At 46.1% G+C, this 115,343-nt stretch carries 97 protein-coding genes, 3 pseudogenes, 1 riboswitch and 1 other annotated feature; of the genes and pseudogenes, 84 read left to right on the top strand and 16 right to left on the bottom strand.

The window, feature by feature from the left end:
* Nucleotides 1–9: 9 nt before the first annotated feature.
* Entirely contained in the window at nucleotides 10–927 is a 918-nt protein-coding gene (locus ACTNDQ_RS03805) for a transglutaminase-like domain-containing protein (protein ID WP_441063772.1), read from the bottom strand.
* Nucleotides 928–1,056: 129 nt separating this feature from the next.
* A riboswitch (cyclic di-GMP riboswitch) is annotated at nucleotides 1,057–1,144 on the top strand.
* Between the two features lie 160 nt (nucleotides 1,145–1,304).
* Between ACTNDQ_RS03805 and ACTNDQ_RS03800 the strand changes: the two genes are divergently transcribed.
* From ACTNDQ_RS03800 to ACTNDQ_RS03735, 14 genes are all read left to right on the top strand, one after another.
* A complete protein-coding gene (locus ACTNDQ_RS03800) occupies nucleotides 1,305–2,300 on the top strand; it encodes an anthrax toxin lethal factor-related metalloendopeptidase (RefSeq protein WP_278797095.1) in 996 nt (331 codons plus the stop codon).
* A 251-nt stretch (nucleotides 2,301–2,551) separates the two neighbouring features.
* A complete protein-coding gene (gene rho / locus ACTNDQ_RS03795) occupies nucleotides 2,552–4,072 on the top strand; it encodes a transcription termination factor Rho (RefSeq protein WP_441063769.1) in 1,521 nt (506 codons plus the stop codon).
* Between the two features lie 105 nt (nucleotides 4,073–4,177).
* Complete coding sequence (rpmE, locus tag ACTNDQ_RS03790; protein ID WP_015526151.1) at nucleotides 4,178–4,381, top strand: 50S ribosomal protein L31; 204 nt, start codon at nucleotides 4,178–4,180, stop codon at nucleotides 4,379–4,381.
* A gap of 92 nt (nucleotides 4,382–4,473) precedes the next feature.
* On the top strand, nucleotides 4,474–5,472 hold the full coding sequence (locus ACTNDQ_RS03785; protein WP_278797098.1) for a DUF1385 domain-containing protein: 999 nt from the start codon (nucleotides 4,474–4,476) through the stop codon (nucleotides 5,470–5,472).
* Nucleotides 5,459–6,346: a peptide chain release factor N(5)-glutamine methyltransferase gene (prmC, locus tag ACTNDQ_RS03780; protein WP_022426857.1), complete on the top strand. Its 888-nt coding sequence runs from the start codon at nucleotides 5,459–5,461 to the stop codon at nucleotides 6,344–6,346. The genes ACTNDQ_RS03785 and prmC overlap by 14 nt, the downstream gene beginning before the upstream one ends.
* Nucleotides 6,339–7,415 carry a peptide chain release factor 1 gene (prfA, locus tag ACTNDQ_RS03775; protein WP_015526148.1) on the top strand — a complete coding sequence of 359 codons (1,077 nt, stop codon included), beginning with the start codon at nucleotides 6,339–6,341 and terminating at the stop codon, nucleotides 7,413–7,415. Before prmC ends, prfA begins: the two co-directional genes overlap by 8 nt.
* Before the next feature lie 56 nt (nucleotides 7,416–7,471).
* The gene (locus tag ACTNDQ_RS03770; RefSeq protein WP_441063766.1) at nucleotides 7,472–8,389 is read left to right on the top strand and encodes a nucleotidyltransferase family protein; all 918 of its coding nucleotides are present in this window, start codon (nucleotides 7,472–7,474) and stop codon (nucleotides 8,387–8,389) included.
* Nucleotides 8,390–8,403: 14 nt separating this feature from the next.
* Nucleotides 8,404–9,750, top strand: a complete 1,347-nt coding sequence (glmM, locus tag ACTNDQ_RS03765) for a phosphoglucosamine mutase (protein ID WP_015526146.1) — start codon at nucleotides 8,404–8,406, stop codon at nucleotides 9,748–9,750.
* Nucleotides 9,751–9,758: 8 nt separating this feature from the next.
* Complete coding sequence (locus tag ACTNDQ_RS03760; protein WP_173722492.1) at nucleotides 9,759–10,817, top strand: tetratricopeptide repeat protein; 1,059 nt, start codon at nucleotides 9,759–9,761, stop codon at nucleotides 10,815–10,817.
* 1 nt (nucleotide 10,818) lies between these two features.
* A complete protein-coding gene (gene hflX, locus ACTNDQ_RS03755) occupies nucleotides 10,819–12,054 on the top strand; it encodes a GTPase HflX (RefSeq protein ID WP_288786755.1) in 1,236 nt (411 codons plus the stop codon).
* 214 nt (nucleotides 12,055–12,268) lie between these two features.
* Nucleotides 12,269–14,641 carry a ribonucleoside triphosphate reductase gene (locus ACTNDQ_RS03750; RefSeq protein ID WP_110102951.1) on the top strand — a complete coding sequence of 791 codons (2,373 nt, stop codon included), beginning with the start codon at nucleotides 12,269–12,271 and terminating at the stop codon, nucleotides 14,639–14,641.
* Nucleotides 14,642–15,787: 1,146 nt separating this feature from the next.
* Entirely contained in the window at nucleotides 15,788–16,228 is a 441-nt protein-coding gene (locus ACTNDQ_RS03745) for a hypothetical protein (RefSeq protein WP_021651595.1), read from the top strand.
* Nucleotides 16,229–16,456: 228 nt separating this feature from the next.
* Nucleotides 16,457–17,176 (top strand): AzlC family ABC transporter permease, encoded by a 720-nt coding sequence (locus ACTNDQ_RS03740; RefSeq protein ID WP_441063762.1) that lies wholly within the window; start codon nucleotides 16,457–16,459, stop codon nucleotides 17,174–17,176.
* Complete coding sequence (locus tag ACTNDQ_RS03735) at nucleotides 17,166–17,480, top strand: AzlD domain-containing protein (RefSeq protein ID WP_015526135.1); 315 nt, start codon at nucleotides 17,166–17,168, stop codon at nucleotides 17,478–17,480. Before ACTNDQ_RS03740 ends, ACTNDQ_RS03735 begins: the two co-directional genes overlap by 11 nt.
* Before the next feature lie 63 nt (nucleotides 17,481–17,543).
* On the opposite strand, the gene dapF is transcribed toward ACTNDQ_RS03735, so the two are convergent.
* Nucleotides 17,544–18,398, bottom strand: coding sequence for a diaminopimelate epimerase (gene dapF / locus ACTNDQ_RS03730; RefSeq protein ID WP_441063759.1), 855 nt, complete (start codon nucleotides 18,396–18,398; stop codon nucleotides 17,544–17,546).
* 496 nt (nucleotides 18,399–18,894) lie between these two features.
* Here dapF and ACTNDQ_RS03725 point away from each other — a divergent pair, with 496 nt between their 5' ends.
* The 3 genes from ACTNDQ_RS03725 (at nucleotide 18,895) to ACTNDQ_RS03715 (ending at nucleotide 21,238) form a co-directional block, all read left to right on the top strand.
* Entirely contained in the window at nucleotides 18,895–19,671 is a 777-nt protein-coding gene (locus tag ACTNDQ_RS03725; protein WP_441063758.1) for a transporter substrate-binding domain-containing protein, read from the top strand.
* A gap of 147 nt (nucleotides 19,672–19,818) precedes the next feature.
* A complete protein-coding gene (locus ACTNDQ_RS03720; protein ID WP_243121647.1) occupies nucleotides 19,819–20,508 on the top strand; it encodes an amino acid ABC transporter permease in 690 nt (229 codons plus the stop codon).
* Nucleotides 20,495–21,238, top strand: coding sequence for an amino acid ABC transporter ATP-binding protein (locus ACTNDQ_RS03715; protein ID WP_441063756.1), 744 nt, complete (start codon nucleotides 20,495–20,497; stop codon nucleotides 21,236–21,238). The genes ACTNDQ_RS03720 and ACTNDQ_RS03715 overlap by 14 nt, the downstream gene beginning before the upstream one ends.
* 123 nt (nucleotides 21,239–21,361) lie before the next feature.
* On the opposite strand, the gene ACTNDQ_RS03710 is transcribed toward ACTNDQ_RS03715, so the two are convergent.
* Both ACTNDQ_RS03710 and asnA read right to left on the bottom strand, forming a co-directional pair.
* Nucleotides 21,362–21,796, bottom strand: a complete 435-nt coding sequence (locus ACTNDQ_RS03710; protein ID WP_021651604.1) for a CBS domain-containing protein — start codon at nucleotides 21,794–21,796, stop codon at nucleotides 21,362–21,364.
* A 48-nt stretch (nucleotides 21,797–21,844) separates the two neighbouring features.
* A complete protein-coding gene (asnA, locus tag ACTNDQ_RS03705; RefSeq protein ID WP_279199310.1) occupies nucleotides 21,845–22,855 on the bottom strand; it encodes an aspartate--ammonia ligase in 1,011 nt (336 codons plus the stop codon).
* Nucleotides 22,856–23,137: 282 nt separating this feature from the next.
* Here asnA and ACTNDQ_RS03700 point away from each other — a divergent pair, with 282 nt between their 5' ends.
* Both ACTNDQ_RS03700 and nrdD read left to right on the top strand, forming a co-directional pair.
* Nucleotides 23,138–23,605, top strand: coding sequence for a hypothetical protein (locus ACTNDQ_RS03700; protein ID WP_320810791.1), 468 nt, complete (start codon nucleotides 23,138–23,140; stop codon nucleotides 23,603–23,605).
* Nucleotides 23,606–23,805: 200 nt separating this feature from the next.
* Nucleotides 23,806–25,941 carry an anaerobic ribonucleoside-triphosphate reductase gene (gene nrdD, locus ACTNDQ_RS03695; RefSeq protein ID WP_015526126.1) on the top strand — a complete coding sequence of 712 codons (2,136 nt, stop codon included), beginning with the start codon at nucleotides 23,806–23,808 and terminating at the stop codon, nucleotides 25,939–25,941.
* A gap of 158 nt (nucleotides 25,942–26,099) precedes the next feature.
* Here nrdD and arcC read toward each other — a convergent pair whose 3' ends face one another.
* Nucleotides 26,100–27,032, bottom strand: a complete 933-nt coding sequence (gene arcC, locus ACTNDQ_RS03690; RefSeq protein ID WP_441063752.1) for a carbamate kinase — start codon at nucleotides 27,030–27,032, stop codon at nucleotides 26,100–26,102.
* 565 nt (nucleotides 27,033–27,597) lie between these two features.
* On the opposite strand from arcC, the gene ACTNDQ_RS03685 reads away from it, so the two are divergent.
* The 15 genes from ACTNDQ_RS03685 (at nucleotide 27,598) to lgt (ending at nucleotide 45,643) form a co-directional block, all read left to right on the top strand.
* A complete protein-coding gene (locus tag ACTNDQ_RS03685) occupies nucleotides 27,598–29,586 on the top strand; it encodes a hypothetical protein (protein ID WP_441063750.1) in 1,989 nt (662 codons plus the stop codon).
* Between the two features lie 187 nt (nucleotides 29,587–29,773).
* On the top strand, nucleotides 29,774–31,240 hold the full coding sequence (locus tag ACTNDQ_RS03680; RefSeq protein ID WP_044961562.1) for a UDP-N-acetylmuramoyl-L-alanyl-D-glutamate--2,6-diaminopimelate ligase: 1,467 nt from the start codon (nucleotides 29,774–29,776) through the stop codon (nucleotides 31,238–31,240).
* A gap of 4 nt (nucleotides 31,241–31,244) precedes the next feature.
* Complete coding sequence (gene priA / locus ACTNDQ_RS03675; RefSeq protein WP_114002105.1) at nucleotides 31,245–33,464, top strand: replication restart helicase PriA; 2,220 nt, start codon at nucleotides 31,245–31,247, stop codon at nucleotides 33,462–33,464.
* Between the two features lie 12 nt (nucleotides 33,465–33,476).
* Nucleotides 33,477–33,950 (top strand): peptide deformylase, encoded by a 474-nt coding sequence (gene def, locus ACTNDQ_RS03670; protein ID WP_022426881.1) that lies wholly within the window; start codon nucleotides 33,477–33,479, stop codon nucleotides 33,948–33,950.
* 12 nt (nucleotides 33,951–33,962) lie between these two features.
* Entirely contained in the window at nucleotides 33,963–34,907 is a 945-nt protein-coding gene (fmt, locus tag ACTNDQ_RS03665; RefSeq protein ID WP_288786774.1) for a methionyl-tRNA formyltransferase, read from the top strand.
* A 6-nt stretch (nucleotides 34,908–34,913) separates the two neighbouring features.
* Nucleotides 34,914–35,621, top strand: coding sequence for a zinc metallopeptidase (locus tag ACTNDQ_RS03660; RefSeq protein WP_015526118.1), 708 nt, complete (start codon nucleotides 34,914–34,916; stop codon nucleotides 35,619–35,621).
* Nucleotides 35,617–36,969 carry a 16S rRNA (cytosine(967)-C(5))-methyltransferase RsmB gene (rsmB, locus tag ACTNDQ_RS03655; RefSeq protein WP_044961572.1) on the top strand — a complete coding sequence of 451 codons (1,353 nt, stop codon included), beginning with the start codon at nucleotides 35,617–35,619 and terminating at the stop codon, nucleotides 36,967–36,969. The genes ACTNDQ_RS03660 and rsmB overlap by 5 nt, the downstream gene beginning before the upstream one ends.
* 6 nt (nucleotides 36,970–36,975) lie before the next feature.
* Nucleotides 36,976–38,016 carry a 23S rRNA (adenine(2503)-C(2))-methyltransferase RlmN gene (gene rlmN / locus ACTNDQ_RS03650; RefSeq protein ID WP_278797124.1) on the top strand — a complete coding sequence of 347 codons (1,041 nt, stop codon included), beginning with the start codon at nucleotides 36,976–36,978 and terminating at the stop codon, nucleotides 38,014–38,016.
* A 1-nt stretch (nucleotide 38,017) separates the two neighbouring features.
* The gene (locus tag ACTNDQ_RS03645) at nucleotides 38,018–38,764 is read left to right on the top strand and encodes a Stp1/IreP family PP2C-type Ser/Thr phosphatase (RefSeq protein WP_021651617.1); all 747 of its coding nucleotides are present in this window, start codon (nucleotides 38,018–38,020) and stop codon (nucleotides 38,762–38,764) included.
* Nucleotides 38,758–40,989: a Stk1 family PASTA domain-containing Ser/Thr kinase gene (gene pknB, locus ACTNDQ_RS03640; protein WP_441063746.1), complete on the top strand. Its 2,232-nt coding sequence runs from the start codon at nucleotides 38,758–38,760 to the stop codon at nucleotides 40,987–40,989. Before ACTNDQ_RS03645 ends, pknB begins: the two co-directional genes overlap by 7 nt.
* 2 nt (nucleotides 40,990–40,991) lie before the next feature.
* Entirely contained in the window at nucleotides 40,992–41,870 is an 879-nt protein-coding gene (gene rsgA / locus ACTNDQ_RS03635) for a ribosome small subunit-dependent GTPase A (RefSeq protein WP_021651619.1), read from the top strand.
* A gap of 3 nt (nucleotides 41,871–41,873) precedes the next feature.
* Nucleotides 41,874–42,548: a ribulose-phosphate 3-epimerase gene (gene rpe / locus ACTNDQ_RS03630; RefSeq protein ID WP_015526113.1), complete on the top strand. Its 675-nt coding sequence runs from the start codon at nucleotides 41,874–41,876 to the stop codon at nucleotides 42,546–42,548.
* A gap of 2 nt (nucleotides 42,549–42,550) precedes the next feature.
* Nucleotides 42,551–43,225, top strand: coding sequence for a thiamine diphosphokinase (locus ACTNDQ_RS03625; protein WP_021651620.1), 675 nt, complete (start codon nucleotides 42,551–42,553; stop codon nucleotides 43,223–43,225).
* 145 nt (nucleotides 43,226–43,370) lie between these two features.
* On the top strand, nucleotides 43,371–44,468 hold the full coding sequence (gene ychF / locus ACTNDQ_RS03620; RefSeq protein WP_022426886.1) for a redox-regulated ATPase YchF: 1,098 nt from the start codon (nucleotides 43,371–43,373) through the stop codon (nucleotides 44,466–44,468).
* Between the two features lie 56 nt (nucleotides 44,469–44,524).
* Nucleotides 44,525–45,643: a prolipoprotein diacylglyceryl transferase gene (gene lgt / locus ACTNDQ_RS03615; protein WP_288786780.1), complete on the top strand. Its 1,119-nt coding sequence runs from the start codon at nucleotides 44,525–44,527 to the stop codon at nucleotides 45,641–45,643.
* 194 nt (nucleotides 45,644–45,837) lie between these two features.
* On the opposite strand, the gene ACTNDQ_RS03610 is transcribed toward lgt, so the two are convergent.
* Complete coding sequence (locus tag ACTNDQ_RS03610) at nucleotides 45,838–46,644, bottom strand: AraC family transcriptional regulator (RefSeq protein WP_441063742.1); 807 nt, start codon at nucleotides 46,642–46,644, stop codon at nucleotides 45,838–45,840.
* A gap of 140 nt (nucleotides 46,645–46,784) precedes the next feature.
* On the opposite strand from ACTNDQ_RS03610, the gene ACTNDQ_RS03605 reads away from it, so the two are divergent.
* From ACTNDQ_RS03605 to ftsZ, 12 genes are all read left to right on the top strand, one after another.
* On the top strand, nucleotides 46,785–49,829 hold the full coding sequence (locus tag ACTNDQ_RS03605; RefSeq protein ID WP_441063740.1) for a glycoside hydrolase family 2 TIM barrel-domain containing protein: 3,045 nt from the start codon (nucleotides 46,785–46,787) through the stop codon (nucleotides 49,827–49,829).
* A gap of 303 nt (nucleotides 49,830–50,132) precedes the next feature.
* Nucleotides 50,133–50,564 carry a division/cell wall cluster transcriptional repressor MraZ gene (mraZ, locus tag ACTNDQ_RS03600; protein WP_021651636.1) on the top strand — a complete coding sequence of 144 codons (432 nt, stop codon included), beginning with the start codon at nucleotides 50,133–50,135 and terminating at the stop codon, nucleotides 50,562–50,564.
* Between the two features lie 35 nt (nucleotides 50,565–50,599).
* Nucleotides 50,600–51,535, top strand: coding sequence for a 16S rRNA (cytosine(1402)-N(4))-methyltransferase RsmH (rsmH, locus tag ACTNDQ_RS03595; protein WP_320810795.1), 936 nt, complete (start codon nucleotides 50,600–50,602; stop codon nucleotides 51,533–51,535).
* Between the two features lie 22 nt (nucleotides 51,536–51,557).
* A complete protein-coding gene (locus tag ACTNDQ_RS03590; RefSeq protein WP_015526105.1) occupies nucleotides 51,558–52,127 on the top strand; it encodes a hypothetical protein in 570 nt (189 codons plus the stop codon).
* Nucleotides 52,128–52,157: 30 nt separating this feature from the next.
* On the top strand, nucleotides 52,158–54,227 hold the full coding sequence (locus ACTNDQ_RS03585) for a peptidoglycan D,D-transpeptidase FtsI family protein (protein ID WP_227588587.1): 2,070 nt from the start codon (nucleotides 52,158–52,160) through the stop codon (nucleotides 54,225–54,227).
* 67 nt (nucleotides 54,228–54,294) lie between these two features.
* Nucleotides 54,295–56,061 (top strand): peptidoglycan D,D-transpeptidase FtsI family protein, encoded by a 1,767-nt coding sequence (locus ACTNDQ_RS03580; RefSeq protein WP_441063737.1) that lies wholly within the window; start codon nucleotides 54,295–54,297, stop codon nucleotides 56,059–56,061.
* Nucleotides 56,062–56,124: 63 nt separating this feature from the next.
* On the top strand, nucleotides 56,125–57,081 hold the full coding sequence (gene mraY / locus ACTNDQ_RS03575; RefSeq protein WP_015526100.1) for a phospho-N-acetylmuramoyl-pentapeptide-transferase: 957 nt from the start codon (nucleotides 56,125–56,127) through the stop codon (nucleotides 57,079–57,081).
* A gap of 14 nt (nucleotides 57,082–57,095) precedes the next feature.
* Entirely contained in the window at nucleotides 57,096–58,451 is a 1,356-nt protein-coding gene (murD, locus tag ACTNDQ_RS03570; RefSeq protein WP_441063734.1) for a UDP-N-acetylmuramoyl-L-alanine--D-glutamate ligase, read from the top strand.
* 54 nt (nucleotides 58,452–58,505) lie between these two features.
* Entirely contained in the window at nucleotides 58,506–59,606 is a 1,101-nt protein-coding gene (locus ACTNDQ_RS03565; RefSeq protein ID WP_015526098.1) for an FtsW/RodA/SpoVE family cell cycle protein, read from the top strand.
* A gap of 27 nt (nucleotides 59,607–59,633) precedes the next feature.
* A complete protein-coding gene (gene murA, locus ACTNDQ_RS03560) occupies nucleotides 59,634–60,914 on the top strand; it encodes a UDP-N-acetylglucosamine 1-carboxyvinyltransferase (protein WP_243113446.1) in 1,281 nt (426 codons plus the stop codon).
* On the top strand, nucleotides 60,911–62,194 hold the full coding sequence (locus tag ACTNDQ_RS03555) for a cell division protein FtsQ/DivIB (RefSeq protein ID WP_441063732.1): 1,284 nt from the start codon (nucleotides 60,911–60,913) through the stop codon (nucleotides 62,192–62,194). Before murA ends, ACTNDQ_RS03555 begins: the two co-directional genes overlap by 4 nt.
* A 251-nt stretch (nucleotides 62,195–62,445) precedes the next feature.
* Nucleotides 62,446–63,597, top strand: a complete 1,152-nt coding sequence (gene ftsZ / locus ACTNDQ_RS03550; RefSeq protein ID WP_015526094.1) for a cell division protein FtsZ — start codon at nucleotides 62,446–62,448, stop codon at nucleotides 63,595–63,597.
* A 123-nt stretch (nucleotides 63,598–63,720) separates the two neighbouring features.
* Here ftsZ and ACTNDQ_RS03545 read toward each other — a convergent pair whose 3' ends face one another.
* A complete protein-coding gene (locus tag ACTNDQ_RS03545) occupies nucleotides 63,721–64,044 on the bottom strand; it encodes a DUF1540 domain-containing protein (protein WP_288786797.1) in 324 nt (107 codons plus the stop codon).
* A 440-nt stretch (nucleotides 64,045–64,484) separates the two neighbouring features.
* Between ACTNDQ_RS03545 and infC the strand changes: the two genes are divergently transcribed.
* The 11 genes from infC to ACTNDQ_RS03490 all read left to right on the top strand — a co-directional run bounded on the left by infC (nucleotide 64,485) and on the right by ACTNDQ_RS03490 (nucleotide 73,604).
* Entirely contained in the window at nucleotides 64,485–64,979 is a 495-nt protein-coding gene (gene infC, locus ACTNDQ_RS03540; protein ID WP_015526092.1) for a translation initiation factor IF-3, read from the top strand.
* Nucleotides 64,980–65,062: 83 nt separating this feature from the next.
* Nucleotides 65,063–65,260 (top strand): 50S ribosomal protein L35, encoded by a 198-nt coding sequence (gene rpmI, locus ACTNDQ_RS03535; protein ID WP_021651646.1) that lies wholly within the window; start codon nucleotides 65,063–65,065, stop codon nucleotides 65,258–65,260.
* 33 nt (nucleotides 65,261–65,293) lie between these two features.
* Nucleotides 65,294–65,650 (top strand): 50S ribosomal protein L20, encoded by a 357-nt coding sequence (rplT, locus tag ACTNDQ_RS03530; protein WP_015526090.1) that lies wholly within the window; start codon nucleotides 65,294–65,296, stop codon nucleotides 65,648–65,650.
* Between the two features lie 238 nt (nucleotides 65,651–65,888).
* Nucleotides 65,889–67,049 carry an ABC transporter substrate-binding protein gene (locus tag ACTNDQ_RS03525; protein ID WP_278797147.1) on the top strand — a complete coding sequence of 387 codons (1,161 nt, stop codon included), beginning with the start codon at nucleotides 65,889–65,891 and terminating at the stop codon, nucleotides 67,047–67,049.
* 97 nt (nucleotides 67,050–67,146) lie between these two features.
* A complete protein-coding gene (locus ACTNDQ_RS03520; RefSeq protein ID WP_015526088.1) occupies nucleotides 67,147–68,031 on the top strand; it encodes a branched-chain amino acid ABC transporter permease in 885 nt (294 codons plus the stop codon).
* A 10-nt stretch (nucleotides 68,032–68,041) separates the two neighbouring features.
* A complete protein-coding gene (locus ACTNDQ_RS03515; protein WP_278797149.1) occupies nucleotides 68,042–69,115 on the top strand; it encodes a branched-chain amino acid ABC transporter permease in 1,074 nt (357 codons plus the stop codon).
* 2 nt (nucleotides 69,116–69,117) lie between these two features.
* The gene (locus ACTNDQ_RS03510) at nucleotides 69,118–69,876 is read left to right on the top strand and encodes an ABC transporter ATP-binding protein (RefSeq protein ID WP_021651650.1); all 759 of its coding nucleotides are present in this window, start codon (nucleotides 69,118–69,120) and stop codon (nucleotides 69,874–69,876) included.
* Between the two features lie 14 nt (nucleotides 69,877–69,890).
* Nucleotides 69,891–70,601: an ABC transporter ATP-binding protein gene (locus ACTNDQ_RS03505; RefSeq protein ID WP_092071187.1), complete on the top strand. Its 711-nt coding sequence runs from the start codon at nucleotides 69,891–69,893 to the stop codon at nucleotides 70,599–70,601.
* 10 nt (nucleotides 70,602–70,611) lie between these two features.
* Nucleotides 70,612–71,232 carry an AAA family ATPase gene (locus ACTNDQ_RS03500; RefSeq protein ID WP_059086748.1) on the top strand — a complete coding sequence of 207 codons (621 nt, stop codon included), beginning with the start codon at nucleotides 70,612–70,614 and terminating at the stop codon, nucleotides 71,230–71,232.
* Between the two features lie 102 nt (nucleotides 71,233–71,334).
* A complete protein-coding gene (locus ACTNDQ_RS03495) occupies nucleotides 71,335–72,099 on the top strand; it encodes a polysaccharide deacetylase family protein (protein WP_441063726.1) in 765 nt (254 codons plus the stop codon).
* 182 nt (nucleotides 72,100–72,281) lie between these two features.
* Complete coding sequence (locus ACTNDQ_RS03490) at nucleotides 72,282–73,604, top strand: replication-associated recombination protein A (RefSeq protein ID WP_059086749.1); 1,323 nt, start codon at nucleotides 72,282–72,284, stop codon at nucleotides 73,602–73,604.
* 35 nt (nucleotides 73,605–73,639) lie between these two features.
* Here the strand turns inward: ACTNDQ_RS03490 and ACTNDQ_RS03485 are convergent, their stop codons facing one another.
* Genes ACTNDQ_RS03485 through ACTNDQ_RS03475 form a run of 3 tightly spaced genes read right to left on the bottom strand, consistent with a single transcriptional unit; the run spans nucleotide 73,640 to nucleotide 75,797 of the window.
* Entirely contained in the window at nucleotides 73,640–74,152 is a 513-nt protein-coding gene (locus ACTNDQ_RS03485; RefSeq protein WP_059086750.1) for a DUF4364 family protein, read from the bottom strand.
* Between the two features lie 14 nt (nucleotides 74,153–74,166).
* Nucleotides 74,167–75,108, bottom strand: a complete 942-nt coding sequence (locus tag ACTNDQ_RS03480) for a TIGR01212 family radical SAM protein (protein ID WP_144093755.1) — start codon at nucleotides 75,106–75,108, stop codon at nucleotides 74,167–74,169.
* Complete coding sequence (locus tag ACTNDQ_RS03475; protein WP_279199036.1) at nucleotides 75,108–75,797, bottom strand: YesL family protein; 690 nt, start codon at nucleotides 75,795–75,797, stop codon at nucleotides 75,108–75,110. The genes ACTNDQ_RS03480 and ACTNDQ_RS03475 overlap by 1 nt, the downstream gene beginning before the upstream one ends.
* Nucleotides 75,798–76,036: 239 nt before the next feature.
* Between ACTNDQ_RS03475 and ACTNDQ_RS03470 the strand changes: the two genes are divergently transcribed.
* On the top strand, nucleotides 76,037–76,354 hold the full coding sequence (locus tag ACTNDQ_RS03470) for a YerC/YecD family TrpR-related protein (protein ID WP_015526079.1): 318 nt from the start codon (nucleotides 76,037–76,039) through the stop codon (nucleotides 76,352–76,354).
* Between the two features lie 130 nt (nucleotides 76,355–76,484).
* Here ACTNDQ_RS03470 and ACTNDQ_RS03465 read toward each other — a convergent pair whose 3' ends face one another.
* Nucleotides 76,485–77,105, bottom strand: coding sequence for a DUF1836 domain-containing protein (locus ACTNDQ_RS03465; protein WP_441063722.1), 621 nt, complete (start codon nucleotides 77,103–77,105; stop codon nucleotides 76,485–76,487).
* A gap of 144 nt (nucleotides 77,106–77,249) precedes the next feature.
* Here ACTNDQ_RS03465 and pcrA point away from each other — a divergent pair, with 144 nt between their 5' ends.
* The 8 genes from pcrA to ACTNDQ_RS03425 all read left to right on the top strand — a co-directional run bounded on the left by pcrA (nucleotide 77,250) and on the right by ACTNDQ_RS03425 (nucleotide 87,069).
* Nucleotides 77,250–79,493, top strand: a complete 2,244-nt coding sequence (gene pcrA, locus ACTNDQ_RS03460) for a DNA helicase PcrA (RefSeq protein WP_278797157.1) — start codon at nucleotides 77,250–77,252, stop codon at nucleotides 79,491–79,493.
* 233 nt (nucleotides 79,494–79,726) lie between these two features.
* Nucleotides 79,727–79,957 (top strand): hypothetical protein, encoded by a 231-nt coding sequence (locus tag ACTNDQ_RS03455; RefSeq protein ID WP_015526073.1) that lies wholly within the window; start codon nucleotides 79,727–79,729, stop codon nucleotides 79,955–79,957.
* Between the two features lie 210 nt (nucleotides 79,958–80,167).
* Nucleotides 80,168–81,661, top strand: a complete 1,494-nt coding sequence (rlmD, locus tag ACTNDQ_RS03450) for a 23S rRNA (uracil(1939)-C(5))-methyltransferase RlmD (protein WP_441063720.1) — start codon at nucleotides 80,168–80,170, stop codon at nucleotides 81,659–81,661.
* On the top strand, nucleotides 81,651–82,886 hold the full coding sequence (locus ACTNDQ_RS03445) for an ROK family protein (protein ID WP_330684142.1): 1,236 nt from the start codon (nucleotides 81,651–81,653) through the stop codon (nucleotides 82,884–82,886). The genes rlmD and ACTNDQ_RS03445 overlap by 11 nt, the downstream gene beginning before the upstream one ends.
* A 423-nt stretch (nucleotides 82,887–83,309) precedes the next feature.
* On the top strand, nucleotides 83,310–84,338 hold the full coding sequence (locus ACTNDQ_RS03440; RefSeq protein ID WP_441063718.1) for a zinc-dependent alcohol dehydrogenase: 1,029 nt from the start codon (nucleotides 83,310–83,312) through the stop codon (nucleotides 84,336–84,338).
* A 9-nt stretch (nucleotides 84,339–84,347) separates the two neighbouring features.
* Nucleotides 84,348–84,740 carry a VOC family protein gene (locus ACTNDQ_RS03435; RefSeq protein ID WP_008369413.1) on the top strand — a complete coding sequence of 131 codons (393 nt, stop codon included), beginning with the start codon at nucleotides 84,348–84,350 and terminating at the stop codon, nucleotides 84,738–84,740.
* Nucleotides 84,741–84,758: 18 nt separating this feature from the next.
* Nucleotides 84,759–86,123, top strand: coding sequence for an MFS transporter (locus ACTNDQ_RS03430; protein WP_441063715.1), 1,365 nt, complete (start codon nucleotides 84,759–84,761; stop codon nucleotides 86,121–86,123).
* Nucleotides 86,107–87,069 carry a carbohydrate kinase family protein gene (locus ACTNDQ_RS03425; RefSeq protein WP_441063713.1) on the top strand — a complete coding sequence of 321 codons (963 nt, stop codon included), beginning with the start codon at nucleotides 86,107–86,109 and terminating at the stop codon, nucleotides 87,067–87,069. The genes ACTNDQ_RS03430 and ACTNDQ_RS03425 overlap by 17 nt, the downstream gene beginning before the upstream one ends.
* 97 nt (nucleotides 87,070–87,166) lie before the next feature.
* On the opposite strand, the gene ilvN is transcribed toward ACTNDQ_RS03425, so the two are convergent.
* From ilvN to ACTNDQ_RS03410, 3 genes are all read right to left on the bottom strand, one after another.
* On the bottom strand, nucleotides 87,167–87,676 hold the full coding sequence (gene ilvN, locus ACTNDQ_RS03420; RefSeq protein ID WP_015526065.1) for an acetolactate synthase small subunit: 510 nt from the start codon (nucleotides 87,674–87,676) through the stop codon (nucleotides 87,167–87,169).
* A 12-nt stretch (nucleotides 87,677–87,688) separates the two neighbouring features.
* On the bottom strand, nucleotides 87,689–89,407 hold the full coding sequence (gene ilvB, locus ACTNDQ_RS03415; protein WP_441063711.1) for a biosynthetic-type acetolactate synthase large subunit: 1,719 nt from the start codon (nucleotides 89,405–89,407) through the stop codon (nucleotides 87,689–87,691).
* A 100-nt stretch (nucleotides 89,408–89,507) separates the two neighbouring features.
* Nucleotides 89,508–89,749: a binding site (T-box leader), on the bottom strand.
* Between the two features lie 183 nt (nucleotides 89,750–89,932).
* Nucleotides 89,933–91,219, bottom strand: a complete 1,287-nt coding sequence (locus ACTNDQ_RS03410) for an HlyC/CorC family transporter (RefSeq protein WP_278796738.1) — start codon at nucleotides 91,217–91,219, stop codon at nucleotides 89,933–89,935.
* 232 nt (nucleotides 91,220–91,451) lie between these two features.
* Here ACTNDQ_RS03410 and ACTNDQ_RS03405 point away from each other — a divergent pair.
* From ACTNDQ_RS03405 to ACTNDQ_RS03385, 5 genes and pseudogenes are all read left to right on the top strand, one after another.
* Nucleotides 91,452–91,938 (top strand): annotated as a pseudogene (locus ACTNDQ_RS03405) (ABC transporter ATP-binding protein).
* Nucleotides 91,939–91,947: 9 nt separating this feature from the next.
* Nucleotides 91,948–94,262, top strand: a pseudogene (locus ACTNDQ_RS03400) (FtsX-like permease family protein).
* Between the two features lie 265 nt (nucleotides 94,263–94,527).
* Complete coding sequence (locus ACTNDQ_RS03395; protein ID WP_278796680.1) at nucleotides 94,528–94,905, top strand: diacylglycerol kinase family protein; 378 nt, start codon at nucleotides 94,528–94,530, stop codon at nucleotides 94,903–94,905.
* Nucleotides 94,906–95,000: 95 nt separating this feature from the next.
* Entirely contained in the window at nucleotides 95,001–95,426 is a 426-nt protein-coding gene (locus tag ACTNDQ_RS03390) for a hypothetical protein (RefSeq protein ID WP_278796683.1), read from the top strand.
* Between the two features lie 69 nt (nucleotides 95,427–95,495).
* Nucleotides 95,496–97,097, top strand: a complete 1,602-nt coding sequence (locus ACTNDQ_RS03385; RefSeq protein ID WP_278796685.1) for an ABC1 kinase family protein — start codon at nucleotides 95,496–95,498, stop codon at nucleotides 97,095–97,097.
* Nucleotides 97,098–97,240: 143 nt separating this feature from the next.
* Here ACTNDQ_RS03385 and ACTNDQ_RS03380 read toward each other — a convergent pair whose 3' ends face one another.
* Together ACTNDQ_RS03380 and ACTNDQ_RS03375 are read right to left on the bottom strand one after the other, a co-directional pair.
* Complete coding sequence (locus tag ACTNDQ_RS03380; protein WP_110925841.1) at nucleotides 97,241–98,059, bottom strand: AraC family transcriptional regulator; 819 nt, start codon at nucleotides 98,057–98,059, stop codon at nucleotides 97,241–97,243.
* A 1,045-nt stretch (nucleotides 98,060–99,104) separates the two neighbouring features.
* Complete coding sequence (locus ACTNDQ_RS03375) at nucleotides 99,105–99,749, bottom strand: YesL family protein (protein WP_059086770.1); 645 nt, start codon at nucleotides 99,747–99,749, stop codon at nucleotides 99,105–99,107.
* A 593-nt stretch (nucleotides 99,750–100,342) separates the two neighbouring features.
* Here ACTNDQ_RS03375 and ACTNDQ_RS03370 point away from each other — a divergent pair.
* From ACTNDQ_RS03370 to ACTNDQ_RS03310, 13 genes and pseudogenes are all read left to right on the top strand, one after another.
* Nucleotides 100,343–101,596, top strand: a complete 1,254-nt coding sequence (locus ACTNDQ_RS03370; protein WP_278796691.1) for an ABC transporter substrate-binding protein — start codon at nucleotides 100,343–100,345, stop codon at nucleotides 101,594–101,596.
* Nucleotides 101,597–101,695: 99 nt separating this feature from the next.
* Nucleotides 101,696–102,598 carry a carbohydrate ABC transporter permease gene (locus ACTNDQ_RS03365; RefSeq protein WP_278796694.1) on the top strand — a complete coding sequence of 301 codons (903 nt, stop codon included), beginning with the start codon at nucleotides 101,696–101,698 and terminating at the stop codon, nucleotides 102,596–102,598.
* A gap of 15 nt (nucleotides 102,599–102,613) precedes the next feature.
* Nucleotides 102,614–103,453: a carbohydrate ABC transporter permease gene (locus tag ACTNDQ_RS03360; protein WP_278796697.1), complete on the top strand. Its 840-nt coding sequence runs from the start codon at nucleotides 102,614–102,616 to the stop codon at nucleotides 103,451–103,453.
* Nucleotides 103,454–103,633: 180 nt separating this feature from the next.
* A complete protein-coding gene (locus tag ACTNDQ_RS03355) occupies nucleotides 103,634–105,853 on the top strand; it encodes an alpha-galactosidase (protein WP_278796700.1) in 2,220 nt (739 codons plus the stop codon).
* A 149-nt stretch (nucleotides 105,854–106,002) separates the two neighbouring features.
* Nucleotides 106,003–106,923, top strand: coding sequence for an AraC family transcriptional regulator (locus tag ACTNDQ_RS03350; protein WP_441063705.1), 921 nt, complete (start codon nucleotides 106,003–106,005; stop codon nucleotides 106,921–106,923).
* A 422-nt stretch (nucleotides 106,924–107,345) separates the two neighbouring features.
* The gene (locus tag ACTNDQ_RS03345) at nucleotides 107,346–108,671 is read left to right on the top strand and encodes an alpha-glucosidase/alpha-galactosidase (protein ID WP_022426688.1); all 1,326 of its coding nucleotides are present in this window, start codon (nucleotides 107,346–107,348) and stop codon (nucleotides 108,669–108,671) included.
* 225 nt (nucleotides 108,672–108,896) lie between these two features.
* The gene (locus ACTNDQ_RS03340; RefSeq protein ID WP_441063703.1) at nucleotides 108,897–109,991 is read left to right on the top strand and encodes a GntR family transcriptional regulator; all 1,095 of its coding nucleotides are present in this window, start codon (nucleotides 108,897–108,899) and stop codon (nucleotides 109,989–109,991) included.
* Nucleotides 109,992–110,168: 177 nt separating this feature from the next.
* Nucleotides 110,169–111,668, top strand: coding sequence for an L-arabinose isomerase (araA, locus tag ACTNDQ_RS03335; RefSeq protein ID WP_441063701.1), 1,500 nt, complete (start codon nucleotides 110,169–110,171; stop codon nucleotides 111,666–111,668).
* Nucleotides 111,669–111,686: 18 nt separating this feature from the next.
* On the top strand, nucleotides 111,687–113,291 hold the full coding sequence (locus tag ACTNDQ_RS03330) for a xylulokinase (RefSeq protein ID WP_441063699.1): 1,605 nt from the start codon (nucleotides 111,687–111,689) through the stop codon (nucleotides 113,289–113,291).
* 91 nt (nucleotides 113,292–113,382) lie between these two features.
* A complete protein-coding gene (locus tag ACTNDQ_RS03325; RefSeq protein WP_270614140.1) occupies nucleotides 113,383–113,745 on the top strand; it encodes an inorganic diphosphatase in 363 nt (120 codons plus the stop codon).
* A gap of 178 nt (nucleotides 113,746–113,923) precedes the next feature.
* Nucleotides 113,924–114,280, top strand: a pseudogene (locus tag ACTNDQ_RS03320) (Uma2 family endonuclease); the annotation flags it as partial.
* Nucleotides 114,281–114,408: 128 nt separating this feature from the next.
* Complete coding sequence (gene tnpA / locus ACTNDQ_RS03315) at nucleotides 114,409–114,831, top strand: IS200/IS605 family transposase (RefSeq protein ID WP_441063697.1); 423 nt, start codon at nucleotides 114,409–114,411, stop codon at nucleotides 114,829–114,831.
* Nucleotides 114,831–115,343, top strand: a 513-nt coding sequence (locus ACTNDQ_RS03310; protein WP_441063695.1) for an RNA-guided endonuclease TnpB family protein, incomplete at its 3' end; no start/stop codon positions are given. The genes tnpA and ACTNDQ_RS03310, both read left to right, overlap by 1 nt.

Raw genomic sequence — 115,343 nt, 5'->3', positions numbered from 1 at the left:
TTTAGTGGGTCAGCGTGTGAACTGTACCGTATAATTGCTTTCATCACCGATATATTCCTGGATCGCTTCATCACCATCGCTGTTGGCGTCAAAGGTGGGATCCATCAGCTTCCAGGTGTCTCCGTCAAAAGATACTGCCTTTGTCACCCAGCCTCTGCCACGGATATAAACATCGATCCATGCATGCTTTACATCACCGGAATAGCCGATCTGAAGCTTGCAGGGAATGTCCTGGCTGCGGAGCATTGCAATAGTCAGTGCAGCGTAATCAAAACAGATCCCCGTGCCGGTGCTTAAAGTATCATCTACATCAGGAAGATAACCGGCTTCGACAGAATCAGCTTTGTCATAATCGTAGGAAATATGACTGGTAACATATGTATAGAAGGTTTTCAGGATGTCGATATCGGTCATGTCTTCTTTGACAAGAGAGGCTGCCAGTTTGCAGGCTTCACTTTTGGAAGAAAAGTCCACGTACTGGTTTGGATACAGAAACGGAAGAAATTCATTCTGAAGCTTTACTGTGAGCGTTTCCGTGTAAAGGGCGGCATACTGGTTTCCATCAACCTGCTGATAGCAGGTGATGAGATACTCACCGGAGCCTTCGGAAAAAGGAAGTACCGCCTGTTCATCAGGTTCCAGAAAATAGGAATAGACCACACCGGAGGGAGCAGTAAGCTGAATGTTCATGCGGGAATCATCGGAATCGGATTCTGCAGTCAGATATCCCTGATCCTGATTGGAAATATCCAGGATCAGAGGGAAACTGCCCAGTGTTTTTTTACCGGGGACCTCCGGGGTGAGGACTCTGGCCGGAGAATATACCGGAGGTTCTTCATCGGAGGAAGGAGAATTTCCGCAGCCTGCCAGCAGGATTCCGAAAAGCAGCCATACAAAAAAGAGACGGACTGGTAAAAATTTTGACATAGTTTCCGTTCTCCTGTTATATCATGCTTTCTTTTTGAATAGTATAGCAGATTCCGTGAAAAAAAGACAGGAGCAGGGCTCAAAATGCAGTGGAAAATGTTGACATTTCAGGGAAAAAAACATATACTACAAATATAAAGGCAAACCTGTTGAAAGACAGGGACGCAAAGCCATGGGTCTAAGGTCCGAAGGATGACTATGACAGCCGGTTGCCGCATTAAATTCCGATTTAATGACGTATTCAGATAACATCTATGAACAAGAATCTGTGTGTTAATGCGGCCGTTTATTTCGTTAGAATAAGCGGCTTTTTTGATGCCTAAAATCCGGTTCAGGGTGGAAACTGAAACGTCGGCTTTCAGAAAGGTGTGAATGATATGAAAAGAACAGATATCCGTAAAATTTTTACAGGCAGGAAAAAAGCTTTAGCAGGATGCCTTGCAGCTGTTATTGTACTGGCAGGTGGCTTTAATGTCTGGCAGTCGTCACAGGTTCCGGAATTTCCGGATTTTACAGATCCGGTAATGGAGACTACCATCACAGAGGACGACACTCCACTTGCTTCAAAACCGAAGGTGACTACCAAAACGACTTCAAATACCAAGACAACCAGAAAAAAAGTTAAGCTGAAAAAAGCGGCGACCAAGACTTATACCAAGAAGCTTCCGACTACCAATAAGAAGAGTACGACCACAAAGAAAACAAACAGAAATACAACCGTAAAAACATTAAAGACAGTTAAGACTGCAACAACACAGAAATACACAAAGAAATCAAAAACAGCCGTTCAGACACGGAAAGTAACTACAACCATTCAGACGACCACAACAGTCAGGGCAGCTTCAGGTACTGCCGGCAAAGCGAATGCAGCTTCCACAAAAGAAGTAGAAAGCATCAGCATGGACAGCAAATATTCAGTAAGCAATATTGCTTCCATTGCACCGAAGATGGACAGCAGGGTGCTCAAAGCCTACAAGAAGCTTGGATTTACTGTAACGATCGATCCGTCTGTTAACTACGGAGGCTGCTTTAACGCACATTCAAGAAGCATCATCCTTCGTTTTGAGGATGAGACAATCTACCATGAGCTGGGACATTTCCTTGCTTTTGTTGCGGGAAACGTAGACAGAACAAGTGATTTTGCAGCAGTTTATAACAGCGAAAAATCCAAATTTACAGGTATCAACAGAAGCTATGCAACGCAGAACAGTTCAGAATATTTTGCAGAATCAGTGCTTGAGTATGTAACAAGTCCGTCAACACTTAAGAGACAGAGACCAAAAACATATGCAGCGATCGTGGCGGCTCTGAATAAAATTACCGATGAACGTATCCAGAGGGTCATGGATATATACGGACCGTTCTGGAGATAAAAAAGAAGCATACAGGAACGTTGGATCTGTCCGGGAAGAGATCTCCCGGGCAGATTTTTTTCTTTTTTGTGAGAAAAGTATAAAAAAAATGTCGATAAATATTTCTTGCAATAGACTCTATAAGGTGTGTATAATGAAACATAAGCTGAAAACACGCTTTCATTCGAAAAAAGTGCAGCCATGTCAGGCTGTATCTGATTCCATAAACAACAAATATATAATTTATCAGATTTAAGAATAGAGGATTTAATATGAGAGAAAAGTATGAATCATTATCTCTGGCGGTGCTGAAGGATCTGGCAAAGGCGAGAGGGATGAAGGGAATTTCTACTCTGAGAAAACCGGCACTGATCGAGCGGATGCTGGAGGAGGACGTCAAAGAGTCCGACAGAGGAAATCCCGAAGAAGTACACAAAAATACACCGGCAGAAAATACTGTAAAAGAAAAAAGCTATGATTCGGAAAAAACAGAATATCGTACCCGTCCGGCAGGGGAAGGACTTCAGGAGCAGCGGAAGGAATATCGTAGTGATAAGAATGAGCAGGAACACAGAAGCACAAATATCCGCAGAGAGTACAACCGTGAATATAACCGGGAAGCTGCAAGGGAGAACGGGAATGTCCCGTCAGAATCCACCCAGCTGGACAGTGGTGAAAAGGCTAACGGGATCCTTGAGGTCCTTCCGGATGGATATGGCTTTATCCGATGTGAGAATTATATGCCGGGTGAGAACGACATTTATGTTTCTCCTTCCCAGATCCGCCGCTTTAATTTAAAGACAGGTGATATCATCCAGGGAAATATCCGCATCAAGACCCAGGGAGAGAAGTTCAGTGCCCTTCTCTACGTATCTTCCATTAACGGTTTTCATCCGAGTGAGGGACAGAGACGGTATAATTTTGAAGATATGACACCGATCTTTCCGAATGAGAGACTTGTCATGGAGCGTGCAGGCGGTACAACGGCTATGCGTATCGTGGATCTGATCAGTCCTATCGGAAAGGGCCAGCGAGGAATGATCGTATCTCCGCCAAAGGCAGGTAAGACAACCCTTCTGAAAGATGTTGCCAAGTCTATCCTCAGGAATAACAGAGATATGCATCTGATCATTCTTCTGATCGATGAGCGTCCTGAGGAGGTTACCGATATCAGAGAGGCGATCCAGGGACCGAATGTGGAAGTGATCTATTCTACATTTGATGAACTTCCGGAACATCATAAGAGAGTTTCCGAGATGGTTGTGGAGCGTGCGCGCCGTCTTGTAGAGCATAAACAGGATGTGATCATTCTTCTGGATTCGATCACACGACTTGCCAGAGCCTATAATCTGATTATCCCGCCAAGCGGAAGAACCTTATCCGGTGGTCTTGACCCGGCGGCTCTCCATATGCCCAAGAGATTTTTTGGCGCAGCCCGTAATATGCGCGAGGGCGGAAGCCTGACGATTCTGGCAACTGCACTTGTGGATACCGGAAGCAAGATGGACGATGTTATTTATGAGGAGTTCAAGGGAACCGGTAATATGGAACTTGTCCTGGATCGTAAATTACAGGAGAAACGGGTATTCCCGGCCATTGATATCCAGAAATCCGGAACCAGAAGAGAGGATCTGCTTCTCAGCAAGGATGAACAGGAAGCGGTTTATATTATGCGAAAAGCTCTCAACGGAATGAAAGCGGATGAGGCAGTAGAACAGATCCTGAATACCTTTGCCAGAACCAGGAACAATGCAGAACTGGTACAGACTGTAAAGAAACAGAAATTTTTATAAAGTCCTTGCATTTTAGGGAAAGCTATGTTATACTTAGCAAGCTGTTTAAAATGGAATTCGTCAATTGAATACGAATAATATTAAATATATAGAGAGGTGAAAATCATGAGAGAAGGAATCCATCCGAACTACTATCAGGCAACTGTAACCTGCAACTGCGGAAACACTTTCGTAACAGGTTCTACTAAAGAGGACATCCATGTTGAGATCTGTTCCAAATGCCATCCGTTCTACACAGGACAGCAGAAGGCTACACAGGCTCGTGGACGTATCGATAAGTTCAACAAGAAATACGGCCTGAATAAGTAATTATTGCGAATACAGGAAATGAGAAGGTTGAGGTTGGGAAATCTCAACCTTTCTTTAACTGAAAAATTTTTAATTTGCACAGGAGAGAATGAATGAGATCATCGAATATCGGCGGACAGGCGGTCATGGAAGGCATCATGATGCGCCACAAGGACAAATATTCTATCGCAGTGCGCCGCCCGGACCAGGAGATCGAGCTGAAGGTAGAGGATTATAAATGTATCTTCGGAAATCACGCATTTCTGAAGAAACCGATCATCCGTGGTGTGGTAAGCTTTGTGGATTCTCTTGTGGTAGGCACGAAATGCCTGATGTATTCTGCGGAGATCGCAGGAGACGAGGAAGATGAGGAAACAGCCAGGAAGAACGAGCAGCTTACAGAAGAAGAGCGTTCTGCAAAAAAAGCCAAAGAGGATAAGCAGTTCAAGTGGCTTCTTTACATTACGGTAGCTATCTCCATGGTGGTTTCTGTGGCTGCTTTTATGTTTCTTCCGTATGTACTGGCCAGTCTGATCCGAGGGGTAGGTGCTTCGGAATTTCTGGTCACCATAGTGGAAGCCTTTGTGAAGCTGGCACTGTTTATGGGATATATGTTCCTGATCTCCAGAATGAAGGATATCCAGAGGACATTTATGTATCACGGTGCGGAGCACAAATGTATCAACTGTGTGGAGCATGGTCTGCCTCTGACGGTAGAGAATGTGTTAAAGAGCTCCAGGCTTCATAAGCGCTGTGGAACAAGCTTTCTGTTTCTGGTCATGCTGGTAAGTATTGTGCTGCATTTTGTGTTTGTGGCGGTGCCGTTTTACTGGGTGAGACTGCTGGGAAGACTTCTCATGGTGCCGGTAGTTGCGGGGATTTCCTTTGAGATCATCCAGTGGGCAGGAAGAACAGACAGTAAATTTGCGGACATTATGAGTAAACCAGGTCTTGCCATGCAGAAATTCACCACAAAGGAGCCTGCTGCAGATATGGCAGAGGTAGCCATTAAAGCAGTTGAGGCTGTTTTTGATTGGAGAGCTTATCTGAAAGAGGAATTTGACCTGGACATCCCATATGAGACAGAGGAGACAGAAAATGCAGACTCTTGAGTCCCTTCTGAAAAAAGGTACAACAATACTGAAAGATAACGGATTGGAAGAAGCCGGGCTGGATGCCTGGCTCCTTCTGGAATTTAAGACCGGAAAGAATCGGGCATATTATTTTGCGCATGGAGATGAACCGGTGTCTGATGAGACCGCAGCAGAGTATCTTACGCTGATCGACAGGCGGGCAGGACATATTCCTGTACAGCAGCTGACTCATCAGGCTTTTTTTATGGGCTATGAGTTTTATGTAAACGAAAACGTGCTGATCCCGAGACAGGATACGGAGACTCTGGTGGAAGAGGCATTGAAACACCTTGGGGATGTGGAAAAACCGGAGATCCTGGATATGTGTACCGGCTCCGGCTGCATCCTGCTCAGCCTTCTTCTGGAACGGCAGGATGCCTGTGGGACCGGTGTGGATGTTTCACCGGAAGCACTGGAAGTGGCAAAAAAGAATGCAGGTATTCTAAAGGTGGAGAACCGGGCGGATTTTGTGGAAAGCGATCTGTTCTCGGCACCGTATTTTTGTGAAAAAGGTGGAAAAGATAGTGGGAAATATGATATCCTTATTTCAAACCCGCCTTATATCGCAACAGAAGAAATTGAAACACTGATGGAAGAAGTCCGCCTTCATGATCCGAGGAAGGCCCTTGACGGAATGGAAGACGGGCTTTATTTTTACAGAAAGATCACAGCAGAGGCCGGAAGGTACCTGAAACCAGGCGGATGGCTTCTGTATGAGATCGGCTGCACCCAGGGTGAGGCAGTCAGTACAATGATGAAAGCAGCCGGGTTTACCGGGGTTCAGATCGTAAAGGATCTGCCGGGCCTTGACCGTGTAGTGCTTGGACAGAAACAGGAGGAAATACATGTTTGATAAACTGGATGATCTGCTGGTACGTTTTGAAGAGCTTCTCAATGAGCTGGGAGAACCGGGAGTAACCGACGATCCGGCACATTTTCAGAAGCTGATGAAGGAGCAGAGCGACCTGCAGCCAATCGTTGACGCATATAAAGAATATAAGAAAAATAAGGAAACCATCGAGGACAGTCTTTCCATGCTGGAGAGCGAGAAGGACGAAGAGATGCGTGAAATGCTGAAGGAAGAGCTTTCCGATGCAAAAAAGAGAGTGGAGGAGCTGGAGCATGAGCTGAAGATCCTTCTTCTTCCGAAGGACCCTAACGACAGCAAGAACGTTATCGTTGAGATCCGTGGAGGTGCAGGCGGTGATGAGGCAGCACTTTTTGCAGCAGAGATTTATCGTATGTATGTGAAATACGCGGAGTCCCGCCGCTGGAAAACCGAGATGCTCAGCCTCAATGAGAACGGCATCGGCGGCTTTAAGGAGGTTACCTTCATGATCAAGGGTGAGGGTGCATATTCCAGACTGAAATACGAAAGCGGTGTTCACCGTGTACAGCGAGTACCGGAGACAGAGTCCGGCGGAAGGATCCATACCTCTACCTGTACGGTAGCGATCATGCCGGAGGCAGAAGAAATTGATTTCCATCTGGATCTCAATGAGTGTAAATTCGATGTGTTCCGTGCATCCGGAAACGGTGGTCAGTGTGTCAACACCACAGACTCCGCAGTACGTCTTACCCATATCCCTACAGGAATCGTGATTTCCTGCCAGGATGAGAAGTCTCAGCTTAAGAACAAGGATAAAGCACTCCGTGTGCTCCGTTCCCGTCTGTATGAGATGGAGCTTGCAAAACAGCATGACGCTGAGGCAGAGGCAAGGAGAAGCCAGATCGGTACAGGTGACCGCTCCGAGAAGATCCGTACCTATAACTTCCCTCAGGGACGTGTAACAGACCACAGGATCAAGCTTACCCTTCATCGTCTTGAGAATATCCTTAACGGAGATCTGGATGAGATCATTGACAGTCTGATCGCAGCAGACCAGGCAGTAAAGCTGACAAAGCTGAATGAACAGGAGTAAGCGCTGATTACAGCTACAGAGTTCAAAAAATTATAATAAATCAGGAGGAAACGAAAATGAAAAAGACAGCACTGGTGATCATGGCAGCCGGTATCGGCAGCCGTTTTGGAAAAGGAATCAAGCAGCTTGCACCGGTAGGCCCGAAGGGCGAGATCATTATGGACTATTCCATCCATGATGCACTGGAGGCAGGATTCAACAAGGTCGTATTTATCATCCGCAAAGACCTTGAAGATGAATTCAAAAAAGTGATCGGAGACCGTATCTCCAACATTACAGAAGTTGCTTATGCATTCCAGGAGATCGACGATCTTCCGGGCGATTTTACAAAACCGGCGGACCGTACCAAGCCATGGGGAACCGGACACGCTGTACTGGCAGCAAAGAAAGTCCTTTCCGAGCCATTCGCTGTGATCAATGCAGATGACTACTACGGAAAAGAAGCCTACGTAAAGGTGCATGACTACCTGGTACAGGATCATCCGCAGGATGGCCCGATGCACATCTGCATGGCAGGTTTCCGCCTTGGAAATACATTAAGTGACAACGGAAGCGTCACAAGAGGAGTGTGCCATATTGAGGATGGCAAGCTTGTGGGCGTTACAGAGACACATAACATCTTCAAGACAGCAGACGGCGCAGAGACAAGAAATGACGATGGTACAGCAGAAACACTGGATACAAAGAGCCTTGTTTCCATGAATATGTGGGGACTGACACTGGAATTTATGGAGATCCTTGAGAAAGGCTTCGTTGAGTTCCTTGGTGGGATCAAAGAGGGAGACATCAAAAAAGAGTATCTTCTTCCTGAGCTTATCGACCAGCTGATCCATTCCGGAAAAGCAGCGGTAGATGTTCTTGAGACAAAGGACGAGTGGTTCGGTGTTACCTATCAGGAGGATAAGGCATCTGTACAGGCTGCATTCAAAAAACTTACAGATGACGGCGTTTATCCGGAAGGACTGTATCAGTAATAAAGGAGAACATTATGGGTAAATATTTCGGAACAGATGGTTTTCGTGGTGAAGCAAATGTAAAGCTTACAGCAGATCATGCATTTCGCGTGGGACGTTATCTCGGCTGGTATTACGGCAGAGATCACAAGGCGAAGATCGTGATCGGCAAGGATACAAGAAGAAGCAGTTACATGTTTGAGTATGCCCTTGCGGCAGGACTTACCGCATCCGGAGCAGATGCCTATCTGCTTCATGTGACCACAACTCCAAGTGTATCCTATGTGGTACGTACAGAAGATTTTGACTGCGGTATCATGATTTCCGCAAGCCATAATCCGTTTAATGATAATGGAATCAAGGTCCTTAATGAGAACGGACAGAAGATTTCCGCAGATATTGAAGCACGTATCGAGGCATATCTGGACGGCGAGATCGAGGAGCTTCCGCTGGCAACCGGAGAAGATATCGGCTGTACTGTGGATTTTGCATCCGGAAGAAACCGTTATATCGGACATCTGATCTCTATCCCATGCCATGATTTCAAAAATATCAAGGTTGGGCTGGATTGCTCCAACGGAAGCTCATCCGCCATTGCCAAGAGTGTTTTTGACGCACTTCGTGCAAAAACCTATGTGATCAACAATGAGCCAAACGGAACCAACATCAACCGTGGCTGCGGTTCCACACACATTGAAGTTCTGAGACAGTTCGTGGTAGATAAAGGCCTGGATATCGGTTTTGCATATGATGGTGACGCAGACCGCTGTATCGCCGTAGACCACCGCGGAAACATCATTGACGGTGATAAGATCATGTATGTGTGCGGCAAATATTTAAGAGAGAAAGGCCAGCTCAACGGAAATACAGTTGTAACAACCGTTATGTCCAATCTTGGTCTTTACAAGTCTCTGGAGCGTGAAGGCATCGACTATGAGCAGACTGCAGTTGGTGACAAATACGTTGCCGAGAACATGATGGAAAACAATTACAGTATCGGTGGTGAACAGTCCGGACATATCATCTTTAGCCGCTATTCCGCTACCGGTGACGGGATCCTGACTTCTCTTATGATCATGGAGGCATGTGTGGATCAGAAGGCCACACTCTGCGACCTTGCAAAGGAGATGAAGGTTTATCCGCAGCTTCTCCGGAATGTGCGTGTTTCCGACAAGAAAACAGCACTGGAGAACGAAAAGGTAAAAGCAGCCATTGAGGCAGCCGCAGAGGCACTTGGCGATGACGGACGTATCCTGGTACGTGAGAGTGGTACAGAGCCGCTGATCCGTGTTATGGTAGAAGCGGGAACGGATGATCTCTGCCATAAATATGTAGATAGTGTTGTTGATGTGATGGAAGCCGAAGGGCTTGTTGTAGAATAAGGAATTCCATGAAAAAAACAAAGACCGTATTGATTCTTGCAGCCGTTACAGGAGCCTTGCTTCTGGGCGGCTGCGGCAGTGAAAAAACAAAAATATATGAACAGGCCGGAAAGGATCTTTCCCAGGGAAGCTACAAGTATGCCCTGGAGGAGTACCAGAGCTCGATCCAGAACGGAGTGAAGCTGGCACAGTCCTATCGCGGGGCAGGTATCGCAAGCCTGCGTCTTGGCAAATATGAGGATGCGGTGAATAGCTTCACGGAAGCTCTGAACTGCGATAAAGTAAGCAAAAGCCTTCGTAAGGATATCCTGTCCTACCGGGCTACTGCAGAGCTGAAGTCTGGAAAATACGAGGATGCCATGGCAGACTGCCAGACACTTGGAGAAGATTTTTCCATGGATGCAGGCAGTTATTTCCTCACCGGAAAGGTTGCCCTTGCCATGGATTCCTACGAAGAAGCCGCATCTAACTTCAAACAGGCCTATGGAGAAGATTCCACCTATGATATGGCAATCGAGATCTATGAGGCATATCTGGACAAGGATATGGAAGCGGACGGAACCAGATATCTGGAAGCTGCTCTTTCTTCTGAGGCCAAGGATGCCCAGGACCACTGTGACAGAGGCCGTGTCTACTATTATATGGAAGACTACAGCAACGCAAAAAAAGAGCTTCTGGAAGCAAACAAGAAGGATAATACGGAAGCATTGCTTCTTCTGGGAATGGTATATCTGGCCCAGGATGATGTGGAAAATGCTCAGGCAATGTACAAGCAGTATATTTCCGCAGTGGGTGATTCCGCCAAGGGCTATAATGGTCTGGCACTGTGCGATATCCGAAGCGGAGATTATGATTCCGCTCTTGATAACATCACAAAAGGCCTTCCGACAGCTACCACAGACGAGATGCAGAGTCTTCTGTTCAATGAGATCGTAGCCTATGAAAAAAAGCTGGATTTTGCTACTGCACTGACCAAGGTCCAGGAATATATTGAGATGTTCCCTGAAGATTCCGCTGCAAAAAAAGAGCGGGCTTTCCTGAAAACCAGAACGTCTTCGGAGGGCTGATATGGAATATTTTGAGGAAATACAGGACAGGGTTATCCTGATCGGTGTCCAGGCAGATCGGGGGGATGACATGGAGGAATCCCTGGATGAGCTTGGAGAACTTGCGGCTACGGCAGGTGCGGCGGTTGCAGGCAGGATCATTCAGAATCGTGAGGCCGTACATCCGGGCACCTATATCGGAAAAGGCAAGATCGAAGAGGTAAAAGGTCTTCTCTATGCCCTGGATGCCAATGGAGTGATCTGTGACGATGAGCTTTCTCCTGCCCAGATGAATAATCTGGAGCGGGAGCTGGAGTGCAAGGTTATGGATCGTACCCTGCTGATCCTTGACATTTTTGCGAAGCGTGCCGTCACAAGTGAAGGCAAGATCCAGGTAGAGCTTGCACAGCTTCGTTACCGGTCTGCACGTCTTGTGGGACTACGTTCTTCTCTTTCGCGACTTGGAGGAGGAATCGGAACCAGAGGCCCTGGTGAGAAAAAGCTGGAGACAGACCGTCGTCTGATCCGGAACAGGATATCCGCACTGAAGCAGGAGCTTTCCCAGGTAGAAAAGCACAGAGAGCTGATCCGTTCCAGAAGAGCTGTGGGAAATCTGAAGACAGCAGCCATTGTTGGCTATACCAATGCAGGAAAGTCAACGCTTCTGAATACACTGACAGGCGCTTCGGTGCTTTCGGAGGATAAGCTGTTTGCCACACTGGATCCGACTACCCGTCTTCTGACACTGGATGACGGACAGCAGCTTCTTCTTACGGATACCGTAGGCTTTATCCGCAAGCTTCCCCACAATCTGGTGGAAGCCTTCAAGAGTACTCTGGAGGAAGCCAAATATGCGGATTATATCATTCATGTGGTAGATGCATCCAATCCTCAGGCGGAGATACAGATGCATATCGTATATGAAACCCTGAAAGAGCTTGGTGCTCTGGGAAAAAAGACGATCACACTTTTTAACAAGCAGGACCGTGTTTCCGGGGAGAGCTTTCGGGATCTCCGAGCAGACCATACGCTGAAGATTTCCGCACGGACAGGAGAGGGGCTTGAGGAATTTAAGCAGCTTCTTTCTGAGATACTGGCAGAAGGACAGATTTATATGGAACGGCTTTTTCCTTATTCGGAGGCCGGTCAGATCCAGCTGATCCGTGAGTATGGACAGCTTCTTTCGGAAGAGTATACCGAAAGAGGGATTGCTGTAAAAGCAAGAGTTCCGCGGGAAATCTATCCGAAAGTCACATAATGTTAAAATATCTACTCAGTACCATATATAGTACCGTGAACAAAACGGGCACTATATATGGTGCTTTTTATGTTGACGCAAAGAGGCGTGTCTGATACAATAAGCCTACAGCGCTTTGAACACAGATCGTGAAACGAAGTGTGTTCGTAAGCAGGCAAGTGAGGCGGAATGGAATATCCGCTTATAAATAAATGCATGAGGGAGGCATTTTCTTATGTTTCAGGTAGTAAAAAGAGACGGTGAATTAGATGAATTTAAAATGGGGAAGATCACCGCGGCAATTGATAAGGCATTTGATGCCAAAGGTAAGAATTACAGTTCGGATATGATCGATCTTCTGGGACTTCGTGTTACAGCGGATTTTCAGAATAAGATCGAGAACAACCGGATTTCTGTTGAGGATATCCAGGACAGTGTGGAGAACGTACTGATCCAGGCCGGATATTCTGATGTTGCCAAGGCGTATATCCTTTATCGTAAGCAGCGTGAGAAGATTCGCAATATGAAATCCACCATCCTTGACTATAAAGAGATCGTAAACAGCTATGTAAAGGTTGAGGACTGGCGTGTAAAGGAGAACTCAACGGTTACTTATTCTGTAGGAGGTCTGATCTTAAGCAACTCCGGAGCAGTTACCGCAAACTACTGGCTGTCTGAGATCTACGACAACGAGATCGCAGATGCACACAGAAATGCAGATATCCATATCCATGATCTGTCCATGCTGACCGGTTACTGTGCAGGCTGGTCCCTGAAGCAGCTGATCCGAGAGGGACTTGGCGGTATTGAGGGTAAGATCACTTCTGCACCTGCAAAGCATTTAAGTGTACTCTGCAACCAGATGGTGAATTTCCTGGGTATCATGCAGAACGAGTGGGCGGGCGCACAGGCATTTTCATCCTTTGATACTTATCTGGCACCTTTTGTAAAGGCAGACAACCTTTCCTATCCGGAGGTTAAGAAATGCATTGAGTCCTTTGTATATGGCGTAAATACTCCAAGCCGCTGGGGCACTCAGGCACCATTTTCCAACATTACACTGGACTGGACCGTTCCGGACGACCTTGCAGAGCTTCCGGCTATCGTAGGCGGCAAGGACATGGATTTCAAATACAAAGACTGTAAGAAAGAAATGGATATGGTCAATAAGGCATTTATCGAGACCATGATCGAGGGAGATGCCAACGGACGTGGATTCCAGTATCCGATCCCGACCTACTCCATCACAAAGGAATTCGACTGGTCTGATACCGAGAACAACCGTCTTCTCTTTGAGATGACTTCCAAGTACGGTACTCCGTATTTTTCCAATTATATCAACAGTGATATGAAGCCAAGCGACATCCGCAGCATGTGCTGCCGCCTCCGTCTGGATCTCCGTGAGCTCCGCAAAAAGAGTGGTGGATTCTTTGGATCCGGTGAGAGCACAGGCTCTGTAGGCGTTGTTACCATCAATATGCCGCGTATCGCATACCTTTCCAGAACGCCGAAGGAATTTTATCAGCGCCTGGACCACATGATGGATATCTCCGCAAGATCTCTTCACATCAAGAGAGATGTGATCAGCAGGCTTCTGGAGGAGGGACTGTATCCGTACACGAAGAGATATCTTGGAAGCTTTGACAATCATTTTTCCACCATCGGTCTTGTGGGAATGAACGAAGCGGGCTTAAATGCCTGCTGGCTGAAAAAAGACATGACAGATCCGGAAACCCAGAAGTTTACAAAAGAGGTTCTGGAGCATATGAGAAGCCGTCTTTCAGACTATCAGGAGCAGTATCCGGGAGAGCTTTTCAACCTGGAGGCAACACCGGCAGAGTCCACTGCATACCGCCTTGCCAAACACGACAGAAGCCGTTATCCGGATATCAAAACAGCAGGAAAAGAGGGCGACACTCCGTATTACACAAACAGCTCTCATCTGCCGGTTGATTACACTGCGGATATTTTTGACGCACTGGATATTCAGGACGATCTGCAGACTCTGTATACTTCAGGAACCGTATTCCATGCATTCCTTGGGGAGAAGCTTCCGGACTGGAAGGCAGCGGCAGCGCTGGTACGTAAGATCGCAGAGAATTATCGCCTGCCCTATTACACCATCTCACCGACCTATTCTGTATGTCAGGAGCATGGCTACATCAGCGGCGAGCATTTCACCTGCCCGAAATGTGGAAAGAAGGCTGAGGTTTACAGCCGTATCACAGGATATTACCGTCCTGTACAGAACTGGAACGATGGTAAGACCCAGGAGTACAAGAACCGTACCCTCTATGATATTACCCATTCCCAGCTGAAAAAGGTCCACACCAGTGTGATGACCATGAAGGGTGACGAGGTGGAGATCCAGCCTGTGGAATCTCATAAATATCTTTTTACGACCAGCACTTGTCCGAACTGCCGTATGGCAAAGAAAATGCTGGAAGGCGAAGAACTGGAGATCATCGATGCTGAGCAGAATCCCGAGCTTGTCAAGCAGTATGGGATCCGTCAGGCGCCTACACTTGTGATCACTGACGGGGCACAGGTTAAGAAGTATGTGAATGCTTCTAACATTCAGAAGTATGTGGATGAAGAGCTGGATTGAGCTCTTTGGGGCAATTGTAAATTGTAATTAAAATGGCTGGACGTATGTCTGTTTGGATGTGCGTCTGGTCTTTTTTTATATATTTTTTTTTATCTTGTTATTTTTTGTCTTTTTGTTTTTATATTTTTGGGGGGATTTTCGTTTTTGGGGAAAGGTGGTTGACATTTCATGTCGGGATGGTATACTTATACATGGGTTTAATGATTGAAAGTGTTACACTTTAATGTATAAATATACGTATGCCGCTGTGATACAGCGTGGGGGATCCGGGAATTGTTTCCCGGCGGAAATTTGCGAGGGGGAAAGCACTCAAAGTTGCGAAGCCCGTTTTTCCCCCTCGCGCTCCCCCTTTCCGGGCACGCTTTTTGGAAGCGTACGTTGTGGTGTGTGATACGTTTTGTATAGGGTGATGGATTCGACTGTATCGGGAATTCAAGGCTGAGCCAATGGATGAGGGCGGACGAGAAAGCGGCCCGCATAGCGGGCCTGTTCCCTGATATGAGATTTATGTTCTGTGATATTTAACTGAATCAAGTAAGTCCCCTGCAGGGTTGCGAAAAGCAATAAGCAGTGGGTGAGGACTTGCTTGTATCAGGAGAAGTGCAGGCTCTTTCTGATAAACTGCGGAGCAGTTATTCAGTTATGAGCAAGTAGCGAAGCGGATTGCGAATATCCGCTTGACCTGAATCAAGAAAGCATATCAGTTACTTATATCGGCACAACCTGCAATATCCAATACCGTAGAATCCATCGCCCCGTCAGAAAAGTAACACATTCCACAACACAGAACAGCGGCGTGGCCGGGAGGGGAGGAGCGCGAGGAGGGGACGATGGCCTTCGCAACTATGAATGCTTCCCCTCCTCGCACCTGCCGCATGCGAAATGCTCCCCCTGGAAGGGAAAAACCGCATGCAAAATGCTCCCCCTGGAAAGGAAATCCACAGCCACATGCGAAATGCCCCTCCTGGAAAGGAAATCCACAGCCGCATGCGAAATGCCCCTCCTGGAAAGGAAATCCACAGCCGCATGCGAAATGCTCCCTCCCGGAAAGGGATTCACTTCCAATTGATTTCATGCTAGAATAAAAAAAGAATAATAAGAAAAACAATAACAAGAAAAATAATCAGGAAAAGAGGAAATTACATCATGGTAAAACAGAATATCGTCTTCGTAGAAAACACTCCGGGAAGTCTTCAGAAAGTCACAAAGATCCTTGCTGAGAATCAGATCGACATCTACGGCTTCGGCTGTTTCGATGCACCGGAGTTCGCAAACTTCCGTATGGTATGTGATGATCCGGAAAAAGCAGACCAGATCATGGCAGAAAACGGATATATGACCCGTATTACTCAGGCTATCTTGGTAGATCTTCAGGATGAGATCGGCGGCCTTGACAAGCTTCTCAGCGTCATGGGCGACAGCAACGTAAACCTTCATTACATTTACACCTTTTTCCACAGAGGTTTGAAAGTTCCGGTAGCGATCATGCACTGTGAGGATCTCCTTGTTGCAGAGAGTGTTCTCCGTAACAATGGCTTCAAGGTTCTGGATCGTCTGGTAGATCCGGATGGAGTTGAAGAAGCGTAAGGACATATTCCGGAAAATGACAAACAGGAATGACGTATTCACGTATTGAAGTTTTGACAGGGCAATGCTACAATAAAAGAGCGTGTCAGGAAACAGGAAAACGTTTCCGGGCACGCTCTTATTTACATGTACAACGAGCTGTGGCGAGATTCTGATGAGTGCTGTACAGATCGGAGAAGTAGGCACAGCTGCGTTTATAACGGAATGTACATACAATGGAGGAAATCGATGAAAAGAGAAAGTTTCAGAAAAGGTATGAAGGATGGAGTTCCCATCGCTCTTGGATATTTTGCGGTATCCTTTACCTTTGGCATGATGGCTGTTGCCGGCGGCTTGCGTATCTGGCAGGCAGTTCTGATCTCCCTGACCAACCTGACATCGGCCGGTCAGTTTGCGGGACTGGACATTATTTTTGCGGGAGGCTCCATGTGGGAGATGGCAATGACCCAGCTGATCATCAACCTGAGATACTGCCTGATGTCATTTTCCCTGTCCCAGAAATTCCGGCGTGAGGAGTCCGGCATCCTGAAATACATCGCTGCTTTTGGTATCACCGATGAAATTTTCGGGATCAGTGCGGCTCAGGAGGGAAAGGTCAGTATATTTTATAATTACGGAGCCATGTGCGTGGCAATTCCCGGATGGACTCTTGGAACTCTGGCAGGAGGAATCTCCGGAAGCCTTTTGCCGGATTTTATGCTTAGTGCGTTGAGCGTTGCCATTTACGGAATGTTCCTGGCCATCATCATCCCGCCGTCCAAAAAGAGCAGACCGGTTCTTGGGGTTGTTGCGGCATCCATGGCAGTCAGCACTGTTTTTGCGGTGACACCGGTGTTAAAACAGGTATCATCCGGATTTATGATCATTATTACAACACTTCTGATAGCAGGCCTGGCAGCTTATTTCTGCCCGCTGGAAGAGAAAGGGGAAGCCGTTCATGAGTCATAATGTATATCTTTATATCCTGGTGATGGCAATTGTCACCTATCTCATCCGTATGCTGCCCCTTGCTCTTGCAAAAAACGAGATCAGAAGCCCGTTTATCAAGTCCTTTCTGTATTATGTGCCATATGCCTGTCTGGCAGCCATGACCTTCCCGGCCATCCTGAAGGCCACAGACAGCATCATCTCCGGTGCAGCAGGTTTCCTGGTAGCACTTATTGCTGCATATAAGGAAAAAAGCCTGATCACAGTAGCCCTGCTGGCATGTGCGGCGGTGTTTATCGTGGAGAGGGTTCTGGTATTTATTTGAAGAGGGGATATGCGGAAATAAAATACGCAGGAGGGAGCTTCGAAAAGCTCCCTCCATTTTCATTTATTCACCTAAAAATCCAAGATCGATCTCTCCGTCAAACACCGTAGTTGCAGGTCCTGTCATATATACAAGGTTTTCATCTCTTTCCCAGGAGATGTTTAAGTCTCCGCCAAGAAGTTGTACAGTAACCGGCTTGCTGCCGTCAACCTTGTCATTGAGGATGGAAGCTACCGTAACTGCGCAGGCGCCTGTGCCGCAGGCAAGAGTTTCTCCGGAGCCACGCTCCCATACACGCATCTTTACGGTGTGGCGGTCGATCACCTGAACAAACTCAGTGTTGACTCTGTCCGGGAAGCATACGTGATTTTCAAAGGACGGGCCGATCTTTTCCAGGTCAAGGCTGTCCACATCGTCTACATAGATGATGGCATGAGGATTACCCATGGAAACTGCGGTCATGTGATATTCTTTTCCGTCGACGGTGATGGGAGCGTCGATCACATGCTCGGTTTCGGCAACCACCGGGATCTCTTTTGCAGTGAGGATCGGGGAGCCCATGTTGACTTTTACCATGGAGGCCTTGCCGTCGCGGATGGTAAGATCCACATATTTGATACCGCTTCTTGTGGCGATGCTTAAAGAAGTTTTGTCCACAATGCCGTGGTCATAGACATATTTGGCAACGCAGCGGATACCGTTTCCGCACATGGCACCCTGAGAGCCGTCCAGATTGTACATATCCATCTCGCAGTCTGCAATCTCAGACGGGCGGATCAGGATCAGACCATCGGAACCAATGCCAAAATGACGGTCGCTGACAAATTTTGCCACTGCGGCCGGATCCTTAACAGTTTCCTCAAAACAGTTTACATATACATAATCGTTTCCAATGCCGTGCATTTTCGTGAATTTCATAATAGTAACCTCCTCTTGTTTATGAATATTATACTTGTTTTTTCTGTTGGAGCACAAGCCCCCATGGAAAAAACACGCAGGTTTTTTCCATTTGTTGCCTTTAATAGTATAGTATATTGGACAATTGTTATCGAAAAGTGAATTTTCCCTGTGGAATTCCGGTAAATTAGAAGTGGATTTTTGTATTTATGGATTTTATGTGCTTGCATTTTGTCAGAAACATGGTATCATAAAACAAAGTAATATGCATGGAGATGTATAATTATGCTGTACATTACGGATTGTGCTGTTACTGTTCACTGGTAATATTCCGCGAGGTGTTTTTTGTGACCACAGGTCACAGAAAACCCGAGAATCTCGGCGCGAAATCATGCAAAAGCATGATTTCTGTGCATCGCGGAGCGTGTTGCTGGTCACGAAGTGAACAGTAACATTGGACTGACAGAAGCAGAGAGACAGTTAACGTAAAGTACATAGAATTCAGGAGGAAGAAAAAATGAAGAGAAAATTTATGGCACTTGCACTTGCAGCAGCTATGACAGTTTCTATGACATCCGCTGTTTTTGCAGCAGATGAGATCAAGAGCGCAGATGATCTGGAGGGTAAGAAGATCGGTGTTCAGCTTGGAACAACCGGTGATTCAGACGCTACAGAGGTTAAAGACGCAACAGTAGAGAGATACAACAAAGGTAACGATGCCGTTATGGCTCTGAAACAGGGCAAGATTGACTGTGTAGTGATCGACAGCGAGCCTGCTAAGAAATTTGTTGAGAAAAATGATGATCTTGAGATCGTTGAGGGCATTTTTGACAAAGAGGAGTATGCAATCTGTCTTTCCAAAGATAATGCAGACCTTACCAAAGAGTTTAACGAGGCTCTGAAGGAGCTGAAGGATGACGGAACTCTGGATTCCATCAGAGATAACTATATCGGTGATGATGCAGGTAAGACACCATATGAGACTCCTAAGGATGCAGATCACTCCAAAGGAACTCTTACCATGGCAACAAACGCAACCTTCCAGCCATACGAATACTATGACGGAGATAAGATCGTAGGTATCGATGCTGATATCGCTCAGGCTGTCTGCGACAAGCTTGGATATGAGCTGAAGATCGAGGATATGGAGTTTGATGCGATCGTAAATGCTGTTAAATCCGGAAAAGCTGATTTCGGTGCTGCAGGAATGACAGTAACAGAGGATCGTAAAAAGAGCGTTGATTTCACTGATCCGTACACAACTGCAGAGCAGGTTGTTATCGTAAAGAAATAATTTTGTACAGAGAAATCAGAGGATTCTGAACGGATAAGCTGAGAAACCGATATCCGTTGCAGAGTTCAGTAGCGAATGATCAGGTTCCGGATATCCGGGTATGTTTTCCGGATTTCGGAACCTGTAGTTTTGGAAAGGGTGGAAATTTTGAGTCTTATTGAACAGTTTCAGTTTAACTTTCTGGACGACAATCGCTGGCAGTTCATTTTATCCGGTCTGAAAAATACCATCATCATTACATTTTTTGCCGTACTTCTTGGTATTTTTCTGGGATTTGTCATTGCTATTGTCCGTTCCACACATGATAAGACAGGTAAGCTTAAGATCCTTAATGTGATCTGTCGTGTTTATCTGACCGTGATCCGCGGTACACCAACGATGGTACAGCTGCTGATCGTATATTATGTTATTTTTGCAACCGTAGATCCAGGTAAGATGGTCGTTGCCATTATCGCCTTTGGTATGAACTCCGCTGCATACGTGGCTGAGATTGTCCGCTCCGGTATCATGTCCATTGACCAGGGACAGTTTGAGGCAGGACGGAGCCTGGGCCTTAACTATACACAGACTATGACCAAGATCATTCTTCCACAGGCGGTCAAGAACATCCTGCCTGCTCTGGGAAACGAGCTGATCGTACTTTTGAAGGAGACTTCTATCAGTGGTTATATCGGACTTATGGATCTGACCCGTGGCGGCGATATTATCCGAAGCCAGACCTACAGTGCATTGTTCCCGCTGCTGGCAGTAGCTGCGATCTATCTTGTGATCGTTTGCTTCCTTACCTATCTGGTAGGAAGACTTGAAAGGAGGCTGAGAACCAATGAGCGTAAGTAATGAAGTGCTTCTGGATGTACAGGGACTTGAAAAGGCCTATGGCGGCAATCAGGTTCTCAACGGGATCACCACACAGATCCGCAGAGGTGAAGTAGTAGCCATCATCGGACCATCCGGATGTGGTAAATCCACATTTCTCCGTTCTCTGAATCTCCTTGAGGAGCCGACCGGGGGAAAAATCCTCTTTGAGGGAACCGACATCACAGATTCCAAGGTGGATATCAACCGTCATCGTCAGAAGATCGGAATGGTATTCCAGCAGTTTAATCTTTTTCCACATAAGACAGTAAAAGAGAACATTATGCTCGCACCTGTGACTCTGAATCTTATGAGTAAGGAAGAGGCTGAAAAAACGGCACTGGAGCTTCTGGAGCGAGTAGGTCTTCCGGATAAGGCAGATTCCTATCCGGACATGCTTTCCGGCGGTCAGAAGCAACGTATCGCCATTGCAAGATCTCTTGCCATGAACCCGGACGTGATGCTGTTTGATGAGCCTACATCTGCTCTTGATCCGGAGATGGTAGGAGAGGTCCTGGAACTGATGCAGGAGCTTGCAAAATCCGGCATGACCATGGTTGTGGTAACTCATGAGATGGGCTTTGCCCGCGAGGTGGCAACCAGAGTCCTCTTCATTGATGAAGGAAAGATCCAGGAAGAAAATTCTCCTAAGGAATTCTTTGCAAATCCAAAGAATAAGAGACTTCGAGAGTTTCTTTCAAAGACATTATAATGACATTATAAATATAAGAATATTAAAAACGGATGCTTTATCCTCCTGTGGAAATGCTGCAGGAGATAAAGCATCCGTTTTTTGTAGTGCTAGTTGCAAAAAAATCCTTTTTCTTTCCGCTGCTCAGTGGATTTCTTCACCGGCAGTTTTCTGTGCGGCTTTTATTTCGTTGTAACAGTATTTGATGATAGATTTTCTGGTTATGATCCCGATGAAGGAGCCCTGGTCATCTACCACCGGCACGAAGTTCTGATTAATGGCGCGATCCAGGAGATCTTCCATATTGGAATCTGCATGGACTGGTTTATAGGTGGCGCGACGTGGGATCGCCATGATCGGGATTCCTTCTGTTTCCTTGATGTCGTGGATATCTGCACGGCGCATGCCCCAGAGGAGATCTCCCTCTGAGATAGTGCCAAGATATTTGCCATCCATGGTGAGGATAGGAATGCAGGAGTACTTGCGGTGCTCCATTTTTTCGAGGGTCTGGCGAAGAGTTTCATCCTCAAAGATGTAGGCTACTTCGCTTTTGGGAATCAGAAAAAACAGAATGTTCACGTTATTACCTCGTTTCCGCAAAAATTATAAATAAATCTGTAGGCTGTTTTAGAGAAGCTGAAGTCCGTGTGTCTCTGCAGCATCTGTGATCTCCTTCGGCCAGAGAGAGACATGTACTTCTCCGATGTGTGCTTTACGAAGGAAGAACATACAGATCCTGGACTGTCCGATACCACCACCGATGGTGTACGGAAGCTCTTTGTTCAGGATGGCCTTCTGGAATGGAAGATCTCTTCGGTCATCACAGCCTGCTTCGGTGAGCTGGCGGTCAAGTGCGTCCTCGTCAACACGGATTCCCATTGAGGAAAGCTCAAGGGCAATGTCAAGTACCGGATAGTACACGAGGATATCACCGTTCAGTTCCCAGTCATCATAGTCCGGGGCACGTCCGTCGTGGCGCTCGCCGTTGGTGAGGGTTTTGCCGACTTTCATAAGGAAGACAGCGCCCTTTTCACGGGTGATCCGATATTCACGTTCCTTCGGTGTGCAGTCCGGATACATGTCAAGAAGCTCCTGAGTTGTGATAAAGAAGATATCCTTTGGAAGGATCTCCTCGATGTAGTCATACTGTACAGCCATGTATTTCTCAGTTTTACGAAGGACACTGTAAATGGTGCGTACGGTTTCCTTGAGAGTCTCCATGGAACGTTCTTCTTTGGAGATGATCTTTTCCCAGTCCCACTGGTCTACGTAAACAGAGTGGATATTGTCCAGATCTTCATCCCGGCGGATGGCTACCATATCTGTGTAAAGACCTTCTCCGTGAGAAAATCCGTATTTTTTCAGTGCGTAGCGTTTCCATTTGGCAAGGGAGTGTACGATCTCGGCGTTGCTTCCTTCGATAGCCTTGATATCAAAGCTTACCGGGCGCTCTACACCATTAAGGTTGTCGTTAAGGCCGGATTCCGGTGCTACAAATGTTGGAGCGGATACTCGAAGAAGGTTCAGCTTCTGGGAGAGTGTCTGCTGGAAGAAATCTTTTACTGTTTTGATCGCAATCTGTGTGTCATGGAGGTTCAGGTCTGCATGATAGGTTGCGGGGATTGTGATTGTATTCATTATCGGCTCCTCCTGATGATTTTTAGGCTTATTGCTCTGTGGGGTATTATAACAGAAAATGGGTGGAGTGGCAATATAATGAGAGGGGAAGTCTTTTGGGGTATCGTAGAAAAATACTGGGTATTAAATGCCTGGTGTGATATACTGAAAAAAGAATGCTTATGTTTACGATGGAAATATAAATATCCGTTTTGACGGATAGAATGGAGGGAGTTTATGGCAGGTCAAAGGTGTCAGGTTTGTGGGGGGAAGGTTGTAAATGGCAGGTGTTCATTATGTGGGATGCCTTACAGAAATGATGAGGTGTTATATCATCTGAATGAGCCCCGGGAGATACATTATAAACATGCTTCCGCCAAAGTGCGGGATATGATGCGGCAGTATGGACAGGATGCTGATCAAACAACACAACATAACGGAAACGTAAACCGGAATACGAACGCAAACCGGAATACAAACATAAACCGGAATACGAATGCAAGCCGCAATACCGATTTGAATCGGAATCTAACCGGAAGCCGGAATACAGGTGCAGCAGCCGGACGTAAGACTGCAGCGGCAGTTAATACCGGGAATAAAACAACGGTGGGCAGAAATCGTGCAGAAGTTTTAGATCAGGGAAAAAAACAGCAAAAAAAAGATCAGAAAAGCAGCGGGGCAGGCTGGATCATATGGTTTATAGTGACACTGGCCATTCTGCTTCCGAAGTTATGGGATTTTCTTGCAGATTGGATCGGAACGAATTTGTGAGAATATTTCTGCAGTGAGATCAGGCAGTGCTAAGTGTCTGTATTTTCGTGTATACAGAAATATCCCTTTTCTTTTCTCCTCAGCTGTGTTATACTCATGCCTAGCACAACATATAGATGAAAAACAATATATAGAGGATATAGGTACTATATATAGTATTTTGCGTAGCGACTTATATATAGCACAGGGAGGGATGAGCAATGTTATATGTGATCAAGAAAGACGGGACAAGAGAGGAGTTTAATCCGCAGAAGATCGTGGCTGCCGTGAACAAATCCGCAGAGCGTATTCTTTATACTTTTTCAGACGAGGAGAAGGATTTTATCTGCCGTTTTGCCCAGGAGCATGCGGATTCCCTTGGAAAGAATGAGATCGAGATCCAGGAGATGCACAACATCGTGGAGGGGGCTCTGGAGCGTGTGAATCCGGCAGTTGCCAAGAGCTACCGTGATTATCGGAATTACAAGCTGGATTTTATCCATATGATGGATGATGTCTATACCAAGAGTCAGGCGATCCGTTATATCGGTGATAAAAGTAATGCCAATACAGACAGCGCCCTTGTTGCCACGAAACGAAGCCTGATTTTTAATGAGCTGAACAAGGAACTCTATCGGAAGTTTTTTATGAACCGTAATGAGCTTCAGGCATGTAAGGACGGCTACATTTATATTCATGACCAGTCTGCACGTCTGGATACCATGAATTGCTGTCTGTTCGATGTGGCAGCTGTTTTAAGTGGCGGTTTTGAGATGGGCAATGTCTGGTATAACGAGCCGAAGACTCTGGATACAGCCTTTGATGTTATGGGGGATATCATTCTCAGTACAGCAGCACAGCAGTATGGTGGCTTTACAGTGCCGGAGGTTGATAAGATCCTGGCACCGTATGCAAAGAAGAGCTATGATAAATATATTTCCGAATTTATGAAATACTCGGATGAGAGTTGGAGTGGCCGTGAGGAGAGAGCTATTGAGTATGCTCTTGATAAGGTCCGCAGGGATTATGACCAGGGCTGGCAGGGAATTGAGTACAAGCTGAATACCGTCGGTTCTTCCAGAGGTGATTATCCGTTTGTTACGGTGACACTTGGTCTTGGAACCGAGCAGTTTGAGAAGATGTGTACGATTTCCCTTCTTGAGGTCCATCAGGGAGGACAGGGTAAGGCCGGACACAAGAAACCGGTACTTTTCCCGAAGATCGTATTCCTTTATGACAAAGAGATCCATGGTCCCGGAAAGTGCTGTGAGGATATTTTTGAGGCTGGTGTGGAGTGTTCCTCCAAAACCATGTATCCGGACTGGTTGTCTATGTCCGGCGCAGGCTATATTTCCAGTATGTACAGGAAATACAAGAAGGTCATCAGCCCGATGGGATGCCGTGCTTTCTTAAGTCCGTGGTATGAGCGTGGCGGTATGGAGCCGGCGGATGAGAATGATACGCCTGTTTTTGTGGGACGTTTTAACATTGGTGCGGTAAGCCTTCATCTTCCGATGATCCTTGCAAAGGCCAGAGCGGAGAGCAGAGATTTCTATGAGGTTCTGGATTTCTATCTGGAAATGATCCGTAACCTGCATATCCGCACTTACGAATATCTGGGACAGATGCGTGCATCCACCAACCCGCTTGCATACTGTGAAGGCGGTTTCTACGGCGGACATCTGAAACCGAATGAAAAGATTGGCAAGATCCTGAAGCCTATGACAGCTTCCTTCGGTATCACAGCGTTAAATGAGCTTCAGGAACTTTACAATGGCAAATCCATTGCAGAGGATGGGGCGTTTGCTCTGGAGGTTCTGAAATATATCAATGACAAGGTAAATCAGTACAAGAAGGAAGATGGTTATCTTTATGCGATCTACGGAACACCGGCAGAGAGTCTTTGTGGCCTGCAGGTAGAGCAGTTCCGTAAGATGTATGGAATCATTGAGGGCGTTTCTGACAGACCATATGTGAGCAACAGCTTCCACTGCCATGTAACAGAGGATGTGACTCCGATCGAGAAACAGGATCTGGAGGGACGTTTCTGGGAGCTCTGCAATGGCGGTAAGATTCAGTATGTACGTTATCCGATCGGCTACAATAAGGAAGCTATCCGTACACTGATCCGCAGAGCCATGGATCTGGGATATTATGAGGGAGTGAACCTTTCTCTTGCATACTGTGACGATTGTGGCCATGAGGAACTGGAGATGGATGTATGCCCTGTCTGCGGTTCCAGAAATCTGACCAAGATCGACCGTATGAACGGATATCTTTCCTACAGCCGTGTCCATGGAGATACCCGCCTGAATGAGGCGAAGATGGCTGAGATCGCTGAGCGAAAATCTATGTAAATGCTGGCTGCCCGATCAACTGTGGAACAGTGATCGGGCAGCCAGACAGTATAAAAATATCCCGCAGAGCTGCAGGTAAGACCAGCAGCCGTCTGCGGGATATTTTTATGTAAAGTGAAGTTTTATAGTTCACTTTGTATTCTGAGTCCGTAAAATGATTATTTAATGATAGTTCCGGTCTTCTCACGGTAGCCGTCTTTTGCATGGGCCATGTCTGTGATGATGGTACGGCGTCCGGTTCCCTTCTCCACGAAGGAAACACCTGCTTCGATCTTAGGAAGCATGGAGCCTGCCGCAAACTGTTTGCCGGCAATATATTTCTTGGCATCTTCTGTGGAAATAGTATCCAGATAAGATTCGTGATCCGTATTATGGTCAAGGCTTACTTTCTCGACGCTTGTAAGGATCATCAGAGTGTCAGCGTTCAGTTCTTCTGCAAGAAGTCCTGCTGCCAGGTCTTTCTCGATGATGGCGCTGGCACCATTCAGCTGAGTTCCCTGCTCAAGAACCGGGATTCCGCCGCCGCCTGCGGCAATGACGATCTGCTCTGCTGCAGAGAGGACCTTTACGGTTTCAATCTCTACGATCTTCTGTGGCTTCGGTGCTGCAAGAATACGTCTGTACTGGCCCTCGTCCACCTTTGTGACAAAGTTTCCTTTTTCTTCTTCAGCTTCGGCCTCTTCTGCGTTAAGAACACGTCCAATGATCTTCTCCGGCTCTGCAAATGCTTCATCGTATGGATCGATGACAACCTGTGTCAGAACTGTGCTGACCGGTTTGTAGATTCCTCTGGAGATAAGCTCAGCACGGATGGCGTTCTGAAGGTCATAGCCGATATAACCCTGGCTCATGGCGGAACATACGGACATTGGTGCAAATGTATAATCAGGATGTGCCTTACCGAATTCATTCATTGCGGTGTGGATCATCCCTACCTGCGGACCGTTGCTGTGGGAGATCACTACGCGGGTTCCCTCCTCTACCAGATCTGCGATTACCTTCGCTGCGAGTTTTGTAGCTGTTTTTTGCTCTGGAAGTGTGGTGCCAAGTGCCCGGTGGCCTAATGCAACTACTACGGTTTTTTCGCTCATAGGAAATACCTCGTTTCTCTTAAAAATTGGAATGAAATCAGTTACTGTATTCAGTAACGAGTACATCGAAAACGATGCACGAGTATTATATTTTATTATAAAAGACCTATGTGGGAAATGCAATAGAAAATCGAGTGTTTTCCGAGACAGGAAAAACCGCCTGATCCAGTCAGACGGTTTGATTCCTACTATTTTTTGAGGGGGGAGATAGAGAGTGGTTTTTCATCTATCCAACACCTATTATATAGAGAAAATATGTTTAAAATATGTCGTTAATCTAAAAGAAATGGAAAATTTATAAAGAAAGTTTAAACAAACTTTATAATTTTTATATCCGGTTGCGCATGGTCTGAAAATGTGATACATTGAAAAAGTCTTGATCCTGCATCCTGCGGGATCTGTTCACGCATCATTTCGATGCAGAAATCCATTTTATTTTATCGAAAAAAATATTGATCATGCACCATTTGCCGGGGAGGGATGCCTTTGTCTGTGGAAAAGTAAGTTTCTGTAAAAAAAACATGTGTATAAGAAATGCCAGATCAGGCAGAAATGAGGAAGAGCCATGAAAAACAGAATATGGAAACAGATGAAGAAAGTCGGAATTGTGACAGTGCTGGCAGGAGCCATGCTGGGAGGAACAATAGAATCGGAGCTGACTCTGGGAGCAGATTTTTTGCCGGGACAGGCACCGTTTATCGATCAGAGTGTGTTCTGGAAAGACATAGAATCCGGACAGGCGGAGCTTGGGATCCGGATTCGCGGCCTGAATGAATGGCTGTCCGGGAGAAGGTTTTCGGAGGATAAGGAGAAAAATGAGAAGTGGGACGATGAACTTCAGAAGATTGAAGATCCATCGGTGGAGCAGGAAGAAGAGATAGAACAGGAGCTACCGGCGGATGACTTGCAGCAGGAAAAGGAGTCAGAACAGGAGCTGCCGGAGGATGACTTGCAGCAGGAAGAAGAGCCAGAACAGGAACTTCCAAAGGATGAGGATGACTTGCAGCAGGAAGAGAAGGCAGAACAGGAATTGCCGGTGGATAAGGTTGTGGAAGGAATCGGAATAGAAATGGAGGAAGCATATGAGCACGTGGAGCAGCTGGCATCCGGGGAAACAGTACAGCCGGAGGATGAAGAGCAGGAGAAAACGGGTCCGCTCACACCGGAAGGAACGGCGTCCGGAGAAGAAAATGTAGGTGACGAAGAGGAATATGAGTCTGAGGAGATTCAAAAACTGACGCTGGTCACGTATATTTCTGAGTATTTTGTTCCGGAAACGGATTCTGTCCCGAAAAATATGGCTGCACGGCAGATTTCTGTAAGGAGCCAGAGCGGTGAAGCTACAGAGATCACAAAGCTGGAAAGCGTGCTGAACGTGGAGCAGAACGGGCAGGATGAGATTTTTTTCCGTATCCCGCTGATTCTGCGGCAGGAATACCGTTTTCCGGCAGAGAAAAGCAGTTATCCTGTGACTCAGGAGGAACCGCTTCAGAAGGACTGTACCGGTGCGGGAACCTTTCTCATGACAGAAGAAAACGGGGAAGAGCTGGTGATCGCAGAGGGAATCTCGCCTATGCTGGACGTGGAGGCTGCTGAGGCTGATATGGAATTGTCGGTAATTGCACAGAATAAAAAAATGAAAGCAGGGCAGACCATCCGTTATCAGGTGGAGATTACTAATATCGGAAAGCTGGATCTTGCAGATATCCGTCTGACCAGCAGCCTTTCATGCCCTAAGATCCGGCAGCTGTGGGAAGATGCAGAAGGCCTTCTAACAGAAGGGGCTGTGGCGGAATTTGCAGAATTAAAAGCCGGAGAGAGCAGGAGCTTTTATGTACAGGCGCCGCTTCTGGATGAACAGGAAAAAGATCTGGAGCACCAGGTGGAAGCAGAGGCCAGGGTGAAGGACAGAGTGGAGGAGGTGATCCGGAAGAACGCTTCCACTATAAATGGTCTGGAGGCACTGAAGGCGGATCTTTCTGTAAAGAAAACTGCAGACAAAGAAACCGCTGCACCGGGTGAGACTGTGACCTATCAGATATGTATCGTGAATACCGGTGAAAAAACGCTTCATTCGGTTGTGGGAACGGAGCGCTTTCAGGCAGCAGGGATCCATGCACAGTTTCTGGAGCAGGAAGGTGTAACGCTCAACAGCAGCCGTACAAAGGCAATGATCCAACAAATCCCGCCGGGAGAGGCAGTTTCTCTTCAGGCTGTGGTGAAGATCCCGGGAAAAACAGCGGATCAGAAGCTTTTTAACCAGGTGACGGTCACAAGCCAGGAAACCGGAGAGCGATTGATGGAGGCCTCCGCTTCTGTCATGGTAAAAGGAGAGGTGGCTATTACGCCGGAAGAAGGGCTGCCTTTGCAGGGAGATGACCAGGGTCCGGCTTCCGGTCAGATACAGATGGCAAGAACTGCGTCCACACATCCGAAGACCGGAGATGATACCAGGAGGGATTTGTGGACGCTTCTGGCAGTGACAGCTTTGGTGACTGTGCTGGGCGGCATCTGGCTCCGGAAAAAATATGCGGATATTTATGGAAAAAGCTGATGTTACTGAGAACGGAGTGAACAGTAACAAGCTGATATTTTACAAGGCGGCCGTACCTCAAAGAAACGTTGAAAACAGGGGGGAGGTGTGCTATTCTATATGGTATGTACAGAAAACAAGAACAGTATATTTCCCGCCTCCGGTGTGCTGCCCGTCAGACCGGAAAAAGGGAAGATGGAGGAGAAAAATGAATCTTTTATCCTTATTGGAACATCTTGAATACAAATGCCTTCAGGGAAGTACAGAGCAGGAGGTTTCTTCTGTTGTATATGATTCCCGCAAAGTAGAAGAAGGGAGCCTTTTTATCTGCATCAGAGGTGCGGTCGTGGATGGACATAAATTTATACCTGATGTTGTGGCAAAGGGTGCGAAGACACTCATCGTGGAAGAAGCGGTGGAGGCACCGGAGGATGTGACAGTGATCCAGGTAGAGGATACCCGTTACGCCATGGCCTTTATTTCAGCAGCATGGTTCGGACATCCGGCAGAAAAGCTCAAAACCATCGGTATCACCGGAACCAAAGGAAAAACAACTACAACCTATATGGTGAAATCGATCCTTGAGAATGCCGGATATAAGGTTGGTCTGATCGGAACCATCGAGGCTGTTATCGGGGAGAAGCATATCCCGGCAGCCAACACGACACCGGAATCCTATATGGTACAGAAATATTTTCATGATATGGTAGAAGCAGGCTGCGATGCGGTCGTTATGGAGGTTTCCTCACAGGGACTGATGCTTCACAGGACCCAGGGATTTGTGTTTGATTTTGGAATTTTCACAAATATTGAACCAGATCATATCGGACCGAATGAGCACAAGGACTTTGATGATTATCTGCACTGCAAATCCATGCTTCTCAGACAGTGTAAGGTTGGTATCGTAAATCGTGACGATGAACACTTTGACCGCATTATCGAAGGCCACACCTGTAAACTTGAAACCTATGGATTTTCCGAAAAAGCAGATCTCCGTGCAGAGGACGCCAGACTCGTTGGAAGAAAGGGCTATCTGGGAATTTCCTATCATGTTAAGGGACTTATGGATTTTCCTGTGGAGATCGATATTCCAGGTAAGTTCAGCATTTACAATTCTCTGACTGCCATTGCCATCTGCCGCCATTTTAAGGTATCCGAGGAGAATATCATCAAAGCTCTGAAGGTGGCCAGGGTCAAAGGCCGTATTGAGATGATCAAGGTATCTGACGAATTCACACTGATGATCGATTACGCACATAATGCCATGGCGCTGGAGAGCCTTCTCGGAACACTGAAGGAATATGATCCGCACAGACTGGTATGCCTGTTTGGCTGTGGCGGAAACCGTTCCAAGCTGCGCCGTTATGAGATGGGTGAGGTTTCAGGAAAGATGGCAGATCTGACCATCATTACTTCAGATAATCCGCGAGATGAGGATCCACAGGCCATCATCGATGATATCAAGATCGGAATGGCAAAAACAGATGGAAAATATGTAGAGATCCCGGATCGTAAAGAGGCGATCGCCTACGCGATCCATCACGGTGAGCCGGGAGATATTATCGTCCTTGCCGGAAAGGGCCATGAGGATTATCAGGAGATCAAGGGTAAGAAATATCCCATGGATGAGCGTGTACTGATCCGGGAGATCCTGGAAGAAGATCAGAAAGCGTAAATGGATGATCTATGCAGATGTGATCATTGATATTTCTCATGAAAAGCTGGACCGGGATTTTCAGTATCGTGTACCTGAGGAGCTGGTGCAGGCAATAAAACCCGGAGTTGTGGTCACAGTGCCCTTCGGAAAGGGAAATACCCTTCGGAAAGGCTATGTGACCGGGATCTCCGGAACGGCAAAATATGATGCGTCAAAGCTCAAGGAGATCCGGGGAGTGTCCACAGACAGTGAGACAACAGAATCCCGGCTGATCGCACTTGCGGCCTGGATGAAGGAGACCTATGGCTCCACCATGATCCAGGCACTGAAAACAGTTCTGCCTGTAAAAGACAAGGTCCGTGCAAAAGAGAAAAGACTGATCCTTTTTACAGGGAAAAAGGAAGAGGGACAGGCACTTCTTGGCAAGCTGGAAGGCAGCCGCTTTAAAGCACGTGAGCGGTTCCTTCGGGCAATCCTGGAGGCCGGGAGCCTGGATTATACCTATGCCTCCAAAGAGCTTGGGGCCGGCATTTCCGTTCTTGATTTTTTTGAAAAAAAAGGTCTGATAACTATTGAAAGTCAGGAAATGTATCGCATTCCCGAGGGGCTCGGCCTGGTGAAGGAGAACATGGAACTGAGTCTGAACCAGGAACAGCTTTTGGCGGCAGAGCAGATTTTTCGGGAATGGCAGGAGCCGGACCCAAGGCCTGCACTTCTTTTCGGAGTGACCGGAAGTGGAAAGACCCAGGTTTATATGCGCCTGATCCAGAAGGTACTGGAGGAGGGAAAACAGGCGATCGTGCTGATCCCTGAGATCGCGCTTACTTATCAGACAGTCAGGCGCTTTTATGCCATGTTTGGAGATAAGGTTTCGGTTCTGAACTCCAGACTTTCCCAGGGAGAACGTTATGATCAGTTCAAAAGAGCAAAACGTGGTGAGATCCAGGTGATGGTAGGACCCAGATCCGCACTGTTCACACCGTTTTCAGATCTGGGACTGATCGTTATCGACGAAGAGCATGAACCCACCTACAAAAGTGAGAATACGCCAAGGTACCATGCACGTGAGACTGCCATTGAGAGGGCACGAATGGAACATGCCCGTGTGGTCATGGGATCAGCCACTCCGTCATTGGAAGCCTACAGTCATGCCTGTGACGGAGAATATCTTCTGGTAAAGTTAAACGCACGTTATGAGGAAAGGCCTCTTCCACAGGTATCGATCGTGGATCTTCGGGAAGAATTAAAGAAAGGAAACCGCTCGGTACTGAGTCTGGAGCTGAAGAGGGATCTGGAGCAGGTCCTTGAAAGAAGAGAACAGGCCATGCTGTTTCTGAACCGGAGAGGATATGCGGGCTTTGTTTCCTGCAGAGCCTGCGGTCACGTTATGAAATGTCCCCACTGTGATGTATCTCTAAGTGAACACAATGGCAATCGTCTGATCTGTCATTATTGTGGCTATGAGACTGTGAAACCGGAAATCTGTCCGTCCTGTGGTTCACCGCACATTGGCGGATTTAAGGCAGGAACCCAGCAGATCGAGAAGGTCATTGAAAAAGAATTCCCGAAAGCCAGGGTACTTCGAATGGATTTTGATACCACAAGGACCAAGGACAGCTATGAGAAGATCCTGGCTTCTTTTGCAAAGCATGAGGCAGATATTCTGGTGGGGACCCAGATGATCGTCAAGGGACATGATTTTCCGAATGTGACTCTGGTAGGAGTGATTGCAGCAGATCTTTCACTGAATATGGATGACTATCACTGCGGGGAGCGTACATTCCAGCTTCTGACTCAGGCAGTTGGACGTTCCGGCAGAGGGAATCGGCCGGGGCAGGCGGTGATCCAGACATATCAGCCTGAGCATTACAGTATCCAGGCTGCGGCTATTCAGGATTATAAGAAATTTTATAAAGAAGAAATGGGGTATCGGATGCTTCTGGACTATCCGCCGGCAGCCCATATGATGACTGTTTTTGGCGCCTGCCAGGATGAAGAACTTCTGAAAAATGCCATGTATTATATAGAAGTTTTTATCCGCAGGGTAAGCCCGAAGGAAGAGCTTCACATGATCGGACCTGCAGCTGCATCGGTAGGTAAGGTAAAGGATGTTTATCGTCAGGTGATCCATCTGAAGCACAGGGATATCTGCTTTCTCACAGCAGTCAGAGAGAAGCTGGAGAAATATATAGAGATAAATTCCGGATTCCGGAAAATATACATTCAATTTGATATGAATTAAAGGAGAAGAAAAATGGCACTTAGAACAATCCGTGTACAGGGGGATTCTGTACTGACAAAAAAATCCCGGACAGTAGACAAAATGACACCGAGGATCGGGGAACTGATCACAGATATGCTGGATACCATGTATGATGCAATGGGTGTTGGCCTCGCTGCACCACAGGTAGGAATCCTGAAACGTATCGTTGTCATCGATGTAGGTGAGGGCCCGATCGTGCTGATCAATCCGGAGATCCTTGAGACAAGCGGCGAGCAGACCGGTGACGAGGGATGCCTGAGCGTTCCGGGAATGGCAGGACAGGTAACACGTCCGAACTATGTGAAGGTAAAAGCACTTGATGTAAATATGGACGAACAGATCTACGAGGGAGAGGGCCTTCTGGCAAGAGCGTTCTGTCATGAGATTGACCATCTGGATGGAAAAATGTATACAGAACTTGTGGAGGGAGAACTTCACAAGGTAACTTATGATGAAGAAGACTAAAGGCGGGATACTATGAAGATTATTTATATGGGAACTCCGGACTTTGCGGTGGCGCCTCTTGCAGCACTGGCAGAGAACGGATATGAAGTGGAGGCTGTGATCACACAGCCGGACAAACCGAAGGGCAGAGGCAAAACTATGATGCCTACTCCTGTAAAAGAAGAAGCACTGAAACACGGGATCCCGGTACTGCAGCCGGTGAAGGTAAGAGATCCTGAATTTGTGGAAGAACTGAAAAATCTTGCACCGGACATCATCATTGTTGCGGCATTCGGGCAGATCATTCCAAAGAGCATCCTGGATATGCCGAGATTCGGATGTATCAATATCCATGCGTCTCTGCTTCCTAAATATCGTGGAGCTGCACCGATCCAGCAGGCGGTGATCGACGGTGAAAAAGAATCCGGCGTTACCATTATGCAGATGGGAACCGGTCTGGATACCGGTGATATGATTTCCAGGATCGTGGTTCCGCTTGCCAAAGATGAGACAGGTGGAAGCTTGTTTGATAAGCTCGCACAGGCAGGTGCAGAGCTTCTGGTACAGACTTTACCGTCCATTTTTGACGGAACTGCAAACCGCGAGAAACAGCCGGAGGAGAGTCCAACACCATATGCTGCCATGATCTCCAAAAAAATGGGGCTTCTGGATTTCAGCAAAAATGCGGAAGAACTGGAGCGTCTGGTAAGAGGCCTTGATCCATGGCCAAGCGCTTTTACCTTTATCAATGGAAAAACATTGAAGGTCTGGAAGAGCTCTGTTCTGGAAAAACAGGCACAGGAAGCACCGGGAACTGTGATAGCCACTGACAAAGGAGGAATCCAGGTAGCATGCGGCCAGAAGGTACTCGTGCTCCATGAAGTGCAGCTGGAAGGCAAAAAACGTATGGAAACGGATGCGTTCCTTCGGGGATATCAGTTGAAACCAGGAGACATGTTCAGAGATTCCAGGGAGTGATGAGTTATGTACGGATATGGTTATTACGGATGGGGAATGGACCCCACGATTCTTTTGCTCGTGATCGGAATGCTTCTTTCTCTTGCGGCATCCGCGAAGCTGCGCAGTACCTTTGCAGTCTATAAAAAGGTCCGGAGTCATTCAGGTATCACCGGTGCGGAAGCTGCACAGAGGATCCTGAGAGCGGCTGGGATCACAGACGTACAGGTGGTTCCGATCCGCGGAAGTCTTACGGATCACTATGATCCGAGAACGAAAACGGTTTCCCTTTCAGAAGATATTTATGGAAGAAATTCTCTGGCGGCTGTGGGGGTGGCAGCACATGAATGTGGCCATGCGATCCAGGATGCGATCAATTATGCACCACTGAATATCCGTTCAGCCATTGTACCTGCCGCAAATATTGGTTCCCAGCTTTCATGGCCGCTGTTTATCGCAGGACTGATCTTTTCCATTGATCCGCTGGTAACCCTGGGAATTGTTTTGTTTTCACTGGCAGTACTGTTTCAGCTGGTGACACTTCCGGTTGAGATCAATGCGTCTTCCAGAGCGCTTAAAATGCTGGAAAGTACAGGTATCTTAGGTGCAGATGAAAAAAAGGGTGCAAGAAAAGTACTTACAGCGGCAGCGCTTACCTATGTAGCAGCTCTGGCGGCATCTATTCTGCAGCTTCTGAGACTGATTATCCTTGCAGGAGGTAGAGATCGTGATTAGCAGCGGAGTAAATACCAGAGAACTGATCCTTGAGATCCTGTTACAGATCGAGGAGGAGGGTGAGCACAGCCATATTGCGATCCGGAATGCGCTTTCCAAATATCAGTTTCTTCCGAAACAGGAACGTAGCTTTATTACAAGAGTATGTGAGGGAACCCTGGAATACAGGATCTATATTGATTATGTCATCGATTCTTTTTCCAAGGTTTCTGTAAACAAGATGAAACCGCAGATCCGTGAGATCCTGAGAAGTGCGGTATATCAGCTGAAATTTATGGACAGTGTTCCGGACAGTGCAGTATGCAATGAAGCGGTAAAGCTGGCACAGCGAAAAGGCTTTTATAATCTAAAGCCTTTTGTCAACGGGGTGCTCCGTACGATCGCAAGAGAGATCGGTGATCTGGAGCTTCCTTCCAGGGAAGAAAACGAAGTCCGTTATCTTTCTGTGAAATATTCCATGCCGGAATATCTGGTAGAAAAATGGAAAGCAGCCTACGGAGTGAAGACTACGGAGAAGATCCTGGAGGATTTTCTGACAGAAAGACCGATCACAGTACGGTGCCGTACTCATAAGGCGTCTCTGAGAGAAATCGTCACCAGTTTGAAGTCTCAGGGAGTGACAGTAGAACAGGCTCCTTATCTTCCCTATGCACTGAAGATTTCCGATTACAATCATATTTTGACACTTGAGACCTTCCTTCAGGGAAAGATCCTGGTGCAGGATGTAAGTTCTATGCTTGTAGCGGAAGCTGCAAGTCCGAAAAAAGGTGACCATATCATCGACATGTGCGCGGCACCAGGTGGAAAAAGCATCCATGCGGCAGACAAAATGGGGGATTACGGAAATGTGGATGCCAGAGATGTAAGTCAGTATAAGGCAGATCTTATCAAAGAAAACATCCACAGGACCGGAGTGATCAATGTGGAAGCCAGAGTTCAGGATGCAACGGTATATGATCCGGATTCCGAACAGGCTGCGGATATTGTGATCGCGGATGTACCGTGCTCCGGTTATGGAGTTATCGGCAAGAAACCGGAAATCAAATACCGGGCAACTCCGCAGAAACAGGAAGAGATCGTAATGCTCCAGAGAATGATCCTGGATAAGGCTGCAAAGTATGTGAAACCGGATGGAACGCTGATCTTCAGCACATGTACCATTGCCCGGGAAGAAAACGAAGAAAATGTATTATGGTTTTTAAAGAATTATCCGTACCGGCTGGAAAGCCTGGATCCGTATATTCCGGAGGAACTGCACTGTAAATCCACGAAGCTTGGCTATCTGCAGCTTCTGCCGGGAATACATAAGACAGATGGATTCTTTATTGCCAGATTCAGAAGGAAATAACAGAAAATGACAGATGTAAAATCCATGACCATGGAGGAATTGAAGGAATTCATGACAAAGATCGGTGAAAAGCCTTTCCGGGCGAAACAGATCTATGCATGGCTTCACCAGCAGCTGGTTACCTCCTGGGATGAAATGACAAATCTTTCCAAAAGCCTCAGGGAAAAGCTTTCGGCTTATCCGATCACAGCACTGACCCAGGCAGATGTAAGGATCTCAAAAATTGACGGAACCAGAAAATATCTGTTCCAGCTGGAAGATGGAAATGTGATCGAGAGTGTTCTCATGCGGTATCACCACGGAAATTCTGTGTGCATTTCTTCTCAGGTGGGCTGCCGTATGGGATGCAGATTCTGTGCATCTACCATCGGAGGACTGACCAGATGCCTGAAATCGTCCGAGATGCTGGATCAGATTTACCGTATCCAGGCAGATACCGGTGAACGTGTGGCCAATGTAGTTGTGATGGGAACCGGTGAGCCGATGGATAATTATGACAATCTTGTCCGTTTTGTCAGGATCCTTACCGACGAAAACGGTCTTGGGATCAGTCAGAGAAATGTGACGGTTTCTACCTGTGGGATCGTGCCGAAGATGTATGATCTGGCTGAAGAAAAGCTTCAGATCACTCTGGCACTTTCCCTTCATGCTCCAAATGATGAAAAACGACAGGAACTGATGCCCATCGCGAATAAGTATTCCATGGATGAGGTTCTGGATGCCTGCAGAAATTATTTTGACAAAACAGGCCGAAGGATCACCTTTGAGTACAGTCTTGTAGCCGGCGTTAACGACAGTGAAGAAGATGCGAGACAGCTGGCAGGCCGTATAAAAGGCATCAATTGCCATGTAAATCTGATTCCGGTCAATCCCATCAAGGAACGCTCCTATGTGAGGTCTACTCGACAGGCTGTGGAGAATTTCAAAATAAAACTTGAAAAATACGGAATTAATGTTACTATTAGAAGGGAAATGGGCAGCGATATCGACGGTGCCTGTGGACAGCTAAGAAAAAGTTACATGGAAAAAACAGAAAGCGAGAAGTGACATGAGGATATACTCAGCTACTGATGTAGGGCAGAAGCGGAAGATGAATCAGGATTACGTGTTTGCATCTGAAGGTCCGGTTGGAAATCTGCCTAATCTTTTCACAGTCGCGGACGGAATGGGTGGCCATAACGCCGGTGACTATGCATCCTCACATGCAGTACGGATCCTTGTGGATGAAATCCGCGAAGATGCGGATTACAATCCTGTGAAGGTTATTCGTCATGCGATCGAAGCTGCGAACACGGAGATCAGAAACCGTGCGCAGGAAGACGAAAACCTCCGGGGCATGGGAACCACTATGGTGGTGGCAACTATTGTAGATCAGTATGCCTATGTAGCCAATGTGGGTGACAGCCGTTTATATGTGATCCAGGACGGGATCCGTCAGGTCACCAGAGATCATTCCCTGGTACAGGAAATGGTGAGAATGGGCGAGATCAGCGAAGCGGAAGCACGGAATCATCCGGATAAGAACATCATTACAAGGGCACTTGGCGCGGAGAAAACGGTGGATGTGGATTTCTTTGATCTGAAACTTGAAAAAGGATGTACGATCCTGATGTGTTCAGACGGTCTCAGCAATATGGTTGAAGATGAGAAGATTCAGGAGATCATATCCGATCCGGAAGCAGATATTGATCAGAAGGGCAGTGCGCTCCTTCGGGAAGCAAATCAGAATGGTGGTAAGGATAATATTGCAGTCGTACTGGTAGAGCCATTCACGAATGAGGTGGAAGCATGTTGAAGACGGGAATGATCATAGCCGAGCGCTATGAGATCGTAGGAAAAATCGGAACTGGCGGAATGGCAGATGTCTATAAGGCTATGGACCATAAGCTGAACCGTTTTGTTGCCGTGAAGGTCCTGAAACCGGAGTTTCGGGAAGACACCACGTTTATAAAGAAATTCAGAAGTGAGGCCCAGGCGGCAGCTGGTCTTACACATCCGAATATCGTCAATGTATTTGACGTAGGAGATGACGGCGGTGTTTATTACATTGTTATGGAACTGATCGAGGGTATCACTCTGAAGGAATACATCTCCAAGAAGGGAAAGCTTTCCATTAAAGAGGCTACAAGTATCGCAATCCAGGTTTCTATGGGTCTGGAGGCGGCACACAGCCATGGTATCGTTCACAGAGATGTGAAACCTCAGAATATCATTATCTCCACAGATGGTAAAGTAAAGGTGACAGACTTTGGAATTGCCAGAGCTGCATCTTCCAATACGATCAGCTCCAATGTAATGGGATCTGTACATTACAGCTCACCTGAGCAGGTGAGAGGCGGATACAGCGATGAGAAGAGCGATATCTATTCTCTTGGAATCACACTGTATGAGATGGTCACAGGAAGAGTTCCTTTTGACGGAGATACCACTGTGGCGATCGCTATCAAGCATCTGCAGGAAGAGATGGTTCCGCCAAGTGTTTATACACCGGACCTTCCGTACAGTCTGGAGCAGATCATTCTGAAATGTACACAGAAAAGTGTAGATCGTCGTTACAGCCGTATGGAGGATGTGATCGCAGACCTGAAGCATTCTCTGATCGATCCCCAGGGCGATTTTGTAAAGCTTACTACAGTTGACAACGATGCCAAGACGGTTGTGATTTCAGAAGAAGAGCTTGGTGAGATCAAACATACACCGAAGCAGATCACAAAACCGGAGATCACCACACTTGAAGAAGAAAAATACGACGATAACGATTACGATGATGCAGAGGAAGAATACAGACCGAGATCCGAGCATAGATCCGGAAAGAAAAAGAAGCATCATGGTTCCGGAAGAGGCCTGACGATTGCGGCATTGATCGGCGGGGCAGCCCTTCTGATCGTTCTTGTGGTAGTGCTTGGACGTGCCGCAGGACTGTTTGGAACCGGCAGCAGCGGAGCGGCAGACAGCAGCAAGGCAGAGGCGAAGCAGGAATCAGCAGCTGACGGTCTGGCAACCGTTCCTGATCTTGTAGGCAAGACAGAGGAAGAGGCTAAAACACTTGCAAACGATGCACATCTGGGTGTCCAGATGGCCGGTGAGGAGGCATCCGATCAGGAAAAAGGCAGGATCTCCCGTCAGGAGACAGCTGCGGGAACACAGGTTGAAGCCAATACAACTGTGAAATACTGGATAAGCACCGGAACAGCACAGGTTACGATCCCGGATGTAAGCAGCGATAAAGGCGTTGAAGCACAAAGAACGCTTGAAGATTTAGGATTACGAGTGAATGTCCAGAAAGAGTATAGTGAAACTTATGTAAACGAGAAGGGTGAAGTTCGTGCTTTAGTAGAACCAGGGTATGTTTATAGTGTAGAACCTGCGGAAGGTACATCTGTGCAGGTGGGATCAACGGTTACTTTAACAATAAGTCGTGGTCAAGATTTTGGCGCTAATGCGTCAGTGTCAAGTGTTGTGGGAATGACCAAAGATGATGCACTTACTACTTTAGGCAAGTTTATTGATATTCAGATTACAGAACAGCAGAGCACAGAACCAGCAGGTACAGTTATCGCACAGAGCCCAGAAGTTAGCGCAGATGAGGAGACAATAGCAGATCCGGACGATCCAATTTATCTTACCATCAGCTCCGGTGATCAGGCTCCATCCACAGACAGCGCAGTATCTGCAGACAGTACAGCATCCACAGACAGCACAGCATCTGCGGACAGCACAGTATCCACAACTACATCTACAGCAGATGTCAATGCAAACACAGGCTGGAAATGTACACAGACACTGGATACCCCGTCCGGTTACAATGGAGGCGCGATCCGTCTGGAACTGATCCAGGACGTAAACGGTGAGCCTAAGGCATCCACCATCATCGACGGACAGAATATCAGCTTCCCGTATCAGCTTGATATCTCAGGTGCTGAGGGCGTTACCTCAGGAACTATCTATCTCTATGAAGAGATGGACGGAGATTATCAGCAGCTTGGAACCTACACGGTTACATTCAAGAAAGCTGAGTGATCATGCAGGGAAAGATAATCAAAGGTATTGCCGGATTCTACTACGTATATGCAGAAGACGGTAATACATATGAATGCAGAGCCAAGGGAATTTTCCGTAAGGATAAATTCAAGCCTCTGGTAGGTGACAATGTGGACATTACAGTTCTGGATGAAAAGGAACTGGAGGGAAGTGTGACGGAGATCCACAAGCGGAAGAATTCTCTGATCCGTCCGGCTGTGGCCAATGTAGATCAGGCACTGGTGATCTTTGCCATGGATAATCCGAAGCCGAACTTCATGCTTCTGGATCGTTTCCTCATTATGATGGAGAGGGAAGGTGTTCCGGCAGTCATCTGTTTTAACAAAAAAGATCTGGCAACAACGGAAGAGCTGGAATTTCTCTATGAAACATACCAGAGCTGCGGCTATCAGGTGATCCTGTCAAGTGCCCTGAAGGGAGAAGGACTCGACGAGATCGAAGAAGTGCTTCAGGGCAGGACAACTGTGGTTGCCGGCCCATCCGGCGTGGGAAAATCTTCTCTTACAAATTCCCTTCAGGAAGAAGTGGAGATGGAAACCGGTGAGATCAGCCGTAAGCTGAAACGGGGAAAACATACCACGCGCCATGCACAGATCATACCGGTGGCACAGGATACATTCCTTGTGGATACGCCGGGATTTTCCTCCTTATATATTGAAAATATGGAGGAGCAGGAACTGAAGGATTACTTTCCGGAGTTCCGAAGATATGAAGGACAGTGCCGCTTTCAGGGGTGCCGTCACATACATGAACCGGGCTGCGCTGTTAAGGAAGCCCTTGAGAACAATGAGATCAGCAGACTCCGATATGAAGATTATCTGGAGCTGCACCAGGAATTAAAAGAGAAAAGGAGATACTGAGTCATGGAATACCGATTGTGCCCGTCGATCTTATCAGCAGATTTTAACAGACTGGGAGAACAGATCAAAATTCTGGAAAAGGAAGGCGTTGAATATCTGCATATTGATGTTATGGATGGAGATTTTGTTCCCAGCATTTCTTTTGGAATGCCGGTGATCAAATCGATCCGGAAAGAATCCAACATGTTTTTCGACGTACATTTGATGGTAACAGAACCGGAAAGATATATCCGCGATTTTGTAGAATGCGGAGCAGATTCCATTACTGTACATGCGGAGGCATGTGAGGATCTGGAGCGTACACTGGAGCAGATCAGGGCAGCAGGGGTAAAGGCGGCAGTTTCGATCAAGCCATCCACACCGGTAAATGACATCAGCCATCTTCTTGAAGATGTGGATATGGTGCTGATAATGACTGTTCAGCCAGGATTTGGCGGACAGAAATACATGGACGAATGCACGGAGAAGATCCAGGAGCTTCGTGAGCTTATTGATGAAGAAGAGCTGGATGTTGATATCCAGGTAGATGGCGGTATCAATGATGATACACTGGAGACGGTTATGCGTGCCGGTGCAAACCTCATGGTCGCAGGTTCCTGGGTATTTAAGGGCGATGTGGCAGCCAATGTAAGACACATTACAGAAAAAATCCACAATATCAAAAAAGAGCTGGACTGAAAATGATCGATACAATAATAATCAGCGGGGGCAATATCCAGAATGGTTTTGCCCTCGATTTTTTAAAAAAAAGAATAGAAGAAAGCCGAGGAGAGAAAATCACTCTTGTTGCTGCAGATAAGGGGATGGAATGGTTTATGAAAAACCGGGAATTTATTCCGGATCTTGCAATTGGGGATTTTGACAGTCTTTCCGAAGAAGGCCAAAAATATATGGAAAGCCTGAAGGGACCGGAGATCATCAGGCTGAAGCCAGAGAAGGATGATTCGGATACACAGTCTGCGGTAAACCAGATGATCCGCAAGGGTGCAAAGGATATCCTGATCCTGGGAGCTACCGGCACAAGGCTGGATCATGTGCTGGCGAATCTGGGACTGCTTTCCATGGGTAAGGAACAGGGCGTTCGTATTGCGATCGCAGATCAGTGGAATTATATCACACTTGCAGAAAGCGGAACCATACTGCACAGAGAGGAGCAATTTGGAAAATATGTTTCATTCTTTACTGTGGGAGGTGATGTGACAGGTCTCACTCTGAGGGGATTTAAGTATCCGCTGAACGGATATCATCTGACAGTAGAAGACAGTGGCCTGACCGTCAGCAATGAGATTTCGGAAGAAACCGCAGAGATCCTGTATGAAAGCGGGCAGCTTCTGATGATCATGTCCAGGGACTGACAGTAACAATAAATGCCTCACAGTTGCGATTTCAGGCTGTGTATGGTAATATGGGACAGGAATGGCCTGAAAAACGGAAAGGCCTGTTTAAAGAGTATCTGAAAAATACTGTAAATAAATATATCGAAAGGACGTATATAGAGAGATGAAATTAGGAATCGTAGGTCTTCCTAACGTAGGAAAAAGTACATTATTCAATTCACTGACAAAAGCCGGAGCAGAATCCGCCAACTATCCGTTCTGTACTATCGACCCCAATGTGGGTGTTGTAACCGTTCCGGATGAGAGACTGAATCTTCTCGGAGATTTTTATAAATCAAAAAAAGTAACACCGGCAGTGATCGAATTCGTCGATATTGCAGGTCTTGTAAAAGGCGCATCTAAGGGAGAGGGACTTGGAAACCAGTTCCTTGCAAATATCCGTGAGGTAGATGCTATCGTTCACGTGGTACGCTGCTTTGAGGATTCCAATGTTGTTCATGTAGATGGAAGCATTGATCCGCTCCGCGATATCGAGACTATTAATCTGGAGCTTGTTTTCTCTGATCTTGAGATCCTCGAGAGAAGAATTGCCAAGGTTACCAAGACTGCACGTATGGATAAGGAAGCTGCCAAAGAGCTTACATTCCTTGAAAAAGTAAAGGCACATCTGGAAGAGGGACAGCTTGCCATTACTCTGGAAACAGAGAACGAAGATGAGGATGCATGGCTTGCAACCTATAATCTTCTTACTGCAAAACCGGTGATCTATGCGGCTAACGTTGCAGAGGATGATATCGCAGATGATGGGGCGAACAATCAGTATGTACAGGCAGTACGTGAATACGCTGCCAAACAGAACAGCGAGGTATTTGTGATCTGTGCGCAGATCGAGGAGGAGATCTCCGAGCTGGATGAGGATGAGAGAAAGATGTTCCTTGAGGATCTGGGACTGACAGAATCCGGCCTGGAGAAGCTGGTGCGCGCAAGCTATCACCTTCTTGGCCTTATGAGCTTCCTGACAGCAGGAGAGGATGAGACAAGAGCATGGACTATCAAGATCGGAACCAAGGCACCGCAGGCAGCAGGTAAGATCCACACAGACTTTGAACGTGGATTTATCAAAGCAGAGGTTGTGAATTATCAGGATCTTCTGGATTGCGGTTCCTATGCAGGTGCCAGAGAGAAGGGCCTTGTACGTATGGAAGGAAAAGAGTACGTTGTACAGGACGGAGATGTGATCTTATTCAGATTTAACGTGTGATCACCAACGTCTGTGAAATACCGGCTGTAAGCTGAAAAATTATAACAGGTGATTTTATGGATATGTCAATTCGGTTTCCCGGATTAAATCTGGTTTTGGATCATGTGCCGAGATCCTTTGAGATTTTTGGCTTTGAGATCACGATCTATGGCGTCCTGATCGCGATAGGAATGCTTCTGGGAATCTTTTTTGTGGTACTGGAAGCCAGAAGAAATCATGAAGATCCGGATGCATATCTGGATCTGGCCATCATAACGCTGCTTTCCGGTGTGGCAGGGGCAAGGCTGCTTTATGCGGCTTTTTCCTGGAGCCTTTATAAAAATGACCCGGGACAGCTTCTGAATATACGGTCCGGAGGACTTATGTTTTATGGCGGACTTCTGGGCGGTGTGCTGGGTGGTGCGGTCTACTGCAGGATCCGAAAGAAATCCTTCTGGCAGATGGCAGATCTTGCCTGCATGGGACTTCTGATCGGGCAGATAATAGGAAAGTGGGGAAGCTTTTTTAACAGAGAATCTTTCGGGGAATATGCAGACAACATTTTTTCCATGCAGCTGCCGCTGACTGCGGTACGGGCAGGAGAGGTCACCACGGCTATGCGTGAAAAGCTTCAAACCGTGGACGGTGGTACCTGGATTTTGGTACAGCCCTTGTTTTTCTATGAAAGTCTCTGGTGTCTGCTTGTGCTTTTGGTGCTTATGATGCTGCTTCGCAAAAAAGTATTTCAGGGAGAGATCTTTCTGAGATATCTGGCAGGCTATGGTCTTGGAAGAGCAGTGCTCCAGTGGTTCCGCACAGATAAAATACTGTTTCCGGGAACCGGCGTGGATGTTTCACTGGTGATCTCGGTAATACTTTTTGTTCTTTGCACCGTGGTAGTTGCAGTGAAACGCGTGATGTCCAGAAAGCGGGCAAAAGTACGGATGAGAAGGATCGAGAAAGATCAGCAGGCAGAGAAAGAAGCGGAACAGCAACGGGAAAATGCAGCAGAGAATCTGGAAACAGAGACTGTACAGGGAGAAAAAAATGGATCAGAACGAGATACAGAAGAAAGAGGAAGCTCTTCGGAAAGCGTCACTTTTGCAGCAGCTGCAGGAGGAACGGAAGAAGCTGGACAGCCAGATCAGGAGCAGGAGCGATCTTCTGAAGAATCTGGAGGCCAGCCAAAGAGTTGACCGTATTCTGGAATTATATTACGGAAACTGAGAGCAAACAGATATAGGATACAGCTGCTTTTGTCTGATGGATCAGAATATAGGATAGGATACCGGCATTTGGCTGATAAGAGCAGAAGAAAACTGCCCTGCAGGAAAACGTCTTCTACGACGTTTCCGGCAGGGCAGTTTTTGTGCTGTGCAGTAGGAATATATCAGTACATCTTTCGGAAATCCAGAGGAGTTGTGCCTGTGACTTTACGGAACATGGCGATAAAGTGGCTGGCATCGGAAAATCCGGAAGCGCCGGCAACATCCTGGATCTTCATATCCGGTCTGGAAAGCAGAAGCTCACGTGCGCGGCTGATGCGGTACATGGTAACGTACTCGTAAACCGAGCAGCCCATAAAACGGCGGAACAGACGGGAAAGATACTGCGGAGAGACAAAAACGCTCCGGCTCAGCTGCGCTGCAGTGATATCCTGCTGATAACCGGTTTCGATTTCTTTTATTACCGGGATCACATATCTCTGGTAGAGAGGATTATCCTGTATCTTCGGAGAAGCTGCACAGTCTGTAAAATTCATAAGAAAATTATAGCAGTCGGAAGAAAGAGATTTCATATCCGGTGTGGGCTGATGATATTTACGCAAGGTAGAAGAAATCATTTTCCGGATACTGGCCCCCTGTTCCTTTTCGATAAGGATCACTTCCTGGTTGCCTGTCATGGAAGGAATGCTGCCTGCCAGTGTTCCTGTGAAGGTGGCAAACATCGTGGTCCAGGAAGTAGACTCCCTGTGATAGGAATGAGGGACACCGGGGGCGATGAGGATGCCCTCGTTGGCTCCGAGAGTATAAAATTTTCCACAGACTTCAATGCGTCCGGTACCCTTTTCAGTCTGGAGGTAATGATAATACGGATATCCGTCCGGACGGAAGATATTAACCTGATTCCAGTGGTTCCCAAGAGATTCAAACATGAAGGGAGCACTGACCGGAGTGTTTCTGAAATAGATCGACATGATATTCACCTGTTTCTAAATGTTATATATTTTGGCGAAACATATTATATCATAATCCGGTGGATTATACTATAATGATCATAGCACAAAAAACGAAGGATCCGGCAGAAAAAACAGAATCTGCCGGGCAGGAGGAAAAAATGAAAAAATTTGATCATTCTCTGTTAAAAGATCCCCGGTATTTCAGCGACGGAAGAATGGATGCCCACTCAGATCATACATATTATCGCTGTGAGGAAGAGAGAGAAGATGGGAAAACTTCTTTCCGTCACAGTCTGAATGGTCTCTGGAAGTTCCATTATGCACGGAACTATGCATCTGCTATCCCGGGCTTTGAGGAAGAAGCATATTCCTGTAAGGACTGGGAGGACATTTATGTGCCGGCACATATCCAGATGGAAGGATATGATGCACCGCAGTATGCCAATGTCCAGTATCCGTGGGAAGGCCATGAAGAACTTCATCCGGGACAGATCCCGGAACGTTTTAACCCGGTGGCAAGCTATGTGAGATATTTCCATGTGCCGGAGAGCATGAAAGGAAAAAGAGTATTTGTTTCATTCCAGGGAGCAGAGAGCGGCCTGGCTCTGTGGCTCAATGGAAAATTTGTGGGATACAGTGAAGATTCTTTTACTCCGTCAGAATTCGAGCTTACGGAATATCTGAAGGACGGCGAGAACAAGCTGGCGGCACAGGTGTTTAAATGGACAGCCAGCAGCTGGTGCGAGGATCAGGATTTTTACCGTTTTTCCGGAATTTACAGAGATGTTTATCTGTTTACGGTACCGGATGTCCATGTATATGATCTCAGGATCCGTGCCATTCCGGATGAAACTCTCAAAAAAGCCGAGCTTGAGATCGTGACCAGTACCTGGGGAAAAGGAAAAATGAAGCTTACACTTTCCGGAAAGGGAGAGATCCTTTTGCAGGAGGAAAGATCTCTGAACGGAGAGGATACCTGTACCTGGGAGATTCAGGATCCCCTTCTCTGGAGTGCAGAAGAGCCGAATCTCTATGATCTGGAGCTGGAGATCAGTGATGAAAGCGGAAAGCTCCAGGAGATCATCCCGGAGAAAGTCGGTTTCCGCCGTTTTGAAATGAAGGATGGTATCATGACCCTTAACGGAAAACGTATCGTATTCAAGGGTGTGAACCGCCATGAGTTCAGCTCTGTCACAGGAAGACATGTGTCCCGGGAGGAACTGCTCAAAGACATCGTGATCATGAAACAGAACAACATCAATGCGATCCGTACCTGTCATTATCCGGATGCATCTCCGATCTACCGTCTCTGTGATGAATATGGTATTTACATGATCGCAGAAAACAATCTGGAGTCTCACGGAACCTGGGATATAGCAGAATTTACCGGAGATCACACGGATATCGTTCCGCACAACAAACCGGAATGGCTGGGCATGATGCTGGACCGTGTAAATTCCATGTATCAGCGTGACAAGAACCACCCGGCGATCCTGATCTGGTCCTGTGGAAATGAATCCTTTGGTGGAAAAGATATCTTTGAGATGTCTGAGTTCTACCACAAGAATGATCCTACAAGACTGGTACATTATGAGGGGGTTTTCCATGACCGCAGCTACAATGCCACCAGTGACATGGAAAGCCAGATGTATCCTTCCGTAGAAGCGATCCGGGAGTTCCTTGCAAAGGATGACAGCAAGCCGTTTATTTGCTGTGAGTATACCCATGCAATGGGAAATTCCTGCGGCGCAATGCATAAATATACAGACCTTACAGATACAGAACCGAAATATCAGGGTGGCTTTATCTGGGATTACATTGATCAGTCTATTTACAAAAAAGACCGTTACGGTAAAGAATTCCAGGCATACGGCGGAGACTTCGGTGAACGTCCTACAGATTATAATTTCAGTGGAAACGGTATCGCATACGGCGGAGACAGAGATGCTTCACCAAAGATGCAGGAGGTAAAATTCAACTACCAGAATATCACTGCGCAGGTAAGTGAGGATTCTGTTAAGATCATCAACAAAAATCTTTTTGTAAATACGGACACATTCCGATGTGAAGTGACTCTTGCAAAGAACGGTCATGTCCTCCGCACAGAGGCACTGGATACAGCGGTGGAGCCTTTAAGCCAACAGACCTACAGACTTCCATTTGGAAAACAGCAGCGCCCGGGCGAATATACGGTAACCGTAGCCTTCCTTCTCAGAGAAAAAACACTTTGGGCAGAGGCAGGATATGAGGTTGCTTTCGGCCAGTATGTTTATCAGGTGGAAGGATCACCGGAAGCTCCTGCGTGTGGCGTGGAGCTTGTGAGAAGCCTTCATAACATCGGTGTCCGCGGAGAAAATTTCGAAGTGCTGTTTTCCGTTCTCAATGGTGGTCTGGTTTCGTATAAATATGCAGGAAGAGAAATGATCGAAGCGATTCCGAAGCCCAACTTCTGGAGAGCACCTACAGATAATGATTGCGGAAGTCTGATGCAGATGCGCTATGCACAGTGGAAGATCGCCAGCATGTACGCAAGTCATAAGGATTACCGAAAAGGCATGTATGGTCCGGCCAATGCTCCGGAGACAACGGTTCACGAAAACAGCGTGGAGGTTGCTTTTACCTACATACTGCCAACTACGCCTGCCAGTGAATGCCGCCTTGCCTATGAGGTAACCGGAGATGGAAGAGTAAAGACAACGCTGACCTATGATCCTGTAAAAGAGCTGGGCGATATGCCGGAGTTCGGAGTACTCTTTAAATTCAATGCGGATTATGATCATGTTCAGTGGTACGGCCTGGGACCGGCAGAGACTTATGCAGACCGGAAGTATGGCGCAAAGCTCGGCATTTATGAGAATCTCGTGACAGACAATATGGCACGCTATCTTGTGCCGCAGGAATGCGGAAACAAAGAGGAAGTACGCTGGGCAAAGATCACAGACAGAAAGGGTAGAGGAATGCTCTTTGAGATGGATAAAGAAAACGGCCCGATGATGTTCTCGGCACTTCCATATACTCCTCATGAAATGGAAAATGCCATGCATCCCTATGAGCTTCCGGCAATCCATTATACCGTTGTCCGTGCCGCAAAGGCGCAGATGGGTGTTGGAGGAGATGACAGCTGGGGTGCCCGTACCCATCCGGAATACCTTCTGGATACCAATGGAAAGATGAAATTTTCCTTTGCGTTCAAAGGCCTTTAAAATGTCATAAAATAACAGAACATAAAGTCAGAAAAAAGCTTCCGGCGACTGTCCGGAAGCTTTTTCATTTCATAATAATGCACAGAAAATAAACAGGTTGAAAAAAAAACTGTGGATATTTCATGAAATGAAAAAAAACTTGGATATGCACTTGTTTTTTCATGGTAAATAGTTTAGAATGATTACATAAGTGGTAGAAAGTGGTGAATAGTGGTAGCGAATGGGGATGAGTGGCAGAACACACCATTTGCACCCTGGAAGCACGAAGGGGAGAATCGTGTTTCACGAGAGTAGGTGGGTTTCATGTTCATGGGCGAGTATAATCATACGATCGACGCGAAGGGGCGTCTGATCATCCCTTCCAGGTTCAGGGAACTCTTAGGGGAAGAGTTCGTACTGACAAGAGGGTTGGATGGTTGCCTTTCTATTTATCCGATGGATGAATGGGTTGCTTTTGAAGAGAAACTCCGAGCATTACCACTTACAAATAAAGACGCAAGAACCTTTTCACGTTTCTTTGTAGCCGGAGCTACAACATGTCAGCTGGATAAGCAGGGAAGAATCCTGGTGCCGCAGACGCTGCGCCAGTTCGCTGGTCTGGATAAGGATGTGGTGCTTACGGGTAATCTGAACCGGATCGAGGTTTGGAGCAAAGAGAAGTGGAGCGAGAACTGCAATTATGATGATATGGACAGCATTGCGGAAAGCATGCAGAACATAGGAATCGTCATTTGAGCATAACGCAGGTAGAAATCCCACAGGAGACGGATATGGAATTTAAGCATAAATCTGTATTACTCAATGAGACCATTGACGGCTTAAGGGTAAAGCCGGATGGAATCTATGTGGATGGCACTTTAGGAGGAGCGGGACACGCCACAGAGGTGTGTAAGAAACTTTCTGCCAAGGGGAGATTTATTGGCATAGATCAAGACCAGGATGCGATAATTGCTGCGAGTGAACGGCTGTCAGTCTTTAATCAGGTGACAATCATTCGCAGCAATTATTGTTACATGGCAGATGAGCTGAGATCCCGTGGCATTGAGAAGGTGGACGGGATCCTGCTGGATTTGGGAGTGTCATCTTATCAGCTGGATAATGAAGAGAGAGGTTTTTCCTATCGGTACGATTCTCCTCTGGACATGCGAATGGACAGAAGACAGAGCCGTACAGCCGGTGATATAGTCAACGGTTATGAGGAACGGGAGCTGTATCGGATTATCCGCGATTACGGCGAAGATAAATTTGCAAAAAATATAGCGAAACACATTGTGGCTGCCAGAGAGCAGGCACCGATCCGGACAACCGGAGAACTGACAGAGATCATACGGGGTGCGATCCCCATGAAAATACAAGCTACAGGAGGACATCCGGCCAAGAGGACTTTTCAGGCAATACGTATTGAGCTCAACCGGGAGCTTGACGTGCTCCGGGATTCCCTGGACGGCATGATCGATCTCCTGGATGACGGAGGAAGGATCTGTATCATTACATTCCATTCTCTGGAAGACAGGATCGTTAAGACCATTTTCCGAAAAAATGAAAATCCCTGTACCTGCCCGCCGGATTTTCCGGTCTGCGTATGCGGAAAGAGATCCAAGGGTAAGGTGATCACAAGGAAACCGATCTTACCGGGAAAAGAGGAAATGGAAGAGAATCCGAGGTCCAAAAGTGCGAAGCTTCGTATTTTTGAACGGAAAATGTAGTTGAGAGATGGAAGGTAGGCAAATGGCGAAGACAGGAAGAGGGACTACAGCCAGAAGAAATCGAAATACCGTCAGGAACAGCAGAGAAATGTATGTTCAGGGAAATGCGGTAAAACGGCTGCAGGAAGTTCCTCAGAGGACTGATCTGCCCGAGATACAGGAAAGGCGACGGCTGGCTCAGAAAAGAAAACAGAAATCCGCAGTACCTGTGACACCGGCAAAACAGGTGGTAAGCAGACAGGCACAGCGGAACCGGGAAAAGGCAATGGCCATGAACAAGGGGTTCGTTCTGTTTCTTACGGCAGTTTCCATCGCGGTACTTTTTACCTGTATCAATTATCTTCAGGTAAAATCCGAAATCACGGCGAGTATGAAAAATGTTGCAAATCTGGAATCTGAGCTTGCACAGCTGAAAGAAGATAACGATGCATATTACAGTCAGGTCACTTCTGCAGTGGATATCAGCGAGATCAAGAAAAAAGCTATCGGCGAGCTTGGAATGAAATATCCTTCGGAGGATCAGATACAGACCTATACCACGGAAGGAAACAGTTATGTGAGACAGTATCAGGATGTGGACACACACAAGTAACAGAAGTACAGTTTTTAAGCAGGTGATCGATTGAGTACAAGAAGGCGCAGGCCGGTAAAAAAAATAAATTACAGTATGAAGAAAAAGCTGGCAGTACTATTTTCCTTAGTGTTGCTGGCTTTAGTCGGTTTGGTGGCAAGAATTACTTATATCAATGCCACCAGCGGAAGCAAATATCGAAAGCAGGTGCTGAGTCAGGCTCAGCAGAAATATGAAAATCAGACACTTCCGGCAAAAAGAGGTGATATCTATGACCGGAACGGGAATATCCTGGCAACCAGCAACAAGGTCTATAATGTGGTCCTTGACTGTCTGGAGGTCAATAAGGATCAGGATTCTGTGGAGCCTACCATAAAGGCTCTTGTGGAAGTCCTGGGATTGGATGAAGATGAGATGCGGAAGCTTCTCACCGACAGCAGTACAAAAAAAAGTCAGTATCAGATCGTAAAGAAACAGATTTCCATGGACGACAAAAAAGCCTTCGAAAAATACGAAGATCCGGGAGACGACAGTGAACTGACTGCCACGCAGCTGAAAGAACGTTCCAGGATCACAGGTGTATGGTTTGAAGAAGATTATCTCAGATCTTATCCGTTTAATGAGACTGCCTGTGATACCGTTGGATTTACACTTTCCAGAGATGTGGCGGATGCCGGACTGGAAGGATATTACAATGCGACACTTACTGGCGTGGATGGAAGACAGTACGGATACATCAACAACAATTCCGACGTAGAACAGACGATCATCGAACCGACGGATGGCAAAAGCATTGAGACCTCGCTGGATCTGGGACTTCAGCAGATCGTGGAAAAATACGTAAATACCTTTGAAGAAAAGATGGGAGCCAAAAATGTAGGCGTGATCATCGAGGATCCGAAAACAGGAGAGATCCTGGCAATGGACGGCGGTGACCGTTATGACCTGAATAACCCGAGAGATCTTTCAAATGTGTATTCCCAGAGTGAGATCGCTGCCATGAACGATGAGGAAACCGTGGAAGCGCTGAACGGAATGTGGAGTAATTTCTGCGTGACAGATGCCTACGAGCCGGGATCGGTTGTAAAGCCTATCGTTATGGGCTCCGCACTTGAAATGGGAGCGATTTCCGAGAGCGATAATTTTGTCTGTGACGGCGGACAGTCTTTTGGAGCGGAAGGTGCGACTACTTTTATCAAATGTGCGGTATGGCCGGATGCTCACGGGACAGAAGCTCTTTCCGATGTCATTGCCAATTCCTGCAACGATGGTATGATGCAGATCGCAGCAAAGATGGGAAAAGATAATTTTCTTAAGACACAGAGCGTTTTCAATTTCGGAACAAGAACCGGTATCGATCTTCCCAATGAGGGAAGCGGTGTGATCCATACCAGCGATACCATGGGAGAAACGGAGCTTGCATGTTCTGCTTTTGGACAGGGCTATACACTGACCATGATACAGGAGATCAATGCAATGTGTTCTGTGATCAATGGAGGATACTACTATCAGCCTCATCTGGTGACGAAGATCAAGGACAGCAGCGGCGGAATCGTAAAAACGATCTCTCCGACACTGATGAAGCAGACGATTTCCGAGAAGATATCTGCAGATATCCGCTCCTACATGGCTGCCAGCGTAGACCATGGTACCAGCCGTACCTCCAAGGTGCAGGGCTACAGCTCCGGTGGTAAAACCGGTACTGCCGAGAAGCTTCCGCGAGGCAATGGCAAGTATCTGGTATCCTTTATCGGATTTGCACCGGTAGATGATCCGGCGCTTGTGATCTATGTAGTTGTGGATGAGCCGAAGGTAGATGATCAGGCAAGCAGTACGTACGCACAGTACATTGCACAGGGAATCCTTTCCGAAGCACTTCCATATCTGAATGTACAGCCGGATGAGGCAGAGGATGGAGAAGTTCCGACTACAGAGCTGTGGGAACTTTTTAAGGGAATCAGCGATTCTGCAACAGGAACCGGCGCGGACGGGCAGAAGGAGGCAATTTCCGATGAGAATGTACCAAGTCCGCCGGAAGATGAGTCGGAGGACAGTGATACCGAAGATAATAACGATATGCAGAGCGAAGGTCTTACCAACGAGGAGGCCGGTCTGGAATAGATAAAAAGAATACCCTCTCAGGGGAACGTCATATATTACAGTGACGACCTCTGAGAGGGATTTTTTTATGATCCGGACCATGGTTTATCACAGGAAAAAAATATGGATGGTTTTTCTGATCTGCATAATGCTTCTTCTGGGACTTGTGGGAAGACTCTGGTATCTTATGAACGTCCGGGCAGAATATTATTCAAAAAAGGCGGAGGATCTTCATGAGAGGGAACGTGACATAAAAGCAGCCAGGGGAAAGATTCTGGACATCAGGGGAAATATTCTGGCAGATAACCGGACAGTCTGCACAGTATCGGTGATACACAGCCAGATCAAAGATCCTGAAAAAGTGATCCGTGTACTGTCCGGAGCATTGTCTGTAAAAGAAGAGGAAATCCGAAAAAAGGTTGAAAAAATTTCTTCTATTGAAAGAATACAGACAAACGTGGAAAAAAGCATTGGAGACAGGATCCGGGAATATGACCTTGAGGGAGTGAAGGTAGATGAGGATTATCGGAGATATTATCCTTATGGATCTCTCGCTTCAAAAGTACTGGGATTTACCGGAGGTGATAATCAGGGGATCATTGGTCTTGAAGCGAAATACGATGAGATCCTGAAAGGAGAGCCCGGAAAGATCCTCACAGTTACGGATGCACGTGGTGTGGAGATCGACGGAACCGGAGAACGGAGGAAGGAACCGGTGTCAGGAAATACTCTGCGTACCAGTCTGGATGTTAATATCCAGGAATATGTGCAGCAGGCAGCCGGTAAAGTCATGGAAGAAAAACAGGCGGAGAGAGTTTCCATACTGCTTATGAACCCTCAGAACGGAGAAATCTATGCCTGTGTCAATGTGCCTGAATTTGATCTGAACGATCCGTTTACTCTGAATACAGAAGAAACAGCAGCAGAGGGAGAAAAGAAGCAGGATCTTCTGAACCGGATGTGGAGAAACCCCTGCCTGAATGATACCTATGAACCTGGCTCGACTTTTAAGATCATCACCATGGCAGCAGGGCTGGAGGAAGGAGTGGTGTCAACAGAGGATCGTTTTTTCTGTCCGGGCTATAAGGTGGTGGAGGACCGGCGGATCCACTGTGCAAAGAGAACAGGACATGGTGCGCAGAGTTTTGTAGAAGGTGCCCAGAACTCCTGCAACCCGGTATTTATTGAGGTGGGGCTGCGGCTTGGAGCAGACCGTTATTACAAATATTTTAAACAGCTCGGACTTTTGAAAAAAACAGGAATAGATCTTCCGGGAGAGGCAGGAACGATCATGCATAACCCCAAAAATATGGGAGAGGTGGAGCTTGCCACGGTATCCTTTGGCCAGTCGTTTCAGATCACACCGATCCAGCTTGCAACAACCGTCAGTGGGATCATCAATGGCGGAAACCGGATCACACCTCATTTTGGGATCAGCGTGGAAAGTGCGGACGGAACAAAGGTGCGGACACTGGAATATCCGGTGGAAAGCGGGATCGTGTCCGGTGAGACTTCCCGGACAGTACGTACGATCCTGGAAACTGTAGTTTCAGAAGGCTCCGGAAAAAATGCCGGGATCCAGGGGTTTTCCATTGGGGGAAAAACAGCTACCTCTCAGACACTGCCCAGAGGCTCCGGCAGATATATTTCTTCATTCCTGGGGTTTGCCCCGGCAGAGGATCCGAAGGTCCTGGCTCTTTGTATCATCTATGCACCCCAGGGTATGTATTATGGTGGGATCATTGCCGCACCGGTGGTACGCAGTATTTTGGAAAATGTACTTCCCTATCTTGGGATCAAGAGGACAGTTACGGAAACTTCATCCGGGGAAAACCGGGCAGATGGGGTTGATTAATGAGGATAAAAGCCTTATACTGTTGAAGAAGTATAAAAAAACGAAAGAATTAGAGGTGTGAGGATGGAGTTTCATGTTGTGATCCCTGTGCTGATCTCATTTGCGATCAGCCTTGTATTAGGACCGATTGTTATCCCTTTTTTAAGAAGACTTAAAATGGGACAGACAGAGAGAGAGCTGGGTGTGCAGTCCCACCTGAAAAAGAACGGTACCCCTACTATGGGTGGGGTGATCTTTCTCATTGCAACAACTGTAACATCACTGTTTTATATCAGAGATTATCCGATGATCATCCCGGTACTTTTCCTGACACTGGGATTTGGACTGATCGGATTTCTGGATGATTATCTGAAGGTAGTTCTGAAGCGTTCTGACGGACTTCTGCCATGGCAGAAAATGGCACTGCAGATCGTTGTGACAGCTGTATTTGCTTTTTATCTTGTAAATTATTCCAACGTATCCCTGACTATGAAGATCCCGTTCTGGAGCGGACATTATCTGAACCTGGGATGGTTTGCGGTTCCGGTACTGTTCTTTGCGGTGATCGGTACAGTAAACGGAGTCAATTTTACGGATGGACTTGACGGACTGGCTTCCAGTGTTACCCTGATCGTGGCAGTATTCTTTACGGTGGTTTCCCTTGGAATGAACAGTGGTGTGGAACCGATCACCTGTGCAGTTGTGGGCAGTCTGATGGGATTCCTTCTGTTTAATGTATATCCTGCCAAGGTATTTATGGGAGACACCGGTTCTCTGGCATTGGGTGGCTTTGTGGCTGGTGTGGCTTATGCCATGCAGATGCCGCTGTTTATCATCCTGGTCGGACTGATCTACCTTGTGGAGGTATTGTCTGTTATGCTCCAGGTATCCTATTTCAAGGCAACACACGGAAAAAGAATCTTCAAGATGGCGCCTATCCACCATCATTTTGAGCTTTGTGGGTGGTCCGAGACACGAGTTGTTGCAGTGTTCTCTGTTGTAACTGCTATTATGTGCCTGATCGCTCTCCTGGCATTATAAGGAGGAACAGAAAAATGGATTTAAAAGGAAAAAAAGTTCTCGTTTTCGGAGCCGGAAAAAGCGGCATTGGAGCAGCTGATCTGCTTGGAAGTGCAGGAGCACAGCCGGTGATCTATGACGGAAACGCAGATCTTGATAAAGAGGCAGTTTTACATAAAACAAACGGAAAATACACCCCGGAAATCTGGGCCGGAGATTTTCCGAAGAGAGCGCTGGACAGTCTTGATCTTATAGTGCTAAGTCCGGGAGTTCCCACAGACCTGCCGCTGGTAAAGAGCTTCTATGAAAAGGGCCTTCCGGTATGGAGCGAGGTGGAGCTTGCCTATCGTACAGGCAAGGGAGAGGTTCTTGCGATTACAGGAACCAACGGTAAGACAACAACAACAGCACTCCTCGGAAAGATCATGGGAGATGCCCGTGAATCTGTATTTGTTGTAGGAAATATCGGAACTGCATATACATCCAAATCATTGGAGATGAGGGAGGATTCTGTAACTGTTGCGGAGATCAGCAGCTTTCAGCTGGAGACTATTGACCAGTTCCGCCCGAAGGTAAGTGCGATCCTCAACATCACAGAGGACCATCTGAACCGTCATCATACCATGGAGGAATACATCCGTGTAAAAGAGCTGATCACCAAAAATCAGGGACCGGAAGATGTATGTGTTCTGAATTACGAGGATGAAGTCCTTCGTAAATTCGGTGAAAATGTCGTTCCGAAGGTGGTATATTTCTCAAGTCTTCGCAAACTGGATCAGGGAATCTATCTGGACGGAGACCAGATCATTCTCAAAACAGAAAAAGAAGAGATCCCGATCGTAAAAACCGAAGAGCTTAAGATCCTGGGACGTCATAATCATGAGAATGTAATGGCAGCCGCCGCCATGGCATATTATGCGGGCGTTTCTGTGGAGAGTATCCGCAAGAGTGTCTGTGAGTTTGTGGCAGTTCCACACAGGATCGAGTATGTGACAGAGAAAAACGGTGTTGCATATTACAACGATTCCAAGGGAACCAATCCGGATGCGGCCATCAAGGGGATTCAGGCAATGAACCGTCCGACTCTTCTGATCGGCGGTGGCTATGACAAGGAATCCAGCTATGATGAGTGGATAGAATCCTTCGACGGAAAAGTCCGTTATCTTGTTCTCATCGGTCAGACGAAAGAGAAGATCAAAGCAGCAGCAGAACGTCTTGGATTTACAGATATCATCCTCTGCGAGGATCTGAAGGAAGCTGTCCGGGTCTGTGCGGAAAAAGCCAATCCCGGAGATGCAGTTCTGCTTTCACCGGCATGTGCGAGCTGGGGACAGTTTGATAATTATGAGCAGCGCGGTGACATGTTCAAGGAATACGTAAAAGCACTGTAATAATCCGAAAAATACATACATAAGCTGAAATAAAGACCACTGTGGAGGCCATGCATGAAGGCAGGACAGAAACAGACCGGAAAGACAGATACCGTTCTCTGGGTACTGGTTCTGATTCTGGTGGTATTGGGACTCGGGGCGCTTTTTTCGGCAAGTGAATATAATGGCAGAGTACGTTTCCACGACTCTGCCTATTATTTTAAGAAGCAGCTCTTTGCCACGGCACTGGGGCTGCTTGTTATGTATCTGGCATCACGGGTAGATTACCGGCTGTCTGTAAAGCTGGCGCCGGCTGCCTATATTTTTTCGCTTTTTCTGTCTGCTGCAGTCCTGCTTTTCGGACAGGAGATCAATGGATCGAAGAGGTGGCTGAACCTGGGGCCGCTTTCCTTTCAGCCGTCGGAGTTTTCCAAGGTGGCAGTGATATTGTTTCTGGTGTGGCAGATCAGCAATACAAAAAGCAAAACAACCGGATTCTGGTTTATCTGCAGGACTATGATGACTTTGCTTCCGGTAGCAGGTCTGGTGGGCTCCAATAACTTAAGCACAGCGGTGATCATTCTGGGGATCGGTGTGCTGCTGATCTTTGTGGCCAATCCCAGGTATCTGCAGTTTCTCGCACTTGGAGGTGCGGGGATAGGATTTATTGCGGTTTTTCTTGCCGCGGAGAGTTATCGTCTGGAACGCCTGGCAATCTGGCGGGATCCGGAAAAATATGAAAAAGGATTTCAGACCATACAGGGCCTGTATGCAATCGGAAGCGGAGGGATCTTCGGCAAGGGGTTCGGGAACAGTCTGCAGAAGCTGGGATTTGTCCCGGAAGCCCAGAATGATATGATATTTTCTATTGTGTGTGAGGAAACGGGGATACTGGGAGCCTTTCTGACACTTTTTCTGTTTGGTATTCTGATCTGGAGGCTTTGTATTCTGGCATTAAACTGCCGGGATCTGCAGGGAACGCTGCTGTGCGCCGGGATCATGGCACATATGGCGATCCAGGTAGTCCTGAATGTTGCAGTAGTAACGAATACGATTCCCAACACCGGGATCACTCTGCCCTTTGTAAGCTATGGCGGAACTTCTGTTGTTTTTCTTCTGGGGGAAATGGGGCTGGCCTTAAGTGTCAGCAGTCACAGACATGGAAGGATCACATAGAATAACAAGTAAGAGGCCCTTTTAGGAGTGGAATACTTGAATGAGATCGATGAGATCATCGTGACCGGAGGCAGGCCGCTGCATGGAAGCGTCCGGATCCAGGGGTCAAAAAATGCGGCACTTCCGGTTATGGCAGCAGCACTCTTAAGCACCGGGACCAGTGTACTGCGGGGATGCCCGAGAATCAGTGATGTATATTTGATGGAAAAGATCCTGAAATATCTGGGGGCAGAAACCTGGTGGGAAGGTCAAGATCTTTATCTGGACTGCAGCCATGCGGACGGCACCATGATACCGGAGTGTTATTCCGGAAAAATGCGTTCTTCCGTGATCTTAATGGGAGCAATGCTGGGGCGGAGCAAAAAGGCACAGACAGGATATCCCGGAGGCTGTGTGATCGGGAAGCGGCCGGTGGATCTTCATATCCAGGTTTTGCGCCGCCTTGGTGCAGCTGTGGTGGAAAACGGCGGGATGATCCGGGCATCCTGTGGAAAACTCCGGGGCGCAGAGATGTTTTTTCAAAAAAGAAGTGTAGGCGCTACAGAACAGGGCATTCTGGCAGCGGTCCTTGCAGAAGGGAAAACAGTCCTTAACGGCTGCGCCTGTGAACCGGAAATTTATTGGCTTTGCCATTATCTTACCGGAATGGGGGCAAAGATCCGGATTCGTGAAAATGGCTGTATCTGTATTGAAGGGGTGGAGAAGCTTGAAGCTGGCGATGGCTGCATTCCACCAGACCGTATTGTCGCCGGAACCTATCTCATGGCAGCGGCGGCAACCAGAGGAGAGATCATCCTGGAAAATCCGCCTCTGGAGGAAATGGATGGAATCCTGGACGTATATCGGAAAATGGGTGGACAATGCCGCAGGGTAGGTGGTAAACTAATAGTCAACGGAAAAAATACAGGTTTTCCCCTGGAGCTTCTGGAAACAGAAGTTTATCCGGGATTTCCTACAGACCTGCAGTCTCCTGCGATGGCGGTACTGGCTACGATCCCGGGAGTGAGCAGGATCCGCGAGAAGATTTTTGAAGACAGATATAAAACAGCTTCATGGCTCTGTAAAATGGGAGCACAGATCCAGATCCGGGATGGAGTTGCTGTGATATACGGAGGGCAGCCCCTGAACGGTTGTACTGTGGAAGCAGAGGAACTTCGCGGTGGTGCGGCACTTGTGATCGCAGCACTTGCCGCGCAGGGGATTACCAGGATCCGGGGCTGTTGTTTCATAGAAAGAGGCTATGAACATATCTGTGAGGATCTGACCGCACTGGGCGGTCTGCTGATAAAGGACAGAGGAACTTTATGAAAACATCAAAAAAAAAGCCACTGAAAGCAGTTGGCGGACTTCTTGTCCTGCTGCTGGCAGGAATTATTTTCTTTTTTACGTATTATCAGGTAAATGAAGTGCAGGTGATGGGCAGCAGCCATTATTCTGAAAAACAGATCAGGAAGATGGTGCTTAGGGGGCCGCTGGCATCCAATTCTGTTCTTGCACCGCTTCTTTATACTAAGCAGAACACAAAGGATGTTCCCTTTATAGAAGGCTATACCGTAACAAGGCTGAACCGGCACACCATCTGTGTCAGTGTGAAGGAGAAGGATATCGTTGGCTGTATCCCTTATCTGGACAGTTATATTTATTTTGACAGAAACGGTATTTTTGTGGAAGGATCCACGGAACGTAACGAAAAAATCCCGTTTTTTGACGGGATCAAAGTCAAAAAAGTGATCCAGAACGAGAAACTCCCCATCAAGGATGAAACGGTGATGAACACGGCAGTTGCTCTTTCTACTATTTTTGCAAAAAATGATAAGGTTCCGGATCACATTGAATTTGAAGACGACGGACAGATCAGTCTTGTTTACGGGGATATCACAGTTAAACTTGGAAAGGATGAATATCTGGAAGACAAAATGACCAGAGTTCTGGCTATCCTTCCGATGATTTCCGAAAAAAAAGGAATTCTCCATGCAGAAAATGTAAATGATAATTCCAAGAACATTACCCTGGAGCAGGAACAGGATGAGAGCCAGACTTCCGCAGAAAACTGGACCGGAGGCTATGATGAGGAAGGAAATTACACCGGAGAAGGCGAATACGACGAAAATGGCAACTATGTAGGACCGAAACCGCAGACGGATCTGGAGTATGCGCAGGAAAACTGGGTAGGTGGCTATGATGAAGAGGGAGATTACACAGGCAGTGGTGAGTACGATGCCAACATGACCTATGTAGGCGAAGCCCCTACAGAAGAAACCATGGCAGAAAAAGGAAACTGGAAGGGCGGTTACCGGGAAGACGGAGGCTATGACGGAGTCAGTGAATATGACCGTGATGGCAATTACGTAGGCGCTCTGGAGGATTATCAGGCTTCGGCAGAAAGCGCCGGAGACGGAACAGACTCCGAAGATCCAGATGCTCAGAGTACGGATAACGAAGATACAGAAAATGAAGAAGACTCTTCAGACAGCAGTACGGACAGCACCGAGGAAGAGGCTGATTACAGCAGTGATCAGGAAGAAGGAGCTGAGGATTATGATGAAAATTCGTACAGCGATTACAGTGATGAGTCCGATTATGAGTAAAGATAAAAAAGCTTTCTTAATATATAGTACCGGTATTTGGACATTTTGCCAGAGATTGTTTTGTAAATGTTTCGGTTAATAGAAACAGTGCCGAAATTTAGTGAAAAAAGTATAAAAAAACAAAATTAATGGTTGATTAATTACCGAAAAAAATATATGATATAACTATGTGTATATGTAGCTTGGAATAGATTATTACACTGAATCGGATATCAGGTAGAAATAAAGGAGGAAGTACATTGTTAGAGATAATGACGAATGAGGCTGAGTCTTCTGCGAAAATTATTGTAATTGGAGTAGGCGGCGCAGGTAATAATGCGGTAAACAGAATGGTGGAAGAGGCCATTGGCGGAGTTGAGTTTGTAGGTGTTAATACCGATAAACAGGCTCTGACACTGTGTAAAGCTCCGACTGTACTTCAGATTGGTGAGAAAATTACGAAAGGTCTCGGCGCCGGTGCACAGCCGGAGGTTGGACAGAAGGCAGCTGAGGAGAGCATTGAGGAAGTTAAGAAGATCATCGAGGGAGCGGACATGGTTTTCGTTACCTGTGGTATGGGAGGCGGAACCGGAACCGGAGCTGCTCCTGTGATCGCCGGTGCGGCAAAAGAGATGGGTATCCTGACTGTCGGTGTTGTTACCAAGCCTTTCCGTTTTGAAGCAAAGACCCGTATGAACAATGCACTTGCGGGAATCGAAAATCTGAAGAAAGCAGTTGACACTTTGATTGTCATCCCCAATGACAAATTACTTGAGATCGTTGACAGAAGAACAACCATGCCGGAAGCACTGCGTAAGGCTGATGAGGTTCTTCAGCAGGCAGTACAGGGTATTACAGACCTGATCAATCTGCCGGCTCTGATCAACCTTGACTTTGCAGATGTGCAGACAGTCATGACAGACAAGGGAATCGCTCATATCGGTATCGGTGAGGCAAGAGGTGATGACAAGGCTATGGAGGCTGTACAGCAGGCGGTATCTTCTCCGCTTCTTGAGACAACCATCAAGGGTGCTACTCATGTGATCATCAACATTTCCGGAGATATTTCTCTTATGGATGCCAACGATGCTGCAAGCTATGTACAGGAGCTTACAGGTGAGGATGCAAACATCATCTTTGGTGCTATGTATGATGATTCTGTTGCAGATTATGCGAGAATTACAGTTATTGCTACAGGTCTTACAGACAATAACCTTCAGAACACACCATTTGGAAACAGAGCTTCCAATTCTGTATTCGGAAACACCAAAAAAACAAGCCAGTCACAGCCAGGCGGTATGAACCTTAACATGCCAAGCTTCAGCCTGCCGACTATGAATTCCACACAGTTTGGAACAAAGGCTCCTACAAGCACTGTTCAGAAAAAGGACATCCAGATTCCGGATTTTCTTAAGAACAGATAATAAATGAACATGATAAGATCCGGCAGAGACTCCATCTGGAACGCTGCCGGATCTTTTTGACTTTCTGATCAAAAGAAACAGGAATGTCTGCTCTGTATGGAAACAGGATTTCTGTTCAGGATATCAGCATTCGCAGCTGAAAGTATCACATTTTGTATCACAGCAGCGATGTGCATTGTCACCGGATACATTGATGGAAGCTGCGGTGCATTTGCAGTGCTCATTGTAGGTGCAGTTGTGTGCTTTGCAGTCGATGTTAACGGTCTCACACCCACAGCAGGGATCTGCGGAATTTTTTACAGCACACTCTTCCTGGTCACGGAAGCTTTCACAGGCGGTGTCGTCCGCATAACGAGCATCTGCACCTTCGACACTGATGGATCCCCTGGAGCAGAGAGAATTTTTGTTATAGCAGCAGTTGTGTGCGGAGCATTTAAGACTTGTCATAAAAGTGTCCTCCTGATAATTATGATTTTACCGGAAACCGTCAGCCTGCCGGAATGCGCATCCTGTCTGATCGTCAGCACTGCGGTAAGGCTTGACAGATTCCGATGTTGCATAGTATGTCCGGAAGAAGAAAAATTTATACTCAAAAAATAAATACATAATAATATAAAAAACAGTTGACAAATAGCAGACACCATGGTATCCTCTTAAAGTACGTAGCGAAAAGAAAGCAGAGTTCACTCTCACCTCAGCGCTGAAGATAAGCGACTCAGGTCAATATTGCACAGTACTGCGAACGGATCAACCGTCAGTGCGCAGGTGTAATTATTTGAAGTGTGGACATCTGTCTGCGCTTTTTTTGTGCGGCTTAAGCTACATTAATGAGAAAGAAAAAAATAATTCTATCATGTTCATGGAGGTGTACAACAATTAGCGGTTTAATGATTAACGAACAGATCAGAGACAGAGAGGTACGCTTGATTGGTCCGGACGGAGCTCAGCTTGGAATCGTGTCCGCCAGAGAAGCGATGGCGAAAGCGCAGGAGGCAGGACTTGACCTTGTAAAGATTGCCCCACAGGCGAAACCGCCGGTATGCAAGATCATTGATTACGGTAAATACCGTTACGAGCTTGCAAGAAAAGAAAAAGAGGCCAGAAAAAAGCAGAAAACCATCGATGTCAAAGAAGTGCGTCTTTCCCCGAACATTGATACGAATGATTTGAAGACGAAGGTAAATGCAGCAAGAAAGTTCCTTAGCAAGGGTGACAGAGTTAAGGTTACACTTCGTTTCCGCGGAAGAGAGATGGCACATATGTCCAGCAGTAGGCATGTGCTTGATGACTTCGCAGATCTTCTGTCCGATATAGCGACTGTAGAGAAGGCTCCGAAGGTAGAAGGCAGAAGCATGACTATGTTTCTGACTGAGAAACGGTAGATATCTCAGTCTTCACGGCAACAGCCGGGCAGAACGGGATGCTATATAAAATTTAGAAGTACCAAATCAAGGAGGAATTCATAATGCCAAAAATTAAAACTTGCAGAGCAGCAGCAAAGCGCTTTAAAAAAACAGGTACAGGAAAATTAGTAAGAAATAAAGCCTACAAGAGCCATATCCTTACAAAGAAATCTCAGAAGAGAAAGAGAAACCTGAGAAAATCTACTGTTGTTGATTCTACTAATGTAAAGAGCATGAAGAAAGTATTACCATATTTATAAGATAGAGAAGACGAACAGGAGGAGAATTAAGAAATGGCAAGAATTAAAGGCGGATTAAACGCAAAGAAAAGACATAACCGTACATTAAAACTGGCAAAAGGCTACAGAGGAGCCCGTTCCAAACAGTATAGAGTAGCAAAACAGTCTGTAATGAGAGCTCTTACAAGCTCCTATGCAGGAAGAAAACAGAAGAAACGTCAGTTCAGACAGCTCTGGATCGCTCGTATCAACGCAGCAGCAAGAATGAACGGACTTTCCTACAGCAAAATGATGCACGGCCTTAAGGTTGCAAACATCGACATCAACAGAAAGATGCTTGCAGAGATGGCTGTTAACGATGCAGCAGGCTTCACAGCTCTTGCTGAGATCGCTAAGAAAGCAATCGCATAATCGAATAAGGATGTGACGAAGAAGTCCAGGGAGTTATCCCTGGCTTTTTCTGTTTGTGGAAAGTCCGGCGTTTTGCTGAAAAAATGCGCAGGCTGTACCGCGGACAAGTGTCCGCCTTGTGCAATCAGACGAAAAAATGCGAATAGATAAATTCAACCTTGCAATAAAAAAGGTGTGATGCTATAATTTTACCATTGATTAATTAGTAACGCGGTAAAGCGAAGGAGGAGAGATTATTATGAGAAATTGGAAGAAAGTACTTGGTGTTGTATCCGCAGCAGCAATGGCAGCTACAATGATGATGCCTGCATCCGTTTTTGCGGCAGAGGATGAGACATTTAAGATCGGTGTGATCGGACCGATGACAGGTGATTACGCACAGTACGGTACTAACGTATACAACGCAGCAAAGATCGCTGCAGATGAGATCAACGAGAACGGAGGATTCAACGGATATAAGGTTGAGATCCTTGATGCAGGTGATGATCAGGGAGATCCTGAGAAAGCAGTGAACGCATATAATGACCTTCTTGACAAGGGAATGCAGATGCTCTGCGGTACAGTAACCTCCGGTTCCTGCATCGCAGTAGGAGCTGAGGCAGCAGAGAGCACATTCCTCTTTACACCGTCAGCTACAGCACTTGATTGTATCACAGCAGGAACCAATGAATTCCGTATGTGCTTCACAGACCCGGCACAGGGAACAAAATCTGCTCAGTTTATTTCCGAGCACAAGCTTGCTACAAAGGTAGCTGTACTTTATGATTCCGCAGCTGACTACAACTCAGGTGTTCATGATGCTTTTGTTGAGGAAGCAGGAAATGTGGGACTTGATGTAGTTGCAGATGAGGCTTATACAACAGACAGCAACACAGATTATTCCGTACAGCTTGCAAAGATCAAGAAGAGCGGTGCTGAGCTTCTGTTCCTTCCGAACTACTATTCTGACAACGCTCTGATCCTTCAGCAGGCATCTGAGGCAGGACTTGATATTAAATTCTTCGGTGTAGACGGTATGGACGGTATCCTCAACGTAGAGAACTTCGACAAATCGCTTGCAGAGGGAGTTATGCTTCTGACACCATTCTCTGCAACATCTACAGATGAGAAGAGCCAGAATTTCGTAAAAGCATACGGTGATGCCAACAATGGTGAGACACCGAACCAGTTTGCAGCAGATACATACGATGTTATCTATGCTATGCAGCTTGCAGCAGATGATGCAAAGATCACACCTGATATGTCAAACGAGGATATCAGTGCAGCAATGAGCGCTTCCATGGTAAACATTGAGCTTGATGGACTTACCGGAAAAGCAAAATGGACCGAGGATGGCGAGTGTGATAAAGAGCCGAAAGCCTTCGAGATCAAAGACGGCGCTTATGTAGAGATGAAATAAGTAATTTCAGTGAACGTTAGGGGTCAGGGGGACGGTTGCCTTTAGTGGGAGCCGCCCCCTTTTTTCCTTATCAATAAACTATTAAAAGAGGTGCGTTATGAGTTTTATATCTTATTTAAAAGACGGCATCAGTCTTGGCAGTATCTATGCGATCATCGCACTTGGATATACCATGGTTTATGGTATTGCCAAGATGCTGAACTTCGCACACGGAGATGTTATCATGGTGGGAGCTTATATCATCCTTACCTGTATCACAAGAGGCGGCATGTCACCGATCCTTGCTGTGATCCTTTCCGTTGTGATCTGTACACTGCTTGGTGTTGTCATTGAGAAGGTAGCTTACAGTCCACTTAGAAAAGCTTCCTCAAACCTGGCCGTTCTGATCACGGCTATCGGTGTCAGTTATCTGCTTCAGAACCTGGCACTCCTGATCTTTGGTGCAGACGCCAAGAGTTTCGTAGCAGTTATCAAGGTTCCGTCCATCACACTGTTTGACGGAGAGCTTACCATTAAGGGAATCACTATCGTGACCATTCTTGCATGTATCATTATCATGGTGGGACTTTCCCTCTTTGTAAAAAAGACAAAACCTGGCCGTGCCATGCAGGCAGTTTCCGAGGACAGAGATGCAGCACAGCTGATGGGAGTTAACGTTAATGCAACGATCTCCCTCACATTTGCCATCGGTTCCGGACTTGCGGCCATCGCAGGACTTCTGCTCTGCCAGACATATCCGACATTGACTCCATACACAGGAGCCATGCCTGGTATCAAGGCTTTCGTAGCTGCCGTATTTGGTGGGATCGGTTCTATTCCGGGAGCTATGGTAGGCGGTATCCTTCTGGGAATCATCGAGATTTTCGGAAAGGCTTATATTTCTTCCCAGGTTGCAGATGCGATCGTATTTGCTGTCCTGATCGTCGTGCTTCTTGTAAAACCTACCGGACTGTTCGGCAAGAACATCCAGGAGAAAGTGTAAGGTGGCCGATATGAAGAATATGAAGAACAAAACAACAAGAAACAATATGATCAATTATGGAATCGTCATTGTACTTTTTGTCATTGTGCAGGCGCTTTCCTCAACTGGAAATCTTTCCAGACTGCTTATGGGACTTCTGGTTCCTCTTTGCGTTTATACCATTGCATCCGTTTCGCTGAATCTGGTAGTTGGTTTTTCCGGTGAGCTGAGTCTTGGACATGCAGGCTTTATGTGCGTGGGAGCCTTTTCCAGCGCTCTGTTTTCTCAGGTGGTTGCAGATTCTATCCCGCAGGTTCCGCGCTTTATCCTTGCGATCCTTGTAGGCGCAGCAGTTGCAGCACTGTTCGGTGTGATCATCGGTATCCCGGTACTTCGTCTCCGTGGTGACTATCTTGCCATCGTTACCCTGGCATTCGGTGAGATCATCAAGAACCTGATCAACGTGCTTTACATTGGTGTAGATGACAAAGGTCTTCACGTTGCAACCAGTGCGGCAGGTCTTCATCTGGAAGCCGGCGGAAAGCAGATCCTCAAGGGTGCCCTTGGTATTTCCGGAACAGCAACCCTTTATAAAGATATCAAGAGTTACTTTTTCCTGATCGGTGTGCTCCTGCTCCTTTTGACTCTGTTTATTGTACAGAACCTGGTAAATTCCAGAAGTGGTCGCGCAATTATGTCAACCAGAGATAACCGTATCGCAGCAGAATCCGTGGGAATCAATATCACCAGATACAAACTGCTTGCATTTACAATTTCCGCAGCCCTTGCAGGAGTGGCAGGTGTGCTGTATGCACATAACCTTTCTCTTCTGAAGGTATCTGTATTTGATTACAACATGTCCATCCTGGTACTGGTATATGTGGTACTTGGCGGGATAGGAAATATCAGAGGATCTATCATTGCAACAATTATCCTCTATGCACTGCCTGAGCTTCTCCGTGGATTCGCAAACTACCGTATGCTGATCTATGCTATCGTACTGATCATCATGATGCTCTTTAACTGGGCACCGGCGGCGAGAGACTGGAGAGCACGCATGGTAGAGAAATTCAAAGGCAAAAAAGAGAAAAAGGAGGTGGCCTGATCATGGCAATGCTGGAAGTAAATAATCTGTCTATCCAGTTCGGCGGTCTTCGTGCTGTTGACGGCTTTAATATGACCATTGAGAAGGGACAGCTCTATGGACTGATCGGACCTAACGGTGCCGGTAAGACAACAGTATTCAATCTTCTCACAGGCGTGTATAAGCCTACCGAGGGAATCATTAAACTGGACGGCCAGGACATCACAGGAAAAAGCACCATTGAGATCAACAAGGCCGGAATCGCAAGAACCTTCCAGAATATCCGTCTTTTCAAGGATATGCCGGTTCTTGACAATGTAAAAGTAGGACTTCACAATCATCATCCATATTCCACACTGACCGGGATCTTAAGACTGCCGAAATATTACAAGGTAGAAAAAGAGATGAATGAACGTGCCATGGAGATACTGAGGGTGTTTGACCTGGATAAGGAAGCAGACACTCTGGCAGGAAATCTGCCTTATGGTAAACAGCGTAAACTGGAGATCGCCAGAGCTCTTGCCACAGAGCCGAAGCTTCTTCTCCTGGATGAGCCGGCGGCTGGTATGAACCCGAATGAGACACAGGAGCTGATGGATACTATCCGTTTTGTGCGGGAGCATTTTGATATGACTGTTCTTCTGATCGAGCACGACATGAAACTGGTGGGCGGTATCTGTGAGGAACTGACTGTTCTGAACTTCGGTCAGGTACTGATCCAGGGTGAGACATCTGCAGTGCTGAAAGACCCGACGGTTATCACTGCATATCTGGGAGAATAAGGAGGAACGAGACAATGGCAATGTTGGAAGTAAAGGACCTCCAGGTCTATTATGGTGTGATCCAGGCTCTGAAGGGAATTTCTTTTCATGTAAATCAGGGAGAGGTTATTGCGTTGATCGGTGCCAATGGCGCCGGAAAGACAACCACACTTCAGACACTTACCGGAATTCTTTCTCCGAAGTCCGGAAGCATTGTGTTTGAGGGAAAAGACCTCACAAGAACACCGGCGCATAAGATCGTAGAGATGGGTATGGCGCATGTTCCGGAGGGAAGACGTGTATTTGCGGATATGTCCGTTTATGAGAATCTGCTCCTTGGAGCCTATACAAGAAAGGACAAGGCAGAGATCGCAGAGAGTCTTGCAAGTGTATACAAGAGATTTCCGCGTCTGGAAGAACGTAAAGGACAGCGTGCCGGAACACTTTCCGGTGGTGAGCAGCAGATGCTTGCCATGGGACGTGCACTGATGAGCAGACCAAGGATCATTCTGATGGATGAGCCGTCCATGGGTCTGTCGCCGATTTTTGTAAATGAGATTTTTGACATTATCCGCGAGGTAAGTGAGAGCGGAACTACAGTGCTTCTGGTTGAGCAGAATGCGAAGAAGGCTCTTTCCATTGCGGACAGAGCGTACGTTCTGGAAACAGGAAGTATTACTATGGATGGAAAGGCAGAGGATCTTCTGAATGACGAGGCCGTTCAGAAGGCATATCTTGGAGAGTAGGGGGAAAGACATGGATAATTTCGTAATTACCATTGCAAGACAGTATGGAAGCGGTGGACGTACCATCGGAGAGGAGCTTGCAAAGAAATTAGGGATTTCTTACTATGACAAGGATATCATCCGCATGGCATCTGAGGAGAGCGGCATTCATGAGCAGCTTTTTGGAAGGGCAGATGAAAATGTCAGCACAAAGCAGAGATTTTTTGCAAAGTCCGGAATCTACAAGGGTGAGCTGATCCCGCCTCAGAGCAAGGATTTTACATCCGATGAGAACCTGTTTAATTATCAGGCAAAGGTGATCCGGCAGCTGGCAGAAACAGAGTCCTGTGTGATCATCGGACGTTGTGCAAATATGATCCTGAAGGATTATTCCAATGTTCTTCGTGTGTTTGTTTACGGAGACTGGGATTTCCGTATCCGTGAGGCAAGTAAGAAGCTCAGTGGAACTACAAAGGATATTGAGAAATTTATGCAGAAGGATGACAAACGCAAAGAAGATTTCTGCAAACGTTTCATGGGTGTTGACTGGGCAGACATGACGAAATACAATCTGTGCCTGGATAACGGTACCCTTGGTTATGAGAAATGCGTGGAGGAGATCGAGAGTGCACTTGAGATCCTGAAAAAATAAGACATATATCAGAGAATATTCCCCGGGAAAGAAAAGCCAAAAGTCTTTTCCCGGGGATTTTTTCATATATTGTGGAAAAGTATATTTGATCCGGCGGGAAATATGGATAAGCGAAAAAAATATTTCTGTGTAGTGGCAATGGTATTGATCCTGCTCAGCGGATATGGAAAAATCTCAGACAGTGCATTTCGGATGCGGGTGACCAGAATGATCGCCGGTGAGGGGATGCTCCGGCTGGTGGCGGCGCAGTACGGACAAAAAGCAGCAGAACCGGTGGCTGAGACAGCCTCTGACAGAAGCGAAAAAGAGGATCGTCCACGTGTGGCTCTTACCTTTGATGATGGACCGCATGCAACATATACACCTCTGCTTCTGGATGGCCTGCGGAAGCGTGGGATCCATGCCACATTTTTTCTTATGGGAAAAAATATCCGGGGAAATGAGGAGATCGTAACGCAGATGCAGAGAGACGGTCATCTCATCGGTAATCACACGTATGATCACGTGCAGCTTGATAAGCTTCCCGGTGATCAGGCCTGTCAGCAGATCATAAAGACGAATAATGAGATCTACGAGATCACCGGAGAATATCCCATGTATCTTCGCCCGCCCTACGGTGCATGGCCGAAGGATCTGGAGCTCTGTGTGACCATGCTGCCGGTATTCTGGGATGTGGATACCCTGGACTGGAAATCAAAAAATGCCCGTTCTGTGGAAAATATCGTAAAAAGACAAGTGAAGGATGGCTCCATTATCCTGATGCATGACAGCTTTTCTACCTCCGTGGAAGCGGCCCTGGAGATCGCGGATATGCTTACGGAAGAAGGATATGACCTGGTAACTGCAGATCAGCTGCTAGTGATGTAACTGTGATTTGCCGAAAAGGCAGAAACGATTGCTTTTTTATGTGCAAACAGGTAAAATTATAAAAATAAGGAATCTGTCCGTATGCCGGAAACAAATGAAATGATCGTTGCCGGATACAGATCTATGAAAAGAATACGGATCGTGAATATCCGCTTTTTACAGAAAATACAGGAGTGAAAGCCATGGATTTATTTGAATACGCAAAGTCAAAAACGCTGGATCAGGAGTCACCTCTTGCATCCAGGCTGCGTCCGCGAACGCTGGATGAGGTGGTGGGACAGCAGCACATCGTAGGAAAAGATAAATTGCTGTATCGTGCCATAAAGGCGGATAAGCTGACATCTGTTATTTTTTACGGCCCTCCGGGAACCGGAAAGACTACTCTGGCAAAAGTCATCGCCAATACCACAAGCGCCAGCTTTACCCAGATCAATGCAACCGTAGCAGGGAAGAAAGATATGGAAGCAGTTGTAAAGCAGGCACAGGACGATCTCGGCATGTATGGAAAAAAGACCATTCTGTTCATTGATGAGATCCACCGTTTCAACAAGGGACAGCAGGATTATCTTCTTCCCTTTGTGGAGGACGGAACCATCATTCTTATCGGGGCCACAACAGAGAATCCATATTTTGAGGTAAACGGAGCGCTTCTTTCAAGATCGATCATCTTTGAATTGAAGTCCCTGGAGATACCGGAGATAAAGGAACTGATCCTGCGTGCGGTTAACGATCCGGAACGTGGAATGGGAAGCTATGGGGCGGTGATCGAGGAGGATGCTCTGGAATTTCTGGCAGATATGGCAGGAGGAGACGCCAGAAGCGCCTTAAACGCCATAGAACTGGGAATCCTCACCACACCCCGTGATACAGACGGTAAGATCCATCTGACCCTTGAGGTGGCTTCTGAGTGTATCCAGAAGCGTGTGGTGCGCTACGATAAGAACGGGGACAATCATTATGATATCATTTCTGCCTTTATCAAGAGCATGCGAGGCTCCGACCCGGATGCGGCAGTCTATTATCTGGCAAAAATGCTCTATGCAGGAGAAGATGTGAAATTTATCGCAAGAAGGATCATGATCCTTGCTTCCGAAGATATCGGAAACGCAGATCCCCAGGCCCTCTGCGTGGCAACGGCAGCAGCACAGGCAGTGGAACGTGTGGGAATGCCGGAGTCCCAGATCATTCTTTCCCAGGCAGTTACATACATGGCCTGTGCACCCAAGAGCAATTCTGCAGTAAATGCCATACAGGAAGCCATGCGCTGCGTGAAGGCGAAGAAGACAACCGTTCCGGTGCATCTGCAGGATGCCCATTATGGTGGCCACGAAAGTCTGGGTCATGGTATCGGATATAAATATGCCCATGATTATCCGAATCACTATGTAAAACAGCAGTATCTGCCATCAGAAATCGAAGGAGAACATTTTTACGAGCTCAGTGATATGGGATATGAAAAGAAACTGAAAGAGCATATGAAGAAGATCCACGAAGAAGCGAAATAAATGAATATAAGTACAACGGAAAACGGAGGAGCCTCTCAGAGAAGCTCCTCCATTATTTTGTCATAAACATTCTGGTATTTATAAGGCCAGCTTTCACATACAGACTGTGCAGCAGCAAGATTTGGCACATTGATGCTGAGATCAACGATGCTGACGCCGCTTTCGATGATCCGCAGACGTACCGAGTAGCTGCCCTCTTTGGTGGGATAGTAATCTGCAGGAGTCAGGAGATGTTCTTCAATCTTGCAGTGGAGGGAATTGAGATATTCTTCCACTTCTTTCTTGATGTCAGAGGAAAGTTCTTTGGAAAAATATTTCAGAGTGTTTTTTCCCTCGGAGGTCAGTCGATAGTAACTGCGGTTGGACTGTGAAGACATTTCCACCAGATCTGCCTCCACAAGTTCGGAAACTGCCTGCTGGAGCTGAAAATAATTGGTGTATTTCCGGTCCAGGATAAAATCGGTGATCTGGGAATTTGTGAGATCCCCATCGGAATTCTGCAGCATATATAAAATAATAAGTTTATAGGTTGTAAAAGGTGATGCCATAAGAATCCTCCTTTTTACTGGCTGCGGGAAAGGGCTTCGAGAGCTTTTCCCTGAAAACTTGCTCTTTCTTTCATCCGGTGATGAAGAAGGTTTAAAACTTCTCGTTTGCGGCTGGCCCATAAAGGTGCGATCAGCAGATCCTTCGGTCCGTCGCCGGTGACCCGGTGGATCACGATATCCGGTCTGAGATGTTCCAGACAGTCAATGACAAGGTTCAGATACTCGTCCCGTTCATAAGTGCGGAAAAGACCGGCTTCATGATCAGCGGCAAGATCTGTGCCACGCAGTACATGAAGAAGCTGCAGCTTGATCCCCTGGATATCCATGGCGTTCAGATAAGCCATTGTTTCCAGGATATCCTTCCGGCTTTCGCCGGGAAGCCCCAGGATGGTGTGGACGATCACTTCGATGCCGCCTGCGCGGAGATTTTTCACTGCGGTATCAAAACAGGACAGTGGATAGCCGCGCCGTATATATCTGGCGGTATCTTCATGGATAGTCTGGAGTCCCAGCTCCACCCACACCGGTTTGATCTGGTTCAGGGAATCAAGAAGCTCCAGTACATCATCTCCCAGACAGTCCGGTCTGGTACCAATGGACAGTGCCACGATATCCGGATGGGAGATGGCTTCTGTGAAGATCTTACGCAGGTGTTCCACAGGAGCGTATGTGTTTGTATATGCCTGAAAATAGGCGATATATTTATGGATCGGGCGTTTGGAAGAGAGACTTTTGATCTGTGTGTTGATCTGCTCTGTAATGGAAAGAGCGGCGTTTGCTGCAAAATCTCCGCTTCCGCCCTGGCTGCAGAAGATGCAGCCTTTTTTGCCCAAGGTGCCGTCACGGTTGGGACAGGACATGCCGCCGTTTAATGCAACCCGGTAGACCTTTTCGCCGTATCGCTCCCGGAGCATATAGTCCAGAGAATGATAAGGCTTGTCGTTCCAGCGCTTCATTATGCCTCTTTCGGTTCGTTTTTCTCTTCGCCGTTTTCTTCGTTTTCATCTTTCGGTATATAGTTATCGAAGATCTTTACAAAGATCTTTGATTTCCAGTAGGCCAGCGTGGAAAATCCCATCAGAATAAAAAGCATGATCAGGATGGATGTAAACTGTGCGTAGCTCACATAAGCAAAAAGCCACATCAGTAGGAGCGGAGACGCAGAGATCACAAGCATCAAAAGTGTCAGCGGAAGATGGCGGACGGACATCAGGAATGCATTTACAAAGGTATTCTTGACGGAATTAAAAAATTTGGAAAGGATCGGATAAATGTACAGAAGGATCATCGCATAGATCAGTGCAAATGCAATGAACAGACTGAAAAGTCCTTTGTACATAGCTCCGCTTCCGGCTCTGGCGATCCGAAGATCGATAAACAGAACAGCAGCGGTGAGGAGCATGATGATATTGATGATGGTCGCCTGTTTGAAGTTCTGTTTGAATGAGCGGAAAAAGCTGCGGACAATATAAGATTCTTCGTCTCTTGCCATCTTCAGTGTGACATAGTAGAGAGCTGTTATGGAGGCGCCTGCGGTGACGATCGGAATACAGCAGAGGATGCACAGAAAATTCAGAAGAAGCAGGTCTGCTACGCGTCCCATGAACACGAAGAATTTGTTGTCCATGTTGAAAAAACGATTCATTTGATAAGTCTCCTTTTCTTTTGGATATTATTTTAAGTATACCCAATCACAGCAGAAAAAGCAAATCCCAAATGTTTTCCGGGGCAGTGGAAATGGGAAAATCATGTGTCCGCCATAGAAAGACAAAATATCGAAATAGTTTATTAAATTTCCCTAAAAGGCTTGCTTATCACGATTTAGAGTGTTAAAATATCAGTATTGTATTAGACGAAATTTATGTATTTTAAAGGAGCGTAACAATGAGCAAAAAAATCAGGACGGAGGCTGTGGATCATCTTTTTGAAGCGATCCTGTGCCTGAAGGACAAGGAAGAGTGTTATACATTTTTTGAGGATGTGTGCACCATCAATGAGCTGCTTTCTTTATCTCAGCGCTTCGAGGTAGCCAAGATGCTTACTGATAAGCGTACATACCTTGATATTTCCGAGAAAACAGGAGCTTCCACAGCTACGATCAGCCGTGTGAACCGTTCCCTGAACTATGGAAATGATGGTTATGAGATGGTATTTGCACGTATGAAGAAGGATAACGGGGAGCAGGGCGGCGAAGCAGAATAAGGATTACGTCCATACCGTGATGATAACGGATAATGCTGTAACGAAAAAGAGACAGGCGATCGTGCGTCTGTCTCTTTTTTTTCGGTGCGCCCGGCGACGCACGTTTATGACCGGATATGAGCTCCGGATATTATTTGTCTTTTTTTGAGGAATCCGTATCTTTTGAGGAATTCATGTGGTCGATCATGTTTTCGATGATCATTTTTTTCATGTATACGTCGAAGCTAAGAAGACAGATAAAGGAAAACTGGTGAAGGAATTCCTTATCCTCCGGGTCGGCGTCCTCAAAAATTTCTCCGGCACTTTTGAAACGGCGCATAAGATCCTTTTCCAGGTAACGGATCTGTGACTGCTCCATACTGAAAACCTCCTGGTAGATGTAAGTCATGTCCTTTTCTGTAACGGACTTGAAGTATTTCTCGGTGATCGGTCCCAGAAGGGTCTGGATATCACTGATGGAGAGGATATTCTTAAAATAGTAGATAAAGATCAGCATCAGCAGATGCTCCCGGGAATAGCGCTTCTTTTCCGGCGGGGGAAGGAGCTTGTTCTTTGCGTAATTGTTGATCATGGTCTTGGTCAGGATTTTGTCATCATCATGACGCTTGGTGGAAGCGAGATTATCTTCCATAAAGGTTGTGACCTGATCCATGTAAAGAGCAATATTGGGAATTTCATCGGGTTTTATATAATCAAGCTCAGCAATTTTTGCAAAAATGCTGTTCATCATTTCTTTTTCTTTTTCTGTCATCGCGTTATCACCTCTGCTCCCTATTATATAGTTTTAAATACTACTTGTAAAGAAACTTTTTTCAGAGAGGTGGGTTTACCGGAAAGTAAAGTCATGATAGTATATAAAGATACTGTTCATATGGAAAAAGAAATGGAGATCAAAATGAGTATACATGATGCTTTGGACACATTGAATCCTATGCAGCGGGAAGCTGCCGTACATACAGAGGGACCACTTCTGATCCTCGCAGGAGCCGGTTCCGGAAAAACAAGAGTGCTGACCCACAGGATCGCCTATTTAATGGAAGAAAAGGGTGTAAACCCATGGAATATCCTGGCGATCACCTTTACCAACAAGGCCGCCAGTGAGATGCGGGAACGTGTGAATAAAATTGCGGGAATGGGTGCGGAGAGCGTATGGGTCTCCACCTTCCATTCCGCCTGCGTGAGGATCCTGCGCAGACATATTGAGGTGCTGGGCTTTGGCAGTAATTTTACCATTTATGATGCCGACGACCAGAAAACAGTCATGAAGGAAATCTTCCGGAAGTTTGATATCAATACCAAGATCTACAAGGAACGTGGAGTTCTTGCTGAGATTTCCCATGCCAAGGATGAACTGATCACACCGGAAGAGATGGAGCTGAATGCGGGCGGCGATCCGGATGCACGGAAGATTGCAGGTATGTATAAGGAATATCAGTCTATCCTCCGGGGAAACAATGCACTGGATTTTGATGACCTGATCGTGAAGACTGTGGAGCTTTTTCAGCATAATCCGGATATCCTGGACTATTATCAGGAACGTTTCAAATATATTATGGTGGATGAGTATCAGGATACCAATACTGCCCAGTTTAAATTTGTAAGTCTTCTTGCTGAGAAATACAAGAATCTCTGTGTGGTTGGTGATGATGATCAGTCCATCTATCGTTTTCGTGGAGCAAATATCGGGAATATCTTAGGCTTTGAGAAGGTTTTTCCTGAGGCTAAGGTGGTGCGCCTGGAACAGAATTACCGTTCTACCCAGAACATCCTCAATGCAGCCAATGAGGTGATCGTCAATAACACAGAGCGTAAGGAAAAACGCCTCTGGACAGAGAACGAAGAGGGCGATAAAGTACATTTCCGTCAGTTCAACAACGGATTTGAGGAAGCGGAGTATGTTGCAGGAGAGATCATCCAGGGGCGCCGCAACGGGAAATTCCAGTACAGGGACTGTGCAGTACTTTATCGGACCAATGCCCAGTCTCGTCTCTTTGAGGAGAAATTTCTCCTGGCAAATGTTCCTTATAAGATTGTCGGCGGCGTGAACTTTTATGCCCGCAAAGAGATCAAGGATCTGTTAAGCTATCTGAAGACCATTGACAATGCCAGTGATGATCTGGCTGTGCGCAGGATCTTAAATGTGCCAAAAAGAGGGATCGGACTCACCAGCATCGGCCGTGTCCAGGACTATGCGGATATGATGAACCTGAGCTTTTACGATGCGCTCCGCGTGGTGGAGGAAGTACCGTCCATTGGCAGGGCAGCAGGAAAGATCAATGATTTTGTATCCTTTATCCAGGGACTGAAAAGTAAGGCAGAGGCCTATACAGTCCGTGAAACCCTGGAAGAGGTCATTGAGCTTACCGGTTATGTGAAGGAACTGGAGGCAGAGAAAACGGAGGAGGCCCAGGCGAGGATCGAAAATATCGATGAGCTGATCTCCAAGACAGAATCCTTCCAGGAAGCCATGGAGGAGGCCGGACAGCCGGCAACACTTTCTGCATTTCTGGAGGAGATCGCACTGGTGGCAGATATCGATTCTGTTGATCCGGATCAGGATTATGTGCTGTTGATGACCCTTCACAGTGCCAAGGGACTGGAATTCCCAAATGTATTTATCGTGGGAATGGAGGACGGTGTTTTTCCGGGGTATGCTTCCATCTGGTCCGGTGATCCGTCGGATATCGAGGAGGAGCGAAGGCTCTGTTATGTGGGGATCACCCGTGCCATGAAGGAACTGACTTTAACCTGTGCAAAACAGCGGATGATCCGTGGGGAGACTCAGTATAACCGTGTGTCACGTTTTGTAAGGGAGGTTCCACGGGAGCTGGTAGATCTTGGACATACCATTCAGGAGAAAAAGCCCAGAGTAGATGATATCGTATCTCCGAAAAGCGCCTATGCCCAGATGAAAATGAATTTCCAGGCAAAAACAAGCCTTCAGAAGAAGGATTTCACCGTTACCAAGGCAGCGAAGCTGGATTACGGAGTCGGTGATACCGTGCGCCATGTGAAATTCGGAGTTGGTATCGTGAAGAATATTGTAGAAGGCGGCCGGGATTACGAGGTAACGGTAGATTTTGACAAAGTCGGTGTGAAAAAAATGTTCGCAGGTTTTGCCAAACTGAAGAAGATCTGAAAATGAAATGGCCGTTTTGCATATATTTTGTGAAAATATTTCGAAGCAGCTGCAAATAACATTATTCCGGAATGTTCCTGTTAAAATTTGCGTAAGTTATGGTAAAATCAGACATATGGTGGTATAATAAGAACACTTAGGAAAGGTCGGTACAGTGATAGAATATTTTTGCTGTGCTGCCGGTTTACTGTCAGACAGTACAGCCGAACAGAAAGAAAGGATGGTGCAGTGTTATGAATTTAAATACAACAAAGCTTGAAGAACTGCTTGCAACACTGAAGAAAAAAGAAGAAGAGAAAGATAAGAACACAGTCCTTTGGGTACTGGCGATTATCGGCGCAGTTGCAGCTGTTGCAGGAATCGCATTTGCAGTATATCGTTTCTTCGCTCCGGATTACCTGGAAGATTTTGAAGAAGATTTTGATGATGACTTCGATGATTATTTCGAGGATGAGGAAGAGTAAGAACTTTCACTGCAGAGGCTGTTTTGAACAGATCAGAATGGCTGTCTGTTATGTATGAATATGAGAAGCGGATAATTGAAGCCCCGGCGCGATACCGGGGCTTGATTTTTGAAAACGGACCGTGAAACACTGGCGTTCATGAGCAGACAGTAAAGAGGATCCTGAATGTTCGAACTATTGTCTGCTGGTTATAAAACAGAAAGAGGATTTATGAAAAAAGGTGAAATTTACGAAGGTATTATAGAAAAAGTGGAATTTCCAAACAAAGGTTTTGTTTGGGTTGATGACCAGAAAGTAATTGTAAAAAACGGAATCCCGGGACAGAAAGTCCGGTTTATGATCAATAAGAAACGTTCCGGCCGGGCGGAAGGACGTCTTCTGGAGGTCCTGGAGAAATCTCCCCTGGAAACAAGAGAACCTGCCTGTCAGGAGTTTCCGGCATGCGGCGGCTGCATGTATCAGACCATGAGCTATGAGGCACAGAAGGATATGAAGGAACATCAGGTGAGGGAACTTCTGGATGGGGCAGTAAGAGAGAGCCTGGCTAAGATCGGGAAGAACGGTGATGGGACAGAAGAAGCTGAGGCTGCAGATCGTTTATATCACTGGGATGGGATCTACGGCAGTCCTATTGAGTTCGGGTACCGCAATAAGATGGAGTTTTCCTTTGGGGATGAGTATAAGGATGGGCCGCTGTCCCTTGGACTTCACAAGAAGGGAAGCACTTACGATATCCTGAATACGGATGATTGTAAACTGGTCCATCCGGATATGACGAAGATCCTGGTCTGTGTGCGGGAGTTTTTCCTGGAGCGTAAGGCCAGCTTCTATAAAAAGCTGCAGCATGTGGGGTATCTTCGACATCTTCTTCTTCGAAGAGGCGTCACAAGTGGTGAGATCCTGGTCCATGTGGTAACCACCACCCAGGAAGAATATGATCTGGAGCCTCTGAAAGAACAGCTTCTTGCACTTCCGCTGGAAGGGAAGATCGTGGGGATCATGCACATTTTAAATGATTCTTTATCCGACGTGGTACAGAGCGACGAGACGAAGATTCTTTATGGAAAGGATTATTTCTATGAAGAACTTCTTGGACTGAAATTTAAGATCAGCACCTTTTCCTTCTTTCAGCCAAATTCCCTGGCTGCGGAGATCCTGTATTCCAAGGTGCGGGAATATGTAGGAGATACCAGAGATAAGGTAGTGTTTGACCTTTACAGCGGAACCGGCACCATTGCCCAGCTTGCGGCGTCCGTTGCCAGCGAGGTGATCGGTGTGGAGATTGTGGAAGACGCGGTAAAAGCCGCCAGAGAAAACGCTGCACTTAACGGCATTGATAACTGCCGTTTTATTGCCGGGGATGTGCTGAAGGTTCTGGATGATGTGCCGGAGAAACCGGATATGATCATCCTTGATCCGCCCAGAGATGGCGTTCACCCCAAAGCCCTTCCAAAGATCCTGGCTTACGGCGTAGACCAGATCGTATACATTTCCTGCAAGGTTACAAGTCTTGTAAGAGACCTCCCGGCATTTTATGAGGCAGGATATGAGATGACCCACGCCTGTGCAGTGGATCAGTTCTGCCAGGGCGTTCATGTTGAGACCGTGTGCCTCTTGAGCAACCGAAAACCAGATACCACGGTAAAACTCAGCGTGGATATGGATGATTACTACCGTATTATAAATGGTAAAGATGCAGAATAATGATTTTGTCATAGTGGCTGTGTTGAATTTCTATTCTTTAAATTGTAAAACATTGCTTTACAAGAAGAATAAAAAAGCATATAATTCTTTTATAATATATTTAATAAAAGAGGGTAAGAAAACGGAAAATAAAGATAAAAAAAATATAACAAGAAAAAGAATAATTAATTATGTGCTGAACAATCATGTTACATCCAAGGCGGGAATCGCAAAAGAGTTAAACTTGAGTATGCCGACTGTGTTAGCAAATGTGAATGACTTGTTAGAAAAAATGGTGTTGGAAGAAACTGGGGAATATGCTTCGACCGGTGGAAGAAAGGCAAAAAGTATAGGGATTAATAAGTCATACTGTCATGCAATGGGAATTTTGATTACAGCGAATCATATAGAAATGGTATTAGTAAATCTTGGAGATGAGATTATAAAAAAAGATCGCATCCGTTTAAAATTTACGGCAGAATTATCCTATTGTACAGAAGTGGCACAAAAGGTCAAAACTTTTCTTGAAGGCGAATTAGCGAAGGATACGCTACTTGGGATTGGAGTGGCGATTCCGGGAATTATTGATCAGAAAGAACGGATCGTTTTAAAATCCCATGCTTTAGGTATAGAGAATTATAGTCTGCGCTTTTTAGAGCAGGCTTTGGAAATTCCAGTATATTTTGAAAACGATGCTAATGCTGCAATGCTTGCAGAAAAAAAGCAAAAGTATCCAAATGCGATATATCTGTCTTTGAACCACACCTTAGGAGGCGCATTCTGCATAGATGGAAAGCTGTTTCGAGGGCAGAACCAGAAAGCAGGTGAGTTTGGTCACATGATACTCGTTCCCGGTGGAAGAAAGTGTTATTGTGGTAAAGCAGGATGTGCAGATGCATATTGTGCTGCAAGTGTACTGACACAGGATAACAGGCAGTCACTGGATGCATTTATGGAAAAAATTGAAAGTGGTGATGAAAAAAATTTGCAGACATGGAATGAGTATCTGGATCATCTTGCTGTTTTGATATCAAATCTGCGGATGGCATATGATATGGATATCATACTAGGAGGTGATGTGGGAGGTGTATTGTCAGATTATATGATACCACTGGGAGAAAAAGTGATGGCATATAATGGCTTTGAGCATGATGTTTCATACTTAAAAAATTGTTCGTATAAGAAAGAAGCGTCGGCTGTTGGAGCCGCGAAATACTTTTTTACAAAACATATGGCAGAATTGTAAATTTTTTGAATGCAGATAAGCAGTCCACCGCATCTGGTGCGCAGGGCATCAAGCGTTGGGTAAGGGGATGTTCACTCTGCTGGAGTTAAAAGCTCCCACTGACAGGTTGCAAAGTGAATGCAGATGTCCGCTTTATATGTGTGAAAAACGAGAAGTTGTGTAAAATTAGAAAAAGATATTATAGTAAAAAACGGAAAGAAAACAGTAACTACGGTTTTCTTTCCGTTTTTTCATGTTGATTGTGAAAAATACACAAAAAATGTATTTTGAAATTATGAAATATATAAAATTATGAAAAACATATTGACAAATCGTGTTTACAGGGCAATAATGTAATTACTTTAATAAAACAATTTATAAAAGATAAAATAAAACAATATAAATAAGGAAGAAACAATTATGATAAAAAAGGAGAAAACAATTATGTTACAGCAGGTAATGACAAATCCAGGAGAAATTATTTTCAGAGAGGTTCCGGTTCCGGAGGTAAAGGAAAATCAGGTGTTGGTAAAGATTATGAATATTGGTGTTTGTGGATCAGATATTCATGTTTATCATGGAAAACATCCGTTTACAAAATATCCGGTAACACAGGGACATGAGGTTTCCGGTGAGATTACAGAACTTGGAAAAAATGTCACAGAGTTTCATGTGGGACAGAAGGTGACGATAGAGCCTCAGGTATATTGTGGACATTGCTATCCATGTCGTCATGGAAAGTATAATCTCTGTGAGGAATTAAAAGTAATGGGATTTCAGACGACAGGAACAGCATCTGAGTATTTTGCAGTGGATGCATCTAAAGTAACATCTATTCCAGAAGATATGTCCTATGAAGAAGGAGCTATGATCGAACCTCTTGCTGTGGCAGTCCATGGTGTAAAACAGATGGGCGATGTGGCTGGCATGAATATTGCAGTCCTTGGAGCAGGACCGATTGGAAATCTCGTGGCACAGGCAGCAAAAGGAATGGGGGCAGCGAAAGTGATGATCACAGATATCAGTGATCTTAGACTGGCAAAGGCAAAAGAATGTGGAATTGATGTGTGTGTGAATACCCAAAATAAAGACTTCGGTGAGGCAATGATCGAAGCATTTGGACCGGATAAGGCAGATGTGATCTACGACTGTGCCGGAAACAATATCACAATGGGACAGGCAATTAAATATGCAAGAAAAGGAAGCACGATCGTACTGGTGGCTGTTTTTGCAGGAATGGCAGAAGTAGATCTTGCAGTGGCAAATGACCACGAACTTGACATTAAGAGCACGATGATGTACCGCCATGATGATTACATAGATGGAATCAGACTGGTAAATGAGGGTAAAGTTCATTTGAAACCGCTCATCTCAAAGACATTTGCTTTTAAAGATTATCTGAAGGCGTACCAGTATATTGATGATAACCGCGAGACAACGATGAAAGTAATTATCAACGTCAGTGAAAAGTGAGGAGTTCGTATGGAAAATAAATATGGAATTGTCGGAGTTGCCCATGTCGGGCTTCCGACAAACGATTTGCAGAAAACAGTTGAGTTTTATAAGAGTCTTGGATTTGAAGTAATTATGCAGTCTTATAATGAAAAAGCAGGGGAAAAAGTGGCATTTTTACAGATAAAAAATTACTGTATAGAGACTTTTGAAAATGGGCAGGCGGCAATGTCAGACGGTGCATACCAACATGTTGCACTTGATGTGGAAGACATTGAAAGTATGTATCAGAAAATCTGCAATGAAAAATACACAATTATTACAGACGGAATCGAAGAACTGCCATTTTGGGAAAATGGTGTGAAGTTTTTTATGATCAAGGGACCAAATGAGGAAAGAATAGAGTTCTGTCAGAAACTCTGATAAAAATAGGAGGGACATATGGGAAGCGAAAACAAAAATGGAAAAGTACCGCTGATCAGTAAGATTGCATATGGGTTTGGTGATGTCGGATGTAATTTCAGCTGGATGTTCGTCAGTAATTTTCTGATGATATTTTATACAGACGTGTTCGGAATCAGTATGGCGGCTGTGTCAGCACTCATGCTTTTTTCAAGATTTTGGGATGCGATCAATGATCCAATCGTCGGGGGACTTACGGATAAAACAAAATCGAGATGGGGACGGTACCGTCCATGGCTGTTAGTAGCGGCACCAATTACAGCGATTCTTCTTGTTATGACATTCTGGGCAAGACCCGACTGGCCGCAGAATGGAAAGATCATTTATATGGTAATTACATATTGTCTGCTGGTTTTGGGGTATACCTGTGTGAATATTCCATATGGAACCTTGTGTGGTGCTATGACACAGGATATTGATGAACGTGCAAAAATAAATACATCCCGTTCGGTTGCAGCGATGATTGCAATTGGTGTGTTAAATATTATCACAGTTCCACTGCTCAGCAAATTCGGCAGTCACAGTGCAAAGACAGGATATCTGACGGTTGCGGTCATATATGGATGTATTTTTACAGCCTGTCATTTCTTCTGCTTTGCGAAGACGAAAGAGGCAGTGATTACTCCGGAAAAAGAAAAAATTTCTGTAAAGATACAGTTGAAAGCAGTCATGCAGAACAGACCATATCTTCTTGCATTGGCAGGGCAGATATTATTTGGATTTACATTATATGGTAGAAATGCAGATATTCTGTATTATTTTACATATGTGGAAGGGAATGCCTCCTACTACACAACTTATTCGATGTGCATCATTATTCCTTCTATCATCGGGGCAGCCTGTTTTCAACCATTATTCCGCAAGTTGAATAACAAAGGAAGAACAGCATCTCTCTTTGCTTTATTTACAGGAATTTCCATGTTGTCTATGTTTTTCTTCAATGCCAAAGAATCACCAGCTATTTTTTATGCATTATCTGGTCTCACACAGTTTTTCTTCTCTGGATTTAATACCGCAATCTATGCAATTATTCCAGACTGTGTGGAATATGGGGAGTGGAAAACCGGACTTAGAAATGACGGTTTTCAGTATGCATTTATTTCACTTGGAAATAAAATCGGAATGGCAGTTGGAACAGCACTTTTAGCAGGATTACTTGAAAAATATGGTTATATTGCAAATCAGACACAAAATGTAATTGTACTTTCAATTATGAAACATGCATTTACGACGATTCCGGGTGTACTGTGGATTGTGACTGCGGTTGTATTATTTTTCTACCGGTTAAATAAAAAACGTTATAACGAGATTGTAGAGGAACTAAAAAATGGAAGAAAAAGTTGATATCGTGGCATTGGGAGAATTGCTGATTGATTTTACGGAAGCAGGACATAGTCAGGATGGGAGGAAATTGTTCGAACAGAATCCCGGCGGTGCTCCGGCAAATCTTCTAACCGTTGCAAGCCACTTTGGGTATCGCACATCTTTTATTGGAAAAGTTGGAAACGATATGCATGGTAAATTTTTAAAGAAGACATTGCAAAAGGAAGGAATCAATACAGATGCTATTGTTGAAGACCCGGGTTATTTTACAACGTTGGCATTTGTGGAAATTGGTGAAAATGGAGAACGGAATTTTTCTTTTGCAAGAAAACCGGGTGCAGATACACAGTTAAAAAAAGAAGAACTGGATCAGATATTAATTTCAGGTTGTAGAGTTTTTCATTTTGGATCATTATCGTTGACAGATGAACCGGCAGAAAGTACAACGATCGAAGCGGTAAAAATGGCAAAAGCAGCGGGTGTACTTATTTCCTATGATCCAAATTATCGCCCGTCTCTTTGGAAGAGCAAAGAGTATGCAGTGAAAAAAATGAGATCTGTCATAGAATTGGTAGATGTCATGAAGGTATCGGATGAAGAGAGTATTCTGTTGACAGAGGCGAAAAGTTATGAGCAGGCTGCAGATCAACTCCTTGCCATGGGACCAAAGCTGGTTGCCATTACATTGGGAGAACAGGGAGTTCTTATGGCAACAAAAAGCAGAAAAGAAATCATCAAAGCATTTCAGACACATGCGGTCGACACGACTGGGGCAGGTGATTCATTCTGGGGAGGCGTATTATGCAGTATCCTTTCTATGAATAAGAATGTTGAAAAAATGGAATGGGAAGAAATCAAAAAGTGTGCTGTTTTGGGAAATGCAGTTGCTGGATTGTGTGTGCAAAAGAGAGGCGGAATCCCTGCGATTCCGACGAAAGAGGCAGCGCTTGAATTTATGCAGAAATAATGAATGTATATGAACAAACTCGGGGCTGTAAAAATCACGATTTATTAATCGTTAAAGCATCAGCCCCGTGTTTTTCTGTCGGAGTATTATTCAGCTTTTATCTCTCCATCATGCTGATAGACTCAATTCCGACACTTCCGCCGCGGACAACTTCGATATGCTTGAACTCTTCTTTGATAAGCTTGATGACCGCGTCATTTTTGGTTGCGGTCTGGACGAATTCCAGAAGGAGGCTGTCTTTTCCATAGTCGATGACACGTGCCTTGAAAGTCTCAGCAATCTGGAAAAGTTCTACTTTATCTTCCGGGGAGCAGCCCTTTACCTTGATGTAAAGGATCTCCTTCATTCGAACGAACACGTCTGTAAAATCAATAACCTTGATCACCTCGATCATACGGTTCAGCTGTTTTTTGATCTGCTCAAAGGTTTCATCATCGCTGACTGTGGCGATGGTCATTCTGGAAACTGTTGGGTCCTCCGTGGTTCCAACTGTAAGACTGTCCAGGTTATAGGACTTTCCGGAGAAAAGACCGGAAATCTTGGAAAGAACACCGACCTGGTTTTCAACGTAGAGAGAGATCCATCTTTTTTTCATTCCTTTATCCATCATTCATTCCTCCTAACAATCCATGATCAGATCAGCCAGGGTGCCGCCCGGCTTGACCATCGGGTAAACCATTTCCTCCGGATCAATGATAAATTCGATGATCGTAGGAGTTTTTGTATTCTTTTTAGCCTCTTCGAAAGCAGCCGCAATCTGATCCTTCTCAGTTACGCGGATACCCTTTGCCCCATAGCTCTCTGCGAGACGGATGAAATCCGGTGTGTATTCCGGATATTCCTGACCGTCTGTACGGCGGGAGAGTGCACCGGCCTTCAGGTTTGTCATGGCGTAACGTTTTCCGTAGAAAAGCTTCTGCCACTGGCGGACCATTCCGAGATATTCATTATTAAAGATACAGCAGATGATCGGAAGCTCCTCCAGAACTGCGGTAGACAGCTCCTGAATGTTCATCTGCATGCCGCCGTCACCGGAAACGGAGATGACCGGTGTATCCGGATTACCGATCTTGGCACCGATGGCACCTGGAAGGCCGTAACCCATGGTTCCAAGTCCGCCGGACATGATCAGCTGACGGTTCTCGGTGATGTCCGCATACTGGCTCACCAGCATCTGATGCTGACCTACATCGGTAACAAGAATGGCCTTGTCAAACTGGCGGTTGATCTCGCCGATGATATCCAGCGGTCCCATAATACCACGGTCTTTCATGGTAAGAGGATGCTCTTCCTTCCATTCCTGGATCTGCTTCAGCCATTTGCCGGTATTACAGTCCTGTACATATTCATTCATTTTTGTTATTGCCTCTTTTGCATCGGCAACGATGGGGATGTCTACATGGATATTTCTGGAAATGGAAGCGGTGTCAATATCGATGTGGACGATCTGTGCATGTGGGGCAAATTCATGGAGCTTGCCTGTGATACGGTCGTTAAAACGGGTTCCGATGGAAAACAGAAGATCGCATTCATTTACTGCCATATTTGCGGCATAAGCGCCGTGCATACCAAGATTTCCGATAAACAGAGGGTTCTTTGTGGAAATGGCGCCACGTCCCATAACGGTTGTGACAACCGGAATCTGAGTTTTCTCAACAACCTGGGTAAAAATCTCCTGCGCGCGGGAAATGATCACACCGCCGCCAGCAAGAAACAGAGGTTTTTTGGCCTTCTGCAGCATTTTGAGGGCACGCTTCAGCTGTCCGATATGCACGCTGGTGTTAGGCTTGTAGCCGCGGATATTGACAGTCTTCGGATACTCAGCACTTCCCAGCTCGGCCATTACATCCTTTGGAAGGTCGATGAGAACCGGGCCTGGGCGTCCGGTGCGTGCGATATAGAAGGCTTCCTTGATGATACGTCCAAGATCCTCACGGTTGCGGACGGTAACACCGTATTTTGTGATGCTTCTGGTGATCCCGACAATATCAACCTCCTGGAACGCATCGTTTCCGATGAGGTGACGGGCAACCTGTCCGGTAAAGCATACAAGCGGAACGCTGTCATAGTTGGCAGTTGCAAGACCTGTAACAAGGTTGGTAGCTCCGGGACCGCTGGTAACGAGACATACGCCAACCTTTCCGGTAGTTCTGGCATAGGCATCTGCTTCGTGTACAAGGGCCTGCTCGTGACGTGGCAGGATGATGTCAATGCCGCTCTGTTTATATAATTCATCGCTGATATCGATGGTGCAGGCACCAGGATAGCCGAACAGAACATCAACGCCTTCTTCTTTTAAGGCTTTTACAAGCAATTTGTTTCCGGAAATCTGTTTCATGAATTGGTTCCCTCCTTTGATGATGTGAAAAGTTAAGCAGATAAGGGCTGCCGCGAGAAATTTTTCCAATAAAAAAGTCCCGGCATATCGGATAAAATATGCTCAGGACGGATGATTCCGCGGTACCACCTGTTTTCAGAGGTAAAACTCTGCTCTCTGCCAGTACAAAATTATACTGCCTCCCTGTAACGTGGGAATGACGATGAAGCCTACTGCATGAAGATCCATGGTTCAGTCCACTGCTCGAGGGCTACTTCCACAGTTCAGTCACGAAGATTCTCACCGGCCATCTTCTCTCTGTGCATCCGGAGACTGTGTACTACTCCCTGTCATTGCATTTAGTAAATATGGATAAAAATTTTCTATCATTATAATATAAAATATCGGAACTGTCAATCAAAAATTCTGATGGCTCAACGGGTGAGCCGGGGATTACGATAACAGTTCCGATATGGATGATATTAAGTATTAAATATTTTTTCGGTACATCAGCTGTTTATTGTTACGGAGCTGGAGCCTGCTTACTCAGGATTCGGTATTATCCCGTGTTTCAGGATCTTTTTCCGGAAGGTAGACATGCACTTTCTCGATACGGTTTTTATCCAGCTTTTCTACGATCAGACGGATTCCGTCCTCTGTGATTACTTCGTCACCGGCAACAGGCAGACGATCCAGATGTTCGATGATAAATCCACCCAGGGAATCATAATCCTCGGAATCCAGTTCCGTATCCAGATGATCATTTACGTCATCCAGATGCATGGAACCTTCGATGATATATTCACGGTCGGAAATCTTCTGGACAAGCTCGTCCTCCTTCTCATCGTATTCGTCATGGATCTCACCCACGATCTCCTCCAGGATATCCTCCAGTGTGATCAGTCCGGCCATATCACCGTATTCATCCAGTACAATGGCAATGTTGAAGGTGGAGTCCTTCATTTCCACAAGAAGATCGGAAATGCTTTTTGTTTCGTAAGTGAAATGCGGCTTCCGGAGGAAATGATCGATAACAAATTCCTCATTTTTATCGTAAAGAAGAAGATCCTTCATGTTGATGATTCCCACAATGTTGTTCTGGCTGTCCTTATAAACTGGCAGACGTGTAAACTTATCCTCGCGGAAAATATCGATCAGCTCATCATAGGTGGATTCCACATCTGCAAAGGTAACATGTACTCTTGGAACCATGATATCCTTGGCTGTGGCATCTCCAAGGTCAAACACATTGTAGATCATTTCTTTTTCGTCGGATTCAATGACACCGTCCTCATGGCTGACGTCCACGATAGTACGAAGCTCCTCCTCGGTCATGGCCTTGCTGGCTGCATCCGGATCCACACGCATCAGGCGCATCACACCTCTTGAAAAGAGATTGATGATGAAGATCACCGGTGTCATGATGGTCATAAGAAATTTAAAGACCGGGATATAGCGGAGGGTGATCTTTTCAGAGTTAATGGTTGCGTAGTTCTTGGGGGTGATCTCACCGAAGATCAGGATCAGAACCGTCAGAATCACCGTTACGATGCTGACCATATAGCCGCCAAAGCTGTATGCAAGTGTGGTTGCAAGGGAAGAAGCCGAAATGTTCACAATGTTGTTTCCGATGAGAATCGCACTGAGAAGCTTGGGTGTCTGGTTCTCCAGGATATCGAGAGCCATGGATGCACGCTTGTTTCCCTCGTCTGCAAGAGAGCGGAGACGGATCTTGTTTACCGACATCAGCGCGGTTTCGTTAGATGAGAAAAAGGCTGACAATGCCAGCAGAATAAGTAATATGATTATCTGGTAAGTGTCGCTGGGGTCCACTTTCAATATTCACTCCTTTAAAAATAAGATTATTTGGTTAAAAATATACAGATACTCCCACATTATATACGTTTTACTGGATTTTGGCAAGAGCCGGACCGGTACAGCGCATATAGATATATGGAAAAAATACGAAAATAAGTCTGCTTCTTGACAAAAGAGTAAGTCCAGACTAACATATATGTGTATTCATATATAAAGAAGAACTGTATAGGAATGGAAGGAGAGGTTTATGTTTCTGGAGATAAAAGGAATCAAAAAATCCTTCGGGGCAGGAGAGAGCCATGTAGATGTTCTGAAGGGGATCGATCTTGAGATTGAAAAGGGAGAATATTGAAGTTGGTGCTTATTTAAGTGACAGACCGCTGGATGTGGATGAACTGCTGGAGACACTGGGACTTTATGAACATCAGCGGAAGCTTCCGAACCAGCTTTCGGGAGGTCAGCAGCAGAGAACTGCTATTGGACGTGCCATTGTAAAAAATCCGGATATCCTGCTTTGTGATGAGCCTACCGGCGTTCTGGACTACAACACCTCCAAGGAAATCCTGAAGCTGATCGAAACAGTCAATCACAAATATGGAAATACTATAGTCATGGTTACTCATAACGATGCCATCAAGGATATGGCAGACCGTGTGGTAAAGCTTCGTGACGGGATGATCCGCAGAAACTATCAGAATGAGCAGAAGATTCCGGCTGCTGACCTGGAATGGTAAGGGGGCATTATGAAGAATCCTTTACGTAAACGTATCTCCAGGGAACTGAAGGGGGAATTTGGAAAATATCTGGTGGTTTTCCTGCTGATGGTACTGACCATCGGGTTTGTGTCCGGCTTTCTGGTAGCCGATGGAAGCATGCTGAAGGCTTATAATGAGAGCTTTGATAAATATAATATCGAAAACGGAAATTTCCGTACTGCGGAAAAGATTTACAGTTCTCAGTGGAAGGATATTGAAGCTGCCGGTGTTAAGCTTTATGAGAACTACTATATAGAAGAAGATCTGGATAACGGAAGCACCATGCGTTTTTTTAAAAACCGTGAGAAGGTGAATAAGGTCTGTCTGATGAAGGGAGAAATGCCGTCAGGGCAGGGCGAGATCGCCATTGACCGTATGTATGCGGATAACAACAGTCTTAAGGTAGGAGATACCCTGATCAGAGGTGAAAAATCCTGGAAGATCACAGGCCTGGTGGCACTTTCGGATTACAGTGCCCTGTTTCAGAATAATAATGATTCCATGTTTGATTCTGTAAAGTTTGGTGTGGCGATCATAACTCCGGAGGAATTTGAAAACCTGGATCAGGAAAAGCTCCGGTACAATTATGCATGGATATATGATCATCAGCCAAAGAACGAAAAAGAGGAGAAGAAGGTTTCCGAAAATCTCATGGAAGACATTGGCAAAGTGGTAGCTCTGGAAACCTTTGTCCCACGTTATCTTAACCAGGCGATCATTTTCACGGGTGATGATATGGGCGGAGACAGGGCAATGGTCATCACGCTTCTTTATATTGTGATCGTGATCATGGCTTTTGTGTTTGGAATTACCATCAGCAATACGATCCGAAAGGAAGCCGGTGTTATCTGTACGTTACGTGCATCCGGTTATACCAGGCGGGAGCTGATCCTTCATTATATGACGCTTCCGGTTCTGGTCACGCTGGCCGGTGCCCTGATTGGAAATATTCTTGGATATACCGTATTTAAGGGTGTATGTGCAGACATGTATTACGGGAGCTATAGTCTGCCGACTTATGTGACCGTATGGAATGCAGATGCCTTTCTTCTGACAACCGTAGTTCCGGTCATCATTATGATACTGATCGATCATGCGGTGCTCAGGTACCGCCTGCAGCTTTCGCCTCTGAAGCTCCTGCGAAGGGATTTTTCCGGTAAAAAACAGAAACGTGCAGTGTATTTAAGCCCGAAGATAGGAATTTTTTCCAGGTTTCGCCTCCGGGTGATCTTTCAGAATGTCAGCAGTTATCTGGTGCTGTTTGTGGGAGTTGTTTTCGCAAATCTGCTGCTGTTTTCGGAATGCTTCTTCCGTCTGCGCTGGATCATTATCAGCTTGAGATCCAGGAAAATATGCTGGCGAAATATCAGTACATGCTTTCGGTTCCGGCAAGTGCCTATTCAGGAAATAAAGCGGATGCCATGAGTTCTCTTATGGAATATTATATGGATACCAGAACGGATAATAAGGATGCGGAAAAATTTTCTGCATATTCCCTGAATACCATGCCTGGTAAATATAAAAGTGAGGAGATCACTCTCTATGGTGTGGTGCCGGATAGCAAGTATATCCGTGCAGATCTTTCGGGAGAGGGTGTTTATATTTCCAGTGCTTATGCAGATAAATTCCGGATCAAGGAGGGCGATACCATAACTTTGAAGGAAAAATACGAGAAGGATGAGTATTCCTTTAAAGTAGATGGAATCTATGATTATGCGGCAAGCCTCTGTGTATTTATGGAAAGAGATAAACTGAATGAGGCGTTTGATCTTGGAGATGATTATTTTGGAGGATATTTCTCTGATACAGAGATCCGGGACATCCCTTCAAAATATATCGGCTCTGTTATTGATCTGGAAGCTCTTACAAAAATATCCAGGCAGCTGGATGTCTCCATGGGAGATATGATGGGAATGATGTATGGATTTTCCGTGATCATTTTCCTGGTGGTGATCTATCTGCTTTCCAAGGTCATCATCGAAAAAAATGCCCAGTCGATTTCCATGACCAAGATCCTGGGCTATACAAATGGTGAGATCAGCCGTTTGTATATACTTTCCACATCACTTGTGGTGGTGTTCTGCCTGCTGTTAAGCCTTCCGGTTGAACGGCAGATCATGGAAGTGCTGTTCCGCGAGATGATGCTTTCCAGTATTTCGGGATGGATCACCATGTGGGTGGATCCCATGATCTATGTGAAAATGACAGCGATCGGAATCGCAGCCTATGCAGTGGTAGCAGTGCTGGAATTCCGGAGGATCCGTCATGTGCCCATGGATGAAGCACTGAAAAATGTGGAATAATATGTGACATCTGTATATATATCCGGAAAAATAATTCAGGATATCCGGAAATTTTACAGAATATGCAACAGGATCAGGAGTATGTGTGGTTTAACTGAATGCGGATGCTTTTATCCGCTTGAACAGTTGTCTGTGAATAACCACATATACTCCTTAAATATTCATAAATTTTCCGGAATACTGGAAATATTACTACAAACTTGTTATAATAATTCCATACTTCCCGTTGGAGGGAATAATTCAAACAGGAAATCAGGTGAGGAACATGGCAGGCAGAAAGAAGGATCCGCTGTATAAAAGCTTCGGATATGCGTTTCAGGGGATTTTTACCTGCATCCGCAAGGAAAGAAATATGAAGATCCACTGTATGGTGGCAGCGCTTGTGGTAATCGCAGGACTGATCCTTGGGATTTCCGTGACAGAGTGGTGCATCTGCCTGGGGCTGTTCGGAATGGTGATGGCGCTGGAGCTGGTGAATACGGCAGTGGAAGCTGTTGTGGATCTAGTCACAGAGGAACGTCACCCACTGGCAAAGATCGCCAAGGACACAGCGGCCGGAGCAGTACTGATCGCAGCGATCATGGCAGCGATCGTCGGACTGATCATTTTTGTTCCCAGGGGACTTGTTTTTCTGGGAATATGACAGGAACAGAAAACTTTTGTTTCAGGATAGGGTCTGGTGTCGGACTGTGGTGTGATGGTCCGGCAGCTGCCGGTTTCAGGAAAGGAGAAAATATTATGGAATTAGGTGAAGGACTGAAGAAAATTTTACTGGTGGGTATTGGTACAGCAGCAGTGACAGCAGAGAAATCCAAAGAAATCCTGGATGAACTGGTAAAAAAGGGTGAGCTTACGGTTGAACAGGGTAAGGTTCTTAATCAGGAGCTGAAGCATAACATCAAATCAACGGTTAAGACAGCTGCTGATTCTGTAAAGGAATCTGCAGCCAGAAAGAATGATCAGGAAGAACTGAAGGCAACGATTTCCAGGCTGACACCGGAGCAGCTGGCTGCTGTGAAGGCGCAGATCGAGCGCATGCAGGCCGAGGCTGCTGAGAAGAAAGCCGAGACAGCAGAAGAACCGGCGGAGGAAGCTGTACAGGAAGCTTCTGCGGAAACAGAAAATGCAGAAGATACCGGGAGCGAAGAACAGGCAGCAGAGTAACCGACTGCGGATCGCAAATATCCGCTTGACTAAACGACAACGCAGACGAAGCAGTAAATGGAGAAGTTTATGGGCAGAGAAGAAAAGGAGAAAAAAGAGAAAGGCGGATATGGAGAGCGGCTGAGAGAGATTACAGCCGTTTTGAAAAAGCATGCCATTACCCGTGGTGTTTCTCCTGAGAAGCTCCGGCTCATACTGGAAGATCTGGGCCCAACTTATATTAAGTTGGGCCAGATCATGTCTTTGCGTTCCGATATTCTGCCGAAACGATACTGCGATGAGCTGATGAAACTCTGCTCGGATGTGCCGCCCATGCCGTTTTCCCAGGTGATCGAGGTACTGGAAGAGTCCATGGGCTGTCCGTGGCAGGCAGAATTTCAGCATATTGAGCAGAAACCTCTGGGAGCAGCATCGATTGCCCAGGTGCATCGGGCCACGCTGAAAACAGGTGAAGAGGTTGTGATCAAGGTTCAGCGAAAAGGAATCTATGAGACCATGGCCAGGGATATCGGCCTGATGCATAAAGCAGTGCGCCTGATGCCGCCGGTGAGTATTAAGGGCATGGTGGATCTGAACATGGTTTTAAGTGAACTGTGGACTGTGACCCAGGAGGAGATGAATTTCCTGACGGAAGCTGCAAACATGGCAGAATTTGCAAAAAAGAACAAAGATGTGGCTTTTGTGAAAGTGCCGATCCTCTACCGTGAGTACATTTCGCCGCATATTCTTGTGATGGAATATATTGACGGTTTTGCTGTCAATGACAAGGCTGCGCTTCTGGCCAATGGTTATGATCTTAATGAGGTCGGAACGAAATATGTGGATAATTTCATCAAACAGGTGATGGAGGATGGCTTTTTCCATGCGGATCCACATCCGGGAAACGTGCGGATCCAGGATGGAAAGATCGTCTGGATCGATATGGGAATGATGGGACGGCTTACAGAGCACGATCGTCAGCTGATCGCAGAAGCCATTGAAGGGGTTGCCATGAACAACATCGGTAAAATCCAGGATGCAGTTTTGGCTCTTGGGGAGTTTAAAGGCAAACCGGATTCCAGCAAGCTTTATGAGGATATCCGCGGACTTATGGAGAAATACGGTACTGCGGATATGGGAAACATTGATGTGGCTGAAGTGATGGTGGACCTGATGGAGGTCATGAAAGAAAATAAGATCATGATGCCTCACGGACTGACTATGCTTGCAAGGGGGCTGACTCATGTGGAGGGGGTTCTGGCTGAGATCTGCCCGGATATCAATATGACACAGATTGCTGCGGCAAGGCTCAAGGAGCAGCTGTTCAGCAACGGGAACTGGAAGCGTGAGATCAAAAAAGAAGGAAAAAATCTTGCCTGGTCCCTGAAACGTGCAGTGGATATTCCTTCTCTGGCGGCGGATTTCCTTCAGGGCTGTATGAAAGGGCAGACGAAGATCAATCTGGATCTTCATGCCTCGGATGATCTGGCGTGGCTTTTGCGCCGGCTGGTGCGGAATATTGTGATGGGGCTGTGGGTGATGGCACTTCTGATCAGTTCCAGCATTATCTGTACTACGGATATGAAACCAAAGCTGTGGGGGATTCCGGCGTTGGGCGCCTTTGGTTATGTGTTTGCTTTTATTATTGTTTTGTATGTGTTTATCAAGCATTTCTTTTCAGGAAAAAAATAAAAGACGGAGATCATTTGCAGAGTCTGCGGGATGGTTTCCGTCTTTTTTGGCTGTTATGGAATTGTTTCGGTCTGCTGTTATAACTGCGATTAGGAGCTATCATCTTCCGACCGGCTGGTAAAGGACGGAGTGCGGGTGTCTGGTCAGGTGTAGATGGTTCCGCTGTAGGCTTTGCGGAATTCCTTTGGGGTGTAGCCGGTTCCCTGGCGGAAGTAGTTGCAGAAGGAGGGAGCGTCCCGGAAGCCGCAGGAGAGAGCTGCTTCTGTGATGGTGCAGGAGGAGGAGCAGAGAAGCTGGGCTGCCATCTGGAGGCGGTGTTTCAGGAGATATTGTTTTGGGGAGGTGTTTTCATGTTCCATGAAGATTCGGTAAAGATAGGAACGGTCGATTCCTACGTAGTGTGCCACGTCTGAGATCTGGATGGGGTAGGCATAGTTGTTTCTGATGTATTCGGAGGCTTTCTGAAAGTACAGGTTTGAGATGTCGGTCCTGCTTTCGGAGGGCTTTTTTTGCATATCGGATAGTATCAGGAGGAGGTTTCCTGTGGAGGCAAGGTCGTTTCCGTTGTTTTCGGAAAAGGTGTCAAGTAGGCTTTGCATGTGGGTGAGGAGGCTGTTTTGCCGGGAGGGTGTTTCCGGGGTGAAGATGGGGGTGTCGGAAAATACGGTTTGTTTCAGGATTTCTTTGCAGGCGGAGCCGTCAAAGCCTGCCCAGGCGTAGCTCCAGGGGTCGGAGGTGTCGGCGCGGTAGTAGATGGAGTCCATGGGGCGGATGAGAAAGGCGTCGCCTGCTTTCAGATGATAGGTGTGGCCGCTGCACTGGTAGATGCCTTTGCCGTGGAAGATCACGTGGAGAAGGTAGTGTGGGCGCATGGCCGGGCCGAAGGAGTGGTTCGGGCCGCAGTCTTCCTGGCCGCAGAAGTAGACGGAGAGGGTGTGCTGTGGGTTGGGTTCTTTTTTCATTTGGTTGGGCCTCCTGTTTTTTGTTATGCAGCAAAAACTAAATGTAATTTTGGGTTACAAAATGGGGTGGATGTTGTATGAGATGATTATACAATATTGGGGTGGGGAGGGCAATGGAAAAGGGGGAAAGGGGGAAAGGGGACGCCCGTGAGGCGTGTGCTGTCTGTCACCGGGGCTTCGTCGGGGGCTGACTTCTAAGGCACCGGAATTCTGCTAAAACCGCTTCAAAAATTCTCGAACTCGCGTCTGAAGCCGCTCAGACAGCGAGAATTTTTGAAGCAACGCAGATTTCCGCCGCCTAAGAAGCAGCTCCCCTCCTGCAGAGTCCGGTGACAGACAGCACACGCCTCACGGGCTGGCTTTTCAGGGCGGAAGGGATAGAGTGGCGATGGCGGGAGGGATTACAGGTGAGGAGGGAGCAGATAGCATCTGATTCCTCCTGTAAAAATTCTGGATTATCGGAGGGATTACAAGTAAGGAGAGAGCAGATAGGAAAATGAGTAGACGGAGTGGGAATTTGGTTCAGAGTGGGAAGTGAGGTGGTTTCCCGGGAGTTGGATGGGTCATCAGCGCTGCGCTGGATGACTGGGACGAAAGGCTGAGTTTCCCTGTGGCCTGCAGGGAAAGAATGGGTCGAGGCGCTTCGCTGTCGACTTGGAGGTGAGTTGTTGTGGCGGGATATTGATACAGAGGAATGCATCAGAGCAGGGTTGAGATATTGATACAGGGAAATGTATTGGTGCAAGGTTGAGATATAGATACAGAGGAATGTATCGGTGCAGGGTTGAGATATCAATACATTGACAATACATCGGCATAGCGCAGCATCATCAATACCGTAGAATACATCGCCGTGCCAATACACTAACACATTCCCAGCGTACGACAATATAGCGTGCCCGGAAAGGGGGAGCGCGAGGGGGAAAAACGGGCTTCGCAACTCTGAGTGCTTTCCCCCTCGCAGATTTCCTCCGCTTTGAAAAGCGAAAATACTATATCTAAAGATACTATATCTAAATAAATAACAATTTTCCCAAGCTTTTCATCACAAAAGCGAAATATCCTCCTCCGGAGGAAGCAGCTTCTTAAAAAATCGATACAACAGCATCGAATTTATAAAAGCTACAAGTCCAAATCCAAAGAAAAACCAGCAGCATGCGTAAAGTGGCTGCAGCTTTGCATCGAGATATGTCATATACAATGGAAAGATCGTGATCACCGCAATGGCGATCGTTGTGGGGAAATGCATAAATGCCAGCAGAAATGCATTTCTGCAAAGTGCCCCCAGTGTATTGGCAAAGGTTGCGATCACCGGGAATATGTATAAAGTAAAAATTATCAGCAAAGTCAGAACCCCCACAGAAAGATAAAACAGCATATGTGCAGCGCTTCCTTCTGCATGGAGCAGAAAGCGGATATTCAGGATGATCATGGTTCCGGCAGCAAGGATCAGCAGCCATATGATCAGTGACTGTTTGAAGTTTTCCTTAAAAGCTCTGAAAAATGTTTTCGTTGTGCCGTTGTTATTCCCTTTTACTGTACGCATCATGCAGTGATAAAGGGCAGTTAGTGACGGCCCAATGGTGATCACGGGGATGCAGCAGAGAATAAAAAGAAGATTGGCGATCACGATGTCACCCAGCTTGTTGAGAAATACATGGACGACATTATCTTCATTTAAAAGATTCATAACGAAATACCTCCTTATATAGAAATGTAGAAATGAAAACAGACCATATGGGAAAAGTCCGATACAGCTAATCTTAGCATAGTTTTTGATTGTGTGTAAAGAGAGGGGACGCAGATAAGTATCAGCACGGTTTATGGGACTGTATAAAAAAACATGGAACTTTGCGTGCACATGTGAAAATGATGGCACGCATGGAATTATGTTAGGAAAGGAAAAGTGTGTTTTTCGGAAAATGACATTTATACATGTGCTGAGTTAGTAAAAACATACAAAAACAGATATGTAAAAATGTTGGTTTTGCTACAAGGAAATAAATGGGTGCCAAAATATGCTCATAAATAGTGAAAAATATGAAAATATATGTAAGAAATGAAAGAAAACATATAAAAATGACGAATAATTAACAAAGTATGAACAAAAAATGGATAAAATGAATAAAAAGTAACATTTTTCCATATTGAAATGACAATAATCCATTTATCATTTTTCCATGTGCAATTATAATAATATCAACGGTCAGGGACGTGGAAAAATATAAAAACTGACCAAAAGAAAGAGGGAAAATAAGAAAGATTTAAAAGGAGGAAGAAGTTATGAATTTCAAAAGAGTAGCAGCATTATTGTTAGCAGGTGCCATGGTAATGACAGCAGTTCCGGTATATGCAAAAGGTGACGATGTTACACTTTCCGTATCCATCTGGGACACCAACCAGGAGCCGGGAATCAAAGAAATTCTCGCAGACTTCACAGAGAAGACAGGAATCAAGACAGAGATCTCCGTTGTTAAATGGGATGAGTACTGGACAATGCTTGAGGCCGGTGCACAGGGTGGTTCCCTTCCGGACGTATTCTGGATGCACTCCAATGAGAGTGAGAGATACATGTCCAACGATATGCTTCTTGATCTGACCGATAAGATCAAAGACAGCGATCTGATTGACCCGGAGAACTATCCGGAGGATATCTGGGGACTGTATACATACGATGACAAATATTATGCAGTACCGAAGGACGTAGATACTATTGCTCTCTGGTATAACAAGACATTATTTGATGAGGCAGGACTTGATTATCCGACAGCTGACTGGACATGGGATGATGTTACAGAGGCAGCTAAGAAGCTTACTAAGGATGACGGTTCCCAGTATGGTCTCGGAATGAGAAATGATAACAACCAGGCTGGATACTACAACCTGATCTATGATAACGGCGGATACATCATCAGTGATGATAAGAAAAAATCCGGCTGGGATGATGAGAAGACGATCGCAGCTATGCAGACACTGGAAGGATGGATCAAGGATGGCGTGATCCCGTCTCTTGAGACAATGTCCGAGAACAACGAGGATGTACTTTTCGAGGCTGGTAAGATCGCTATGACATGCCAGGGCTCCTGGATGCTTGCAGCATTTAAAGAGAATGAGTACACAGCAGCGAACTGTGATTGTGTAGAGCTTCCTAAGAACGCTGAGACAGGCAGAAGAGCTTCCGTATATAACGGACTTGGATGGGCAGCATCTGCTTCCGGTGAGCATACAGACGAAGCTTGGCAGCTGATCGAGTACCTCGGATCCAAAGAGGCTCAGGAGAAACAGGCTGAGCTTGGTGTTACAATGAGTGCATACAAAGATACATCTGATGCATGGGCTAAATCCGCAGACTTCAACCTTCAGGCTTATCTGAACATGATGGATGACATGGAGATCCGTCCATACTCCAAATCTACTGTGACATGGGAGAACGAAGACAACGAGATCCTCAAGGGCGTATACACAGGCGACATCACAATGGAAGAGGCTTGCAAGCAGATGGCGGATCAGATGAACGAGAAGCTGGCTGAGGAGTAAGCATTAAGAAACACCGATAATTAAGTGCAGTAATGAGAGGGGCCGCCGCACTCAGGTGCAGCGGCCTCATACATAGAAGGAATAGAAGGAGTGATTCTTATGGCTAAAACTACCAAGTCACAGGCACGGACAAAGAGAGAGCGCAGTGAGTTCCTCTGGGGCTGGCTGTTTATTCTCCCAACAACCATCGGATTGATCGTATTGAACATCATTCCGATCTTCCAGACTATTTATCAGAGCTTTTTCAAAACAGGAGATTTTGGTAAAGGAAATATCTTTATCGGCTTACAGAACTATCAGAAGGTTTTTGCAGATAAAGAGATCTGGCAGGCACTGATCAACACATTCAAATATGCGATCGTGGAGGTTCCTTTTTCCATTGCCATCGCACTTGTTCTTGCAGTACTTCTTAACAGAAAGATGAAGGGCCGTTCTGTTTACAGAACCATCATCTTCCTCCCGATGGTAGCAGCTCCGGCAGCGGTAGCCATGGTATGGAGATGGCTGTTCAACTCTGATTATGGTCTTATCAATAACGTTTTCCATGTTCATGTAAACTGGGTTTCTGATCCGAAAATTGCAGTATTTTCCGTTGCGATCATCGGTGTATGGTCTATCATCGGTTACAATATGGTTCTTTTCCTGTCAGGACTTCAGGAAATCCCGAGAGACTATTATGAAGCTGCATCTATTGACGGTGCTACAGGTGTGAATGCATTCTTTAACATCACGATCCCGCTTCTTTCACCAACCATTTTCTTCGTACTTGTTACCCGTGTGATCGGATCCCTTCAGGTATTCGACCTGATCTATATGGTTGTTGACAAGTCAAACCCGGCACTTACCAAGACTCAGTCACTGGTTTATCTGTTCTATAAATATGCATTTATCAATAAGAACATGGGATACGGTGCTACGATCGTAGTAGTACTTCTTATTATCACCATGATCCTGACAGTATTCCAGATGATCGGTCAGAAGAAATGGGTATTCTACAACTAAAAAGGGGGATTAACCATGGATAGTATGGAAACAAAAAAGAAATTAACCACTATTTTAATACATGTCATACTGATCATTGTGTCCATAACGATGCTTGTGCCATTTATCTGGATGATCCTGACAGCTTTTAAATCTGTAACGGAAGCAACATCTGTAGATCCTTTCACCATTTTCCCGAAAATATGGAGAAAAGACGCATTTATTTCTGTTGTCAATAACATGAACTTCCTGCTTCTGTACAAGAATACACTGCTTCTGATCTTCTTCCGAGTAGTGTGTGCGGTTCTTACAGCAACTATGGCAGGCTATGCATTTGGACGACTGAACTTCAAGGGCCGTGATCTCTGCTTCAGTCTTGTACTGTTCCAGATGATGGTTCCGGTACAGATCTTCATCATCCCGCAGTACCTGATGGTCAGCAAGATGGGTATGCTGAATACGATCTTTGCCCTTGTATTCCCAGGTATTGTCACTGCGTTCGGTACTTTTCTTCTGAGACAGGGATACATGGGACTTCCGAAGGATCTGGAGGAGGCTGCCAGACTTGACGGATGTAACATCGGTCAGACCTTCCTTTACATCATGGCACCACTTACAAGATCCAGTATGGTCGCACTTGGAATTTTCACAGCTGTATTCGCATTCAAAGACCTGATGTGGCCGATGATCGTTAATACGGATAAGAATATGCTGGTACTTTCTTCTGCACTTGCAAAGATGCAGGGCCAGTATGTATCCAAATTCCCGGAACTGATGGCTGCATCTCTGATCGCCTGCATTCCGATGATCGTGATCTACATGATCTTCCAGAAACAGTTTATCGAAGGTATTGCTACCAGCGGTGGAAAACTGTAATCAGAAATATTACATAAGGTAATACAAGACCGCTGACAATGTATATAACTGAGGATTTGGTTATTGAGGTTGTCAGCGGTATTTTTATCGAAGCAAATGCCAAAATGCACAGTTATTTGATGATTCTTAAGGAAAGAGGCGGATATTTATATCCGCAGTAAACGAAAAAAGGAGAAAATTATGCCGATCAAATTTCACGAGGGATCAAAGACATTCCACATTTATAACAAACATTTAAGCTACATCACCTGTATCATGGAAAATGGCCAGATGGAGAATCTGTATTATGGAAAAGCTATCCGCGATAAAGAGGATTTCAGTTATCTTCACGAGGAGATCATGCGTTCCCTGATGGCTGTATGTGTTCCGGAACCGGGACTTCTTTCCATGCAGTATATCAAACAGGAGTATCCTGTTTACGGAACCGGTGATTACAGAAATCCTGCCCTTACTGTTCGTCAGGAGAACGGAAGCGAGATTGTAGATTTCAAATATGTTTCTCATGAGATTTACGGCGGCAAGAAGAAGCTTGCCGGTCTTCCGGCAACCTACACAGAGAACGAGGAAGAGGCAACATCTCTGGACATTACACTTCATGATCCTGTGATGGACACAGACCTTGTTCTTACCTATTCTGTATATGAAGATTATCCGGTGGTCACCAGAAGCGCACGCCTTGTTCAGAAAGGGGATCAGAAGATCCGTCTTGAGAACGTGATGAGTGCAGCAGTGGAGTTCCCGGATATGGATTATGAGATGATCCATCTTTCCGGTGCATGGGCACGTGAGCGCTATGTAAAAACACGCAAACTTGAGATGGGTATACAGGCTGTACAGAGTCTTGCAGGAACCGGCTCCAGCTCTGAGCAGAATCCGTTTATCGCGCTGAAGCGTCCTCATACAACAGAAGATACAGGCGAGGTTTTCGGCTTCAGCTTTGTGTACAGCGGCAACTTCCTTGCACAGGTCGAGGTTTCCACCTACGAGATGACACGAGTTATGATGGGAATCAATCCACAGGGATTTTCCTGGGAGCTTTCCAGAGATGAGGAATTCCAGACTCCGGAGGTCGTTATGGTATACAGCGATAAGGGCTTAAACGGAATGAGCCAGGCTTACCACAGACTGTACCGTGACCGCCTGATGCGCGGAAAATGGAGAAATCATGCACGCCCGATCCTTCTTAATAACTGGGAGGCAACCTATTTTGATTTTGATGAGGAAAAAATCCTCAATATTGCAAAAAAAGCCAAAGAGGTTGGGGTAGAGCTTTTCGTCCTGGATGACGGATGGTTCGGAACCAGAAACGATGATTACCAGGGCCTTGGCGACTGGTTTGTAAATAAGAATAAGCTTCCAAACGGAATTTCCGGACTTTCCCGCAAGATCGAGGAGATGGGACTGAAATTCGGTCTCTGGGTAGAGCTTGAGATGGTAAACAAGAACAGCGACTGCTACAGAGCACATCCGGACTGGCTCATCGGAGCACCGGACCGTTTTGAGTCCCACTCAAGACATCAGCACGTTCTTGATTTTTCCAGATCTGAGGTTGTGGATTTTATTTATGATTCCATCTCCAAGGTTATCGAGGAATCTTCCATTTCCTACATTAAATGGGATATGAACCGCTACATGTCCGAGCCTTTTAGCCGCGGCGCATCTGCAGCAGATCAGGGCAAGACTATGCATAAATATATCCTTGGTGTATATGAGCTGTATACAAGACTGACAGAGAGATTCCCGGACATCCTCTTTGAGTCCTGTGCAAGCGGCGGAGCAAGATTTGATCCGGGAATGCTGTATTTTGCACCGCAGACATGGACCAGTGATGATACCGATGCAGCAGAGAGAGAAAAGATCCAGTACGGTACCTCCTTTGTTTATCCGATCGTCAGCATGGGATCTCATGTATCAGCAGTACCGAATCATCAGCTGCACCGTACCACACCGCTTTCCACAAGAGCAAATGTGGCATATTTCGGAACCTTTGGCTATGAGCTGGATCTGAACCTTTTAAGTGCCAAAGAGATCGAAGAGGTAAAGGCACAGGTGGAATTCATGAAGGAACATCGTGACCTGATCCAGGTGGAGGGGGATTTCTACCGTATCTTAAGCCCGTTCGAAGGAAATGATACTGCATGGATGGTTGTTTCCAGAGACAAAAAACAGGCAGTTGCCGGATACTATGAAAGACTGAACAAGGTCAATGCTTCCTGGATGCGTCTGCGCTTCAAGGGTCTTGACGAGGATCAGCTTTACAAAGTAAAATGGGAAGATAAGTGCCTGAAAGCTTACGGAAATGAGCTGATGTATGCAGGAATCCCGGTTGATCGTGACTACTGCAATAAGACAAACGGTGATTTCCATTCTGTATTGTATACAATTGAAGCAGAGGACTGATTTCTGTAAATGATGGAATAAAAATTATCTGCAGAAAAACATCCGCCTGACCAGAAAAATAACAGGCCGCCGGATATGGCGGCCTGTTATTGGGTGGCGGAGCAGCTCACAGGCGGAAACATAATATATGACATCAGGGAGGTGACAAGTTGCTTCACACAGTTGGTTTTACAAACTCGGACAGCTATAAATGTCTTGAGAATTTAAAGAAAGGTGCGGTGGATCTCTGTCTTACTTATTGTGGGTGGGAAAAATGCGATCCGGGACATCGATTTGGACCAAATAAAAGGATCTCTCATGTACTTCATATCGTGGAATCCGGAAGCGGAGTTTTTGAGATGGATGGCCATCAGTATCATCTGACCGGTGGAGAAGCATTTCTGATCCCAGCCAGTGTGGAGGCCTGGTATGAGGCAGACATGGACCATCCCTGGACATATCGCTGGGTAGGATTTGAGGGAATGACTGCGGAGGAAGTGATCCATGTAAGCGGCTTCAGCCGGGAAAATCCGGTCCGAAGGATCCACTGCATGGAAAATGCTGCAAAATATATTGATGCAATGGTCCAGACCAACAAGCTCGTTTTTGAAAATGAGCTGAAACGGAACGGACTTCTGCTGCTCCTTTTGTCTGATCTGATTGTAGATAACCGGGATGCATGTCTGAGAGAAGGCAAGCTTCTTCCATCCCACAGATATCCAAATTCCGTTTATGTGGAGCATGCAGTGGATTACATTGCAGCCAACTTTGACAAGCGGCTGAAGATCAATGAGCTGGCAGACCGCATTGGCGTCAACCGGAGCTATCTTACCAGCTCGTTTAAAAAAAGCCTCGGATGCTCGCCGCAGGAATATCTTATGAATCTTCGCATCGAGAAGGCAAAGACTCTTCTGAAAAACGGAGATATTCAGGTCAGTGAAGTAGCTGCAAGAGTAGGGTATGGAGATCCGCTGGCTTTTTCCAAGGTATTCAAGGCAAGAACAGGAAGAAGTCCGAGAGAATACAAGGAAGAAAAGAGAAGACTTGTAGTGAATGGAAAGAAGGGCGATTATACGGAATCTGAAGCCTGATAACTGGCAGTACCTTTTGTTGCTGGCAGACCTTTGCAATAAAAAATAACAGCTCTCTGTCCGAATCAGGATATATATGATCCTGGTATCGGATGGAGAGTTTTTGCATTATGGAAAATTACTTTGCAATGTTCCGAAAACATAAAAAAGCATAAAAACGAATGGAAGTAAATTTTATAGGAAATATGTTTTATAGGAAATTTCTGAACTGTATCAGTAAACGGGCATTTATATTTCATGCAACAAAACAACAATTATTGACATCAAAGTATATATTTTAAAGATACTTTCGGCAGTATCATAAAGACATAATAAAAACAAAGCGGAGCTGCACCGCAGAAACAGCAGAAAATCAGTACTTTTATAAAAAACAGAGGTATTTTTCACAGAAATATCCAAAAAGACAGGCAGGAGGAACGAACATGATCAAAATTACATTTATGGGAGCAGGAAGCACGGTTTTCGCAAGAAATGTACTTGGTGACTGTATGTGTACACCGGCACTTCGCGAGAGCGAGATTGCACTTTATGATATTGACGAGAAGAGACTGGAGGATTCCAGAATTATCTTAAGTGCCATCAACCACAACGTAAACGAGGACCGCGCAGTGATCAAAACTTATCTCGGTGCCGAGAACCGTAAAGATGCACTTCGAGATGCAGATTTCGTAGTCAACGCCATTCAGGTAGGCGGATATGAGCCATGCACAGTTACAGACTTTGAGATCCCGAAGAAATACGGTATTAAACAGACTATCGCAGATACCCTGGGAATCGGCGGAATCATGCGTGCACTTCGTACCATTCCGGTCCTGGAAGAGTTTGCCCGGGATATGGAAGAAGTCTGCCCGAACACTCTGTTCCTGAACTACTCCAACCCTATGGCAATGCTTACCGGCTATATGCAGCGTTTTACAAAGATCCGTACTGTAGGCCTCTGTCACAGCGTTCAGGTCTGCTCCCAGAAGCTTCTTGAGGGAATGGGAATGGAAGACAAGATTGAGGGACGTACAGAGCTGATCGCAGGTATCAACCACATGGCATGGCTCCTTGAGATCCACGACAAAGACGGAAATGATCTGTATCCGGAGATCCGCAGAATTGCCGAGGAGAAGAATACCTCCGGTGAGAAGCATGAGGACATGGTGCGTTATGAGTATATCCGTCATCTTGGATACTATTGTACAGAGTCCAGTGAGCACAATGCAGAGTATAATCCGTTCTTCATTAAATCCAAATATCCGGAGATGATCGAGGAGTTCAATATTCCGCTTGACGAATATCCGAGAAGATGTATCAAACAGATCGAGGGCTGGGAAAAAGAGCGCGAGGATATCCTCAAGGATGGCAAGATCGGCCATGAGAGAAGTAAAGAGTATGCTTCTTATATCATGGAGGCTGTTGTTACAAACACACCGTACAAGATCGGTGGAAATGTTCTTAACAACGGTTACATCGATAACCTTCCGTCGGATGCCTGCGTAGAGGTTCCATGCTATATCGACGGAACCGGTGTACATCCGGTAAAAGTGGGCAAGCTTCCTACACAGCTGGCAGCTATGAATTCATCCAATGTCAGCCCGCAGCTCCTTGCTATTGAGGCAGCAGTGACCAAAGACCGCCAGAAAATCTATCAGGCAGCCATGATGGACCCGCACACAGGTGCAGAGCTGAATATCAAAGACATCCAGGCAATGTGTGATGAGCTGATCGAGGCACATGGGGATTATATGAAGATGTACCGCTAAGGCAGGAAATGATCGGAAGGCAGCAAAAACTTTGAAATAAATATGCAAGGCGGCATAGAAAGGCCGGAACACCAGAATGGAGAGGGTGTTCCGGCCTTTCTTTATATGGAACTTTTGATAAATAATAAAAACAACTTGTTTGCATGTATATACAAGTTATAAAATAATTACAGATGAAACGAACAGAATAAATACAGATCAAAATACAAACGAAGGGAGGAGCTTATGGCAGAAAACGGAAAAGCAAAATATTATGCACTGATGGAAGAAATGAAAACAGACATTCTTTCCGGAAAGATCCGTCCGGGTGAGAAGCTTCCCTCTGAAAACCAGCTCAGTGTACGCTATGGGCTGAGCAGGCATACGGTGCGAAAGGCTCTGGGGATCCTGGCAGGAGATGGATACATAGAATCCTTTCAGGGAAAGGGAACCTTCTGTGCGGATGTGCTCCGTCAGATCCACGGGACCGGGAACATCGCAGTGGTGACTACATATATCTCGGATTATATTTTTCCAAGGCTGATCCAGGGGATCGATGAGGTACTGTCCGATAACGGGTACAGTATCATCCTCAAAAATACAGGAAACAGCCGTCAGAAGGAGGCAAGATTCCTGGAAGAGCTGATCAGTAAGGGAATTGACGGATTGATCATTGAACCAAGCAAAAGCGAGGTGTTGTGCAGACATGTAAGCTTGTATGAAACACTGGACAAGTATCAGATCCCATATATTTTTATCCAGGGACTGTATACAGAGATGCAGGAAAAACCCCATATCCTCATGGATGATGCAGGTGGCGGTTATCTTGTTACGAAGCATCTACTGGATTCCGGCAGACGTGACATCGCAGGGTTTTTCAAGGCAGATGACCGTCAGGGGATCGAACGGCATAAGGGCTATGTGAAGGCTTTGCAGGAGAAAGGAATTGCCTATGATCCGGATAAGGTGGTCTGGTTTCATACAGAGGATCGGCGCAGAAAACCGGCACTTATGGTCCGGAACATGGTCCGACAGAACAGGCTTCCGGAGGGAATTGTATGTTACAACGACCAGATCGCTGTCCAGGTCATGGAAGAACTGGAACGTCAGGGAAAAAAGATCCCGGAAGATGTTGCGGTAACCGGCTATGATAATTCACTATATGCAAGACAGGGACAGGGCATTACCACTATCACCCATCCCCAGGAAAAACTGGGAGAGATGGCGGCAAAGCTTCTCCTGGAAAAGTTAGGCGGTGTGCCTGATGAAGAAAGTACCGTAGAACGTCTGATCCGTCCGGAACTGATCATACGGGGCAGCAGCGTGAAAGCAGGGGCATGAGCGCAGATACATAACCGTTTTATCAGATCGTTTTATTAGAGAATGAAGCAATATAGCATACAGAGAGCCTTATAACATTTCAGAAGATCGGACGCATGTTGGCAGCAGAAATGGGCTGCAGAGTTTCAGGAATGTTATGCATATGATATTAATTTTATTTTAAGGAGGATCTTTCACATGAAAACAGGAAGAGATTATAAATTCTGGTTTTGCACAGGTTCACAGGATCTTTACGGAGATGAGTGTCTCCGCAAGGTAGCCGAGCATTCCAAGATCATCGTAGAGGAGCTGAATAAATCCGGTGTACTTCCGTTTGAGGTTGTATGGAAACCAACGCTGATCACAAATGAGCTGATCCGTAAAACCTTTAATGATGCCAATGCAGATGAAAATTGTGCCGGCGTGATCGCATGGATGCACACATTTTCCCCGGCAAAATCCTGGATCCTTGGTCTCAAAGAGTATCGTAAACCGCTGTGTCACCTTCATACACAGTTCAATGTGGAGATTCCCTATGACACCATTGATATGGACTTTATGAATGAGAACCAGTCCGCACATGGCGGCCGTGAGTTTGGCCATATGGTAACCCGAATGGGAATCGAGCGTAAGGTCATTGCAGGACACTGGGCAGACAAAAAGGTCCAGGAGCGTCTGGCATCCTGGATGCGTACTGCAGTTGGTATCATGGAAAGCAGCCATATCCGTGTATGCCGTGTTGCGGATAACATGAGAAACGTAGCCGTAACAGAGGGCGATAAGGTTGAGGCTCAGATGAAATTCGGATGGGAGATCGATGCTTATCCGGTTAATGAGATCGCAGAATATGTTCAGGATGTAAGCCAGGGAGATATTGATGTTTTGGTAGAAGAATATTATAATAAATACGATATGATTCTGGATGGACGTGACCCTGAGGAATTTAAGAAGCATGTAGCAGTCCAGGCAGGGATCGAGATCGGTTTTGAGCGCTTCCTTGAGGAGAAAAATTATCAGGCTATCGTAACACACTTTGGTGATCTGGGCTCCCTGAAACAGCTTCCGGGACTTGCAATCCAGCGACTGATGGAAAAAGGCTATGGCTTCGGTGGCGAGGGTGACTGGAAAACAGCAGCTATGGTTCGCCTGATGAAGATCATGGCAGCAGGAAAAAAGGGCGCCAGGGGTACTTCCTTTATGGAGGATTACACTTATAATCTGGTACCGGGTAAAGAGGGAATCCTTGAGGCACATATGCTGGAGGTTTGCCCATCCGTTGCTGATGGCAAGGTCAGCATGCGTGTATGCCCGCTTTCCATGGGAGATCGTGAAGATCCTGCAAGACTGGTATTTACTTCTAAGACAGGTCCTGGAATCGCAACATCCCTGGTTGACCTTGGTGACCGTTTCCGTCTGCTGATCAATGAGGTTGAGTGTAAGAAAACAGAGAAGCCGATGCCTGCACTTCCGGTAGGTACTGCATTCTGGACACCGAAGCCGGATCTTTCCACAGCAGCAGAAGCATGGATCCTTGCCGGCGGCGCACATCACACTGCATTTACCTATGACCTTACTGCAGAGCAGATGGGTGACTGGGCAGCAGCTATGGGTATTGAAGCGGTTTATATTGATGGCGATACAACGATCCGGAATCTGCAGAATGAGCTGAGATGGAACAGCATGTATTTCAGCAAATAATACGGGAGGTTTTTTACAATGGGATTAAATGAGACAAAAACAGCAATTCTTGAGAATCGCACGGCTCTTGGTATTGAGTTTGGTTCCACAAGGATCAAGGCAGTTCTGGTAGACGATAAGAACCAGCCCATCGCATCCGGAGCCTATGAATGGGAGAACCAGTATGTGGATGGTATCTGGACATACAGCCTAGAGGAGATCTGGAAAGGTCTCCAGGGCAGTTACCAGGATATGGCAGAAGATGTTCAGAAAAAATATGGAGTGGAGCTTACAAGCGTAGGTGCGTTTGGTGTCAGTGCCATGATGCATGGCTATATGCCGTTTAATAAAGAGGGAGAGCTGATGGTCCCGTTCCGTACCTGGAGAAACAACATCACAGGAGAAGCCTCTGAGAAGCTGGCAGAGCTTTTCCATTACAATATCCCTCAGAGATGGAGCATCGCACACCTGTATCAGGCGATCCTTAACGGTGAGGAGCATGTAAAAGATATCGATTATATCACCACTCTGGAAGCCTATGTGCACTGGAAACTCACCGGAAAAAGAGTTCTTGGTATCGGTGATGCGGCAGGTATGTTCCCGATCGACAGTGAAACGAAGGACTATAACGAGGAGATGGTTCAGAAGTTCGATGAACTGGTTGCGCCTTATGGTTTCCCATGGAAGCTTCGCGATATTATGCCGAAAGCTCTGGTGGCAGGTCAGGATGCAGGAGTTCTTACTGAGGAAGGCGCAAAGCTTCTGGATGTAAGTGGAAAGCTGAAAGCTGGAATCCCGATGTGTCCGCCTGAGGGAGACGCAGGAACCGGTATGGTTGCCACAAACAGTGTCCGTCGGCGTACCGGAAATGTTTCTGCGGGAACATCTGTATTTGCCATGATTGTCCTGGAGAAGGCACTTTCCAAACCGTATAAAGAAATCGACATGGTTACCACTCCGGCAGGAGATCCGGTTGCCATGGCACATTCCAACAACTGTACTTCGGATCTGAACGCATGGGTAAATGTGTTTAAGGAATTTGCAGAAGCTATGGGCATGGAAGTAGATATGAACAAACTGTTCGGAACTCTTTATAACAAAGCCATGGAAGGCGACCCGGACTGTGGCGGACTTCTTTCCTACTGCTATTTCTCCGGCGAGCATATGACCGGCTTTGAAGAGGGACGTCCACTGTTTGTACGTTCTCCTGAGAGCAAATTTACACTGGCAAACTTTATGCGAAATAATCTTTACACCTGCCTCGGCGCCATGCGTGTAGGTCTGGATATCCTTCTGAATCAGGAGCATGTAAAGATCGATAAGCTTCTGGGCCACGGCGGCCTCTTTAAGACAAAGGGGGTCGGCCAGCAGATCCTTGCAGATGCGGTAGATGCACCGGTATCTGTAATGGCCACAGCAGGAGAAGGCGGAGCCTGGGGAATCGCACTTCTGGCTTCCTATCTGCTCAACAAGAGAGAAGGCGAAGACCTTGCGGATTTCCTGGATGAAGATGTCTTCAAAGGAAACGAAGGCAGCACACTGGCGCCGGAAGCAGAAGGTGTGAAAGGATTCAACGCATTTATGGACCGGTATATGAAAGGTCTTGGCATTGAGCGTGCGGCTGTAGAGTCTGAGATCTGGTAAAACGAAGAATGGATTGAAATAAAAATCTTCGATTTACTGGCATAATAGAAAAATCCGTTAATTTCTTGTATGTGCTTAAAGAGGAATATAAATGAAGCAGATGGTTTATGAGAATAAGAAACCGACTCCGGGCCAGCTTGTGCATATCATGATCGATCGTCCAATGAACAGTTACCATCCGGAACACAAAGATCTTTTTTACCCGGTAAATTACGGCTACATCGAAGGGATCATCGCTCCGGACGGCGAGGAACAGGACGTTTATGTTCTGGGGATCGATCACCCGGTAAAGGAATTTACAGGAAAAGTGATAGCCATCATCCACCGCCTTAATGATGTGGAAGACAAATGGGTGGCAGTTCCGGAAGATATGACCATGACAGCACAGGAGATCAGAGAACAGGTCCGGTTTCAGGAACAGTATTTTGAGACGGAGATAGAGATGCTGAAATAACAAAAATGTAAAACAGGAGCAGACATGGTACGCCATGTGACTGCTCCTGTTTTTGTACAGGATCCATATGATTACTGTTCACTGGTAATATTCCGCTGAAAAGCTGCCTTGTAAGAATGTAATAAAACTGTTATGATTCATATATCAGCAGCAACTGTGAATGAAAGGGAGTGTCTTTATGCCATTAGTGAAAGAAGATATTTACACCATTGAAGATATTTATAATCTTCCTGAGGGGGAACGGGCAGAACTGATTGATGGACAGATTTATTATATGGCACTACCCAGCAGGAAACATCAGAAGATTTCAGGAGAAATATTTGCTTCTGTCAGTGAGTATATTCGTTCAAATAAGGGAAAATGTGAAATTTATGCGGCTCCGTTTGCTGTATTTTTGGATGAAAAATCAAATACCTACGTTGAACCGGATATTTCTGTTATCTGCGATGCAGATAAACTGGATGATAGAGGGTGCAAGGGAGCACCGGACTGGATTGTGGAAATTGTATCTCCCTCCAGTAAGCAGATGGATTATCAAATGCGTCGTAAAACCCCTTGCTTCAGCTATGGGGATATAAGACGCGTCCATCGAATTTATGCAAGTGATTGAAGATGGACAAAATAGTAATTGTATTAACTAATGAACTATAGTATAATACAAATATGAACACAACATATAAATCAAACAACAATGTCGTCTATTCCTGTAAATACTATGTAGTATGGTGTCCAAAGTATAGACGAAAAGTATTAATTAATGGTGTGGACGTCCGGCTGAAGGAGCTGCTCACAGAGTATGCTGCAAATCTTTCTGTAGACATCCTGGAAATGGAGATCATGCTAGACCATGTTCATATGCTTTTGGAAGTAGATCCTCAGTTTGGCATCCACAAAGCTGTAAAGTCATTTAAAGGCTATACGTCCAGAATTTTAAGACAGGAATTTCCCTATCTTAAAACGAAAATGCCGACTCTCTGGACAAACAGCTATTTTGTATCGACGGTGGGCGGTGCTCCGCTGGAAACAGTAAAACAGTATATTGAAAACCAGAAAACATCGCAGAGACAAAAGGATAAGATGGGATAATGCAAAAAGGAATTAAATTTAGGATCTACCCGAACAGAGAACAGAAAAACTTCATCCATCAGACCCTGGGATGCTGCCGGTTCATCTACAACCGGGGACTTGCCATGCGTAAGGAAGGCTATGAAAATGGGGAAAAGATCGGCTATTCCCAGACTTCCGCCATGCTGACTGAACTGAAAAAGCAAGAGGAGTTTGCCTTTCTGAAAGCAGCAGATTCCATTGCATTACAGCAGTCTTTGCGGGATCTCGACCGGGGATTTGTGAATTTCTTTCAGAAACGGGCTTCCTATCCAACCTTCAAAAGTAAACATAACCGGTTCCAGTCATACAGAACGGTAAATCAAAAAGATAATATTCGTATTGTGGGAAGATATATCAAACTTCCGAAACTTGGATTTGTTAAAATACGGCAGTCGATGGAAGTGGAAAAGATTAATCACGTGATCATTGAGCACACACCGGCTGGAAAATATTTTGCGGTTTTAAATGTTGATTTTGAACCGGAACCACGC

The sequence above is a fragment of the Blautia massiliensis (ex Liu et al. 2021) genome (assembly GCF_052064225.1).
Classification (GTDB): Bacteria; Bacillota; Clostridia; order Lachnospirales; family Lachnospiraceae; genus Blautia_A; species Blautia_A fusiformis.
The sequence above is the reverse complement of the archived record's forward strand: the minus strand, read 5'-3'. Positions and strand labels throughout refer to the sequence as shown.

Coding starts and splice junctions, on each gene's coding strand:
- infC (WP_015526092.1), top strand. CDS start 64,485: ATGATTAACGAACAGATCAGAGACAGAGAGGTACGCTTGATTGGTCCG.
- rpmE (WP_015526151.1), top strand. CDS start 4,178: ATGAGAGAAGGAATCCATCCGAACTACTATCAGGCAACTGTAACCTGC.
- ACTNDQ_RS03750 (WP_110102951.1), top strand. CDS start 12,269: ATGTTTCAGGTAGTAAAAAGAGACGGTGAATTAGATGAATTTAAAATG.
- rplT (WP_015526090.1), top strand. CDS start 65,294: ATGGCAAGAATTAAAGGCGGATTAAACGCAAAGAAAAGACATAACCGT.
- ACTNDQ_RS03475 (WP_279199036.1), bottom strand. CDS start 75,797: ATGAATCGTTTTTTCAACATGGACAACAAATTCTTCGTGTTCATGGGA.
- ACTNDQ_RS03355 (WP_278796700.1), top strand. CDS start 103,634: ATGCCGATCAAATTTCACGAGGGATCAAAGACATTCCACATTTATAAC.
- ACTNDQ_RS03580 (WP_441063737.1), top strand. CDS start 54,295: ATGATCCGGACCATGGTTTATCACAGGAAAAAAATATGGATGGTTTTT.
- ACTNDQ_RS03745 (WP_021651595.1), top strand. CDS start 15,788: ATGGTAAAACAGAATATCGTCTTCGTAGAAAACACTCCGGGAAGTCTT.
- ACTNDQ_RS03785 (WP_278797098.1), top strand. CDS start 4,474: ATGAGATCATCGAATATCGGCGGACAGGCGGTCATGGAAGGCATCATG.
- rsmH (WP_320810795.1), top strand. CDS start 50,600: ATGGAATTTAAGCATAAATCTGTATTACTCAATGAGACCATTGACGGC.
- ACTNDQ_RS03455 (WP_015526073.1), top strand. CDS start 79,727: ATGAATTTAAATACAACAAAGCTTGAAGAACTGCTTGCAACACTGAAG.
- rlmN (WP_278797124.1), top strand. CDS start 36,976: ATGACAGATGTAAAATCCATGACCATGGAGGAATTGAAGGAATTCATG.
- rho (WP_441063769.1), top strand. CDS start 2,552: ATGAGAGAAAAGTATGAATCATTATCTCTGGCGGTGCTGAAGGATCTG.
- ACTNDQ_RS03395 (WP_278796680.1), top strand. CDS start 94,528: ATGGCAGGCAGAAAGAAGGATCCGCTGTATAAAAGCTTCGGATATGCG.
- ACTNDQ_RS03735 (WP_015526135.1), top strand. CDS start 17,166: ATGAGTCATAATGTATATCTTTATATCCTGGTGATGGCAATTGTCACC.
- mraY (WP_015526100.1), top strand. CDS start 56,125: ATGGAGTTTCATGTTGTGATCCCTGTGCTGATCTCATTTGCGATCAGC.
- ACTNDQ_RS03325 (WP_270614140.1), top strand. CDS start 113,383: ATGAAGCAGATGGTTTATGAGAATAAGAAACCGACTCCGGGCCAGCTT.
- ACTNDQ_RS03345 (WP_022426688.1), top strand. CDS start 107,346: ATGATCAAAATTACATTTATGGGAGCAGGAAGCACGGTTTTCGCAAGA.
- ACTNDQ_RS03605 (WP_441063740.1), top strand. CDS start 46,785: ATGAAAAAATTTGATCATTCTCTGTTAAAAGATCCCCGGTATTTCAGC.
- rpe (WP_015526113.1), top strand. CDS start 41,874: ATGGAATACCGATTGTGCCCGTCGATCTTATCAGCAGATTTTAACAGA.
- glmM (WP_015526146.1), top strand. CDS start 8,404: ATGGGTAAATATTTCGGAACAGATGGTTTTCGTGGTGAAGCAAATGTA.
- pcrA (WP_278797157.1), top strand. CDS start 77,250: ATGAGTATACATGATGCTTTGGACACATTGAATCCTATGCAGCGGGAA.
- arcC (WP_441063752.1), bottom strand. CDS start 27,032: ATGAGCGAAAAAACCGTAGTAGTTGCATTAGGCCACCGGGCACTTGGC.
- rlmD (WP_441063720.1), top strand. CDS start 80,168: ATGAAAAAAGGTGAAATTTACGAAGGTATTATAGAAAAAGTGGAATTT.
- ACTNDQ_RS03465 (WP_441063722.1), bottom strand. CDS start 77,105: ATGACAGAAAAAGAAAAAGAAATGATGAACAGCATTTTTGCAAAAATT.
- ACTNDQ_RS03525 (WP_278797147.1), top strand. CDS start 65,889: ATGAGAAATTGGAAGAAAGTACTTGGTGTTGTATCCGCAGCAGCAATG.
- ACTNDQ_RS03390 (WP_278796683.1), top strand. CDS start 95,001: ATGGAATTAGGTGAAGGACTGAAGAAAATTTTACTGGTGGGTATTGGT.
- araA (WP_441063701.1), top strand. CDS start 110,169: ATGAAAACAGGAAGAGATTATAAATTCTGGTTTTGCACAGGTTCACAG.
- ACTNDQ_RS03590 (WP_015526105.1), top strand. CDS start 51,558: ATGGCGAAGACAGGAAGAGGGACTACAGCCAGAAGAAATCGAAATACC.
- def (WP_022426881.1), top strand. CDS start 33,477: ATGGCACTTAGAACAATCCGTGTACAGGGGGATTCTGTACTGACAAAA.
- ACTNDQ_RS03715 (WP_441063756.1), top strand. CDS start 20,495: ATGAGCGTAAGTAATGAAGTGCTTCTGGATGTACAGGGACTTGAAAAG.
- lgt (WP_288786780.1), top strand. CDS start 44,525: ATGGATATGTCAATTCGGTTTCCCGGATTAAATCTGGTTTTGGATCAT.
- ACTNDQ_RS03760 (WP_173722492.1), top strand. CDS start 9,759: ATGAAAAAAACAAAGACCGTATTGATTCTTGCAGCCGTTACAGGAGCC.
- pknB (WP_441063746.1), top strand. CDS start 38,758: ATGTTGAAGACGGGAATGATCATAGCCGAGCGCTATGAGATCGTAGGA.
- ACTNDQ_RS03770 (WP_441063766.1), top strand. CDS start 7,472: ATGAAAAAGACAGCACTGGTGATCATGGCAGCCGGTATCGGCAGCCGT.
- ACTNDQ_RS03520 (WP_015526088.1), top strand. CDS start 67,147: ATGAGTTTTATATCTTATTTAAAAGACGGCATCAGTCTTGGCAGTATC.
- ACTNDQ_RS03470 (WP_015526079.1), top strand. CDS start 76,037: ATGAGCAAAAAAATCAGGACGGAGGCTGTGGATCATCTTTTTGAAGCG.
- ACTNDQ_RS03510 (WP_021651650.1), top strand. CDS start 69,118: ATGGCAATGCTGGAAGTAAATAATCTGTCTATCCAGTTCGGCGGTCTT.
- ACTNDQ_RS03500 (WP_059086748.1), top strand. CDS start 70,612: ATGGATAATTTCGTAATTACCATTGCAAGACAGTATGGAAGCGGTGGA.
- mraZ (WP_021651636.1), top strand. CDS start 50,133: ATGTTCATGGGCGAGTATAATCATACGATCGACGCGAAGGGGCGTCTG.
- ACTNDQ_RS03435 (WP_008369413.1), top strand. CDS start 84,348: ATGGAAAATAAATATGGAATTGTCGGAGTTGCCCATGTCGGGCTTCCG.
- ACTNDQ_RS03740 (WP_441063762.1), top strand. CDS start 16,457: ATGAAAAGAGAAAGTTTCAGAAAAGGTATGAAGGATGGAGTTCCCATC.
- rpmI (WP_021651646.1), top strand. CDS start 65,063: ATGCCAAAAATTAAAACTTGCAGAGCAGCAGCAAAGCGCTTTAAAAAA.
- ACTNDQ_RS03340 (WP_441063703.1), top strand. CDS start 108,897: ATGGCAGAAAACGGAAAAGCAAAATATTATGCACTGATGGAAGAAATG.
- ACTNDQ_RS03680 (WP_044961562.1), top strand. CDS start 29,774: ATGAATCTTTTATCCTTATTGGAACATCTTGAATACAAATGCCTTCAG.
- ACTNDQ_RS03610 (WP_441063742.1), bottom strand. CDS start 46,644: ATGTCGATCTATTTCAGAAACACTCCGGTCAGTGCTCCCTTCATGTTT.
- ACTNDQ_RS03375 (WP_059086770.1), bottom strand. CDS start 99,749: ATGAATCTTTTAAATGAAGATAATGTCGTCCATGTATTTCTCAACAAG.
- fmt (WP_288786774.1), top strand. CDS start 33,963: ATGAAGATTATTTATATGGGAACTCCGGACTTTGCGGTGGCGCCTCTT.
- ACTNDQ_RS03495 (WP_441063726.1), top strand. CDS start 71,335: ATGGATAAGCGAAAAAAATATTTCTGTGTAGTGGCAATGGTATTGATC.
- ACTNDQ_RS03380 (WP_110925841.1), bottom strand. CDS start 98,059: ATGAAAAAAGAACCCAACCCACAGCACACCCTCTCCGTCTACTTCTGC.
- ACTNDQ_RS03330 (WP_441063699.1), top strand. CDS start 111,687: ATGGGATTAAATGAGACAAAAACAGCAATTCTTGAGAATCGCACGGCT.
- ACTNDQ_RS03365 (WP_278796694.1), top strand. CDS start 101,696: ATGGCTAAAACTACCAAGTCACAGGCACGGACAAAGAGAGAGCGCAGT.
- rsgA (WP_021651619.1), top strand. CDS start 40,992: ATGCAGGGAAAGATAATCAAAGGTATTGCCGGATTCTACTACGTATAT.
- ACTNDQ_RS03370 (WP_278796691.1), top strand. CDS start 100,343: ATGAATTTCAAAAGAGTAGCAGCATTATTGTTAGCAGGTGCCATGGTA.
- ftsZ (WP_015526094.1), top strand. CDS start 62,446: ATGACGAATGAGGCTGAGTCTTCTGCGAAAATTATTGTAATTGGAGTA.
- ACTNDQ_RS03480 (WP_144093755.1), bottom strand. CDS start 75,108: ATGAAGCGCTGGAACGACAAGCCTTATCATTCTCTGGACTATATGCTC.
- ACTNDQ_RS03700 (WP_320810791.1), top strand. CDS start 23,138: ATGCCTTACAGAAATGATGAGGTGTTATATCATCTGAATGAGCCCCGG.
- ACTNDQ_RS03425 (WP_441063713.1), top strand. CDS start 86,107: ATGGAAGAAAAAGTTGATATCGTGGCATTGGGAGAATTGCTGATTGAT.
- priA (WP_114002105.1), top strand. CDS start 31,245: ATGATCTATGCAGATGTGATCATTGATATTTCTCATGAAAAGCTGGAC.
- nrdD (WP_015526126.1), top strand. CDS start 23,806: ATGTTATATGTGATCAAGAAAGACGGGACAAGAGAGGAGTTTAATCCG.
- ACTNDQ_RS03625 (WP_021651620.1), top strand. CDS start 42,551: ATGATCGATACAATAATAATCAGCGGGGGCAATATCCAGAATGGTTTT.
- ACTNDQ_RS03645 (WP_021651617.1), top strand. CDS start 38,018: ATGAGGATATACTCAGCTACTGATGTAGGGCAGAAGCGGAAGATGAAT.
- hflX (WP_288786755.1), top strand. CDS start 10,819: ATGGAATATTTTGAGGAAATACAGGACAGGGTTATCCTGATCGGTGTC.
- ACTNDQ_RS03545 (WP_288786797.1), bottom strand. CDS start 64,044: ATGACAAGTCTTAAATGCTCCGCACACAACTGCTGCTATAACAAAAAT.
- ychF (WP_022426886.1), top strand. CDS start 43,371: ATGAAATTAGGAATCGTAGGTCTTCCTAACGTAGGAAAAAGTACATTA.
- ACTNDQ_RS03485 (WP_059086750.1), bottom strand. CDS start 74,152: ATGGCATCACCTTTTACAACCTATAAACTTATTATTTTATATATGCTG.
- ACTNDQ_RS03445 (WP_330684142.1), top strand. CDS start 81,651: ATGCAGAATAATGATTTTGTCATAGTGGCTGTGTTGAATTTCTATTCT.
- ilvN (WP_015526065.1), bottom strand. CDS start 87,676: ATGGATAAAGGAATGAAAAAAAGATGGATCTCTCTCTACGTTGAAAAC.
- asnA (WP_279199310.1), bottom strand. CDS start 22,855: ATGAATACAATCACAATCCCCGCAACCTATCATGCAGACCTGAACCTC.
- ACTNDQ_RS03805 (WP_441063772.1), bottom strand. CDS start 927: ATGTCAAAATTTTTACCAGTCCGTCTCTTTTTTGTATGGCTGCTTTTC.
- ACTNDQ_RS03490 (WP_059086749.1), top strand. CDS start 72,282: ATGGATTTATTTGAATACGCAAAGTCAAAAACGCTGGATCAGGAGTCA.
- ACTNDQ_RS03800 (WP_278797095.1), top strand. CDS start 1,305: ATGAAAAGAACAGATATCCGTAAAATTTTTACAGGCAGGAAAAAAGCT.
- ACTNDQ_RS03515 (WP_278797149.1), top strand. CDS start 68,042: ATGAAGAATATGAAGAACAAAACAACAAGAAACAATATGATCAATTAT.
- ACTNDQ_RS03565 (WP_015526098.1), top strand. CDS start 58,506: ATGAAGGCAGGACAGAAACAGACCGGAAAGACAGATACCGTTCTCTGG.
- ACTNDQ_RS03430 (WP_441063715.1), top strand. CDS start 84,759: ATGGGAAGCGAAAACAAAAATGGAAAAGTACCGCTGATCAGTAAGATT.
- ACTNDQ_RS03685 (WP_441063750.1), top strand. CDS start 27,598: ATGAAAAACAGAATATGGAAACAGATGAAGAAAGTCGGAATTGTGACA.
- prmC (WP_022426857.1), top strand. CDS start 5,459: ATGCAGACTCTTGAGTCCCTTCTGAAAAAAGGTACAACAATACTGAAA.
- ACTNDQ_RS03660 (WP_015526118.1), top strand. CDS start 34,914: ATGTACGGATATGGTTATTACGGATGGGGAATGGACCCCACGATTCTT.
- ACTNDQ_RS03725 (WP_441063758.1), top strand. CDS start 18,895: ATGAAGAGAAAATTTATGGCACTTGCACTTGCAGCAGCTATGACAGTT.
- ACTNDQ_RS03505 (WP_092071187.1), top strand. CDS start 69,891: ATGGCAATGTTGGAAGTAAAGGACCTCCAGGTCTATTATGGTGTGATC.
- ACTNDQ_RS03440 (WP_441063718.1), top strand. CDS start 83,310: ATGTTACAGCAGGTAATGACAAATCCAGGAGAAATTATTTTCAGAGAG.
- ACTNDQ_RS03360 (WP_278796697.1), top strand. CDS start 102,614: ATGGATAGTATGGAAACAAAAAAGAAATTAACCACTATTTTAATACAT.
- ilvB (WP_441063711.1), bottom strand. CDS start 89,407: ATGAAACAGATTTCCGGAAACAAATTGCTTGTAAAAGCCTTAAAAGAA.
- ACTNDQ_RS03555 (WP_441063732.1), top strand. CDS start 60,911: ATGAAAACATCAAAAAAAAAGCCACTGAAAGCAGTTGGCGGACTTCTT.
- prfA (WP_015526148.1), top strand. CDS start 6,339: ATGTTTGATAAACTGGATGATCTGCTGGTACGTTTTGAAGAGCTTCTC.
- tnpA (WP_441063697.1), top strand. CDS start 114,409: ATGAACACAACATATAAATCAAACAACAATGTCGTCTATTCCTGTAAA.
- murD (WP_441063734.1), top strand. CDS start 57,096: ATGGATTTAAAAGGAAAAAAAGTTCTCGTTTTCGGAGCCGGAAAAAGC.
- dapF (WP_441063759.1), bottom strand. CDS start 18,398: ATGAAATTCACGAAAATGCACGGCATTGGAAACGATTATGTATATGTA.
- ACTNDQ_RS03385 (WP_278796685.1), top strand. CDS start 95,496: ATGGGCAGAGAAGAAAAGGAGAAAAAAGAGAAAGGCGGATATGGAGAG.